The organism is Commensalibacter communis, from assembly GCF_947179015.1.
Lineage (GTDB): Bacteria > Pseudomonadota > Alphaproteobacteria > Acetobacterales > Acetobacteraceae > Commensalibacter > Commensalibacter communis.
Genome location: NZ_CAMXCM010000003.1, coordinates 173,015 through 287,494 on the forward strand (window position 1 = coordinate 173,015; position 114,480 = coordinate 287,494).

114 protein-coding genes and 1 pseudogene (1 of these 115 running past the window's edge) are annotated in these 114,480 nt (G+C 37.7%); 62 read left to right on the forward strand and 53 right to left on the reverse strand.

The window, feature by feature from the left end; genetic code table 11:
- A protein-coding gene (locus PQG54_RS07465) for a lysylphosphatidylglycerol synthase domain-containing protein (RefSeq protein ID WP_271788517.1) crosses the window boundary here: on the forward strand, nucleotides 1-1,677 show its 3' portion. 402 nt of this gene lie to the left of the window's left edge; the window shows 1,677 of its 2,079 coding nt (coding positions 403-2,079); its start codon lies beyond the left edge, outside the window; it ends in the stop codon at nucleotides 1,675-1,677.
- Here the strand turns inward: PQG54_RS07465 and thpR are convergent.
- The gene (thpR, locus tag PQG54_RS07470) at nucleotides 1,669-2,205 is read right to left on the reverse strand and encodes an RNA 2',3'-cyclic phosphodiesterase (protein ID WP_271788518.1); all 537 of its coding nucleotides are present in this window, start codon (nucleotides 2,203-2,205) and stop codon (nucleotides 1,669-1,671) included. The two genes, PQG54_RS07465 and thpR, sit on opposite strands and share 9 nt — an antisense overlap.
- Before the next feature lie 143 nt (nucleotides 2,206-2,348).
- Here thpR and PQG54_RS07475 point away from each other — a divergent pair, with 143 nt between their 5' ends.
- From PQG54_RS07475 to cyoD, 5 genes are all read left to right on the forward strand, one after another.
- On the forward strand, nucleotides 2,349-3,119 hold the full coding sequence (locus tag PQG54_RS07475; RefSeq protein ID WP_271788519.1) for a Bax inhibitor-1/YccA family protein: 771 nt from the start codon (nucleotides 2,349-2,351) through the stop codon (nucleotides 3,117-3,119).
- 452 nt (nucleotides 3,120-3,571) lie between these two features.
- The gene (gene cyoA, locus PQG54_RS07480; RefSeq protein WP_271788520.1) at nucleotides 3,572-4,546 is read left to right on the forward strand and encodes a ubiquinol oxidase subunit II; all 975 of its coding nucleotides are present in this window, start codon (nucleotides 3,572-3,574) and stop codon (nucleotides 4,544-4,546) included.
- A 6-nt stretch (nucleotides 4,547-4,552) separates the two neighbouring features.
- A complete protein-coding gene (cyoB, locus tag PQG54_RS07485; protein ID WP_271788521.1) occupies nucleotides 4,553-6,541 on the forward strand; it encodes a cytochrome o ubiquinol oxidase subunit I in 1,989 nt (662 codons plus the stop codon).
- Complete coding sequence (gene cyoC / locus PQG54_RS07490; RefSeq protein ID WP_271788522.1) at nucleotides 6,541-7,161, forward strand: cytochrome o ubiquinol oxidase subunit III; 621 nt, start codon at nucleotides 6,541-6,543, stop codon at nucleotides 7,159-7,161. Before cyoB ends, cyoC begins: the two co-directional genes overlap by 1 nt.
- Complete coding sequence (gene cyoD, locus PQG54_RS07495; protein WP_271788523.1) at nucleotides 7,161-7,505, forward strand: cytochrome o ubiquinol oxidase subunit IV; 345 nt, start codon at nucleotides 7,161-7,163, stop codon at nucleotides 7,503-7,505. The genes cyoC and cyoD overlap by 1 nt, the downstream gene beginning before the upstream one ends.
- Before the next feature lie 113 nt (nucleotides 7,506-7,618).
- Here the strand turns inward: cyoD and fdxA are convergent, their stop codons facing one another.
- The 3 genes from fdxA to PQG54_RS07505 form a co-directional block, all read right to left on the reverse strand.
- Complete coding sequence (gene fdxA / locus PQG54_RS07500; RefSeq protein ID WP_271788524.1) at nucleotides 7,619-7,951, reverse strand: ferredoxin FdxA; 333 nt, start codon at nucleotides 7,949-7,951, stop codon at nucleotides 7,619-7,621.
- A 140-nt stretch (nucleotides 7,952-8,091) separates the two neighbouring features.
- Entirely contained in the window at nucleotides 8,092-8,385 is a 294-nt protein-coding gene (locus tag PQG54_RS12445) for a S4 domain-containing protein (protein WP_370866872.1), read from the reverse strand.
- Nucleotides 8,378-10,900: a helicase-related protein gene (locus PQG54_RS07505; protein WP_271788525.1), complete on the reverse strand. Its 2,523-nt coding sequence runs from the start codon at nucleotides 10,898-10,900 to the stop codon at nucleotides 8,378-8,380. The genes PQG54_RS12445 and PQG54_RS07505 overlap by 8 nt, the downstream gene beginning before the upstream one ends.
- Before the next feature lie 222 nt (nucleotides 10,901-11,122).
- Between PQG54_RS07505 and PQG54_RS07510 the strand changes: the two genes are divergently transcribed.
- The 3 genes from PQG54_RS07510 to PQG54_RS07520 all read left to right on the forward strand — a co-directional run bounded on the left by PQG54_RS07510 (nucleotide 11,123) and on the right by PQG54_RS07520 (nucleotide 13,902).
- Nucleotides 11,123-12,535, forward strand: coding sequence for an amino acid permease (locus tag PQG54_RS07510; RefSeq protein ID WP_271788526.1), 1,413 nt, complete (start codon nucleotides 11,123-11,125; stop codon nucleotides 12,533-12,535).
- A 213-nt stretch (nucleotides 12,536-12,748) separates the two neighbouring features.
- Nucleotides 12,749-13,111, forward strand: coding sequence for a MarR family winged helix-turn-helix transcriptional regulator (locus tag PQG54_RS07515; RefSeq protein WP_271788527.1), 363 nt, complete (start codon nucleotides 12,749-12,751; stop codon nucleotides 13,109-13,111).
- 215 nt (nucleotides 13,112-13,326) lie between these two features.
- Complete coding sequence (locus PQG54_RS07520; protein ID WP_271788528.1) at nucleotides 13,327-13,902, forward strand: hypothetical protein; 576 nt, start codon at nucleotides 13,327-13,329, stop codon at nucleotides 13,900-13,902.
- A 45-nt stretch (nucleotides 13,903-13,947) separates the two neighbouring features.
- Here the strand turns inward: PQG54_RS07520 and PQG54_RS07525 are convergent, their stop codons facing one another.
- Nucleotides 13,948-14,985, reverse strand: a complete 1,038-nt coding sequence (locus PQG54_RS07525; RefSeq protein WP_271788529.1) for a glycosyltransferase family 4 protein — start codon at nucleotides 14,983-14,985, stop codon at nucleotides 13,948-13,950.
- Nucleotides 14,986-15,045: 60 nt separating this feature from the next.
- Here PQG54_RS07525 and PQG54_RS07530 point away from each other — a divergent pair, with 60 nt between their 5' ends.
- From PQG54_RS07530 to PQG54_RS07545, 4 genes are all read left to right on the forward strand, one after another.
- Nucleotides 15,046-17,016: a polysaccharide biosynthesis protein gene (locus PQG54_RS07530; RefSeq protein WP_271788530.1), complete on the forward strand. Its 1,971-nt coding sequence runs from the start codon at nucleotides 15,046-15,048 to the stop codon at nucleotides 17,014-17,016.
- 358 nt (nucleotides 17,017-17,374) lie between these two features.
- On the forward strand, nucleotides 17,375-17,755 hold the full coding sequence (locus PQG54_RS07535; protein ID WP_271788531.1) for a VOC family protein: 381 nt from the start codon (nucleotides 17,375-17,377) through the stop codon (nucleotides 17,753-17,755).
- A 74-nt stretch (nucleotides 17,756-17,829) separates the two neighbouring features.
- Nucleotides 17,830-18,957 (forward strand): DegT/DnrJ/EryC1/StrS family aminotransferase, encoded by a 1,128-nt coding sequence (locus tag PQG54_RS07540; RefSeq protein ID WP_271788532.1) that lies wholly within the window; start codon nucleotides 17,830-17,832, stop codon nucleotides 18,955-18,957.
- A gap of 12 nt (nucleotides 18,958-18,969) precedes the next feature.
- Complete coding sequence (locus PQG54_RS07545) at nucleotides 18,970-19,476, forward strand: hypothetical protein (protein WP_271788533.1); 507 nt, start codon at nucleotides 18,970-18,972, stop codon at nucleotides 19,474-19,476.
- A 46-nt stretch (nucleotides 19,477-19,522) separates the two neighbouring features.
- On the opposite strand, the gene PQG54_RS07550 is transcribed toward PQG54_RS07545, so the two are convergent.
- A complete protein-coding gene (locus PQG54_RS07550; protein WP_271788534.1) occupies nucleotides 19,523-21,418 on the reverse strand; it encodes an ABC-F family ATP-binding cassette domain-containing protein in 1,896 nt (631 codons plus the stop codon).
- Nucleotides 21,419-21,542: 124 nt separating this feature from the next.
- Between PQG54_RS07550 and ndk the strand changes: the two genes are divergently transcribed.
- On the forward strand, nucleotides 21,543-21,965 hold the full coding sequence (gene ndk / locus PQG54_RS07555; RefSeq protein ID WP_271788535.1) for a nucleoside-diphosphate kinase: 423 nt from the start codon (nucleotides 21,543-21,545) through the stop codon (nucleotides 21,963-21,965).
- Nucleotides 21,966-22,023: 58 nt separating this feature from the next.
- Here ndk and PQG54_RS07560 read toward each other — a convergent pair whose 3' ends face one another.
- The 4 genes from PQG54_RS07560 to purM all read right to left on the reverse strand — a co-directional run bounded on the left by PQG54_RS07560 (nucleotide 22,024) and on the right by purM (nucleotide 24,345).
- Nucleotides 22,024-22,197, reverse strand: a complete 174-nt coding sequence (locus PQG54_RS07560; RefSeq protein WP_271788536.1) for an SEL1-like repeat protein — start codon at nucleotides 22,195-22,197, stop codon at nucleotides 22,024-22,026.
- Complete coding sequence (locus PQG54_RS12450) at nucleotides 22,146-22,310, reverse strand: hypothetical protein (RefSeq protein WP_370866891.1); 165 nt, start codon at nucleotides 22,308-22,310, stop codon at nucleotides 22,146-22,148. Before PQG54_RS12450 ends, PQG54_RS07560 begins: the two co-directional genes overlap by 52 nt.
- 285 nt (nucleotides 22,311-22,595) lie before the next feature.
- Nucleotides 22,596-23,213 carry a phosphoribosylglycinamide formyltransferase gene (gene purN, locus PQG54_RS07565; protein WP_271788537.1) on the reverse strand — a complete coding sequence of 206 codons (618 nt, stop codon included), beginning with the start codon at nucleotides 23,211-23,213 and terminating at the stop codon, nucleotides 22,596-22,598.
- A gap of 19 nt (nucleotides 23,214-23,232) precedes the next feature.
- Nucleotides 23,233-24,345 carry a phosphoribosylformylglycinamidine cyclo-ligase gene (gene purM / locus PQG54_RS07570; protein ID WP_271788538.1) on the reverse strand — a complete coding sequence of 371 codons (1,113 nt, stop codon included), beginning with the start codon at nucleotides 24,343-24,345 and terminating at the stop codon, nucleotides 23,233-23,235.
- Between the two features lie 118 nt (nucleotides 24,346-24,463).
- On the opposite strand from purM, the gene PQG54_RS07575 reads away from it, so the two are divergent.
- Genes PQG54_RS07575 through PQG54_RS07585 form a run of 3 tightly spaced genes read left to right on the forward strand, consistent with a single transcriptional unit; the run spans nucleotide 24,464 to nucleotide 29,008 of the window.
- Nucleotides 24,464-25,258 (forward strand): P-loop NTPase family protein, encoded by a 795-nt coding sequence (locus tag PQG54_RS07575; protein ID WP_271788539.1) that lies wholly within the window; start codon nucleotides 24,464-24,466, stop codon nucleotides 25,256-25,258.
- A 17-nt stretch (nucleotides 25,259-25,275) separates the two neighbouring features.
- Entirely contained in the window at nucleotides 25,276-27,453 is a 2,178-nt protein-coding gene (locus PQG54_RS07580) for an RNA degradosome polyphosphate kinase (protein ID WP_271788540.1), read from the forward strand.
- A 43-nt stretch (nucleotides 27,454-27,496) separates the two neighbouring features.
- Complete coding sequence (locus PQG54_RS07585) at nucleotides 27,497-29,008, forward strand: Ppx/GppA family phosphatase (protein WP_271788541.1); 1,512 nt, start codon at nucleotides 27,497-27,499, stop codon at nucleotides 29,006-29,008.
- A 10-nt stretch (nucleotides 29,009-29,018) separates the two neighbouring features.
- Here PQG54_RS07585 and PQG54_RS07590 read toward each other — a convergent pair whose 3' ends face one another.
- From PQG54_RS07590 to PQG54_RS07605, 4 genes are all read right to left on the reverse strand, one after another.
- Complete coding sequence (locus tag PQG54_RS07590; protein ID WP_271788542.1) at nucleotides 29,019-29,333, reverse strand: hypothetical protein; 315 nt, start codon at nucleotides 29,331-29,333, stop codon at nucleotides 29,019-29,021.
- Nucleotides 29,333-30,814, reverse strand: coding sequence for a PepSY-associated TM helix domain-containing protein (locus tag PQG54_RS07595; RefSeq protein WP_271788543.1), 1,482 nt, complete (start codon nucleotides 30,812-30,814; stop codon nucleotides 29,333-29,335). The genes PQG54_RS07590 and PQG54_RS07595 overlap by 1 nt, the downstream gene beginning before the upstream one ends.
- Before the next feature lie 233 nt (nucleotides 30,815-31,047).
- Nucleotides 31,048-31,695, reverse strand: coding sequence for a uracil-DNA glycosylase (locus PQG54_RS07600; RefSeq protein ID WP_271788544.1), 648 nt, complete (start codon nucleotides 31,693-31,695; stop codon nucleotides 31,048-31,050).
- Between the two features lie 15 nt (nucleotides 31,696-31,710).
- A complete protein-coding gene (locus tag PQG54_RS07605) occupies nucleotides 31,711-32,295 on the reverse strand; it encodes a LabA-like NYN domain-containing protein (RefSeq protein WP_271788545.1) in 585 nt (194 codons plus the stop codon).
- A 134-nt stretch (nucleotides 32,296-32,429) separates the two neighbouring features.
- On the opposite strand from PQG54_RS07605, the gene folK reads away from it, so the two are divergent.
- The 21 genes from folK to PQG54_RS07710 all read left to right on the forward strand — a co-directional run bounded on the left by folK (nucleotide 32,430) and on the right by PQG54_RS07710 (nucleotide 52,034).
- Nucleotides 32,430-32,933 (forward strand): 2-amino-4-hydroxy-6-hydroxymethyldihydropteridine diphosphokinase, encoded by a 504-nt coding sequence (gene folK / locus PQG54_RS07610; protein ID WP_271788546.1) that lies wholly within the window; start codon nucleotides 32,430-32,432, stop codon nucleotides 32,931-32,933.
- Between the two features lie 73 nt (nucleotides 32,934-33,006).
- On the forward strand, nucleotides 33,007-33,414 hold the full coding sequence (gene rpoZ / locus PQG54_RS07615) for a DNA-directed RNA polymerase subunit omega (RefSeq protein WP_271788547.1): 408 nt from the start codon (nucleotides 33,007-33,009) through the stop codon (nucleotides 33,412-33,414).
- 76 nt (nucleotides 33,415-33,490) lie between these two features.
- Nucleotides 33,491-35,767, forward strand: a complete 2,277-nt coding sequence (locus tag PQG54_RS07620) for a RelA/SpoT family protein (RefSeq protein ID WP_271788548.1) — start codon at nucleotides 33,491-33,493, stop codon at nucleotides 35,765-35,767.
- A gap of 12 nt (nucleotides 35,768-35,779) precedes the next feature.
- Complete coding sequence (gene acpS / locus PQG54_RS07625) at nucleotides 35,780-36,190, forward strand: holo-ACP synthase (RefSeq protein WP_271788549.1); 411 nt, start codon at nucleotides 35,780-35,782, stop codon at nucleotides 36,188-36,190.
- A gap of 98 nt (nucleotides 36,191-36,288) precedes the next feature.
- Entirely contained in the window at nucleotides 36,289-37,143 is an 855-nt protein-coding gene (lepB, locus tag PQG54_RS07630) for a signal peptidase I (protein WP_271788550.1), read from the forward strand.
- Nucleotides 37,140-37,880 carry a ribonuclease III gene (rnc, locus tag PQG54_RS07635; protein ID WP_271788551.1) on the forward strand — a complete coding sequence of 247 codons (741 nt, stop codon included), beginning with the start codon at nucleotides 37,140-37,142 and terminating at the stop codon, nucleotides 37,878-37,880. Before lepB ends, rnc begins: the two co-directional genes overlap by 4 nt.
- Before the next feature lie 10 nt (nucleotides 37,881-37,890).
- Complete coding sequence (era, locus tag PQG54_RS07640) at nucleotides 37,891-38,772, forward strand: GTPase Era (RefSeq protein ID WP_271788552.1); 882 nt, start codon at nucleotides 37,891-37,893, stop codon at nucleotides 38,770-38,772.
- A gap of 109 nt (nucleotides 38,773-38,881) precedes the next feature.
- Complete coding sequence (pyrH, locus tag PQG54_RS07645; protein ID WP_271788553.1) at nucleotides 38,882-39,625, forward strand: UMP kinase; 744 nt, start codon at nucleotides 38,882-38,884, stop codon at nucleotides 39,623-39,625.
- Nucleotides 39,626-39,708: 83 nt separating this feature from the next.
- The gene (gene frr, locus PQG54_RS07650) at nucleotides 39,709-40,230 is read left to right on the forward strand and encodes a ribosome recycling factor (protein ID WP_271789513.1); all 522 of its coding nucleotides are present in this window, start codon (nucleotides 39,709-39,711) and stop codon (nucleotides 40,228-40,230) included.
- A gap of 27 nt (nucleotides 40,231-40,257) precedes the next feature.
- Nucleotides 40,258-41,034, forward strand: coding sequence for a polyprenyl diphosphate synthase (uppS, locus tag PQG54_RS07655; RefSeq protein WP_271788554.1), 777 nt, complete (start codon nucleotides 40,258-40,260; stop codon nucleotides 41,032-41,034).
- Nucleotides 41,024-41,902 carry a phosphatidate cytidylyltransferase gene (locus PQG54_RS07660; protein ID WP_271788555.1) on the forward strand — a complete coding sequence of 293 codons (879 nt, stop codon included), beginning with the start codon at nucleotides 41,024-41,026 and terminating at the stop codon, nucleotides 41,900-41,902. The genes uppS and PQG54_RS07660 overlap by 11 nt, the downstream gene beginning before the upstream one ends.
- A gap of 35 nt (nucleotides 41,903-41,937) precedes the next feature.
- Nucleotides 41,938-43,098 (forward strand): 1-deoxy-D-xylulose-5-phosphate reductoisomerase, encoded by a 1,161-nt coding sequence (dxr, locus tag PQG54_RS07665; protein WP_271788556.1) that lies wholly within the window; start codon nucleotides 41,938-41,940, stop codon nucleotides 43,096-43,098.
- A gap of 32 nt (nucleotides 43,099-43,130) precedes the next feature.
- Nucleotides 43,131-44,249, forward strand: coding sequence for an RIP metalloprotease RseP (gene rseP, locus PQG54_RS07670; RefSeq protein ID WP_271807713.1), 1,119 nt, complete (start codon nucleotides 43,131-43,133; stop codon nucleotides 44,247-44,249).
- 195 nt (nucleotides 44,250-44,444) lie between these two features.
- Nucleotides 44,445-46,865 (forward strand): outer membrane protein assembly factor BamA, encoded by a 2,421-nt coding sequence (gene bamA, locus PQG54_RS07675; RefSeq protein WP_271789514.1) that lies wholly within the window; start codon nucleotides 44,445-44,447, stop codon nucleotides 46,863-46,865.
- A gap of 9 nt (nucleotides 46,866-46,874) precedes the next feature.
- Nucleotides 46,875-47,777 (forward strand): OmpH family outer membrane protein, encoded by a 903-nt coding sequence (locus PQG54_RS07680; protein WP_271788558.1) that lies wholly within the window; start codon nucleotides 46,875-46,877, stop codon nucleotides 47,775-47,777.
- A gap of 11 nt (nucleotides 47,778-47,788) precedes the next feature.
- Complete coding sequence (gene lpxD / locus PQG54_RS07685; protein WP_271788559.1) at nucleotides 47,789-48,856, forward strand: UDP-3-O-(3-hydroxymyristoyl)glucosamine N-acyltransferase; 1,068 nt, start codon at nucleotides 47,789-47,791, stop codon at nucleotides 48,854-48,856.
- A gap of 137 nt (nucleotides 48,857-48,993) precedes the next feature.
- Nucleotides 48,994-49,437: a 3-hydroxyacyl-ACP dehydratase FabZ gene (gene fabZ / locus PQG54_RS07690; protein WP_271789515.1), complete on the forward strand. Its 444-nt coding sequence runs from the start codon at nucleotides 48,994-48,996 to the stop codon at nucleotides 49,435-49,437.
- Between the two features lie 109 nt (nucleotides 49,438-49,546).
- Nucleotides 49,547-50,380, forward strand: a complete 834-nt coding sequence (lpxA, locus tag PQG54_RS07695) for an acyl-ACP--UDP-N-acetylglucosamine O-acyltransferase (protein ID WP_271788560.1) — start codon at nucleotides 49,547-49,549, stop codon at nucleotides 50,378-50,380.
- A gap of 12 nt (nucleotides 50,381-50,392) precedes the next feature.
- Nucleotides 50,393-51,253: an LpxI family protein gene (locus PQG54_RS07700; RefSeq protein ID WP_271788561.1), complete on the forward strand. Its 861-nt coding sequence runs from the start codon at nucleotides 50,393-50,395 to the stop codon at nucleotides 51,251-51,253.
- A 12-nt stretch (nucleotides 51,254-51,265) separates the two neighbouring features.
- On the forward strand, nucleotides 51,266-51,661 hold the full coding sequence (gene gloA / locus PQG54_RS07705) for a lactoylglutathione lyase (protein WP_271788562.1): 396 nt from the start codon (nucleotides 51,266-51,268) through the stop codon (nucleotides 51,659-51,661).
- A 19-nt stretch (nucleotides 51,662-51,680) separates the two neighbouring features.
- A complete protein-coding gene (locus PQG54_RS07710) occupies nucleotides 51,681-52,034 on the forward strand; it encodes an MmcQ/YjbR family DNA-binding protein (protein WP_271788563.1) in 354 nt (117 codons plus the stop codon).
- Nucleotides 52,035-52,036: 2 nt separating this feature from the next.
- On the opposite strand, the gene PQG54_RS07715 is transcribed toward PQG54_RS07710, so the two are convergent.
- Complete coding sequence (locus PQG54_RS07715; protein ID WP_271788564.1) at nucleotides 52,037-52,435, reverse strand: hypothetical protein; 399 nt, start codon at nucleotides 52,433-52,435, stop codon at nucleotides 52,037-52,039.
- Between the two features lie 194 nt (nucleotides 52,436-52,629).
- On the opposite strand from PQG54_RS07715, the gene rpmH reads away from it, so the two are divergent.
- From rpmH to PQG54_RS07765, 10 genes are all read left to right on the forward strand, one after another.
- On the forward strand, nucleotides 52,630-52,764 hold the full coding sequence (gene rpmH, locus PQG54_RS07720) for a 50S ribosomal protein L34 (RefSeq protein WP_008854041.1): 135 nt from the start codon (nucleotides 52,630-52,632) through the stop codon (nucleotides 52,762-52,764).
- A gap of 63 nt (nucleotides 52,765-52,827) precedes the next feature.
- Nucleotides 52,828-53,163: a ribonuclease P protein component gene (gene rnpA / locus PQG54_RS07725; RefSeq protein ID WP_271789516.1), complete on the forward strand. Its 336-nt coding sequence runs from the start codon at nucleotides 52,828-52,830 to the stop codon at nucleotides 53,161-53,163.
- Complete coding sequence (yidD, locus tag PQG54_RS07730; protein ID WP_271788565.1) at nucleotides 53,164-53,382, forward strand: membrane protein insertion efficiency factor YidD; 219 nt, start codon at nucleotides 53,164-53,166, stop codon at nucleotides 53,380-53,382.
- 43 nt (nucleotides 53,383-53,425) lie between these two features.
- A complete protein-coding gene (yidC, locus tag PQG54_RS07735) occupies nucleotides 53,426-55,195 on the forward strand; it encodes a membrane protein insertase YidC (protein WP_271788566.1) in 1,770 nt (589 codons plus the stop codon).
- A gap of 3 nt (nucleotides 55,196-55,198) precedes the next feature.
- Entirely contained in the window at nucleotides 55,199-55,861 is a 663-nt protein-coding gene (gene yihA / locus PQG54_RS07740) for a ribosome biogenesis GTP-binding protein YihA/YsxC (RefSeq protein WP_271788567.1), read from the forward strand.
- A 34-nt stretch (nucleotides 55,862-55,895) separates the two neighbouring features.
- Entirely contained in the window at nucleotides 55,896-56,825 is a 930-nt protein-coding gene (argB, locus tag PQG54_RS07745) for an acetylglutamate kinase (protein ID WP_271788568.1), read from the forward strand.
- A gap of 45 nt (nucleotides 56,826-56,870) precedes the next feature.
- Nucleotides 56,871-57,719, forward strand: coding sequence for a 2,3,4,5-tetrahydropyridine-2,6-dicarboxylate N-succinyltransferase (gene dapD / locus PQG54_RS07750; RefSeq protein WP_271788569.1), 849 nt, complete (start codon nucleotides 56,871-56,873; stop codon nucleotides 57,717-57,719).
- A 34-nt stretch (nucleotides 57,720-57,753) separates the two neighbouring features.
- A complete protein-coding gene (dapE, locus tag PQG54_RS07755; protein WP_271788570.1) occupies nucleotides 57,754-58,902 on the forward strand; it encodes a succinyl-diaminopimelate desuccinylase in 1,149 nt (382 codons plus the stop codon).
- An 18-nt stretch (nucleotides 58,903-58,920) separates the two neighbouring features.
- Nucleotides 58,921-59,544, forward strand: coding sequence for a YIP1 family protein (locus PQG54_RS07760; protein ID WP_271788571.1), 624 nt, complete (start codon nucleotides 58,921-58,923; stop codon nucleotides 59,542-59,544).
- A gap of 176 nt (nucleotides 59,545-59,720) precedes the next feature.
- A complete protein-coding gene (locus PQG54_RS07765) occupies nucleotides 59,721-59,885 on the forward strand; it encodes a hypothetical protein (protein WP_271788572.1) in 165 nt (54 codons plus the stop codon).
- A gap of 480 nt (nucleotides 59,886-60,365) precedes the next feature.
- On the opposite strand, the gene truA is transcribed toward PQG54_RS07765, so the two are convergent.
- From truA to def, 3 genes are read right to left on the reverse strand one after another with little or no spacing between them, the layout of a single operon-like run.
- Entirely contained in the window at nucleotides 60,366-61,148 is a 783-nt protein-coding gene (truA, locus tag PQG54_RS07770) for a tRNA pseudouridine(38-40) synthase TruA (RefSeq protein WP_271788573.1), read from the reverse strand.
- The gene (gene fmt, locus PQG54_RS07775; protein ID WP_271788574.1) at nucleotides 61,148-62,086 is read right to left on the reverse strand and encodes a methionyl-tRNA formyltransferase; all 939 of its coding nucleotides are present in this window, start codon (nucleotides 62,084-62,086) and stop codon (nucleotides 61,148-61,150) included. The genes truA and fmt overlap by 1 nt, the downstream gene beginning before the upstream one ends.
- Before the next feature lie 29 nt (nucleotides 62,087-62,115).
- The gene (gene def, locus PQG54_RS07780) at nucleotides 62,116-62,652 is read right to left on the reverse strand and encodes a peptide deformylase (protein ID WP_271788575.1); all 537 of its coding nucleotides are present in this window, start codon (nucleotides 62,650-62,652) and stop codon (nucleotides 62,116-62,118) included.
- A gap of 209 nt (nucleotides 62,653-62,861) precedes the next feature.
- Between def and PQG54_RS07785 the strand changes: the two genes are divergently transcribed.
- Complete coding sequence (locus PQG54_RS07785; RefSeq protein WP_271788576.1) at nucleotides 62,862-63,395, forward strand: Hsp20 family protein; 534 nt, start codon at nucleotides 62,862-62,864, stop codon at nucleotides 63,393-63,395.
- Nucleotides 63,396-63,464: 69 nt separating this feature from the next.
- Entirely contained in the window at nucleotides 63,465-63,731 is a 267-nt protein-coding gene (locus PQG54_RS07790; RefSeq protein WP_271788577.1) for a DUF1150 family protein, read from the forward strand.
- A 58-nt stretch (nucleotides 63,732-63,789) separates the two neighbouring features.
- Here the strand turns inward: PQG54_RS07790 and hpf are convergent, their stop codons facing one another.
- The 9 genes from hpf to PQG54_RS07835 form a co-directional block, all read right to left on the reverse strand.
- Entirely contained in the window at nucleotides 63,790-64,386 is a 597-nt protein-coding gene (gene hpf / locus PQG54_RS07795; protein WP_271788578.1) for a ribosome hibernation-promoting factor, HPF/YfiA family, read from the reverse strand.
- A 174-nt stretch (nucleotides 64,387-64,560) separates the two neighbouring features.
- Nucleotides 64,561-65,409 carry a DUF817 domain-containing protein gene (locus PQG54_RS07800; RefSeq protein WP_271788579.1) on the reverse strand — a complete coding sequence of 283 codons (849 nt, stop codon included), beginning with the start codon at nucleotides 65,407-65,409 and terminating at the stop codon, nucleotides 64,561-64,563.
- A gap of 496 nt (nucleotides 65,410-65,905) precedes the next feature.
- Entirely contained in the window at nucleotides 65,906-66,679 is a 774-nt protein-coding gene (gene lptB, locus PQG54_RS07805; RefSeq protein ID WP_271788580.1) for an LPS export ABC transporter ATP-binding protein, read from the reverse strand.
- Between the two features lie 43 nt (nucleotides 66,680-66,722).
- The gene (locus PQG54_RS07810) at nucleotides 66,723-67,643 is read right to left on the reverse strand and encodes an LptA/OstA family protein (protein WP_271789517.1); all 921 of its coding nucleotides are present in this window, start codon (nucleotides 67,641-67,643) and stop codon (nucleotides 66,723-66,725) included.
- Between the two features lie 47 nt (nucleotides 67,644-67,690).
- Nucleotides 67,691-68,449, reverse strand: a complete 759-nt coding sequence (gene lptC, locus PQG54_RS07815; RefSeq protein ID WP_271788581.1) for an LPS export ABC transporter periplasmic protein LptC — start codon at nucleotides 68,447-68,449, stop codon at nucleotides 67,691-67,693.
- Nucleotides 68,446-69,438, reverse strand: coding sequence for a KpsF/GutQ family sugar-phosphate isomerase (locus PQG54_RS07820; RefSeq protein ID WP_271788582.1), 993 nt, complete (start codon nucleotides 69,436-69,438; stop codon nucleotides 68,446-68,448). Before PQG54_RS07820 ends, lptC begins: the two co-directional genes overlap by 4 nt.
- An 84-nt stretch (nucleotides 69,439-69,522) precedes the next feature.
- Complete coding sequence (locus tag PQG54_RS07825) at nucleotides 69,523-70,188, reverse strand: ribonuclease D (protein WP_271788583.1); 666 nt, start codon at nucleotides 70,186-70,188, stop codon at nucleotides 69,523-69,525.
- A gap of 68 nt (nucleotides 70,189-70,256) precedes the next feature.
- On the reverse strand, nucleotides 70,257-70,685 hold the full coding sequence (locus tag PQG54_RS07830; RefSeq protein ID WP_271789518.1) for an EVE domain-containing protein: 429 nt from the start codon (nucleotides 70,683-70,685) through the stop codon (nucleotides 70,257-70,259).
- Nucleotides 70,686-70,974: 289 nt separating this feature from the next.
- Nucleotides 70,975-71,130: a M48 family metalloprotease gene (locus PQG54_RS07835; RefSeq protein ID WP_271788584.1), complete on the reverse strand. Its 156-nt coding sequence runs from the start codon at nucleotides 71,128-71,130 to the stop codon at nucleotides 70,975-70,977.
- 571 nt (nucleotides 71,131-71,701) lie between these two features.
- Here PQG54_RS07835 and PQG54_RS07840 point away from each other — a divergent pair.
- Both PQG54_RS07840 and PQG54_RS07845 read left to right on the forward strand, forming a co-directional pair.
- The gene (locus PQG54_RS07840; RefSeq protein WP_271788585.1) at nucleotides 71,702-73,993 is read left to right on the forward strand and encodes a TonB-dependent receptor; all 2,292 of its coding nucleotides are present in this window, start codon (nucleotides 71,702-71,704) and stop codon (nucleotides 73,991-73,993) included.
- 42 nt (nucleotides 73,994-74,035) lie between these two features.
- Nucleotides 74,036-74,719, forward strand: coding sequence for a Fe2+-dependent dioxygenase (locus PQG54_RS07845; RefSeq protein WP_271788586.1), 684 nt, complete (start codon nucleotides 74,036-74,038; stop codon nucleotides 74,717-74,719).
- 63 nt (nucleotides 74,720-74,782) lie between these two features.
- Here PQG54_RS07845 and budA read toward each other — a convergent pair whose 3' ends face one another.
- Entirely contained in the window at nucleotides 74,783-75,487 is a 705-nt protein-coding gene (gene budA / locus PQG54_RS07850) for an acetolactate decarboxylase (RefSeq protein WP_271788587.1), read from the reverse strand.
- Between the two features lie 24 nt (nucleotides 75,488-75,511).
- Nucleotides 75,512-76,270, reverse strand: a complete 759-nt coding sequence (locus tag PQG54_RS07855) for an SDR family NAD(P)-dependent oxidoreductase (RefSeq protein ID WP_271788588.1) — start codon at nucleotides 76,268-76,270, stop codon at nucleotides 75,512-75,514.
- A 100-nt stretch (nucleotides 76,271-76,370) separates the two neighbouring features.
- Here PQG54_RS07855 and PQG54_RS07860 point away from each other — a divergent pair, with 100 nt between their 5' ends.
- On the forward strand, nucleotides 76,371-77,273 hold the full coding sequence (locus tag PQG54_RS07860; protein ID WP_271788589.1) for a LysR family transcriptional regulator: 903 nt from the start codon (nucleotides 76,371-76,373) through the stop codon (nucleotides 77,271-77,273).
- A gap of 28 nt (nucleotides 77,274-77,301) precedes the next feature.
- Here PQG54_RS07860 and blaOXA read toward each other — a convergent pair whose 3' ends face one another.
- The 3 genes from blaOXA to lysA are packed head-to-tail and all read right to left on the reverse strand — an operon-like array spanning nucleotide 77,302 to nucleotide 82,096.
- A complete protein-coding gene (blaOXA, locus tag PQG54_RS07865; RefSeq protein WP_271788590.1) occupies nucleotides 77,302-78,126 on the reverse strand; it encodes a class D beta-lactamase in 825 nt (274 codons plus the stop codon).
- A 36-nt stretch (nucleotides 78,127-78,162) separates the two neighbouring features.
- The gene (locus PQG54_RS07870; RefSeq protein ID WP_271788591.1) at nucleotides 78,163-80,793 is read right to left on the reverse strand and encodes a DUF4175 family protein; all 2,631 of its coding nucleotides are present in this window, start codon (nucleotides 80,791-80,793) and stop codon (nucleotides 78,163-78,165) included.
- Nucleotides 80,756-82,096, reverse strand: coding sequence for a diaminopimelate decarboxylase (gene lysA / locus PQG54_RS07875; protein ID WP_271788592.1), 1,341 nt, complete (start codon nucleotides 82,094-82,096; stop codon nucleotides 80,756-80,758). Before lysA ends, PQG54_RS07870 begins: the two co-directional genes overlap by 38 nt.
- Nucleotides 82,097-82,248: 152 nt before the next feature.
- On the opposite strand from lysA, the gene PQG54_RS07880 reads away from it, so the two are divergent.
- Complete coding sequence (locus PQG54_RS07880) at nucleotides 82,249-83,022, forward strand: trypsin-like serine peptidase (RefSeq protein ID WP_271788593.1); 774 nt, start codon at nucleotides 82,249-82,251, stop codon at nucleotides 83,020-83,022.
- A gap of 39 nt (nucleotides 83,023-83,061) precedes the next feature.
- On the opposite strand, the gene PQG54_RS07885 is transcribed toward PQG54_RS07880, so the two are convergent.
- Together PQG54_RS07885 and argH are read right to left on the reverse strand one after the other, a co-directional pair.
- Nucleotides 83,062-83,211, reverse strand: coding sequence for a hypothetical protein (locus tag PQG54_RS07885; protein WP_271788594.1), 150 nt, complete (start codon nucleotides 83,209-83,211; stop codon nucleotides 83,062-83,064).
- Between the two features lie 2 nt (nucleotides 83,212-83,213).
- Nucleotides 83,214-84,620, reverse strand: coding sequence for an argininosuccinate lyase (gene argH, locus PQG54_RS07890; protein WP_271788595.1), 1,407 nt, complete (start codon nucleotides 84,618-84,620; stop codon nucleotides 83,214-83,216).
- A 98-nt stretch (nucleotides 84,621-84,718) separates the two neighbouring features.
- Here argH and PQG54_RS07895 point away from each other — a divergent pair, with 98 nt between their 5' ends.
- The gene (locus tag PQG54_RS07895) at nucleotides 84,719-85,420 is read left to right on the forward strand and encodes a JAB domain-containing protein (protein ID WP_271788596.1); all 702 of its coding nucleotides are present in this window, start codon (nucleotides 84,719-84,721) and stop codon (nucleotides 85,418-85,420) included.
- On the opposite strand, the gene PQG54_RS07900 is transcribed toward PQG54_RS07895, so the two are convergent.
- The 4 genes and pseudogenes from PQG54_RS07900 to rpmE all read right to left on the reverse strand — a co-directional run bounded on the left by PQG54_RS07900 (nucleotide 85,389) and on the right by rpmE (nucleotide 88,134).
- The gene (locus PQG54_RS07900) at nucleotides 85,389-86,516 is read right to left on the reverse strand and encodes a 5-(carboxyamino)imidazole ribonucleotide synthase (RefSeq protein ID WP_271788597.1); all 1,128 of its coding nucleotides are present in this window, start codon (nucleotides 86,514-86,516) and stop codon (nucleotides 85,389-85,391) included. The two genes, PQG54_RS07895 and PQG54_RS07900, sit on opposite strands and share 32 nt — an antisense overlap.
- A gap of 30 nt (nucleotides 86,517-86,546) precedes the next feature.
- Nucleotides 86,547-87,044 carry a 5-(carboxyamino)imidazole ribonucleotide mutase gene (gene purE / locus PQG54_RS07905; protein WP_271788598.1) on the reverse strand — a complete coding sequence of 166 codons (498 nt, stop codon included), beginning with the start codon at nucleotides 87,042-87,044 and terminating at the stop codon, nucleotides 86,547-86,549.
- Nucleotides 87,045-87,152: 108 nt separating this feature from the next.
- Nucleotides 87,153-87,725 (reverse strand): annotated as a pseudogene (locus PQG54_RS07910) (DUF1013 domain-containing protein); the annotation flags it as partial.
- 181 nt (nucleotides 87,726-87,906) lie between these two features.
- A complete protein-coding gene (gene rpmE / locus PQG54_RS07915) occupies nucleotides 87,907-88,134 on the reverse strand; it encodes a 50S ribosomal protein L31 (protein ID WP_271788600.1) in 228 nt (75 codons plus the stop codon).
- A gap of 200 nt (nucleotides 88,135-88,334) precedes the next feature.
- Between rpmE and mscL the strand changes: the two genes are divergently transcribed.
- Together mscL and PQG54_RS07925 are read left to right on the forward strand one after the other, a co-directional pair.
- Nucleotides 88,335-88,811, forward strand: coding sequence for a large-conductance mechanosensitive channel protein MscL (gene mscL, locus PQG54_RS07920; RefSeq protein ID WP_271788601.1), 477 nt, complete (start codon nucleotides 88,335-88,337; stop codon nucleotides 88,809-88,811).
- 38 nt (nucleotides 88,812-88,849) lie between these two features.
- Complete coding sequence (locus PQG54_RS07925) at nucleotides 88,850-89,173, forward strand: hypothetical protein (RefSeq protein ID WP_271788602.1); 324 nt, start codon at nucleotides 88,850-88,852, stop codon at nucleotides 89,171-89,173.
- Between the two features lie 63 nt (nucleotides 89,174-89,236).
- Here the strand turns inward: PQG54_RS07925 and secF are convergent, their stop codons facing one another.
- Nucleotides 89,237-90,175 carry a protein translocase subunit SecF gene (gene secF / locus PQG54_RS07930; protein ID WP_271788603.1) on the reverse strand — a complete coding sequence of 313 codons (939 nt, stop codon included), beginning with the start codon at nucleotides 90,173-90,175 and terminating at the stop codon, nucleotides 89,237-89,239.
- A gap of 10 nt (nucleotides 90,176-90,185) precedes the next feature.
- Nucleotides 90,186-91,745: a protein translocase subunit SecD gene (secD, locus tag PQG54_RS07935; protein ID WP_456304911.1), complete on the reverse strand. Its 1,560-nt coding sequence runs from the start codon at nucleotides 91,743-91,745 to the stop codon at nucleotides 90,186-90,188.
- A gap of 524 nt (nucleotides 91,746-92,269) precedes the next feature.
- Between secD and PQG54_RS07940 the strand changes: the two genes are divergently transcribed.
- Nucleotides 92,270-93,268 (forward strand): Gfo/Idh/MocA family protein, encoded by a 999-nt coding sequence (locus tag PQG54_RS07940; protein ID WP_271788604.1) that lies wholly within the window; start codon nucleotides 92,270-92,272, stop codon nucleotides 93,266-93,268.
- A gap of 49 nt (nucleotides 93,269-93,317) precedes the next feature.
- Here PQG54_RS07940 and arsH read toward each other — a convergent pair whose 3' ends face one another.
- The 8 genes from arsH to PQG54_RS07980 form a co-directional block, all read right to left on the reverse strand.
- Nucleotides 93,318-94,031 (reverse strand): arsenical resistance protein ArsH, encoded by a 714-nt coding sequence (gene arsH / locus PQG54_RS07945; RefSeq protein ID WP_456304912.1) that lies wholly within the window; start codon nucleotides 94,029-94,031, stop codon nucleotides 93,318-93,320.
- Nucleotides 94,028-95,068: an ACR3 family arsenite efflux transporter gene (gene arsB / locus PQG54_RS07950; RefSeq protein WP_271788606.1), complete on the reverse strand. Its 1,041-nt coding sequence runs from the start codon at nucleotides 95,066-95,068 to the stop codon at nucleotides 94,028-94,030. The genes arsH and arsB overlap by 4 nt, the downstream gene beginning before the upstream one ends.
- 8 nt (nucleotides 95,069-95,076) lie before the next feature.
- Nucleotides 95,077-95,352: a metalloregulator ArsR/SmtB family transcription factor gene (locus tag PQG54_RS07955; protein ID WP_271788607.1), complete on the reverse strand. Its 276-nt coding sequence runs from the start codon at nucleotides 95,350-95,352 to the stop codon at nucleotides 95,077-95,079.
- A 96-nt stretch (nucleotides 95,353-95,448) separates the two neighbouring features.
- The gene (locus PQG54_RS07960; RefSeq protein WP_271789520.1) at nucleotides 95,449-97,257 is read right to left on the reverse strand and encodes an ABC-F family ATP-binding cassette domain-containing protein; all 1,809 of its coding nucleotides are present in this window, start codon (nucleotides 97,255-97,257) and stop codon (nucleotides 95,449-95,451) included.
- A 142-nt stretch (nucleotides 97,258-97,399) separates the two neighbouring features.
- The gene (locus PQG54_RS07965; protein ID WP_271788608.1) at nucleotides 97,400-98,656 is read right to left on the reverse strand and encodes a hypothetical protein; all 1,257 of its coding nucleotides are present in this window, start codon (nucleotides 98,654-98,656) and stop codon (nucleotides 97,400-97,402) included.
- Nucleotides 98,657-98,670: 14 nt separating this feature from the next.
- Nucleotides 98,671-100,236: a hypothetical protein gene (locus tag PQG54_RS07970; protein ID WP_271788609.1), complete on the reverse strand. Its 1,566-nt coding sequence runs from the start codon at nucleotides 100,234-100,236 to the stop codon at nucleotides 98,671-98,673.
- A gap of 36 nt (nucleotides 100,237-100,272) precedes the next feature.
- Nucleotides 100,273-100,998 (reverse strand): TVP38/TMEM64 family protein, encoded by a 726-nt coding sequence (locus PQG54_RS07975; RefSeq protein WP_271788610.1) that lies wholly within the window; start codon nucleotides 100,996-100,998, stop codon nucleotides 100,273-100,275.
- The gene (locus PQG54_RS07980) at nucleotides 100,998-101,744 is read right to left on the reverse strand and encodes a glycosyltransferase family 2 protein (RefSeq protein WP_271788611.1); all 747 of its coding nucleotides are present in this window, start codon (nucleotides 101,742-101,744) and stop codon (nucleotides 100,998-101,000) included. The genes PQG54_RS07975 and PQG54_RS07980 overlap by 1 nt, the downstream gene beginning before the upstream one ends.
- Before the next feature lie 210 nt (nucleotides 101,745-101,954).
- On the opposite strand from PQG54_RS07980, the gene cydD reads away from it, so the two are divergent.
- The 4 genes from cydD to recQ all read left to right on the forward strand — a co-directional run bounded on the left by cydD (nucleotide 101,955) and on the right by recQ (nucleotide 107,667).
- Complete coding sequence (cydD, locus tag PQG54_RS07985; protein ID WP_271788612.1) at nucleotides 101,955-103,655, forward strand: thiol reductant ABC exporter subunit CydD; 1,701 nt, start codon at nucleotides 101,955-101,957, stop codon at nucleotides 103,653-103,655.
- A gap of 1 nt (nucleotide 103,656) precedes the next feature.
- A complete protein-coding gene (gene cydC / locus PQG54_RS07990) occupies nucleotides 103,657-105,339 on the forward strand; it encodes a thiol reductant ABC exporter subunit CydC (RefSeq protein WP_271788613.1) in 1,683 nt (560 codons plus the stop codon).
- Between the two features lie 87 nt (nucleotides 105,340-105,426).
- Entirely contained in the window at nucleotides 105,427-105,816 is a 390-nt protein-coding gene (locus PQG54_RS07995; protein WP_271788614.1) for an OmpA family protein, read from the forward strand.
- Nucleotides 105,817-105,828: 12 nt separating this feature from the next.
- Complete coding sequence (gene recQ / locus PQG54_RS08000; RefSeq protein WP_271788615.1) at nucleotides 105,829-107,667, forward strand: DNA helicase RecQ; 1,839 nt, start codon at nucleotides 105,829-105,831, stop codon at nucleotides 107,665-107,667.
- 52 nt (nucleotides 107,668-107,719) lie between these two features.
- Here recQ and lpdA read toward each other — a convergent pair whose 3' ends face one another.
- The 5 genes from lpdA to PQG54_RS08025 all read right to left on the reverse strand — a co-directional run bounded on the left by lpdA (nucleotide 107,720) and on the right by PQG54_RS08025 (nucleotide 113,900).
- On the reverse strand, nucleotides 107,720-109,120 hold the full coding sequence (gene lpdA / locus PQG54_RS08005; RefSeq protein WP_271788616.1) for a dihydrolipoyl dehydrogenase: 1,401 nt from the start codon (nucleotides 109,118-109,120) through the stop codon (nucleotides 107,720-107,722).
- 9 nt (nucleotides 109,121-109,129) lie between these two features.
- A complete protein-coding gene (locus PQG54_RS08010) occupies nucleotides 109,130-110,674 on the reverse strand; it encodes a 2-oxo acid dehydrogenase subunit E2 (RefSeq protein ID WP_271788617.1) in 1,545 nt (514 codons plus the stop codon).
- 1 nt (nucleotide 110,675) lies between these two features.
- A complete protein-coding gene (locus PQG54_RS08015) occupies nucleotides 110,676-111,695 on the reverse strand; it encodes an alpha-ketoacid dehydrogenase subunit beta (protein WP_271788618.1) in 1,020 nt (339 codons plus the stop codon).
- A 12-nt stretch (nucleotides 111,696-111,707) separates the two neighbouring features.
- Nucleotides 111,708-112,670, reverse strand: coding sequence for a thiamine pyrophosphate-dependent dehydrogenase E1 component subunit alpha (locus PQG54_RS08020; protein ID WP_271788619.1), 963 nt, complete (start codon nucleotides 112,668-112,670; stop codon nucleotides 111,708-111,710).
- Between the two features lie 330 nt (nucleotides 112,671-113,000).
- A complete protein-coding gene (locus tag PQG54_RS08025) occupies nucleotides 113,001-113,900 on the reverse strand; it encodes an SDR family oxidoreductase (protein ID WP_271788620.1) in 900 nt (299 codons plus the stop codon).
- Between the last annotated feature and the right edge of the window lie 580 nt (nucleotides 113,901-114,480).

Sequence of the window (114,480 nt, forward strand, 5' to 3'; positions counted from 1 at the left end):
TATGGCAGTTGGGGGTTGCAAGCGATTGAAATTGTGCAAGTGATCGCTTTTTGCTCAATCACTTACTTTTTAGGTGCAGCGGTTTTAATTGGAACTTTGTTTATTTTTAAAGCAAGCGATCTTCCAATAATAGGGCATGAATTGCCGGCTTATGTCTTTGTTGGTTTAGGAAGCTTATGTTGGTTATTAGTTGCTTTATATGTTGTCATTTCTTTTTATTGTAATGAATTAAAGCTTTGGAAATATCGTTTTTCTTTTCCCAAACCCATGATGGCAATTGCCCAAATTATAATAGCGACTGCTGAAGTTATTGCGACGGCTGCTATTCCTTATTGTGTAATTCCCGATCATTCTCATCTCTCTGGCTATCAATCCATAGATTTTCCGACTTTTCTTGGGGTTTACATTGCTTCTTATTCAGCAGGTTTGATTGCCAGTGTTCCGGGTGGAGTAGGTGTATTTGAAGGGAGTATGCTACTGGCATTAAAGCCTTATATGCCTGCGGAAGATATCGTTTCCGTTATTTTTATCTTTAGATTGTTTTATTATCTTATTCCTTTATTTTTTGCTGGTATTATGTTTGCAGGGCACGAGGTATTTTTACGCGGTGGAAATGCGCTTCATAAGAATGCAAAAAAACTATTTGTATTTAAACTGCGTCCAATTTCTTCATCTGCTGAAAATATTAGGGAAAGTGATGCTGCGTTTTCAGTGAATATTGCTGCTGCCACAACGTCCCTTTGTGGATTAATCGCTTTGGCTTTGCCAGTATTAGACCCGACTAAAACGGCTGTCAGAAAGTCTTTTTTTCTTGTTATAGAGATTGCTGGCGATTATTTGCTGTCTTTTTTTGGGATGTTATTATTAGTCTTGACGGTTGCTTTGGCTCGAAGGATTACGATGGCGTGGTGTTTAAGTTTAGCCACTTTGGTTCTGTTAGCTGTGGTAACTTTGTTAAGAGGTGCGCCTATATATGTTCCCATTATATTTACATTATCTGCCTTTTTTATTGCACCGTTCAGAAATTGTTACTATCGCAAGGCAAATTTCAGCGCAACGCCTCTATCGTTAAAAACAGCCATTGAAATCCTCATTTTAATTGTAACGATTTATGTTATCATATGGCTTAGCCCGCACCATACAGTTAATCATGGTATTGTTGAGATTTTTCTTTCCCATCATGTTTCTTTTGAGATTAAATCGATTATAGCCTTTATGGTATTGGTAGGTTGTATGATTTTATTTAAAATGATGCGTCCCGCACGTATTCGCTTTGATCGTTGGTCACAAGAAACCCAAGAGCTTTACGAAGTGTTGTCTAATTCCACCATCAATAATGTGGTGAGTATAGACCCAGACGCGATCGTAATTTGTTCCACAGCAGGCACTGTTGCGCCCTTTTTGAGAAGAGAAGGGATGTTGATTGGTCTTGGCGATCCAGTTGGGAAGCAAAGTGAGATCATCAATACGATCTGGAGATTGCGAGATTTGGCAACCCAAGAACATCGCTCTCTTGCATTTTGGAATGTTAGCGCAAAATATTTGTCTATTTACCAAGATTTAGGATTGGCAAATATGTCCCTCAAGAAAGATCGTTACGTTTGTTGTGAATTATATTATATGAACTATTTACATCAGCTGATTGAAAATAAGAAGTGTGATAATCTTTTATCGTAACATATAATCGGACTGAATATCGTAGTGAACGCTATGTTTGGTATGATATGTACTAAAAAGAGAAAATTGAAGGATCTCAAAGGACTTTGTTTTAAATAAATTATATTGATATAACCAATTACTTATTTGCTCTTCACTGATTCCTATACCTTTCGCCAAAGCAATTTTGGGTACATAGCGTTTTTTACTGGGCTTTATTTCGAATTGTTGAACAATATGTTCAATTTTCTTTTTCAAGTGAATCAAAGCTGGTGTCGACGAGACGATTACTGAAAATTCACTCTCACCAGTCGGTAATATATTATGCTGAACCCCTTGTATATCCAATTCGAAACGTGGTGTATTCATTCGTTCCAATTCAATATCGATTTCACTCATTAACATATCGTTTTTTATTGCGCCAAGATGACAAAGGGGTATGTGATACGTATCGGGATCATTCCAGTAGAGAGCTGGTAAGCTGCCACGCAATGTACTGAGATGGGATGAAATATGGTCAGGTAAGGATAAACCTATAAAGTAACTCATTATTTTTTGCTAGTAATATATAAAAGATACTAAATCTATACTTATTAAAAACATAAAAACAACTTATTTTTTTGTATACTTGATATTTAGTAAGTGATTGCAATATATTACTAGTTAATGAAAACTATTTTATGAGAAGAGTAATGGCATTTCGTCCTAATTCATATAACAATACATCACAAGTCGATGCACAGGTTGCATTTGATGCTGGTTTGCGCAGCTATATGCTTCGAATATATAACTGGATGGCATCGGGCTTGTTATTAACCGCGTTGGTTTCCTATTTGGTTGCGAATTCATCTTTAGGTAATATTTTTTATCAAAGAGTGTTTGCAAATGGGTCCATACATTTAACGCCTACGATGTTGGGATTTGTTGCGATATTGTCCCCTTTGGCATTTGTTTTGGTGATGTCTTTTGGGATTAATCGTTTATCGACACAGACAGCGCAAGCTTTATTTTGGGCTCTTTGTGCAGCCATGGGTATCAGTATGGCGAGCATTTTCTTTGTATATACAGGGGAATCTATTGCCAGAACGTTCCTTGTTGCAGCAAGTATGTTTGCAGGGATGTCTTTGTGGGGGTATACGACGCAACGTGATTTGACAGGAATCGGATCCTTTTTGGGCATGGGGCTTTTTGGTTTAGTTATTGCAATGGTAATTAATATGTTTTTCCATAGTTCTGGAATGTCTTTGTTAATTAGTATTGTTGGTGTCGTCGTGTTCACAGGTCTTGCAGCAACTGATACCCAAAGAATTAAACTATCATACCAAACATTCTATCAATATGAAGGTGCGGATATGGCAGCTAAACATAGTGTGTATGATGCTTTAACCCTGTATTTGAATTTCATTAATCTATTTCAATTTTTATTACAATTTATGGGTGTTCGATCAGGAAGTAATGACTAGTTTATTTTACGATTATAAAATTGATTAATCTTATAAAATGCACTGAATGATTTCAGTGCATTTTTTGCGATATATATTTGTGTTTTAATTATCACTTAGTTTGTAAAGTTGAGATTATTGCAAATTTTACGTCGTTACATCGAGTATTTAGGCGTATTATAGTAATACCATATTTATGGGTAAATAGATGTTATTTTAATAGTTTTTGAATGTTTTGAGAAAGCTAGTTGTAACATAACGTTATTTATAGTAGGAATAGGGCACTAAATTAACATTATTGCTTTGAAAAGATTTATGTCTTTTTTATGTGCATATAATGGTGTTATTATGAGTATTAAGGATTTTTAATAAAATAATGCAAATTATCTTATCAAAAATTCTAAAAAAGAAAGATGTTCTATAAGATGAACAAGCTGATGAGTTGAGCAATGTCAGAATCAACGAGGCATAGAATGAAAAAAATATTACCGAAAATTACATTATCGGTAGTGGGTTTAGCATCTACCTTAATGCTAGGTGGATGTAATTTAGTTATAATGGATCCTAAAGGAACTGTTGGGCAAGGTGAAAAGCAATTAATTATAATGTCTGTAATAGCAATGCTTTGTATTGTTATTCCAGTTATCATTGCCACTTTGTTTGTTGCATACCGTTATCGTCGATCAAATACGAATGCGACTTATGCACCAAAATGGGACTTTTCAACAACGATTGAAATTCTTGTTTGGGGAATTCCAATGTGTTTGATTGCATTCCTTGCATATCATACATATGTATCCTCTCATGAATTAGATCCTTATAAACCAATTGCTGCTCCTGCTGATAATCCAAACGCAAAACCAATAAATGTACAAGTGGTTGCACTAAACTGGAAATGGTTATTTATCTATCCAGATTATGGAATTGCAACAGTAAACGAAATGGCAATGCCGGTGAATACACCAGTGGCGTTCCGTTTAACATCTGATGCTACGATGAATTCCTTCTGGATTCCGCAGCTAGGATCTCAAGTGTATGTGATGGCTGGAATGCAAACACAACTGCATTTAATGTCAACATCTACTGGTACATTCAGAGGGCTTTCAAACAACTATAGTGGTTCTGGATATTCAGAAATGAAATTCAAAGCGATTTCTACTGATCAAAAAGGTTTTGATGAGTGGGTTGAAAAAGTTAAAGCTTCTTCGAAACAGTTAGATAGCAAAGACAGCGAGGTCTATAAGCATTTAAGAGAAGATCAAATGGAATATGCTAAGACTCATGAAGGAAATGTGCTTCATCAAGAGCCAATCTATTATGGCACTGTTGGACATCATCTCTTTGATGATATTGTTGGGCAATATAATGATGGTCATTTTAATGTCCATAATCATGGTAATAGCTCAGCAGCTCCTGCTCAATCTAATGATATGCACTCGGGGGAGTAGGGAAATATGTTAGGAATTTTAAGTCTTAAAGATATTCCATACAATGTGCCCATTTTGGTGGGAACATTCGTTGGAGTAGCAATTATTGGATTGGCAGTTTTATTTGCAATTACATATTATGGCAAATGGACTGTTTTATTTAAAAACTGGCTTTTTTCAGTTGATCATAAACGTATCGGTATTATGTATATCGTTCTTGCGTTGGTGATGTTGTTCCGTGGTTTCTGTGACGCATTAATGATGCGTACGCAACAAGCGATTGCTTTTGATAGCCCTGGCTATCTGCCTCCACACCATTATGATCAAATCTTTACTGCACACGGCACCATCATGATTTTCTTCATGGCGATGGCGTTCATGCAAGGTTTGTTCAATTTGATTGTGCCGTTGCAAATCGGTGCTCGTGACGTTGCGTTTCCATTCCTTAACTCATTAAGTTTTTGGTTGACGACTGCAGGTGCGATCCTAGTAAATATCTCTTTATTTATTGGTGAGTTCTCTACAGCAGGTTGGTTGGCATATCCTCCAGTTTCTGAATTACAATTTAGTCCTGGTGTTGGTGTTGACTATTATATCTGGGCTGTTCAGATCTCTGGTATTGGGACAGTATTGACCGCCGTCAACTTTATGACAACGATGTGTAAGATGCGTGCCCCTGGCATGACATGGATGCGTTTACCAGTCTTTTGTTGGACTGTGTTTGCTGCATGTATTATGATTTACACAACATTCCCAGCATTAACCGTTTCTATTGCTGAATTGACACTTGACCGTTATTTAGGCATGCATTTCTTTACCAACGAACTTGGCGGTAACGTGATGTTATACTTGAACTTGATTTGGGCATGGGGACATCCAGAGGTTTACATTCTTGTTATTCCTGCGTTTGGCTGTTTTTCTGAATTGGTTCCAGTATTTTGTAAAAAACCATTGTTCGGTTATGCAACGATGGTGTATGCAACTTTGACAATTACAGTATTGTCATTGTTAGTTTGGGTTCACCATTTCTTTACCATGGGTGCGGGTGCAAACGTAAACTCATTCTTTGGTATTATGACGATGATTATCGCTATTCCAACAGGGGTTAAAATCTTTAACTGGTTATTTACAATGTATAGAGGGCGTATTGAATTTACGGCACCTATGTATTGGACAATTGGTTTTATGATTGTCTTTGTTATTGGTGGTATGACAGGCGTTATGCTTGCTATTCCTGCAAGTGACTTTGTATTACATAACAGTGAATTCTTGATTGCTCACTTCCATAATACAATTATTGGTGGTGTGTATTTCGGTTATATTGCTGGTATGAACTTCTGGGCACCTAAAGTAACTGGCTTTAAAATGAGCCAAGGTCTTGGTAAAGCAGCTTTCTGGTTCTGGTTCTTCGGTTTCTTCCTTTCATTCGTACCTTTGTATATTACTGGTTTCGATGGAATGGTTCGTCGATTAAATCATTATGACAATCCTGATTGGCATTTTTGGTTAATTATTGCTTGTGTTGGTGCGTTCTGTATTCTTTGTGGTGTTGTGTGTCAGCTCACACAAATTTTCCTCGGTATTTGGAATATGGATAAACCAGGACATAAAGATATTACTGGTGATCCATGGGATGGTCGTACACTAGAATGGTCAACGTCATCACCTGCTCCTATTTATAACTTTGCACATATTCCAGTTGTTCATGCTCGTGATGCGTTTGCTTATGATAAAGAGCACGGTATTGATACACGTCGTACTTCTGAACCTTATCAAGACATTATCATGCCAAAAAATACCTCTGCAGGTTTCTTTATTGGTATGCTTTCATTTGTCTTTGGTTTTGCTGCAGTATGGCATATATGGTGGTTGGCTATTGTCGCTGGTATCCTTATGTTGTTAATTGTCATAGGATATAGCTTTAAGGAAGACAAAGAATTTGTTATCCCTGCTGCAGAAGTCGAACGTATTGAGAAAGAACATTCTCGTAACATTATGACACAGGTGGCTGAATAATGAGTGAAAATAGTACAATGACAGCAAACGGTGGTCATCACGAACACGAACATGAAAATCATTCAGTATTTGGGTTTTGGTTATACCTGATGTCTGACTGCGTTATTTTCGGATGTTTGTTTGCCAGTTATGCTGTGTTACATGGACAGTTTTTTGGTGCGCCAACGTTCAAAGAGCTTCTTCACGCTGGTGATATTGAATTTTCAACAGTGGCATATGAAACAGCTTTATTGTTGTTAAGTTCTTTGACATTTGGTTTTGCCATGTTGTCTGCCCATAAAGGGAACAGATCTGGAACATTACTATGGATGGTTGTTTCTGCAGTGTTAGGTGCAGGGTTCCTTGGTTTAGAAATCAAAGAATTTATGCATTTAATTTCTAAAGGTGCAACACCAGAATCTTGTGCGCATTGGTCTGCGTTCTTTACACTTGTTGGAACACATGGATTGCATGTGACCATTGGTTTAATTTGGATGATTGTTTTAATGATTCAAGTTGCTACCAAAGGTGTAGGTTCGCATATGATGCCTCGCTTAACTTGTTTAAGTTTATTCTGGCATTTCCTTGATATTATCTGGATCTGTGTATTTAGTTTTGTTTATCTGTTGAGTATGTTGTAATGGTAGAAAATCATGCAGTTTCTTCTCATGGGGAAGACCATGGACACGGCTCTATAGTTTCTTATATTGTTGGGTTCATACTATCTGTTGTATTAACCTTGGCGTCATTTTGTATTGTGCTGCTAAAAACAGGTTTATCAAATGGAGTAATCATTATTGGATTAGGAGTGTTGGCTGTAATACAAATATTTGTACAAGTCACCTTCTTCTTACATGTTAGTGCTGCTCCGGAACAACGTTCAGAGGTTGTCTCTTTCTTATTCTCTGTATTCGTTGCCTTGGTAATTTGTTTTGGTACATTATTTGTTATGCATAATGTTGGTCATTTGATGATGTCTCGATAATTTTCATAATAATCTGTCTTTATTTTCATATAAAGACAGATGAATGAACCAATAAAAAACCCTTAACTTTTATTTAAAAAGTTAAGGGTTTTTTTACGAGCTACTTAAGGAAATTAATCTTTGTGAGGCTCTTTTGAAAGCAATTCTTTTTTGTCTGTTTTGCCGTTCCATTCATCTGCATCAGCAGGTGTATCGCCTTTTCGGCTCATATTAGGCCAAGATTTCGAAAGCTCAGCATTGACTTCTAACCAATCTGCAGCACGATCGTCACTGTCTGGGAAGATGGCTTCCGCGGGGCATTCTGGTTCACATACGCCGCAATCAATACATTCTTCTGGGCTAATAACAAGGAAGTTTTCACCAGCATAGAAACAATCTACGGGGCAAACTTCGACACAATCCATATATTTGCAACGGATGCAGTTTTCCGTGACCACATAGGTCATTGCTTTCTCCGATTCATATCTGTTAAAGGGGTATTAACCCCTAGTCATTAAGAAATCTGTGGCATTCAGTTTTATTTGAATGTTCGTCATAGTGATTTAGTAACTATTTAAGGCTATGACAAGAAAAATATTTATATTCTTTATAACTTTACATCTGAAGTTTCAAGAATTTCTTGATAAATCAGAGAGATATTTTTCGCAGCGACACGTTGTTTGGTTAAATTAAGTATTTTGATGACTCTGATTGTGTCATACCAAACGAACGTCAAAATATCATTTTTTTTAATTGTGCAAGATGCTTTTGTAACAGGGCAAGAATTTAGTCGAAAAGCTCCATGTTGTATATATTTTGTACTGATGCTTCGTGTTTTATAGATTCTGGCATGCCATAACCAGAGATCTATGCGTTGGGTTTGGCATTCAAAGTCAATCATGGCGATGAGTGTTATAAAATTGTTGCAAGTCAATCACGGATGGATTGGATAATTTTAGGTGTTTTTTTATTTTACTTTTGTTTTGTTTTTTCTTTTGGAATGGAACAGTGGCGTAAAGTAAAGGGGCTGGGGGACCTATCGTTGTCTTGGATGGCTTTTGTGGTTTTTGAATAAAGAAATCGAGTGATTTCAATAAACTTGGGATAGTTTCTGCAATATAGGGTAGAGGGGTAATATCTTGCTTTTTAAGGGTTGAAGGGTATTTGGGGGCTTTGTTTTTAAGACGTTTACTGATTGTTTCTGCGATATCTAGGCGTAAAAACTGGTTGCTTATTTTAATCCATCCAAGATATTTAAAAAAATTTATATCAATTCTTGCGTTTACTGTTGAGATATACACCAGATGTGGCAATGGAATTGTATTGGCATCTATTTGATTATAAAATATATGATATAGAAAAGCTCTCAGTTTTGTTTTTTTTTCTTTGAATATATCTTTCAAATAAAAAGCATATTGCCCTTGAACGATATTATATTTTAATAATAATTTTTTTGTTGATTTAGGTAAATTGTCAGATTTCTCTTTCCATAAAATGCCTGCATTTTCATAAATTCGATGGACTAATCCACGAACTATTGCTGGTAATATATTATTATTTTGTAATTTTATTAATGTTGGGCATAAGGATTTGATTTGTCGAGAAAGGAATTCTTGTAGCCTTGTTAGAAGGATATTTTTCATTTCGTTATCTAGAAATTCGTTATCTAATAATAAAATCTGAGGATGTAATAAATCATGTCCTTTTTTTAATCTAGCAACGGGGGTTCGTTCCCATAAAATATTACCTGTTTTAAATTCTATTTCGAATTCATCATCTTTGCTCTGTATAAATTTTTGGAGTTGCTGAGGAATTAATTTACGAATATTTTTCCGTATGCTTCTAAGGGCAAGTTTGTAATCTTCTTGAGGAATTGATTCTTGAAGTTCAATCGTAAATCCTTTGAAAGAGCCGATTGTTTGCCCTTCAATTAAAATATGTCCTGTCGCAGAAATTGAGGTCAGAAGATTATCTTTCTCTTGATTTTTTAAGTTTCGTAGTAAAGAAGTAGCTCTTTGATTAACGAAACGGCTCATTAATGCAGTATGTAAAGCATCAGAGAGGCTATCTTCGACTTCTCTGGCTTGTGCTTGCCAGTAAATAGCATTTTCCAACCATTGATTTTTAGCTGCAATATAAGAACATATTCTGATGCCAGACAGCCTCTGCATTAATGTATCAATATCACCATGGGTATGGTTCAGTTGTTCTATTTGTTGGTGGATCCAAGTTTCTGGAATATGACCTTGTTTTAGTAAGAACAAGAAGGTTTTTTTACAGATCCGAGCGTGGTTATCGTTGCCAAGTTTTTTAAAGTCAGGGATTTGACAATTTTCCCAAAGAAGTTTTGTGTTTTGTTCGGTTGTGCAAGACGCCATGATTTCTGGATCTTGAATAAGATAGATCAATGTTTGAAGGTCACAAGCATGTTGGCTGGTGATTAATGTTTTTATAGGAGGGGCTTTGCTTAACGAAGCAAGTAATTTTGATGGATTTGAAAAGTCAGGTGTATGATTGCGCCAATAGAGTTGTTTCAAAGAATCAAAATGATGATTTTCAACAGCATTTACTATTTTTTCAGACATTCCTAAACAATTAGCTGTTGTTCCAAAGGTTCCATCTTGCATTCCTCGCCCCGCTCTTCCAGCAATTTGAGCAACTTCATAAGCATATAGATTACGTAATTGGCGTCCGTCATATTTAGAAAGGCTGGCAAAGGCAACATGATTTACATTCATATTTAATCCCATACCAATTGCATCTGTAGCGACTAAGTAATCAACCTCTTTGTTTTGGTATAGTTCCATCTGAGCATTACGCGTGCGAGGCGATAATCGTCCCATGATAATCGCACAGCCTCCGTGTCGTCTTTTAATAAATTCAGCGATGGCATAGACTTCGTTAGCAGAAAAAGCAACAATTGCAGAACGGGGGGGCAATCGGGTAAATTTATCAAATCCAGTATAGGTCAAATTGGATAGTCTGGGGCGTGAATCAATTTCAATATGTGGAATAAGTTGTTTTAAAATAGGGGTAATTGTATCTGCCCCTAGAAACATGGTTTCAATATTCCCTCTGCAATGTAGTAATCGATCGGTGAAAATATGTCCTCTGTCTGGGTCAGCACAAAGTTGTATTTCATCAATTGCAACAAAATCTACTGGAATGTGGGTTGGCATCGCTTCTACGGTACAGGAAAACCATTTTGCTTTCGGAGGAATAATTTTTTCCTCTCCTGTAATCAAAGCGACATATTGCTCCCCTTTGATTGCGACCATCCGATCGTAGTTTTCTTTGGCTAATAAGCGCAGAGGAAAACCAATCGTTCCAGATAGATGTCCCATCATTCTTTCAAGTGCAAGATGTGTTTTTCCTGTGTTTGTGGGGCCGAGAATTGCTTTTATTATATCAGACATAAAAAACACTTTATTTTAGTGGGGTTTTAACAATATTATTTGCGAATTAGAATTAAGGTGGCATACGGTTAAATACTTAAAATAGCTTTCACGCTCTAGAATATCATAAATAAATCTTTTTCGTTATTTTAGATATTTTTGACGACGAAGATAGTCAATTAAGTACAAAATAATTCATCTTGTCTTATGAGTAAATATTAAAGGATTGGTAAAGGTTTTTGTATGAAGCAAGATCAAAATGATAGCTTACAACGTAATTTAAGCAATCGGCATATTCAACTAATCGCAATTGGGGGATGTATTGGTACAGGGTTATTCTTGGGCTCTGGTAGTACGATTCAACTTGCGGGACCCTCTATTGTATTAATTTATATGTTGATTGGTATAGTTGTTTTCTTGGTCATGCGAGCGTTGGGAGAGATCTTACTTTCTAATTTAAATTATAAATCCTTTGTTGATTTTGTCAGTGATTTACTTGGGCCTTTTGCAGGATTTTTATTGGGGTGGTCATACTGGCTTTGCTGGATAGCGGTTGGAATTGCAGATTTGGTTGCGATTTCAGGATATACACATATGTTCTATCCTAACTTGCCGTCGTGGATACCTGCTCTGGTGTGTATTGCTTTGTTTTACACTTTAAATAGTTTAACAGTTAAATTATTCGGTGAAATGGAATTTTGGTTTGCAATCATTAAAATAATTGCAATTTGTGTTTTAATTATAGTGGGTGGAATTTTTATAGCTATCGCCTTTAAAGTTCCTTCAGGAGAGGTCACTTCTATAAGTAATGTTTTAAATGATGGCAATATCTTACCCAATGGATTTCGAGGATTCTTAGCTGGATTTCAAAGTGCGACTTTTGCCTTTATTGGGGTGGAATTAATAGGAACTGTCGCCGCAGAATCGAAAGATCCTTATAAAAACCTACCCAAAGCAATTAATAATATCCCACTACGTATTATTATGTTTTACGTTTTGTCAGTCATTGTAATTATGGCTGTTATACCTTGGCACCGTATTGACCCCAGTCAAAGTCCTTTTATTGTTTTATTTAAATTTGCTGGTTTATCCGCAGCAGCAGCGGTTGTCTATGTTGTGGTTATGACTTCTGCAGCCTCTTCAACAAATAGTGGTATTTTCTCAAGCAGTAGAATGTTATATGGATTGGCTTCGTTGAACAAAGCACCAAGATTTTTTATGAAGCTTTCCAAATCGTCTGTTCCCGTAAATGGATTGGTTTTTTCATGTGCTTGTTTGTTATCAGCGGTCATTTTATTGGCGGTGGGGAATAAAAGCATCATTGATACTTTTATTTCAGTGACCTCAGTTGCAACTATTATCACGTTATTCACGTGGTTTTTAATTGTATTTTCTTATATTCGTTATCGACAAAAATACCCCGAGCGTCATCAAACATCGCTATTTAAAATGCCTGGAGGTGTTTTTTCCTGTTGGGTTTGTATGATTTTTATCGTTTTAACAATATTCACGTTAACGTTACAATCTACGACAAGAGTCGGGTTGTATTTAGGGTTAGCATGGTTTGTTTCGCTTGGGATAGGTTATATTTTAATTCCACAAGAGGTCAAAAAACGTTGGAAAACATTGCTAGATATGACAATTAATAAAAATTAGGCGACAGTTCATAATAATCATATATTTAGAATATTTGTTTTATAAATAAACTTTATTTTAATTTAAAAATATATTACATGAAGTAATAAAATGTTAGAATAATATTGGCTGAATTATAATTTCGTCAATATTATTTTAACTACAATCTTGATATTCCGGTTGCGGATACTCATGTTGAATATAAAGAAATAATCTTGAAACAGTTTTGATAAAATGAATGGTTTAAATAAAATGAACAATGAAAAAACAACATCTGAACAACAAATTGTTATCTTAAAAGAAACAATTACAACATTGGTACGTCAGGACACTCCTGATCTATCTGCACGTCAATTAGCTGTATTTTTAATTTGCTATTTGGATGAAGCTGTCCAAACCGTAAGAGGTTTGGCTGCCAATCTAAATGTTTCAAAACCAGCAATTACTCGTGCGCTGGATCGTTTAGAAGAACTTGAATTTGTAACCAGAAAAACGGATCCTATGGATCGTCGTTCAGTTTTGATCCAACATACCGATGCAGGTAAAGAGTATTTGACAAACATTAAAAATATTATCAACAGTGCTGCAAAAAAATAATCTTTAAATAAGAACTTTTTTGATCATTTGATGAGAATATGAGAATTTCTAGAATTTTCGAATAAAGTTTAGGCAATACTATAAAAACAATATTATCTTGGTTAGTATCAAGATAATATTGTTTTGTAAAATACTTGAATTATTTGTAGGTTTATTGTTAAATAAATTGAGTATAACAAATAAATTGCTTATCACTTATTTTGAGAGTTTTAATTATGAATAAATTTTCTTTATTACTAGCAGCCACTTTTATTAGTGCACCTTTGGCATTAAGCCATCAATCTTATGCAGCAGAAAATCAGTCTGTTGATCATCCTGCGGCAACCTCTGAAAAACCATCAGGCAGTGTTTATATGACTTTCCACTCTGCTGATGTGGGTGTTGGATACACTTGGGGCAGCGGTGTATTAAAATATCATGGCAAGAGTTATAAATTTAAAATCAAAGGTGGCGATATTGTTGCACTTGGTTTTTCAAAATCTCAAGCAAAAGGCCATGTGTATAATCTGAAACATATTTATGATTTTGCAGGAAACTATGCATCTGCTGGTGGTGAAGCAACTGCTGGTGTTGGCGTTGGTGCTGCGAATATGAAAAATACAAAAAACGTTGTAATTGCATTTGATACAAATACAATGGGCGGACGTGTTGCTGGTGCACCAGGTGGATTTACTATTTCTTTTGTAGATTCAAAACTACAAAAGAGTGCAAAAGCAAGTAAAAAAGCTGCGAAAGCAGAAACAACTACAGAAGATTTAAATCAACAGCAACTTAATAAAGCTAGCAAATAACTTTATTACAATGTTAATGTGATTAAAAATGGTAGGGTTTTTATCCTACCATTTTTTTATGTTATGTTGTCTTGTTTTATACAAAATAAATAAAGTCCATATAAGTTGTGGTATAATTAGTAAACTATAAGCACAAATTGTATTTAATGAAGTGGTTAGTGGGATAAATAAAGCCAGCATTCCCCCCCAAATGCAAAATAACCATTCAATGATGGTTACGATGCTGGCTGGGATTTGGCAACGATGAGCCATTTGGTACAAATGGCTTCGATGAGCTTTTAAAAGCGGTGCTTTTTCTTTGGTTCTTCGGATCAACGTAAAGGTTACGTCATAGAGTATACCAAATAATAAGAAAAATATTAATATCGTCTCAGAAGGTATTGTCGTAATACTGATGTGATCTAATTTATTAAAAGGGGCTATGGCAAAGGCGGCTAGCAGCAATCCGCAAGATTGGCTGCCAACATCTCCCATAAAAATCTCTGCTTTGGGATAGTTGAACGGTAAAAAACCCATTAACCCACAGAAAAGAGCTATGGCGATTAAGGCAAAATCAACTTGTTGGGTTTGATAATAAAAAAATAAGCAACTAATGGCTGCAACACCAGCAGCGAGACCGTTTAATCCATCCATAAAATTAAATGCATTGATTACATAAACTAATCCTAGAATGATAACGGGAACGAAGATGAAATAGCTTTGTTGAAGCAACGAAAGTGATGGAATGAAAAGGGTGATAATTGTTGCGCAAAATATTTGTGCAGCAAGTTTAATGATGGCAGACCATTGTTTAACATCGTCAAGCCATGAAATAATCGATAGAAATGCAACGGCTCCTAGTAAAGCAGAGATAGAAATGAGATAAGGTTGGTGTAATAATGGAAATATTATTATACTGCCTATCAAAAATGCAGAGATAATACCAACGCCACCCCCTTTAGGGGTAGGAATAGTATGAGAACTGCGTTCTATCGGATTATCCATTACGCCGATACGTGCCATTGCCTTTACGATTACAGCAGATAAGAGTGTCGTACCAATAAGCCAAATTAAAAATAATGGATGAAACGAAAAAGAGGTCATTGTTTTTTTTTATAAAGAAATGATAAGAGTTGATATTGTGTTATAGGCTATAAAGATGGAATGAGGACATTGCAACAGTCTAATTTATCCCCAGCAACAAAGCAAACAAAGAGATATAATCGTATTGTGATTAATATTGTCATGGACGCAATATTAGCAGCAATTGCGGCTCCTTTGGCACGTTGGTTGTCTGATCCCCAAGGTGGCTTATTACATCCATTATGGTTTTTAGCCAGCGGTGTCTTAACATTATTGGTAAGCGGTCTGCCTTTTCACATCCCTCAGCAATATTGGCGCTTTTCTGGAATTGCTGATTTATTAAATATTGCGGCGGCTTCGATTGCCAGTTCAGTTTTATTTACATGTCTATTGCTGGTAACAGGATTTTCAACACCATCTGTTACATTTCCTATTATTTATGCACTGGTTTTATTGGTATTGATGGGTGGTGGACGTGTTGGTTATCGTTTATTTACATCGGAAAATATTAAATTAAATCGCCAGAAAAAACAAAAAATATTATTATTAGGTACTGATGAAGATATTGATCTGTTTATCCGTGCTACCAAAAGGGATGTTCAAAATTCATTATATGTTGTTGGTCTGATTTCTTTTCGTCAAAGTCGCAAAGGACATCGGATTCATAATGCACCCATTTTAGGTAATTTTGATGAGTTACCAGACGTTTTATCTAATTTAAATCAGCAAAATAAACTCCCTTCTATCTTAGTGATTACAGGGGGTGAGTTAAGAGGGCCTCAGTTACGCAAGCTATTATCCATTGCTGAAAATTGGAAAATCCAAGTTCAACGGACGCCAAGCCTAACCAACTTATCACCCGCCAGTAATGTTGAATTACAGCCAATTGCGTTGGAAGAATTATTAAACAGGCCTCAGGTTCCATTAGATCAAGAGGGCATGGAGTTAATGATTCGGGATCGTGTGATCGTTGTTACGGGGGCTGGTGGCAGTATTGGCTCGGAGTTAGTGCGGCAGATTTCACGTTTATCCCCAAAGTTACTTATTTTATTAGATCATAGTGAATATGCGTTATGGAAGATTAATGTAGAGCTTGCGGAGTGGAAATTACAAGGTGAACGTAAACTTGTGCTGGCCAATATTCGTGACAAAGCAAGAATTCAAGCTGTATTTCAATATTACAAGCCAGAGCTGGTTTTTCATGCAGCGGCATTAAAACATGTTCCAATGATTGAAAATAATCCGATTGAAGGGTTTTTAACCAATATTATTGGAACTCGTATTATTGCAAATGCAGCTGCGGAAGCTAGCGTTAAAGCATTAATTATGATTTCCACGGACAAAGCTGTTAATCCATCCAGTTTGATGGGAACTTCTAAACGAATTGCAGAGATGTATTGTCAGGCGTTGGATATGACTATTCATCACGAGCCAGAAAAAATACAAAATATGTTGAATATCCCCACTGGCCATATGATGCGATGCGTAACCGTTCGTTTTGGAAATGTTTTAGGGTCAACAGGATCTGTTGTACCATTATTTCGTAGACAATTGCGTAGTGGTGGACCCTTGACGGTTACCGATCCAGAAATGAAGCGTTATTTTATGACAGTTCCTGAAGCTGTAGGATTGGTGTTACAAGCGAGTGTCAGAGCGACTGTGCAAAAAGATGGTGATATAGCGACGGATGAAATGTTACGTAACGGTGGGATTTTTGTGTTGGATATGGGTGAACCTGTTAAAATCCTTGATTTGGCACGCCAATTAATACGTTTAGCTGGATTGAAACCTGACGAAGACATTCAAATTGAATTTACGGGATTAAGGCCTGGTGAAAAATTGTTTGAAGAGCTTTTCCACGGCCGTGAAGCCCCGATGCCTACGGATCATGCTGGACTAATGATGGCAACCCCTAGAACGGTGAATTTGCAAGAAGTGAATGATCTGATTAATCAAATTGCCGAGGCATGTCAGCGTGAAGATATTGACAAAGCAATTTCAATTGTACAGCAACTTGTGCCAGAATTTCAGCACAAATTGAACGTAAATTGAAAGCGAGTATCATTTAACGCAGAAGATATTGGTATGATTTTGTTGTGCCGTTACATACATCAATCAAAAATATCAGACAAAAGTTTAAAGAATAGAAGTTAATGGGGTGAGAACCCTCTAAACATGAGACATGTTGAAATAGAAAGTTATATTTGATTTATCTTCATGCCTCTCATAGGAGTAAATAATGTTGTTTTTACGACAAGGTTAAATCAATATGATCAATTAACTAAGATTGTATTAAAATTAAATATATTTTGTCTGTCTAATTAAATGTATACAGCTCTTTGTTAAACTTTAATTATTATGATAGCCTTTAAATGAAAGCTCTATTCCAATATTACCAAAGGAGAGAATAATGTTATTTAGTCATATAGTAGTTGGCAGTAATGATCTAGAAAAATCCAGAAAATTTTATGATGCTCTATTTGAAATTGTAGGTGTTCAGGCCATTGACGGACCTAAAGACAGCTTGATCTATATCCGAGACAATCAGTTTTTTGGCGTAAAGAAACCAATTGATGGTCAGCCCGCAACTTATGGAAACGGCACGACAATTGGGTTTAATTTTGACTCTCCAGAGCAAGTAAACGAATGGCATCAAGCAGGAATTAGTCATGGTGGAAAATCTGTAGAAGATCCTCCTGGGGTCAGAGAAGCGGGAAATAAGAAAATGTATCTAGCTTATTTGCGTGATCCTGACGGTAATAAACTGTGTGGTTTTTATTTAATAAGCTAATATTAAACAGTCTTCACTTTAGAAGGCTGTAATAAATTTAATAAAGATCAATTTATTTTAGAAAAAAGAGAACAATGGTGAGTAATACGATCTCCTTTCTTGATTTGAAAAAACAACAGCAACGTTTGGGAAGTGCGGTTAAAGATCGTGTTGATCGCGTGTTATCTCATTGTCAGTTCATTTTAGGGCCAGAAGTTCAAGAGCTTGAAGAGCGATTGGCATTATATGTTGGTGCTAAATTTTGTATTGGGGTTTCATCTGGAACTGATGCCATACAGATTGCTTTGATGGCAGAAAATATAGGTGCAGGGGATGCTGTTTTCCTTCCTGCTTTTACCTATACAGCAACGGCCGAGGTTCCCTTGGTTTTAGGGGCAACGCCAGTATTTGTGGATATTGATCCAGAGACGTTTCAAATTGATCCAATCCATTTAAAACGCTGTATTCAAAAAATTCGTGATGAAGGAGAATTAACCCCCAAAGCGATCATTGGCGTTGATTTATTTGGCCAACCTGCGCCTTGGGATGTGCTACGTCAAATTGCCCAGCAAGAACAATTATTTTTGTTGGATGATTGTGCACAATCTTTTGGAGGGGTGTATCACGGTCATAAATTGGGTAATGAAGCGGACACAACGGTCACCTCTTTTTTTCCATCTAAACCCTTTGGAGGGTATGGAGATGGTGGCGCAATATTCACCAATGATCCAGAGAAAGCAGAACTTTACCGTTCATTAAGAAGTCACGGCGAAGGCAAAACACGCTATCAAGTATTACGTACGGGCATGAATGGTCGTCTCGACACGATCCAAGCAGCTGTATTATTAGCGAAATTAGATTTTTTTGATGGTGAGATTGCAAGACGAGAAGAAATTGCGCGTTTATATGATGAACATTTAGCTTCGATTGTGCAGGTGCCTGTAAGAGTTCCTCAAAGTCAAAGTGCATGGGCGATTTATTCTATTTTGTTGCCTGATGAACATGCACGTGTGCAATTACAGAATAAATTAAAAGAACGACATATTCCAACCGCGATTTATTATCCTTTGCCGTTGCATCAACAGCCAGCTTATTGTCATTCCCATGATGGCAGTGTATTACCTGTTTCAGAAAAAATATCAAAACAGATATTGGCATTACCCATTCATCCAGAGCTTACTGATGAAGAGGTTTTACAAATTATTCATGCGATCAAAGAATAAAGGCTTTCTTCAATGCGTAAACAAAATATTATATTAACTTCAGTCTTGGCTTTGTGCCTTGTGGTTGTCTTGGGTGTATGGCTTATGGTACGTAAAGAACTCAAGCCAGTTGCGTTTCCACCTGTTGTGAATGCAGAGCTGATTGTTGGGCCATTGCATAAGAAACGTTTGTTAACTCCAGATGAGTTAAAAGTCGTTAAAGATTGGATTCAAAAAAATGAAAAGGGATGGGGACCGTTGCATCGCAATCCACCCTCTACTGGTGATGTTGAAATTCAATTTAATCAAAATATTGATTTAAAAGACTATGCAGACAAACCAAAAGATCAACAACCTCGACCTTTTACTTTGGTGTTATGGCTGGGGATCAGCCAAGCAGATTGGAATAATAAGGTTTTTTATGAAGTGTCCAATCAAGATGGCAGCAAAGTTTTCTTAAAAACTTGCGAAGATGAGGAGTTCGCGCCTCTTAGAAAATTAGTCGATCAATATGATTATCAAAGGACATTGTTCCCTTAATATAAATAAAAAAAAGGGCTTTTATAGCCCTTTTTTATGGATATTTTTAGATTTCAGCTTCGGCTGCTTCTAATTCAGTGTGAAGTTCCAACCATGTCTCTTCAGCATCAGCTTGTCTCTTTTGACAATCCGAAAGCTTTATCTGAATAGCTTTCATTTCGTCGGCATTGGCAGAATTGTAAAAATTCACATCCGATAATTTTTCTTCAAGTTTTTGAATTTCAGTCGCACATTTGCTCATGATTTTTTCAGAATCTTTGATTTTACTGCGTAAAGGTTGAAGTAATTTCCGTTTTTCAGCTCTGTCTTTACGTGCTTCTTTTTGAGAACTTGCTCCGGAATTATTATCTGTTTTAGATTGTTGATTGGCTTCTTTACGTTGAATATCTAACCATTGACGATATTCTTGAATATCTCCATCAAACGGGGCAACTGTGCCATTATTGACTAACCATAAACTGTCAGCAACTAGCTCAATTAATCTGGCATCATGAGAGATTAAAATCACAGCACCATTAAAGGCAGATAATGCATGAACAAGGGATTCTTTGGCATCTAAATCCAAATGGTTGGTGGGTTCATCCAATAATAAAATATTTGGGTTATGACGAGTGGCCAACGCTAAGACTAATCTAGCTTTTTCTCCACCTGATAAAGAGTTGACTTTGGTATCGACACGATCGGCATCCAGTCCGAAACGTGCTAATTGTCCACGCAGTTCGGTTTGTGTTGCTTTGGGTAATGCGGATTGTATATGTTCCAAAGGGGTATGTTCTGGCACGAGGTCTTCCAGTTGATGTTGTGCAAAATAGCCCACGGATAATTTAGAGTTATTTTGAATAGTGCCTTCGAACGGTTTTAACCTTCCAGCAATCAATTTAATAAATGTTGATTTACCATTTCCATTTGCCCCCAGCAACGCAATACGATCGTCTGGATCAATACGTAAAGAAATGCCTGAAAGAATAGTTCTATCGCCATATCCTGCTTTGACCTGTTGTAATGTAATTAACGGTGGGGGTAATTCAATGGGTTGGGGAAACTCAAAGTGAATAGGGGTTTCTTCAACAATTGCTTGTAAAGGCGGTAATTTTTCAAGGGCTTTGAGACGCGCTTGTGCTTGACGTGCTTTGGTCGCTTTGGCTCTGAAGCGATCTACAAAAGATTGCATATGGGCACGCTTGGCGGCAATCTTCTCAACTTCTCTATTTTGCTGTAATGCTTTTTCATTTTTAATACGGATGAATTCTTCATATCCACCAACAGTTAATGATAGCTTTCTTTGGTGGAGATGTGCGATGGCATTGACGGATTGATCTAATAAATTACGATCATGGCTGACGATTAATGCGCTGCCTGAAAAATTCTCAAGCCAAGATTCAAGCCATAGAGTAGCTTCTAAATCCAAATGGTTTGTTGGCTCATCTAATAATAAAAGATCTGGGTTTAAAAATAGGGTGCTTGCCAACGCAACTCGCATCCGCCATCCACCCGAAAAGTCAGAGACAGGGCGTTGTTGGTTTTCTTCGTTAAAGCCTAATCCTGCTAAAATAACGGCGGCACGGGCAGGGGCACTGTCGGCATTAATTGCAATAAGACGTTCATGGACTTCAGCCAGTCGATAGCCATCTTGGATTGTTTCAGCTTCATGTAACAGAGTCGCACGCTCTTGATCTGCCGCTAGAACCGTATCGATCAAAGAGAGTGGGCCAGAGGGGGCTTCTTGTTTAACACGAGCCATTCTGATTCGGCTGGGAATTAAGATTTCACCATCATCAATAGGCATATCCCCTGCGATAGCTGCCAGTAATGTCGATTTTCCTGTTCCATTACGACCAACCAAGCCCACTTTTTGACCATTTTCAATGGTTAGAGAGGCGTTTTCTAAAAGAGGACGACCGAAAATTCGAAGTGTTAAATTATTGATAACCAGAGTGCTCACAGCGTTGCCCGTGTAAAATAGTAAAAAAATGATCGACAAAATAATAAAATTTCTTTTATTTACCAATAACGCGTGTCATTTACAAAGAATGATTTGCTTCATAATGAAATAAGGAAAATATATTATGGCTATTCAAAGAACTTTATCAATTTTAAAACCAGATGCAACCCGTCGTAACCTAACAGGTAAAATTAATGCGGTTATCGAAGGCACGGGTCTTAAAATTGTTGCTCAAAAACGCATGCAATTAACCCAAGCGCAAGCAGAAGCATTTTACGCGGTGCACAAAGAACGTCCATTCTTTGGTGAACTCGTATCTTTCATGATTAGCGGTCCAGTTGTTGTGCAAGTTTTAGAAGGCGAAGACGCAGTTCAAAAAAACCGTGACATCATGGGTGCAACCAACCCTAAAGACGCAGCACCACACACTGTACGTGCTCAATTTGCTGAATCAATTGAAGCTAACTCTGTTCACGGTTCTGATTCTGCTGAAAACGCAGCAAATGAAATTAAATTCTTCTTTGCTGAAATCGAAATTAACGCTTAATTTTTATTAAGTATCGATTATAAAAGGGTTAAAAGGAAGCTTTTAGCCCTTTTTTTTGTTATTTTAATAATTTACAATCATTACAGGCATTTTGTAGTTTATTTAAATAGGCTTGATTCAAATACGCTTTTGCTTTTGGATGATCTTGAGAGACGCCTATACCAAGATAGTACATTCTTTCTAAATTAAATTGCGCTTTATCGTTTCCTTGTTTAGCCGCTTTTTCCACCATTTTTTAGCTTTCTTATAGTCTTGCGGAATGTCGTCGTCTTCTAGATAAGTTATGCCAAGATTATACTGAGCTTTAAGATTTCCATTATTCGCAGCGTTAGTATACCGTTCTATCTTGGGCTTTGTTTCGAGAAATTATTTCACCCTCATCATATAATGCTTCGAGTATAAATTGAGCCTCAGCATTTCCTTGATTGGGTTGATGTTGTAAATCAATAATTTTTTGTGCTGAGGTTTCATGAGCTAAGGAGAGTGTTGTTAATGAGCTAAAGCCAAATCCTAATAATAAGATATATTTATATATATATTCATTTATAATTATTAAATAATACGTTGTAATACTAATCCTTATTTATAATAAAAATAAGCCCAAGAAAACTAATTTCTCGGGCTATAACTTTATCCATTAATTAATGCATCAACATTAATATCAGGTTCTTCTTTTCGCAAAAAGTTTTTTAAAACTTGTGGGTATAGAAGATGTTCTTGCTTTAATAAGCGCTTTGCAAGACTGTGTTCTGTATCGTTTGGCAGGACAGGGACAACAGCTTGTCCCAGAATAGGACCTTGATCCATGTCTTCTGTTACAATATGCACAGTGCATCCATGCACTTTCATGCCAGCCTTGATCGCTTTGGCATGAGTGTCAAGACCGGGAAACAGAGGCAAGATACTGGGATGGATATTTAGGATTTTACCTTCCCAATTATTAATCAAAAAAGGTGTTAATATACGCATGTATCCAGCCAAGCAAATGGTTGAGATGTTATGGGCTTGTAACGCTGCATCAATTTGACGCTCATGGGCCTGGCGATCTTTGCCAAACTGGTGATGGTCAATGACTTGAGTCGGGATACCAGCATCACGAGCCGTATCCAAACCAGCAGCGTCATGGTTATTACTGATTACAAGTTCTACAGAAGCAGGAAAAGAAGGTTTTGCGCAAGCAGCAATAAGTGCATCCATATTGCTGCCACGACCACTGATAAGAATGGCTATACGTTCTTTAAAGGACATATGGTTTTCCTATTATAAATTAGTCTGCGTCTGAAATAAAAGTAAAGTCAGGAAGATCACTAAATTCAACAGTTGGTTCGCTGTCTGAATTGTCACTGGCAGCGATATGACCAATGACATAGGCTTCGGTATCCGTGCTGTTTAGCAATTCATTGGCGGCAGCAACATCAGAAACAATCAAAATCATTCCAATACCACAATTGAATACTTTCAACATTTCCTCTGTGGAAACATTGCCTGCTTGTGCTAACCAAGAGAATACAGAAGGCATTGGCCAGCTTTCGCCATCAATAATCGCAACTGTTCCTTTTGGCATAACCCGTGGCAGGTTCCCGACGATTCCACCGCCCGTAATATGTGCAGCGCCATGCAACAGACCTGCATTATGAAGGGCAATAACAGGTTCTACATAAAGTTTGGTTGGGGCTAATAACGCTTCACCTAACAGTTGTTCGGTATCGAAAGGTGCCAGATCATCCCATGCTAAATTCTGAGATTTTATAATTGCACGAACCAAAGAGAACCCATTTGAATGAGGGCCATTTGATGTCAGACCGATGATTTTGGCACCAGGGGCGATATTTTGGGGAAGTAATGCATCCCTTTCTACGGCACCCACTGCAAAGCCAGCTAAGTCATAATGACCATGTTGATACATGCCTGGCATTTCCGCGGTTTCACCACCGATTAATGCACAACCACATGCTTCACAAGCATTACTGATACCCGTAATAACCCGCTTTGCTTGTTCAAGCTCGAGTTTACCCGTCGCAAAATAGTCCAAGAAAAATAGAGGTTTGGCACCTTGAACGATTAAATCGTTGACGCACATGCCAACAAGGTCAAAACCAAGATTATCACATAATCCTGTTTCAATGGCGAGCAGAAGCTTTGTACCTACACCATCGGTTCCAGAAACAAGGATAGGGTCTTTGAACCCAGCTGCTTTGACGTCGAATAAAGCACCGAACCCTCCTAAATTTCCCATAACACCAGCTTGTTTGGTTTTTGAAACTGCTGGTTTGATTGCTTCGATTAAAGCATCCCCAGCAGCAATATCAACGCCTGATTGTGCATAGGTTGCACCGTTTTCGGTAGAGGGATGTTTGTTTTCTGAAGAATCTGAAGTCATTATAAAGCAGCCTTTTATCTTTAATGCTTGATAGGTTGATGTTGAATTTGATTATGAATGAATTTTACTTCATATTAAACCTATATTTACGGCAGATATGATTTTTGGCAAAGTAAGAATGCAGAAAAAAAGTCAACCACGACATTTGATGGATGCTCCAAGGCAGTTGGCGTTGCCTTTTCCCTATAATCCTCGCTTTATTCATTCCGAATTTATCAGGGCAACATCGAATGCTGGGGCAAGAGCTTGGCTGGGCATTCAACATAATACCCGTTCGATACCAACCTGGCCTGACCAACGATTGGTATTGTGGGGCGATTCTGGTACAGGGAAAACCCATTTGTTGCAAATATGGGCGGATAAAGAAGAGGCATTATTCTTACCAGGTTCCATTTTATCCCAAAATTCGTCTGTATATTGGCTGGAAAAGATAAAAGAGCAGTGGGTTAAGGCACTTGTGATAGACGATGCTGACCTGATTACGAACCCTCAGGCATTATTGCATTTGTTAAACTTGACCAAAGAACTTGGTCTTGCTGTAGTGTTAAGCGGACGTTCACCGCCGTCACGATGGGATATTCAACTGCCTGATTTAGCCAGCAGATTACGAGCCATTACAACTGTTAAGATCGAACAGCCAGAAGATGCGTTGCTCCGTATTTTATTGTTGCGTTTGTTGGCAGAACGACAATTAGTTGTTCCTTCGACAATGATTGATTGGTTATTGGTTCGTCTGCCCAGAACCGCAAGTGCGATTCGCGAAGCGGTGTGTCGTTTGGATGAAGCAACGCTTGCACATGGCGGTGGGGTAACAAGAAATTTGGCAATCCGCGTTTTAGAAGATTTACTTTCTTTCGATTTTATAGAATCATTAGAAGAGACTGAGGAGCCATTATTCTTTTCTGATTTTTAATTCAAAGTTGTAATTCGATGACCCCTAAACCAAAAAATACCATAAGTAAACCCGCAACAACGCGTACTCGTAGAGTGTCCGCATTACCAAGAAAAACAGAAACTGCTGTTGTGCCTATTAAAAAAAGCCCTGAACGATTCATCAATCGTGAATTATCTTGGTTAGATTTTAATCAAAGGGTGGTTGAAGAAGCACAAAATGTTAGAAATCCTTTGTTGGAAAGATTAAGATACTTATCCATTAGTGCCAGTAATCTTGATGAATTTTACTCTGTTCGTGTTGCAGGCTTAGCAGGGCAAGTTCGAGAAAAATTAATCACATCTTCACCTGATGGGTTAACGCCTTCTCAACAACTTGCAGCTATCAGAGAGCGTGTCAAAGGATTATTTGAAAATCAGCAACAGACCTATCTTGTTTTAAAACAATTATTGGCAGAAACTGGGATTGTTGTTTGTCAGGCTCAAGATTTGACCCATGATGATCTGGCATGGTTAAAGAATTATTTCCTTGAACGTATTTTTCCAGTTTTGACACCTATTGCATTGGATCCAGCCCATCCCGTGCCTTTTATCCCTAATTTAAATATGGCTATTGCATTACGATTAGTTAGTCAACGTAATGACCGTAATCGAAAATATGTATTAATTTTGTTACCATCACAATTATCAAGGTTTTTAGCGTTACCGATTACCCCCAAAAATTCTAAAATACAACGTTTTGTTCTTTTAGAAGATATCATTGCATTATTTATTTCAACTATCTTCCCTGGTTATAAAATCAGCAATTACGGGCTGTTACGTGTTATTCGCGATACGGATGTTGAGTTTGAGGAAGAAGCCGAAGATTTAGTTCGCTCTTATGAAACTGCTCTAAAACGTAGGCGCAGAGGCGTTGTCATTCATTTGGATATCGATAATCAATTACCCACTAAATTAGCAGATTTGGTTGCCCACGCATTAGAAGTTCCACCAGAGGAAGTAACGATACATCATGGTATATTGGGAATGGTGGATGTTAAGCAATTAATTGTTGAAAATCGTCCTGATTTATTGTTCCCATATTATAAATCCTTAGTTCCAGCGCGTATCCGCGAGGCTGGAGGGGATTGTTTCACGGCTTTACGTTCCAAAGATTTGCTGGTTTATCATCCTTTTGAGAGTTTTGATGTTGTTGTGCAATTTTTACGTCAAGCTGCACAAGATCCTCAAGTGTTGGCCGTTAAACAAACCTTATATAGGACGTCTAGTAACAGCCCAATTGTAAGAGCCTTGATTGAAGCGGCAGAAAGTGGAAAATCCGTTACTGCAATTGTCGAGTTGCGTGCACGTTTTGATGAAGAGGCAAATATTCGTTTGTCCCGTGATCTAGAGGCTGCTGGTGTACAAGTGGTTTTTGGATTTGCTGATTGGAAGACACACGCTAAATTAAGCCTTGTGGTGCGCAGGGAAGGCAATGTTACCCGTACTTATGCGCATTTCGGTACGGGTAATTACCACCCGATTACTGCAAAAATATATACGGATTTATCTTACTTTACTTGTAATCCTAAACTTACCCGGGACGCAGTAAAATTATTTAATTATGTGACTGGATATGCGCGCCCATCGCAGATGGAGGCTATTGCATTCTCTCCATTAACTATTCGTAAAACACTAAATGAGCTGATCGATCAAGAAATTGAATTCGTAAAAGCTGGTAAGCCTGGATCTATATGGTTGAAAATTAATTCGCTGGTTGATCCAAGATTAATTGATCGGCTTTACGAGGCTTCTTGTGCGGGGGTCAAAATTGATATCGTCGTAAGAGGTATTTGTTGTTTAAGACCACAAGTGGCTGGGTTATCAGAAAATATAACCGTTAAATCAATTGTCGGTCGTTTCTTGGAGCATGCCAGAGTATTTGTTTTTGGCAATGGTCATGAATTACCATCGCCCTATGCGAAAGTATATATGTCTTCGGCAGATTGGATGGAACGCAATATGGATCGTCGTATTGAAGAAATGATTCCAATTATTCCCGAAGAAATGCACGACAAGGTTCTTAATCAGCTTATGGTTGCTAATTTGAAAGATAATTTGCAATCGTGGCAGTTAAACCATGATAAAAAATGGTGCAGAATAGAGGCAGTGGACAAACCATTTTCTGCACATGAATATTTTATGGATAATCCATCTTTGACCGCTAAAAAACTTTAATGCTTATCTAAATAGAAACTTTAATAATATAAGGATTATATATATGAGTTCCCACTCCTTGATACGCTCAGCCATTGTTGATTTAGGTTCCAATTCAGTTCGCTTAGTCGTTTTCGAGGGGAGGGAACGTAACCCAGTAATAATTTTTAATGAAAAAGCAACATTACGATTAGGAAGCGGTTTAGACACAACTAAAAGGTTAAATCCCAAAGGGGTTGCTTTGGCAGAAGGGGTGTTTAAACGTTTTTATGCGGTTGCAACGACAATGGGTGCGGATCCTTTTGTTGTCTTGGCCACTGCTGCCGTTAGAGATGCAACGGATGGTCAAGAATTCATCAATAAATTACAGTCATGGATGCCTAATGTTCCTATTCATATTTTAACAGGTGAACAAGAGGCTGACTATGCTGCTGCTGGTGTATTATGTAGTATTTCAAATGCTGATGGTGTTGTTGCGGACATTGGCGGTGGGTCAATGGAATTGGTACAGCTTTGTGGGCAGCAACGGTTCAATGCGCAGACTTTGCCATTGGGTGTTATTCGTCTAATGGATCGTTCTGAGCGAAAAATTTCTAAAGCCAAATCAATTGTTACCAAAGATTTAAAATCAGTTGAATGGATTGAAGAGGTTAAAAAGAAAAATCTATATTTAGTGGGTGGTGCTTTTCGAGCAATGGCTCAATTATATATGGAATACACCTCTTATCCTTTATCTATCGTTCATTATTATACGTTACCATATGAAGAAGCCAAACGAATGGTTGAATGGACGATTGAAAAATCAAAGGGCGGAGTTAATAATATTCCTATCTTTATTCATAAACGTCTTAATGATCTTCCTTATGCGGCAACTGTATTAGGACAATTATTGGCTAGGATGCGCCCTGAAAAGATTATTTTTTGCGCCGAAGGCGTGCGTGAGGGATGGTACATGCGCAATGTTGTGTCAGAAGCTGCATGCAATCAAGACCCTCAAGAAGCAGCAGCATTAGACATTAGTGAACGTTCAGGCAGAGTCAAAGAATTCCCTCTGGCATTAATGCAATGGACAAGCAATTTGTTTAAAAATGAAACGGTTGAGATGAAACGGTTGCGTTGGAATGCATGTTTAATTTCGGACTCAGGATGTCATGATCATCCAGCCTATCGTAAAGAACAATCTTATTTAAGAATTTTATGTATGGCAGGAATGGCTTTTGATCATCCAACGCGTGCTTTTTTAGCATTAACTACCGCAATGCGATATGAAGCGGGGATTGATGAAGCGTTTTTATCTTCTGCCAAGAAAATCTTAACACACAAACAATTTGAACAAGCTATTATTCTGGGAATGGCTTTTCGTGTTGCCTATACATTATCAGGCAATTTACCCAGTTTGTTATTAAGAACGCGTTTAAAAGTTGGCAAAAAGAAACTGACTCTATACTTTTCTCAACATCTAGATGCCGTGATTAGCGATGCAGTCACCAGACGTTTAAGTCGTTTAGGGCAATTGATGGGACTGGAAACGCAGTTATTATCTGACGAAGAAGAAATCAAAAATAAACCTTCATAATATATATCTGTCAATGTGATGATTTACGTAAAGAGTGGCTTGATGTAATCCATTTAATATAAAATTGTGGATAGAACCCTAAACACAAAGCGACTATCATTGCATTAATGGAGGTTAAATTAATCCAGATCAACCATCCTGGATTATTCCAACAATATAGACATAGCCCTAAGCTTAGAATATTAAGTGTCGTAAAAGAGGTTTTATAATAAACGCTTTCCATACCAGAGCTGGGGTTAAGTTTATAACGCGTTCTGATCGTGTTGATTGAACATATAAAGCAAAATATGCTGAGAAAATTGATAAAAATAACCAAGATAAACATTAATGTATCCCTTTGCTTTTAATGTAAAAGAATAATCGTAAAAAAATAATACCACATGTGAAAATTACAGCATCGGTGATGAGATATAAGTAATTGCTGTTATGTATGGCTGCCATAAAATAGGGTGCTGTTTGTATATAATTTAAAAAAGGTAAAAGAAGGCATAATCCTGAAAAAATAAATGTCAGGTTAAGCCAAGTGTATTTAATTTTCTCCAATATCGATCCCATAATACTAACCCCTAATACCAAGAAAAAGCTGATAAAGAAGCAGTTAATTTCCCAATTTATTCTTGTTGATAATTCTGCTGGTAATAAACGGTTTGACCATAGGAAAGTAATCATTGCGATTAATGTTCCCATAATAATGCCAATAGTAATGCCTTCTGTTATTCTATAAAATAATCGTTGAGGTATAGAATGCATCGATATTAGGCTGTTTCTTTTTCGATTGGAATAAAATAACAGCCCACAAGCAATCAAGACAGAGCTCCCTATGCCCATAATTGCAAAGATTACACGAAAAAAGTGACCGCCTGAACGAATAGTATGAATACCGAGTAATGTTTGATTAACCAAAGTAATAATAGTGGGCTTTTTGGAGAAAGAGCTGATTTGTTGTGTTTTTTTATCAAAAGCAACATAATTCTTAAGTCGAGCAATTTGTTTTTCATCGCCTTCGATAAATCTTACTTCTTTTTTGGTAAATAAGATCGCGCCAGGCATAGTATTAAAATAAATTTGTGCTTTATTCAATAAAGTTAAAAGATCTGGCCGTATTGATTGTTGTGAAAATTCTTTATGTTGCTTTGTCTGAACAGCATTGGGTAGAGGCTGAGTGTTGGGTAAGTAGCGAGGTGCCAAAAACAAAACGCCACTAATGGCAACAACGAATAAAAAAGGTAAAAAGAAAAAACCACTGATTGTATGTAAATCAGATTTAAAACGCACTGTATGAGGTTTGGGGTAAACAAAGAAAGCGTTTTTTACTATTTTCGGTAAATAAATAACCACACCAGAGATAATAACAAATATAAAGGCAATCCCCACAATCAATAAAATGGCACCTCCAATAAAACGACCAATAAATAAATTATTATGGAAACTATCAATAAAATATCCTCCACCGGTTGCTCTGACAGGGATAATATTTCCGTTTTGAGGATGGATGACATTCCCCTGTAACATATTATCTTGGGCATGTAGAACTCTGATAAATGGATCTCGGGATGAGGGAAGTGCAATTAGATTCTTACGAATTTGTTTATGTTGCTTCCAACTGTCATAGGCTTGATCTAATGCTGTGCTGGAAACGGATGCTGTTGGAGCGTACATTCCTAACTCGGGTTGCATCCATTGTGTAATCTCTTTATCATAAATTGAAATTGTTCCAGATACAAATAATACAAACAAAAACCATCCTCCAATAAGTCCAAACCATTGATGGCAAATTCTGAAAAAAGAAAATAAGTTTTTGTTCATAGTTGTAATCTTGTTATTAATTAATAATGATTATTATTATCAATAAGACAAGAAAATATCTACTATTAAATTATCAATTAGCAGAGTATGATTAACAATCACATGTTTTATTTAGAGCGGGAAAAGATGACAGCAGAGGGTATATTGGCTATTTCACCTTTAATTGTATATATATTTTTGGTGATTGGGGTTATTGGCCTAATCATTTGGAAATTTTTGTTCAAAAAATAGCTTTAAGTAAGGTTGACTTTTTCCTTGATGTGCAAAATAACATTTTCGAACATTTCGGTAGTCAATACGCCAGTACTGGTATTATAGCGTGATACATGATAACTATTGATAATCGTAATGTTTTCATTAATCTGAAAAAATTGTCCGTGTCTGAATTTGATACTGGTCAAGGGACGTCCAAAACAAGCTAAAATATTTTTGTGTGCGACAACACCCAATGTCAAAATAAATTTTAAATTAGGCATATACTGTATTTCTTGTAGTAGAAATGAGCGACAATTTTTCTCTTCTTGAGAGGTAGGTTTATTTTCAGGGGGAACGCATCGCACAGCATTAACAATACGACAATTTGACAAGGTTAATCCATCGTTAGGATCAGCATTATAAGTTCCCTTCGCAAAACCGTACTTAACTAAGGTATTATAAAGTAACATACCCGCATAATCACCTGTAAAGGGCCGACCTGTAAGATTTGCTCCTTTTACTCCCGGGGCGAGGCCAACAACTAAAAATTCTCCATTTTGATCGCCCCATGGCGGAACAGGGGCATTCCATCCTGTGGTGTATAATTGTTTGTTACTTTCCCTATATTCCATTAATCGAGGGCATAAAGAGCAATTATGTTCAGGCTGTATGGGTAAATTAATCATTATCGAGATTTGAATTTAATCTGTAAAAGGGATTGTTGGATTTGGAATATCATTTTGTTGATTACTGTCGCCAGTTCGTCGAGTGAATTCTGGGGCAATATCTACAATATCCAAGAACTGATCTGCCTGTCGACGCAATTCATCACCAACCATAGGAGGGTTGGTTTTGACGGATGAAATAACGGTCACCCGCACGCCTTGTCTTTGAACGGATTCAACCAAACGACGAAGATCAGCATCCCCACTAAATAAAACGGCATGATCGATGTGGGGGGCAATTTCCATCATATCAACAGCAAGTTCAATATCCATGCTTCCCTTAATTCTTCTGCGACCATTTTGATCGGTAAATTCACGTGCGCTTTTTGTGACAAGGAAAAAGCCATTATAGGCCAACCAATCGGTTAGGGGTTTAAGAGGGGAATATTCTTCTGTATCCAGAACCGCAGAGTAATAATAAGCGCGGATCACATTGCAATGATTTCTAAAAAAAGTTAGTAAATTTCTATAATCAACATCAAATCCTAAGTTCCGAGAGGCAGAATATAAATTCGCTCCATCTATGAATAGACAAACTTTTTCATTTTCTCTAAAAAACATATAAATAATCCTAAAATAAAATGATCGACTATAAAAAATTCACTATAATTGATATTAATCAATCCGCAGATAGTGTAGTGGTAATATTCTTAATGTGTTTCAATTAAGTGACGAATTTGTATAAGAAAAAAATTATGATTATTATAGCAGTTGGAAGTAATCTATCAGGTGTTTGGTCTGATACCCCTTATGGTATGTGTCAAGAAGCTGTGCATCGTCTATCCACAGAGTTAAAATGTTCTATAAAACAATCCTCTTGGTACCAAACTAACCCAATTCCACCATCATCTCAACCCCTTTATGTCAACGGGGTCATTGCATTAACAAAAGAAATTGAACCAATCGAGTTGTTAAAGACATTAAATAAACTAGAGGCAGAGGCAGGAAGAGTGCGTCAACAAGTCAACGAAGCACGCCCTCTGGATTTAGATATTTTGGATGTAAACGCTCAGATTATTGAGGATTCGACAAGGTTAATTATTCCCCATCCACGGTTGCATCTAAGGGGATTTGTTCTATATCCCTTAAGAGATGTATGTCCGCATTGGAAGCACCCTATATCACATAAAAGTGTAGATGAGTTAATAGCGGGGCTTCCGAAGGATCAAGAAATCGTACCTTATTTAGACGAAAAATAAGAAGATATTTGATTTTTTAATTGAGATAGAATAAAACCTAAAGATTAATTTCAAATCTGGAGATATTAGATTTATGGCACGCGTTACTGTTGAAGATTGTATTGAAAAAATCCCTAATCGTTTTGACCTTGTTTTGCATGCAGCACAAAGAGCACGTAGCCTTTCAAGAGGAGAGGCTTTAACAGTAGAACGCGACAATGATAAAAATCCCGTCGTTGCTTTACGTGAAATCGCCGAAGAAAAACTCGACTTAGATGCCATTAAAAGTGATATTATTCGTTCACTTGCTAGAGCACCAGAACCAGAGCCTGTGGACGAAGAAGTTGTTGATTTAATTCCAACTGAAAAAAATATCTTTGGTTTGCAAGATGTGACTGCAGAAGAAGAAAAACGCAACATGTCACAAAATTCTTTTGAAAACATTAATGAAATTATGAGCGAACTAGATCGTAGACGTTCTTCTGGCTCTGAAAATTTTTAGTATCATCCTTGTTTTTTTATTGGTTTTTATGCTTAATTATATACTATAAGCATTATTATCAGTATCAAGGTTAGAAGTGGAAAATATATATCTTCCCACAGCATTAAGTGAAAGCGATCATATTGATTGCGAAGGTCTACTTAGACATATTCGTAAATATGATTCTGAATCAGATCTTTCACTTGTTGAAAAGGCGTTCCAAGTTGCGTTTAAAGCTCACGAAAAACAATTTCGTGACAATGGGGCGCCATATATTATTCATCCCTTGGCTGTTGCGAATATATTGGCACATCTAAGGGTTGATGTTACCTCTATTATTACAGGGTTACTTCACGATACAATCGAAGATACCGAGGTAACTCGAGAATTTCTTGAAAAAGAATTTGGCGTTGTTGTTGCGGACCTTGTTGATGGTGTAACAAAGTTAACGCGTCTTGAATTGCAATCAGATCGAACCAAACAAGCTGAAAATTTTCGCAAGCTGGTGTTGGCGATGTCCAAAGATATCCGTGTTTTAATTGTGAAACTTGCGGATCGTTTGCACAACATGCGTACGCTACAATATGTGCAACGCTTAGACCGTAAGCAACGGATAGCGCGCGAGACAATGGACATATATGCGCCATTGGCAGAGCGTATCGGTATGGATAATGTAAAAACCGAACTTCAGAATATTGCCTTTGCTGTTTTAGAACCAGAAGGGGATGCTTCTATTCGAGCACGCCTAAACTATCTACGTGGTCAAGGGGCAGATATTGTTGAAGAGGTTTGTGCTGAATTAAAAGAGCTTTGTGAAAATTCGGGTTTAAGAAATGTCGATATCACTGGTCGCGAGAAATCTTGTTATTCTATTTGGGAAAAAATGAATAGAAGGCAAGTCGCTTTCGAACAATTATCCGATATTATGGCATTTCGTATTGTCGTTGGGACTAAAGAAGAATGCTACGCTGCTTTGGGTGTGGTGCATAGCAGTTATCCCGTTGTGGCGGGACGATTTAAAGATTATATCTCAGCTCCTAAGGCCAATGGGTATCAAAGTATTCATACGGGGGTTACGCTACGTCAACCGAGAAATCAACGTATTGAGATCCAAATTCGAACGCGTGAAATGCATGATATTGCCGAAAATGGTGTTGCGTCTCATTGGGTATATAAACAACTACCTGTTGTTGGTAAAGATCAAGAAAAACTTAACTCTAATGTTGCCGAAGTTGCACCCAAGTTTAAAAAGTTACGTTGGGTTCAAGATTTATTGGATATTTTAGAAGATTCAGCGGCACCAGATGAGTTTCTTGAAAATACCAAGTTAGAGCTTTATCAAGATTCTGTTTTTTGCTTTACGCCAAGAGGGGAATTGATACAGTTACCTCGTGGTGCCACACCAGTTGATTTTGCCTATGCAGTGCATAGCCAGGTTGGGGATCGTTGTGTTGGTGCTAAGGTTAATGGTCGGTTGGTTCCATTAAGAGAGCAGCTTCATAATGGTGCTCAAGTTGAAATTATGACTGCCAGAGAGGGAAATCCTTCTCCTTCTTGGGAACGATTTGTCGTAACGGGCAAAGCCAGAGCGCGCATTCGTCATTTTGTAAGTGGTCAGCAAAAAGCAATTAAGATCGAAGCTGGCCGCGTTGCTTTGGCAAAAGCATTTCGTCAAGAAGGGGTTGATGGATCACAAAAAATTCTTGAAAATGTTTTGAAACCTTTGAAACAATCTTCTGTGACGGATTTATATGTCGCGGTTGGCAGTAACGCTTTATTAGCCAAAGACGTCGTTTATACCGCTTATCCAGAATTGCGGCCTACGAAAAGAGCGCCTCGTTTTGTGCCAGGCTTAAGCGAAAAGAAATCATCATCTTCTTCTGTATCCAGTATGGGTGGACAACACCAGAATGTCATTCCTTTGAAAGGGATGGAAAAAGGCATTAGTGTTCATTTTGCGGGATGTTGCCACCCATTGCCTGGGGACGCAGTGGTGGGGATTGTCTCGACAGGCAAGGGGATTACCGTGCATCGTAAATCCTGTGCGATGTTAAGTAATTATGCTTCTATGCCGGAACGTTTTATGAGTATGGATTGGGATTATGATATTCTGAGTCATGTTGATTCAAAGAAAAACTATGTGGGTCGAATTAAAGTTGTAGGCGAAAATAATTCCGAATTGTTGGCAAGTATAACAAATCGTACGGCTCAGTATAATGGCAGTATTTTGAATTTGAAGATTTTGAATAGACATATCGATTTCATTGAAATCTTATTAGATCTTGAAGTGAAAGACGTTGAGCATTTGAATTCTTTGGTCTTGGGATTACAAGTTATCAAAGGTATTATTCACGTAGAGCGATCTGTGAGCTAAGGAATATAAAGAATGATTGTAGGTATAGGCTCTGATTTATGTGACATGCGGCGTATTGAAGCCGTTTTAGAACGCCATGGTGATCGTTTTAAGGGGCGTATATTCACATCAAACGAAATTAAAAAGGCAGAGGGGCGGTATGGTCAAACGCGTATAGGAACATATGCTAAACGCTGGGCAGCCAAGGAGGCTTGTGCCAAAGCGTTGGGAACGGGATTTAACGATCAGGTTTTTTACCATGATATTGAAGTTATTAACTTACCTAGTGGTCAACCCTCTTTAAAATTGACGAACGGCGCATTGGAACGATTGCGAGCATTGGGTAAAGATGGATATAAACCCAATCTTTTATTAACGATGACCGATGAACATCCTTATGCATTTGCACAAGTAATGATTGAATTATTGCCTAACAAGGAATAGATAAGATACTAAGTAAGGCTTGATAGCGTTCATAGCGTTCATAGCGTTCATATTAATATAAATAATAGGTATCAAAGTAACGTGATTGATAAGAGAGTATGAATAATAATTTAAATAATGATGCAAATCAAAATCCTGATGGAACAAAGCAAAAGTCGACAGGGTTAAAAGGAATGATGGAGATGGTATCGACAGTGTTTTGGGCTGTCGTTATTATTGTTGTGGTTCGGTGCTTACTATTTGCTCCTTTTAATATTCCATCAGGGTCTATGATACCGACGTTACTGATTGGGGATTATATTTTTGTCAGTAAGTATAGTTATGGTTATTCAAAGCACTCATTTTTCTTTTCACAGCCAGATTTTAAAGGACGTATTTGGTATACCCCTCCTCAAAGGGGTGATGTTGTTGTATTTAGAAGCACAAAACCACCGTTTGATTATTATGTAAAAAGATTGATTGGTTTGCCTGGTGATACAATTCAAGTTAAAAATGGTGTTTTATATATTGATGACAAACCCGTTAATCGTCGTTCAGATGGGCCATATACATATCAAGAATCGCCAAACAAACCAGAAATTACTGAAAATCTATATACTGAATATTTGCCGCGTAAAGATGGTTCGATCGTAGAGCATAAGATTTTACAAGCAATGATCAATCCTTGCGGAGAAGATTTGGTATGTAATGGGGATATCAATCCAAATTATACTATTCCTTATCATGTGCCTGCAGATCATTTTTTTGCGATGGGCGATAATCGTGATCATAGTGCAGATAGTCGATTTAACGATCCTAATACCGAAAATTATCTGGGTTTTGTGCCGATCGAAAATCTTATTGGAAAAGTTCAATTTATTTTTTATTCTTATGATAGCAAATATCCTGTTTGGCAATTCTGGCATTGGCCCCAAGAAATTCGTTGGAACCGATTATTTAAGACTGTGAAATGACATTAGATATGCAAAAGGATCTTGCTTTTTCAGAGAAAACTTTGGAAAGCAAATTAGGTTATTCGTTTCAATCAAAGGCATTATTGCAAAAAGCACTTACCCATCGCTCTGCCATTTACGAGAATCGTTCTTCTCGTAAAAAAGTTAAACGTGTCAGTTCAAATGAGCGATTAGAATTTATTGGTGATCGCGTGCTGGGATTAGTAATGGCAGAATGGTTATTAAAACGCTATCCTAATGAACAAGAAGGGGATTTGGGGCCAAGACATGCGCATTTGGTTTCTAAGACCGTTTTGGCTCAAATTGCAGCGATTTTGAATATCTCAGAGGCTATTCATGTTGCTTCACACGAAGAGAAAGCTGGTGTTCATCATACAGATAGTGTGTTGGCTGATGCTGTCGAGGCAATCTTGGGTGCAATGTATTTAGATGGTGGGTTAAAACCCGTTCAAAATTTGGTTCATAAAGTATGGGCAGAAATTATTGAATCACAGTCTTTGCCGCCAAAAGATTCAAAGACAGCGTTGCAAGAATGGGTATTGGCCAGAGGATTGCCGCTGCCTGTTTATGAGTTGGTTTCTCAAGAGGGCCCATCTCATACACCAATTTTTGTTATTAAAGTTGTTGTGAAAAACCATGAAGGTAGGGGCGAAGGGGGTAATAAACGTGCAGCAGAAAGTGCCGCAGCCAAAGATTTGCTTCTTCAATTAGAATTAATTAAAAACAAGAAAAAGTAGGATAAAGAATATGCATTGTGGGTTTGTGGCTTTGATTGGGGCACCAAATGCGGGTAAATCAACCTTATTAAATAAAATGGCGGGTGCTAAATTATCGATTGTTAGTCCAAAAGCACAAACCACGCGTATGCGTATTTTGGGGATTGTGATGCGTCAACAAACTCAAATTTTGTTGATGGATACGCCAGGTATTTTTAAACCGAAAAGAAAACTTGATGAAGCGATGGTGGCAGCCGCTTGGACAGGTGCTGTGGATGCGGATATTACGTTGCTGTTAATCGATGCTAATCTTGGCCTAACGGATGAAAATCGAGATATTATTAACCATTTAAAAGAGAATTCCCGTCGTATTTGGTTGGTATTTAACAAAATTGATAAAATAAATCCACAAAAATTGCTGCCATTGACTCAAGAAATTACTTCTATTCTATCTATCGAAAAAAGCTTTATGGTTAGCGCCAAAACTGGTAGTGGTGTAGATGATTTATTAGATGCATTGGCAGAATCTCTTCCAAAAAGTCCTTGGTTATATCCAGAGGATGATTTAACAAACCTACCTGATCGTTTATTGGCTGCTGAGTTGGTCAGGGAACAAATCTTTATGCAAACGCATGAAGAGGTTCCTTATTCAGTGACTGCTGAAACGGAAAGTTTCAAAGAAAGACCAGATGGATCTGTTCGCATTGATGTTACAATTTATGTTTTGCGCGCCAATCACAAAGCAATTATTATCGGTGAAAAGGGACAAAAAATACGGATGATTGGCGAGAGAGCTCGTAAAGAGTTAAATCATTTATTGGATCGATCATGTCATTTATTCCTGATTGTTAAAGAGCGTAAAGGCTGGGATGGTGAATCAGCGCGTTTAAAAGCAATTGGTCTTGAGGACTAATTTGTTTTTAAGGCAGGAAACATTGATAAAAATGATTTCATCCTTTTAAAAATAGTGATGCTGTTGTAGTATTTCTTACCGTCTATAACTATAAACCAGATGTGAAAAAATGATTAATTCTTCGAAAAATGATACCCCTAAACGTGTGTTACTAAAAATCTCTGGCGAAGCTCTGTTAGGGCGAGGGATGTACGGTGTTGATCCAGAAATTGCAAACGCAATTGCTGAAGATATTGCAAGCGTTGCAAATGCTGGAATAGAGGTATGCTTGGTTATTGGTGGCGGAAATATTTTTCGTGGTATGACTGCTGCTGCTAAAGGCATGGATAGAGTTCAAGGCGACTACGCAGGTATGTTGGCAACTGTCATCAATGCGGTTGTAATGAATAGTGTTTTGCAACAACATAATATAGATAGTTATATCATGTCTGCAATTTCTATGCCGCAGATTGCTGAAACTTATATTCGTGATAAGGCAATGCGTCATATGGATAAAGGACATGTCGTGATCTTTGCTGCTGGCACGGGAAATCCTTATTTTACTACGGATACGGCTGCTGCACTACGGGCTATTGAAATGGATTGTGACCTTATGTTAAAAGGAACACAAGTCGATGGTGTTTATGATTCAGACCCTAAGAAGAATCCAGAAGCTAAACGATATGATATCTTGACCTATACAGAGGCTTTGGCGAAAGGATTAAATGTAATGGATGCGACGGCATTAAGTCTGGCTCGTGATAATAAATTGCCAATTATTGTTTTTGATGTGCACGAAAAAGGTAATTTTAGCCGTGTCATCAATAATGAAGGTACGTTTACAAAAGTCGTTGTTTCTGAAGCTAATTCTTAGTTCATTAAATATAATATTTGTTAAAAAGGATTTCTTTTGTGGTTGATGATATTGATAGTTTAAAAAAAGACATAGAACGTCGTATGAGCAGTGCGATTGACTCTTTTAAACATGATTTGGCTGGCTTACGTTCAGGTCGTGCAACTGCTGCTTTGTTAGAACCAATTCGTGTAGAAGCATATGGAAGTGTTACCCCTATTACTCAAGTAGCTTCTATTGCAGCACCAGAACCAAGAATGTTAACCGTTCAAGTTTGGGATAAAGGCTTGGTCAGTCTGGTTGATAAAGCCATTCGTGAAAGTGGATTGGGATTAAATCCAATGCCAGATGGGCAACTTATTCGTGTACCAATTCCTCAATTGACCGAAGAGCGCCGTAATGAGATGGTAAAAGCTGCGGGTCGTTATGCAGAAGCCGCAAAAGTTGCTGTGCGTAATGTGCGTCGTGATGGAATGGATAAAACCAAAGCTGCTGAAAAAAATGGTGATATTAGTCAGGATGATGTAAAAGTTTGGTCTGATGAAATTCAGAAAATCACCGATCAATATGTCAATAAGATTGACGAAGTTCTTGTTGAAAAAGAGCGCGATATTAAGCAAGTTTAGTCTGATAGACTGAAATGATATTTTGTGATGGCTTGTTCTCCTTTGGATAAAACTAACGAATGTTTAAAATTGTCTGAACCTAAATCTCTGCCTCGGCATGTTGCAATTATTATGGATGGCAATAGTCGATGGGCTGAAGCGAAATCTTTGCCGAGAGTTGCTGGACATAAAGAAGGAGCGCAAGCTGTTAAACGATGTATCAAAGCGGCAATTCGGAATAATATTCCGTGGTTGACGCTTTATGCTTTTTCTTCTGAAAATTGGCGTAGAACGCCCGAGGAAGTTGCTGATTTAACGGCTCTGTTAAGATATTATATTAAATTTGAGGCACGTAAATTACACAAAGAAGGCGTTTGCGTGCGTATTATCGGTGACAGTGCGCGTTTTGATGAGAAATTGCAACGTGAATTTAAAGCAATTGAACAGCTGACTGAAAACAACACGCGCTTGATTTTAACGCTTGCTTTGTCATATGGAGGGCGTGGGGAAATTATTCAAGCCGTTCAGCGTGTTGCCAGTGATGTGCAGGCAAATAAGATAAGTTTGGCGCAAGTAACTGAAGATGTTTTTGCTCAATACTTATTTGCACCTGATATTCCTGACCCAGATTTAATTGTCAGAACAAGTGGCGAATGTCGGTTATCTAATTTTCTGCTGTGGCAATCTGCTTATGCAGAATTGGTGTTTGTTCAGACGCTATGGCCAGATTTTAACGAAGAGCATTTCAATCATATCTTGAATATCTATGTTCGTCGAGATAGGCGCTTTGGTTCTAGACCAGGATTAACCGTTAGTGATAAATAATTCAAAATCTTCTTGGCAAGATTTGCCTTTACGTATCGTTTCTGCTCTGGTTATTATTCCAATTGCTTTATTTTGTATTATTTACGGGCAGTGGTTTTTTATTGGTTTGCTGTGCATTATCAGCGTTGCCATGACTGTGGAATGGGCGAATTTATTTAAAAAGAAACTTTCCAATTATCGTGTTGCGGTATTTCTAATATGGCCTTTGATTGCTTATGCAGCCGTTATAAAAGGAATGTGGTGGCCAGCAATTTTAATTGTTGGATGGGCTCCTTTTATTTTTGGTCCGCAATTGTGGCTGGGATCTGTCGTTATTGGTGGTGCAGGCATATCCTTGTTATGGTTACGTTTTATGACGGCATCTGAAATGCATCCTGTCATCTTTATTGTGATTGTCGTCATTGCGAGCGATAGCTTTGCGTATATAGCAGGCAAAACTTTTGGCGGTCCAAAACTAATTCCTTCTGTTTCTCCTGGAAAAACTTGGTCGGGTGCGTTTGGTGGATTAATTGGCGCAGGCTGTGTTGGCAGTATCATTGTGGGTTATCTTTGTGGTGGGTTATATACAGCCTATATCGGTGGAGCCATTTTTGGGATGGTCACGGGTATTGTTGCACAGATTGGTGATTTGCTTGAAAGTAAATTAAAACGAGAATTGGGTGTAAAAGATTCTGGTAAAATCATTCCTGGTCATGGTGGCGTATTGGATCGTTTTGATGCATTATTATTTGTTTCAATTTTTGTTGCTCTTATTTCTTGTGTTTTGCCAGCTGACAAAAGTTTGGATAAATGGGGGGGCTCATTATTGTCAACAAAAACTGTGGGCGATCAACAGCCTATATTCCTTCCTTTGACAATCATTAGATAAAATATTAACTCAATTATGTGCAAGGATATTTCAAGATGAAAACGGTTTCTATATTAGGGTGTACTGGCAGCATTGGTTGTTCAACGGTTGATTTGCTATTGCAAGATCCAGATTCATTTCAAACAATTGCGCTGGTTGGTGGAAAAAATGTAAAAAAGCTTGCAGCGCAAGCTATTGCTCTTAATGCACAATATGCCGTTATTGCTGATGAGCATTATTTACCTGAATTAAAAGAATTATTGTCAGGCCACTCAACAAAAGTAAGTGGCGGAAGGCAGGCGGTTTTAGAAGCAGCATCAATTCCTGTGGATTGGACAATGGCAGCAATTACAGGTGCTATTGGGCTAGAACCCACAATGGCAGCTGTCAAGAATGGTAAATATGTTGCCCTAGCAAATAAAGAAGCCTTGGTCTCTGCGGGTGATGTAATGTTGAAAGCAGTTCAAGAGGCAGGGGCTACGTTGTTGCCTGTTGATTCTGAACATAATGCAATCTTCCAATCAATGGCTGATAAACAAATCCAGTCAATTGAGAAAATTATCTTGACGGCATCAGGTGGTCCTTTTCGAAATACTTCTTTGGAGGATATGAAAAAGGTCACGTTGAAACAGGCTTTGAAACATCCAACTTGGACAATGGGGGCTAAGATCACCATTGATTCCGCAAGTATGTTTAATAAGGGCTTGGAAATTATTGAAGCAGCCCGTTTATTTGATATGGCAGAGCATAAAATTGACGTGTTAATTCATCCGCAGTCTATTATTCACAGTATGGTGCAATACGAAGATGGCAGTATGATTGCACAATTAGGGGCTCCTGATATGCGTATTCCTATTGCGCATACCTTGGCTTGGCCTTATAGAATGCGTTCAAATGTAGAACGTCTTAATTTGACCCAAGTTGCAAAATTAGAATTTGAAGCACCTGATGAAGTACGTTTCCCTGCTTTACGCTTATCTCGTGAGGCGTTAAGAGAGGGTAAGTGTGCGCCGACTATTCTTTCTGCTGCCAATGAAGTCGCAGTTGATGCATTTTTAAAAGAACAAATTGGGTTCCTTGATATTCCCGAATCCGTTGAAGCGGTAATGCAAAAATTAGGAGCTCCGCAAGCGAATACTATCCAAGAAGTAATTCATTGGGATCAAGAAGCAAGAAAACATGCAGAAGCATGGATTAAAAATCGTAACCGTATGTAAGTAAAGAATTAATTTAAGGTAAATCCATGTCAATGTTAGCTATATATGATTTCTTGCGAATGATTATTTCATTCGTATTTGTTTTGGGCGTACTCGTTTTTATCCATGAGCTTGGGCATTATCTGGCTGCACGGTGGCGCGGTATACATGTTGATGTGTTCTCTATTGGGTTTGGCAAGCCTTTATATCGTTGGCATGATAAGGTCGGCACTGAATGGCGTATTTGTCCAATCCCTTTGGGTGGATATGTCAGACCTCATGGATTTGCAGACCCAGAAGATGTCAGTGAAGAAGAAAGAGCAGCTTATATTGAAGGTAAGACTTTTCATGGTAAAGATGTGGGAAGTCGAGCAATCGTTATTGCTGCAGGGCCGATTTTTAATTTTTTATTGGCGATTATTTTATATTTCGGTTTATTTGTTACGGTTGGTAAGCATAGTTTGGGTGAGCCTGTTGCTCAAGCAATTATTGCAGATAGTGCAGCAGCAAAAGCAGGAATACAACCCAAAGACGTTATTTTAAAAATCGGGGATATTAATCATCCCGGTGTTGAAAATCTTGTCATGTATGCTCAAGAGCATCCTGATTTATCAACGACAATCGCTGTTAAAAGAGATGGTAAAGAGGTTACTTTACCCATTACTATTGGTAGCAAAGAGAATGATGGGAAAAAGGTTGGTCAGTTAGGCGTTCAATTAGCAATTAATGTCATTGCTGGTAAACCAATGTCTGTTGGTGGGGCAGCTGTCGCTGCCGTTCAAGAAACATGGGATGTCAGTAAAAAAACACTTGTTGGTCTGGGTCAAATGATAACAGGACAGAGATCAGCAAAAGATTTAGGCGGTCCGATTAAGATTGCACAATTATCAGGTCAAGTGTCCAAAGGGGGATTTGCTGATCTGGTTAACTTCATGGCGCTTTTATCCATTAGCTTAGGATTGATTAATTTATTTCCGATTCCTGTGCTTGATGGTGGAAGATTGGTTTTTTATGTATTCGAAGCCATCTTCAGAAGACCTGTGCCAAAACCGATACAAGAGCGCGCTTTTCAAGTAGGTTTTGTATTAATATTACTACTTTTTGCATTTTCAATGTATAACGATGTGACTCAACTTTCGTGGTTTCGTTGGCTTACAGGTCACAGTAATTAAATTCTATGATGTTTATTGCAAGTAACGACTTGTCAAAAGGTATAAAAAACGGTTACTCACGAAATAAGAATAAAATAAGATGATTTATATTTAGTTATAAAAAATCTTGTGATATGCAATTTGGTGGATTTCCATTAGTGAAAAAGGGTGGCTGATTTGTCAGGTAAACGTTCGGCTCTGTTTGCTTCTGTATGTATGTTTCCGTTTGTATGCAGTGCTTTGCACGCGCAAACGACAGGTAATGTGTCTCATTCTTCGCATGCTAAGAAAGCTGTAAAAAGCGCTCATCATGCTAAGAAAGGGAATGTTGGTAAACACGTAACTAAACAAGGTGGTATCATTCAATCCATTCAAGTGATTGGAAATGATCGTGTTGAAACACCTACAGTGCTGTCTTATATGTTGGCACAGCCTGGAGATCCTTTTAACAAGGATTTGTTAGATCGTTCTTTAAAAACCCTTTATGCAACTGGGTTGTTTAAGGATATTACTTTCCATCGTTCTGGCAATGATTTGCAAATCAAAGTTGTAGAGAATCCAATTGTAAACGTGGTGGCTTTTGAAGGTAATAAAAAATTAAAAGATGCAGACCTTACGAAATATACTTCTTTAAAACCGCGAGCTGTATATTCTCCTGCGTTAATTTCAGAAGACCGTAAACGCATTTTGGCAATGTATGCTGCCAAAGGGCGTTACTCAGTAACAGTCACGCCTCAGATAATTCACCTGTCAAAAAATCGTATCGATGTTATTTATAAAATCAACGAAGGCCCAAAAACAGCTATTGAAAAGCTGACCTTTGTTGGAAATCATGCGTTTAGTGAAGCTCGTTTAGCACAAGTGACATCTTCTAAAGAAACTGCTTGGTATCGCTTCTTATCGTCTTCTGATGAATATAACCCAGAACGCGTAAAATATGATGCCGAGTTGATTCGTCGTTTCTATATCCGCAATGGGTTTGTTGATTTTAAAATGATTAATGCAACAGGCGAATTGTCACCTGATCACAAATCATTTTATATCACATATACCATGAGCGAAGGCCCACAATATCGTTTAAATAAAGTGGATGTACGTTCTAATTTAGAAGGGGTGAAACCTGAAAAAGTTAGAGAAATGATCGCCATGCGTAAAGGTCAATTTTATGATGGTAAGGAAATTGAAGACGTAGCTAAGAACATTGAAGAAACATTGCAGTCTCAAGGTCATCCTTTTGCAGTGGTTCGTCCGGAAATTGCACGTAATCCAGAAAAGAAAAGAGTTGATCTTTTATTTGATGTAATGGAAGGCCCTCGAGTTTACGTCGAACGTATTGACATTAATGGCAATACGGTCACCAAAGACAATGTGATTCGTCGTGAATTGCCTGCTGCTGAGAATGATCCGTATACCAATACAACTGAAAAATACATGAAAATGGCAGTTGATGACTTGGGATATTTCAAAGAAGTAAAAGTTCAGCAAGTTAAGGGATCTGCAGCTGATAAACGTGTGGTTGCGATCAATGTTCAAGAGAAACCAACGGGTGAATTCTCACTAGGTGGTGGTTACTCTACTGATTCAGGTGTTTTGGGAAATATTGGCTTAAGACAAAGGAACTTCCTAGGCACTGGTGTTGATGCTGGAATTTCTGGAACGGCTGCATATTATGCAAAGCAAGTTAATTTATCTGTAACCGACCCTTACTTTTTGAATAAAAATATGGTTGCAGGGATTGATCTATTTTATATTCAAAACAGTTATCAAACCTATCAAAATTATGGTGAAGATCGTTTTGGGGCTTCATTTCGTTTAGGCTATTCTTTTAATAATGTGTTGTCTCAACAATGGACCTATTCGATTATTGATCGTCGTGTCCACGATATTTGGGATGATTCATCGTATTATATTTTGGATCAAAAAGGACATTCTTTATTATCTCAATTAAGCACAACCATTGCGTATGACACCAGAGACGCCCGTTTCAATCCTCATACTGGAACATTGGTTAAAGTTGGCGGTGATCTTGCGGGGCTTGGTGGTGATGCAAAGTATGTTCGTGGTAAATTAGATGCATCTCATTATTTCCCGTTGGATGATTTAACAGGTAATCGTGATTGGACATTAAGTTTAACTGCGGGTACTGGTTATATTGCTGATTGGGGCAATAAAGACGATACAATGATTATTGATAACTTCTATTTGGGTGGTAATAACCTAAGAGGTTTCTATGATGGTGGTGTTGGTCCACGAAGCCACGGGATACCTAAAAGAGGGGATAATAGGGCGCATACCCAAGAAGATTTCTTGGGTGGACGTTTTATGTATACGGCTTCTGCGCAAGTTAATTTTCCGATGCCTGCAGCAAGGGATCTTGGCTTAAGTGGTCGTTATTTTGTTGATATGGGTGCATTGGGCGGCTTAAGAGTTAAGAATAGATATACGAACTCTGCACATGATGGTGACAAATATACCGGTGTTTATGGGGACAGTTTATCACCCCGCGTCAGTACAGGTGCTGGTGTTTCTTGGAAAAGTCCATTTGGGCTGTTGAATGTTGATTTTGGTTATCCCGTTGTTAAGCAAAAGCATGATCGCACTCAATTAGTACGGTTTGGGTTTGGACAACAATTTTAAGGATGAATAATGGTTAATAAGTTTGGATTATATATTGCTGTTGCTGGGGCTTTTCTAGTCCCATCCCTTACCATAGCAGCACATGCAGAAGATGCGAATAATGGTTGGTTTATTCCTAAAAATAGTCAACCTAAGCCTGTTTCAACGGCGCCAAAAGCAGCTGTAAAACATACTGCAGCACCAAGAGTTATGGCACCTGCACCTACGCCAGCTGATGAAGGTGGCGAGGATGGCGACATGCAAAATCAGCCTCAAGCTGTTTTACCATTGCCTCCTGTTCCTAAACCTGCGGCTTTACCAAAATCTAACACGCCACCAACAGCGGTTATTGGGGTTATTAGTGTTCCAGATGTTATGCGCCAATCGGTTGCTGCTCGTGAAGCAGAGAAAGTTTTGGTTGAACGTCGAGATCAGTTGCAAAAAGATGTTCAAAAAGAACAAAAAGCTTGGAGAGCAGAACAGCAACAAATCCAAGCTAAAGCAAAAACGATGACGGATGCGCAACTTCAAGAGCGTGGACGTAAATTGCAAGCCCGCGTCATGAATGCACAAAAAGATTTTCGTAACCGCAGCCGTATCATTCAAGAATCAGCACAAGTTGCATTTGGTCAAGTTGAGCGTGAATTAATTTTATTAATTCAAAATGTTGCTGAGAGTCACAATATGAATCTGGTATTACATCGTGAACAGGTTGCTTTGAGTGTGAACGAGCTGGATATCAGTAACGAGGTTGCAAAAGAGTTAAATAAGAATTTATCTTCTGTATTTATTCCTGCAGCTGATGTTGACCCAGAGGAATTAGCTAAAAGTGGTTCTATGCCGACAACAGCCAATCCTGATGCGTCTCCAAAAGCTGCAGCAAATAGTGTTGTAAAAAAAGCTCCTGAACAACAGGATAATAGTAAGAAATAAAGGTGTATCGCGTGAGTATAGAGCAAGAAAATCATCATCCTGGGGACAGCCGTTTTTTTTCAAAAACAGGCCCTTATACTATCGACGATCTAGTTAAGGAAACAGGTGCTCAACTCACACCACCTCGTAAAAATGTTAACCAAGTTAAATTTTCTGGAATTGCACCCTTACAGGTTGCAACTTCAGCAGAAATTAGTTTTTTAGATAATAAGCGTTATTTGCCATTATTGGCTGAGACAAAGGCTGGGCTTGTTATTGTAGCCCCCGCTTTTGCTGATAAAGTTCCAGAAACAAGTGCTGCTTTGGTAACGTCCAACCCGTATTTGATATGGGCAAAGATTGCGACTTTGTTCTATCCCAAAAATAAAGCCAAGCCAGGAATACATCCTACTGCTTATATTCATCCTGATGCTGTCATTGACCCTAGTGCAGAGGTTCAACCCTTTGCAGTCATCATGAATGGTGTGCATATTGGTAAAGAATGCATTATTGGTGCTCACTCTGTAATTGAACAGGGTGTCCAAATCGGTGAATATTGTCGCATTGGGAATCATGTCTCTTTGAGTCACTCTGTGCTTGGTGATCGCGTAACGTTATATTCAGGTGCTAGAATTGGTCAGGATGGATTTGGTTTTGCAGTTGGAGATAAAGGGTTTGTTAGCATCCCCCAAATTGGCAAGGTTGTGATTCAGAATGATGTCGAAATTGGGGCTAACTCGACCATTGATAGAGGTTCTGTTCGAGACACCATCATTGGTGAGGGATCCAGATTAGATAATTTAGTTCAAATTGGACATAATGTGCAAATGGGGCGTTGCTGTATTGTTGTGTCTCAGGCAGGTATATCTGGTTCAACCCAGCTCGGCGATTTTGTTACCATTGCAGCTCAGGCAGGATTGATTGGTCATATTCATATTGGTGACCATGCAAGAGTAGGGGCGCAATGTGGCGTTATGTCTGATGTTGAGGCAAAATCAGATGTGATTGGTAGCCCCGCGATGCCGTTCAAGGAATTTTTCAAAAATGTTGCTTTTTTAAGGCGCATGGCAAAATCATCAAAAGGTAAAGAAGATAATTAAAAGTTAATTGATGATTTTGATAAAATCGGTATAACTAAGATAGCTATTAAAAGATTGATATAATTTATAAGTGGTTGAATAAAGTGAACATAGACGCAAATAAAACAGGTGTTTCACCAGAAGCACAAGATCCTGCTATTGACCTTCCTGTTATTGATATTGAAGGCATTATGAGTGCTATTCCACATCGATATCCATTTCTATTAATTGATCGTATGGTCAATGTCAAAAAAGGATTATCTGCCACAGGAATTAAAAACGTATCAGTGAATGAGAATTTCTTTCAGGGGCATTTTCCTGGCCGTCCAGTAATGCCTGGTGTTTTAATCATCGAGGCGATGGCTCAGACAGCTGCAGTATTGGTTGTAAAAACATTAGGGGCAGAGTTTGAAGGTAAGATTGTCTATTTTATGACAATTGATAATGCTAAATTCAGACGTCCCGTTGGACCTGGCGATCAATTACATATTGATGTTGAAAAAGAACGCCAACGTGCGAATGTATGGAAATTCCGCGGTATTGCTAAAGTAGATGGTGTATCTGTTGCAGAAGCAACGTTTAGTGCAATGATTATGGGTTAATAGCTAAATAGCATTATTTTATTCTGTGAAATTGTAATAAAGTATTTATGACGTTTATATATAATATAAAAAGATGGAGGAAATCCTGGTAGATACAGTAAACGCTACTATGAGTGATAGTGAGATCCATCCATCTGCGGTTATTGCTGCTGGGGCAAAAATAGGTCGAGGAGTTTATATCGGTCCTTGGTGTTCTGTGGGACCTGATGTTGTGATTGAAGATGGTGTCAAGCTAATTGCAAATGTTATTGTAGATGGTCATACGGTTCTTGGAAAAGAATCTATATATTATCCCTTTAGCACGATTGGTCTTGCCCCTCAGGATTTGAAATATAAAGGCGAACCGACACGTTGCGTCATTGGTAGTAGAACCATCGTTCGAGAACAAGTTACCATACATCGTGGAACAGAATCAGGTGAAGGGGTGACTATCGTTGGATCTGATTGTTTGCTGATGGTGAATGCTCATATTGCACATGATTGTCATCTTGGTGATCGCGTTATTATTGTGAATAACGTCGTTTTAGGTGGGCATGTTCAAATCGATGATGATGCTCGCGTAATGGGTTCTGCGGCGATTCATCAATTTGTCAGAATTGGTAAAGCAGCGTTAGTTGGCGGTGTCACTGGGGTTGAATCTGACGTTATCCCTTATGGTAGTGTTCTTGGAAATCGTGCGCGTTTAGTTGGGATGCACTGGATATGGTTGAAACGTAATGGCGTGCTTAACGAAGAGCTTCATATTTTAAGAAACGTATATCGTCATTTATTTCCTAGGGACGAAGATCAGCATGGTGTTTTCGAAGAACGATTACAAATTGTAAAAGAAAAATTCGGTCATATTGAGAAAGTCCAACAAATTATTGACTTTATTGAACAACCTAGTCGCCGTGGATTGGTCAAAGTGGGGCGTTCGATTTCTTCTTCGGAAAAAGAAGGATAAATAAGCATTTAGATGCAAAATCAATTTACTGAAAAGAAAGCAGCCGTTGGAATCTTAGCTGGTGGGGGACCCTTGCCAGGTAAGGTTGCAGAGGCTGTTTTTGCGATGGGACGTCCTGTTTTTATTGTTGGATTTCAAGATTTTGCTGAACCAGAAATCATTGAAAAATGGCCACATGAATATATTCGTTTAGCAGCAGCTGGACGGATTTTGTCGGCACTACGTGAGCATCATTGTGAAGATATTGTTTTAATTGGCCCTGTTAAGCGACCATCTTGGCGTGATTTACGCCCAGATGCAGAGGGAGCCAAAATCCTTGCTCGAATAGGGAAAGCTTTATTTGCAGGAGATGATGGTTTATTGGCAGCATTGGTTCGTGTATTCGACGAAGAGGGATTCAAAGTCCGTGGTGCGCATGAATTTTTAGATCCTGTGATAGAAGGTGTGTATGGAAAAATTAAACCTGATACTCAAGCCTTACAAGATATTGCTAAGGGGATCGAAGTTAATCAAGCGTTAGGGCGATTGGATATTGGCCAAGGATGCATTGTTCAAAATGGGTTGGTCATTGCTGTAGAAGCAATGGAAGGCACAGATTCTATGGTTAAAAGAGCTAAGGATTGTCAGCAGCCAGGTCTAGGTGCTATTTTAGTTAAACAAGTAAAACCTGATCAAGAAAGACGGGCGGATATGCCGACAATTGGACCACGCACGGTAATCGGAGCGTGTGAATCTGGATTAAGAGGGATCGCTTTTGAAGCTGGTGGCACGCTGATCGTGCAGCAGGATGAAGTAATCCGTCTGGCTGATGAAAATGGGATATTTCTGTTAAGTTATCATCCAGAGAATTTTAAACAAAAATATTTAAAATGAAAGAGAAACAAAATGGCTACTTATCTTCATACAATGATTCGAGTTCATAATTTAGAGAAAAGCTTAGCTTTTTATCAGTCTCTTGGTATGAGAGAAATTCGTCGTAAAGAGGTGACCGAAGGCAAGTATACACTTATTTATGTTGGTTTTGATGATAACGCAGCGGGCGAAGCTGAAATCGAATTGACTTATAATTGGGGGCATGATGTGCCTTATGATATGGGCACAGGATTTGGTCACTTAGCGCTTGGTGTTGATGATATCAATAGTGTGGTAGAAGCCGTTCGTAAATCTGGTGGGAAAGTAACCAGAGAGCCAGGACCTGTAAAATTTGGTACGACCATCATTGCTTTTGTTGAAGATCCAGATGGTTACAAAATTGAGCTAATCCAAAACGATTCTTATTAATTGGACTTTATGGATAATCATGAATAGGCAAAATTTATTTGCACATGCCAAAGAACATTTTGGAACTATTCCTGATTATCCATGGATCAAATTTCCTGACTATGCTGTATTAAGACATTGTAAAAATAGAAAATGGTATGGCTTATTGATGAATGTTTCAGGCATCAAGCTTGGTTTAAAGTCTGAAGATCGGATTGACATTTTAAATGTTAAAGTCGATCCCGAATATTCTTATTTTTTACAGCAAAAACCTGATATTTTTCCCGCCTATCATATGAATCGAGAACATTGGGTCAGCGTCTTGCTAAATGGTAACGTTTCAGATGATGAAATTTACTTGTTATTGCAACAAAGTTTTGACTTAACGGGTTAAGTTTATTTTTTCGTTTCTTTCAGATAATCAGCAACTTTTTCAATTGACTGTGCAATAGATTCTGCAGATTGCAAGGTTTTTTCATCAGCTAATTTATTTAACAAGATACGATCTGCCATTAAAAGTGCAGGAGATAGTAATCCCTTCACATCGTGTCTGAGAACAGAAAGTTGCTGCTGTTGAGTTACTTCGATTTTGGTTATTTTTTTTTGATAAAAATTCATCGCAAACAATAGGATTAAGGTGCAATATAATCCCATAAAAATAAAGATAAACCATGTTGGTAGGGTCGCATCATATAAAGAGAAGGCTAGGACACATAAAATGATCCCTGATGTGATGCTGGCAACATAAGGAAAAATAGTTTTCTTCTGTAATGGTGGGGGTTGAGTCGTCGCCATCCTTGAAAATTCCTATGGAAAACAAATTATTTTCTTGTAAATAGCATAAAAAAGCATTTCTGCCTATGGACTTAGATTGACGATTTTATATATTCAGATTATAACCACCTCTTTAGGACTATAATTATTTGTTTAGAACTGAGAATATTGTTAAAGAGTTAATTTATTCTCAGTGGCTTTAAAGGAGAGAATTCGTGAAGCGTACATATCAACCTTCTAAAATTGTTCGCAAACATCGTCATGGTTTCCGTGCACGTATGGCCACTGTTGGCGGTCGCAAAGTGATTGCTAATCGCAGATCAAAAGGACGTAAACGTCTATCTGCATAATAGGGTTTGGCGTTAAAGCGAGTAAAGTTGTTGACTGATACAGGTAACAAGCTCCAGCCGGTCTTGCGTTTGAAAAAGCGGGTACAATTTTTGAATGTAGCTGCAAACGGTCAGAAAGTCCCTACATCGAGTGTTATTTTGCAATTATTACATCGTAATGATAGCGAAGCAGGTAGAGTAGGGTTTACCGTTACTAAAAAAGTTGGCAATGCTGTCATTCGTAATCGTGTTAAAAGAAGATTACGGGGGGTGATGCAAGAACTAGCTCAAAAAAATGCTTTTCAAGGGATTGATATGGTGATGATTGGGCGAAAAAACACCTATCAAAAACCGTATGAGGCAATTGTTAAGGATTTTTCTTGGGCTTTACGCAAAGCTGGGGTCGCATTAAATAAGTAAATGAAACGAATATTCATTGGTTTGATTTATATTTATCAGCTCACGTTACGCCCATTACTTGGGCATCATTGCCGTTTTAACCCATCTTGTAGTCATTATACCCAAAAAGCTATTCAAACCCATGGTGTATTCAAAGGAATCATGTTGGGTGGATGGCGTATTTTGCGGTGTAATCCTTGGAACTTGGGTGGAGAAGATCCTGTTCCTCCTAAAAAATAGAGCGATATTTTTTTAAATTCAATGAATGATTGGCTGGCTTTGAATGGATAACAAGCGCTTTTTTCTGGCGACTTTGCTTTCTGTTGTTCTTCTTTTTGCATTCGAGTATTTTACCCCTAAAAAAGAAGAAACACACAATACAACACAACAAGTTAAACAAGAGCAAACGAAGCTTACAACACAAAAAGGTGAATCGTCATCAACTCAAGTTGTTGCAGAAGCTGGACCAGATATCAGAATCCCTATTAACGCAAATCAGGTTAAAGGCTCTTTGAACCTCAAAGGGGCTTTGTTAGATGATTTGGTTTTAAAAAATTATCGTGAAACAATTCAAAAAGATTCGCCTTTGGTACGCGTTCTTTCAGCTCCAAAAACCAAAGATGCAAATTATGTGCAGACGGGTTGGGTGAATGCTGAACATGATACCACTAAATTGCCAGATATTAATTCAGTTTGGAAAACAGATCAAAAAGAATTAACCCCTGAGCACCCTATCACCATGACATGGGATAATGGGCAAGGGGTAAAGTTTGAGAAAACAATATCGATTGATAAAAATTACATGTTCAAATTTGAACAAAAAGTAATTAACGCATCGGATAAACCTGTCTCTGTATTTTTTTACGGTCGTGTCAGCCGTGGATATACTCCAAAAGAGTTAAGCGGGTATTTGGTGCATGATGGTCCTATTGGTATTGTTGATAAACGTCTTGAACAATATTCTTATGAAACCATCCGTAAAGATTCAAAAGCCCCTTCTGATATTTCATGGAGCAAAAATACAACCGGTGGATGGGCTGGGATTACAGATAAATATTGGCTGACAGCAATTGTTCCACAACAAGATAAAAATGTTAGTGTTGTATACGGTTTTACACCAGATGCCGATCAAACTGCAAATATTAATACTGATGGTGTTGAAAAGGGAACTTATCAAGTTGGATTCACATCACGTCAACCAATGGTTGCAGCCCCTGGCGAAACGGTTTCAACTTTTGGACATGTGTTCTCTGGCGCCAAAGTTGTCGAACTTTTAAATCAATATGAAAAAGAATATCATATTCCTGATTTCTGGAAAGCGGTTGATTTTGGTTGGTTTGCGTTTTTGACGTATCCTATTTTCATTGTCCTAGATTGGTTGAACAATTTTTGGGGTAATTTTGGGTTGGCATTGTTGACCTTTACCTTGATTGTTAAGGGTGTATTTTATCCTTTGGCTTCAAAGCAATTTCATTCAATGGGCAAAATGAAGGCATTACAGCCTAAAATGAAAGAAATTCGCGAAAAGTATAAAGACGACCAACAATTGATGAATCAACAGATGATGGGTCTTTATAAAGAACAAGGGGTTAATCCTGCGAGTGGATGTTTACCAATCTTAATTCAAATTCCAATTTTCTGGTGTTTGTATAAAGATTTGTATGTCACGATTGAAATGCGTCATGCGCCTTTCTTTGGCTGGATACGTGATTTGTCTGCACCTGATCCAACCAATATATTTAACCTATTTGGATTATTGCCTTTTGATCCTGCTGCGATCTCTCCGTTCTTACATGTTGGTATTTGGCCGTTAATTTTTGGATTAACGATGTTCTTGCAACAAAAGTTAAATCCTGCAGTATTAGATCCTATTCAAAAACGAATGTTTCAATTCATGCCAATTATTTTCACTGTGGTTTTGGCTACACAACCAGCAGGTTTGGTAATTTACTATAGTTGGAACAACACATTAACAGCATTACAGCAATTGGTTATTCAAAAACGTATGGATGCCAAAGCGAAAAAAGCGAAAACCAAAGCAGCTAAAGGATAGACCGTGGGTGAATTATTACCACCATCTGTTGACGATGCAGAGTATCAAAGACTAGTTGAAGCGGGGCGAGTATTATTCGCTCAAGAGACAAAATTCTTCTTTGGTGCTCAGCGTTTAAATCAATTAGAGCCAGCAACCTTACCAGAGGTTGCGTTTGCTGGGCGTTCCAACGTTGGGAAGTCTAGTCTAATTAATGCCCTTACTGGTCGGAAAATGTTGGCAAGGGCATCTTCTGAACCAGGTCGCACGAAACAACTTAATTTCTTCAATATCGGCGAAAAGTTAGTTTTTGTTGATATGCCAGGCTATGGGTATGCCAAAGCATCTAAGGATGTTAAAAGTGACTGGCAAAAAATGATGTTTGCATTTTTACGTGGCAGGCCAACTTTGTTACGTGTCATGCTATTATTGGATGCACGTATAGAGTTGAAACAAAGCGATCATAATATTATGGATTTGCTGGATCGTGCTGCGGTGACGTTTCAAATTGTCTTGACAAAGGCGGATCAATTATCTGCTGCACAATTAGATAAAAAACAAAAAGAAATTTCAGAAGTCATGAAAACGCATACTGCTGCTTATCCTTTCATTCGAGTAACCAGTAGTCAGAAAAATATTGGTATTGAAGAATTAAGAGCAGATCTAGTAAGGTTAATACAAGATTAATTTAATCTTACGCGATAATTAGGATTTTAAGATTATGACCAAACAAAAATCATTGGATTCTGTAAAAAAGGCTGCCAAAGAGGCTCATGAACAAGCCAGTGTGCTTGCCCGTGCATTGCCTTATTTGCGACGCTATACAGGTGATACGATTGTTGTAAAATATGGTGGTCATGCGATGGTCGATAACGGACTATCAAACGCATTTGGGAATGATATTGCTTTGTTAAAGCAAGTCGGAATTAATCCAATTGTCGTGCATGGTGGTGGACCACAAATCAATGCGATGCTAGAGCGCATGGATGTGGAAACGACTTTTGTTGATGGATTGCGTGTTACGAATGCTGCAATTATCGATGTGATTGAAATGGTTCTGGCTGGAACTGTGAATAAACAAGTCGCAACATTGATTAACCAAGCAGGGGCTTTGGCTGTCGGAATTTCTGGTAAAGATGGTGGACTAATCGAAGCTCAAAAATTGATGAAACATGTATGGGATGATTCGATCAAAAGAGAGCGTACAATTGATCTAGGATTGGTTGGACAACCCGTGCGTATTGATCCACGAGTTTTATACGCATTGTCAGGTTCAGGTCTTATCCCCGTTGTTGCGCCGATTGGTATGGATAAACAAGGACAGACCTATAATATCAATGCGGATATTGCTGCCGGTGCGATTGCTGGTGCCGTCCGTGCTTCCCGATTATTTATGTTGACTGATGTTCCTGGCGTTTTGGATAAGGACGGAAATTTAATTTCTGAACTGACCGAAGAAGAAGCCAAAGAAGCAATTGCCAACGGTGTCATTACCGGTGGGATGATTCCAAAGATTGAAACATGTCTTGAAGCGGTTAAAGCGGGGGCGCAAGCAGCGGTGATTATGGATGGTCGGGTTCCCCACGCATGTTTATTAGAGCTGTTTACCGAAGGCGGATCTGGTACGATTATTCGTCCTAATCATTCTTAACAATTATTCAAATATTTTATTTTAACATTATAGGGAAAGAAAAGAATGGCAGATCATTCATTGTTACAAGTTGAAATTGAAAAATTATGGGAAGATCGCACCAATATTTCCCCTGCAACATCTGGTTCAGCACGTGATGCTGTTGAAAAAGCATTATCCATGTTAGATTCTGGTGAGTTACGGGTGGCAACTCCTGGTAACTCAGGTTGGACAATCAATGAATGGTTGAAAAAAGCTGTTTTATTGTCTTTCCGTTTATATGATAATGTTGGCATGAAAAATGATGCTGGTGTTCCAGCTTATGACAAAGTTCCGTTGAAATTTGCAAATTGGAGCGATGCTGAATTCAAACAAGCAGGCTTTCGTGCGGTTCCTGGTTCTATCGTTCGTCGTTCTGCTTTTATTGCGCCTAATGTTATTTTAATGCCAAGTTTTGTTAATGTTGGTGCTTATGTTGATAGTGGCACAATGGTCGATACTTGGGTAACCATTGGCAGCTGTGCTCAAATTGGTAAAAACTGTCATATCAGTGGTGGCGTTGGAATTGGTGGCGTATTGGAACCTTTACAAGCAGCCCCTGTTATTATTGAAGATGATTGCTTTATCGGTGCACGTTGTGAAGTTGCTGAAGGCGTTGTCGTTGAAAAAGGCAGTGTGTTGTCTATGGGTGTTTTCTTGGGAGCGTCAACCAAGATTATTGATCGTACGACTGGCGAAGTTTTCATGGGACGTGTTCCTGCTTACTCTGTTGTCGTTCCTGGCACATTGCCTCCGAAACAAGCAACAAGCGAAACAGGAAACCCATTGCCAGGATTGGCTTGTGCGGTCATTATTAAACGTGTTGATGAGCGTACTCGTTCAAAAACATCCATTAATGATTTGCTAAGAAGCTAATTTCTTTAAAAGAATATTTAGGGGTAATTATATTATGAGCGATCCAGTTTCGTTATTACAAGAACTGATCCGTTGTCCATCGGTTACCCCAGAAGATGCAGGTGCCCAAGACGTTTTAAAGGCACGGTTAAATAAACTAGGATTTGAAATCTTTGATCTTCCTTATGGGGAAGGTCAAGATCGAGTTCTTAATTTTTTTGCACGTTATGGTAACGGCCATCCTCATTTTTGCTTTGCAGGACACACAGACGTTGTTCCTGAGGGTAAAAGTCATTGGGACAATGATCCTTTTTCAGCTGAAATCATTGACGATGTTATCTATGGTCGTGGTGCATGTGATATGAAAGGTGGCATCGCTGCTTTCGTATCCGCTGTGGAAGATTTCTTATCTCAGAAAAGTAAATTTGCTGGTTCTTTAAGTTTTCTGATTACAGGGGATGAAGAAGGACCAGGTATCAACGGTACATTCAAAGTGCTGGAATGGATGCAAGCACATAACCATATTCCTGATTTTTGTCTAGTGGGTGAACCAACTTCTGCACAAGTTCTTGGTGATGTCATTAAAATTGGCCGTCGAGGCAGTTTGAATGCTGTGATTGAAGTTGAAGGAACGCAAGGACATGTTGCCTATCCTCATTTAGCAGATAATCCTATTCATAAATTAATGACCATTTTGACCTCATTGACACAACCTATTTTAGATAATGGGAATGAGTGGTTTCAGCCTTCTTCTGTGCAAGTCACCTCTATTGATGTTGGAAATACTGTTACGAATCTAATTCCAGCCACAGCCACAGCACATATCAATATACGTTTTAATAATTTACATACTGGCACTGCATTAAAAGGCTGGATAGCGACACAGTGTCATCGCGTTACCATACATTGTAAAATAAACGTTGCTATTTCTGGAGAGGCTTTTTTAACTGAACCTGCGAATGAAGTCAGAGCGCTTTGTGAGGCTATTCATACAGTGAATGAAGTCAAACCACGTTTGGATACTGGTGGGGGCACTTCCGATGCACGATTTATTTCGCAATATTGTGCGGTTGCAGAATTCGGTCTTGTCGGGCAAACCATGCATAAAGTAAATGAATCTGTATCTGTCCATGATTTACATCAGTTAAGTAAGATTTACTTGAACGTCATAAAAAATCTATTTGAGCAATCATCTCATTCATAAAAGATCAAGAGGGCAAAAGTGAAAAGCACTATTCGTGGAATGTTTATGTTAGGCAGAGGAAAACGTGAAGGTATTCACGAATTTTCGAATAGCTCTGATTCTGTTTTAAGTGCTTTGGCGCCTTGGATTGCATTGGCTCTGGCGGTAAATTTGTTACCGATATTGATGATGCGATTCAAAGATATGCATGCGGTTTCCATCAGCATTTCTATGTTTTTGGTTAAAATTTGCTGTTTGCTCGTTACTGTTGGGATTATTCATTTTTTCGCAAGCCTATGGAATAACGAAGCAAATTGGAAGCAAACGACTGTAGCAATTTTATGGTGCTTTTGGGTTCCGATTTTGGACTTTTTCTTATTTTGCATTATTGCTGGGTTATTCTTTGCTGGATTGCCTAATGTTTTTATGGCTCTGTTTGGATTTGCTAGCGTTTTGTATATGGCTTATAGCATTTGGCTAAGCTGGTTTGTTATTAAAGTAGGCTTACAAACGACAACATCTAGATCAGTTGTGATTATCGTCAGTTTAATACTAGCAAGCATGGTCATTTATAGTATCTTTGTTGCATGTAATTATTCTTATATGGTGCAAGCAGCTCATGAATTACAACAACAAATTGAACAGGCTAAGCTTGCCCAGTAACTAAATTATATCATCGATTATTTTGAATGTTTCCAACCGCAATTGAACTTGATTATATAAATAATACGTCTCTGAATTGAAAAGTTATTGTGAATTATTTAAATAAATTCAACAATAATTTATTAAAAAGTGGTAATAGTATTATTTCTAGGATGGTTCAGATTATGTGGATAAACATGAAAAATACTTTTCGCTGGATACTTATGCTTGCATTAGGAAAATCTGAAGCGATTAATAAATTTCCTAACAGTTCAAATGCAGTTTTAAGAGCTATGCTTTGGCGGGTTGCTGGTATTTTTATTGTCTCTATTGGTTACATCTTTTATATTTTCTTTATTTAATAATACAATTACTATTAGATTTTTTATTGCAGTTTTTTGTATAAATTTTGTTGTTTATTATTAATAGCTGTTTTTATTCATCTATGTGCAATATTATTAAATAAAGAAGGTAATTGGAAAAAAAACGGTAACAGTTTTTTATTGGTGCGATTGGATTCTAAGTGTAGGGTATGTTGCGATTTTTATGATCGCTGGTTTACTTTTTGAGGAAAGATCTAATATTTCAGAGTCTTGGTCGGGCGTAGGTCAAATTTTACGCGAAATATATAGCCTTTGGTTAAATCGGGTTATTATTAAACACGGTTTAAAGACAACTGTACCAAAAGCTATAGTCTTTTTTATATATTAACATGTATTTTATATTATATATATTCTGACTATAATCATGATTTTATAGAACACATAAAGAGATTATAAGACAAAAATTGAATATAATATTATGGTAAATTAAGATGCCCTTGTTAATGGTTTCTACTTGGTTTATTCAATAAACGGATCAATTGGATAGATCACTTGAGTCAAAAACAATCCAGTAGCAGGAGCTGTTATGCCAGCAGCTCTGCGGTCTTTTGCTTGCAGGATGGAATAGGCTTGTTCTTCTGGCCAATATCCTTCGCCAATCATTTTAAGCGTTCCAACCATATTTCTTACTTGATGATGCAAGAAAGAACGTGCTTCGGGTTCGAAATAAATCAAATCATCTTTTTGATAAATCTCAAAGCGATCAAGTTTGCGGATGGGGGAATTTGCTTGGCAAGCGGTTGCTCGGTAAGACGTAAAATCATGAAGTCCCAATAATTGTTGAGCTGCTCTGTACATTTTACCGACATCTAATACTTTACGGACATGCCAAACATAGTTTGTGTTTAACGCCGGTCTGCTGTGACGATTAAGAATAATATAGCGATATTTACGTTGTATTGCGGTAAAACGTGCATTCCATTCTAAATCGACTTGGGCAGCTTGTAAAATGGCAATAGCGTGGGGCTTCATATAATGGTTTAACCCATCACATATTTTTTTTGCATTGAATGGCAGATGTGCTGGAAAGTCTAAATGGGCAACTTGTCCCAAAGCATGAACACCAGAATCCGTGCGACCAGCAGTAATGCTGCTGACTTTGTATTGATTATTACACAGTTTTTCTGCGGCTTCTTCAAGAACTTGTTGAACGGATAAGCCACTCTTTTGACGTTGCCAACCAACGAGTTCTGTGCCGTCATATTCGACTTTGACGGCCCATCTTTGGATATCCACTGTCATTATTTCCCTAAAACTGTGCCAGAGTTAATCGTATAGCCTCTCAGGAAATCTTGCACAGACATGGCTTTTTTGCCAGCAAGTTGAACTTCTAACAGCTCTATCGTGTGTTGATCGCCACAAGTTACTATAAGACGATTTGAGGTTTGATTGACTGTTCCTGCCGTGGCTGAGCCTTTATCTTGGCTGAGTATCGCTTTGGTAATTTTAAGCAAATTGCCATCTAAGTTTGTATAAGTGCCTGGCCAAGGCGTTAAGGCACGTATTTGTTGGTCAATTTCTTTGGCGCTTAAAGACCAGTCAATTTTTCCATCTTCTTTAGTTAATTGACGCGCATAGATTACGCCATCTTCCGATTGTGGTGTTGGTGTTAATGAAGGATCATCAATGAGATTACTCAACGTTTGCACAATCAGTTTTCCGCCTAACGCAGAAAGATCATCATGTAATGACTGTGCAGTGGTTTGAAGTGTAATAGGAAGAACACCTTCAAGATATACATCCCCAGTATCTAGCCCAATATCCATTTTCATGATGCTGACCCCTGATTGCTGATCCCCAGCCCAGATTGCACTTTGGATAGGGGAAGCACCACGCCAACGAGGTAAGAGACTGGCATGAATATTTAAACAACCAAGTCTGGGCGCATTCAACATTTCAGCAGGCAGGATCAGACCATAAGCAGCCACCACAGCCACATCAAGATTTAACGCGTTAAATCGTTCGAATTCTTCAGGTTGTTTTTTTAATTTCAAAGGCGCATAGACTGGGATGTTCAAAGTCACTGCTGCTTGTTGCACGGCACAGGGGCGAATTTTTCGACCTCTGCCCGCTGGTCGAGCAGGTTGACAATAAACAGCAACAATTTCATGGCCTGCGTGATGTAAGGCATGCAGGGCAGGAACCGCAAAATCAGGCGTTCCCATAAAGGCTATACGCATTTTATATTCCTAAAGACAGATAGTCGAAATTAACGATGTTTTCTTTGTTCTTTTACCACTTTACGCATAATCATATTGCGCTTCAAAGAAGAGATGTGGTCGATAAATAACACACCGTCCAAATGATCTGTTTCATGTTGAATACATCTGGCCAGTAACTCTTCAGCCTCGATTTCTTGCTGTTTTCCATCCAAATCCATATAGCGAAGTTTGATTTTTTCTGGGCGAATGACTTCTGAATATTGTTCTGGAACTGACAGACAGCCTTCTTTTGCTTCAGAGCATTCTTCTGACTCTTCGATAATTTCAGGATTCAGAATAACATATTGTTCTTTTTCATCTTCTTGTTTGGCAAGATCCATAATAAAGAAGCGTAAGCCAATGCCGACTTGGGGTGCAGCAAGCCCAATTCCATTTGCATCATACATGGTATCAAACATGATCGGTATAATTTTTCTGACCTCTTCAAGGTCTTTTTGTTCTACCAATCTTGCTTTTTTACGTAAAAAAGGGTCGGTTGCTACTAAAATAGGTAGAATTTCAGGTGTATTTGGTTCGGTATTCATGTTTGATTTTATGCCGTTATAATTGATGTTTGTTAAGTTTTTATATAGAATATAGCGCTGATATTACAATATTTTGTCGTGATGATAAATCATAATTTTACAGGATATACTTGCATATTTCAGTATTTTTCTCATATTATAGATAATAGTAAGTGCCATTGTGGGCTTATTTCGTTATGTCTCGCTCATAAAAAAGGAGGAGGCTTTTCATGTCAGGAAGGCTTTTTACGTCGCCTATGTTCCTGGGCTTTGACCATTTGGAACAAATTTTGGAACGTGCGGCTAAATCCACATCAGATGGATATCCGCCGTATAATATTGAACAACTTGATTCTTCAAGTCTGCGTATCACGTTGGCGGTTGCTGGTTTTATGATGGAAGATTTGCAAATCACCCAAGAAGATAACCAGCTCGTCATACGAGGAAGGCAATGTGAAGATACGACACAAGAACGCGTATTTTTATATCGAGGGATCGCAGCACGACAATTTCAACGCGCCTTTGTGCTAGCAGAGGGGATAGAAGTAGAAAGTGCTTGGCTTGATAATGGATTATTGCATATTGATATTCGTCGTCCGCAACCAGAAATGAAAGTTCGACGGATTGAAATCATACAAAATTCAGCTGCTCGTAAAAAGACAGCGCCTAAAGTTCCTGCGTATAAAGGAAATTTCACCGACGGGAGTCGTTCAGAGCGTTCTGGTTTGGAAAGAAATATCCAGACAATTGAAAAAGATAGATAAAATTATTCTACTGGATTAGACTATAGGTTGAGAATAGTTTCAATATCATTGATGAAAAGGATCATGAACATGAGTGATCAAACGGCAAATGATAAAACCAAGTTGATTGCAACCAAAGAAGATGACAATAACGTAGATATTCGTGATTTGACCGAGGGGCAGCTTAAAGCATTAGGAGTCAGCCAAATGGCCTATGTAAAAATAGTCATCATTAATGGTGAAGAGGTTTTTGCAATCCATGCAGCTGATGGCACACCCATGGCGGTTGCAGACAATGCCAAGACAGCATTTGCAGCCATTGTCCAGCACGAAATGATGCCAAGTTTCGTAAATTAAATTAAAACAATCAAATCATTTAAAAAAGGAGGATTTCATGTCCTCCTTTTTCTTTAAGTTACTGGTTTATTCCAGAATCAAGCCAAATAACTTGTCCATCAATATGACGATAGACAACGTTGATACGATTATTTTCAGAGTTCTTAAACATCAATACTGGGCGTTCTGATAGATCAAGATGCATGATTGCTTCATAAACAGTAAGATTATCAATTTCAGTGGCTTTTTCAGTGATAATACGTTCTTTGATTGCTTGTTCAAGCTGTTCTTGATGGGTGCTTTCTTGTTCTTCTACGTCCTGATCCGGACGAATAATATATTGACGACCTTCTACAAATTGATTGTAAGCAGCTTTTTCACCACGACGACTCAATAAACGACTTTTATATCGACGTAATCGTTTGGTAATATGTTGAATAGCACTTTCAAAGGCTGCTTGAACTTCTGTGGCTGTACCTTCACTGCGAATAGATAAATCTCGGGAAGCATGCACATGAATTTGACAGGTATAAGAAGAAGGTAATTTGTTAAACGTTACAGAAACGTCGATGATGTTATCAAAATATTTTTGGGTTGTTTTTTCTATGGTATCTTCAATTTTTTCACGGAACCATTCAGGGATTTCTATTTTTTTTCCAAAAATTGATATCTTCATTCATACTCTCCATTTTTTCTTATTTATACGGATGTATCTTATGGAACTAGGTTAATGGTCTCTTTGTTTTTACGCAATATTGAATTTAAATTGGTTTGAATATATTTTAAAATCAACGATTTATATTGGATTTTACTTTTAAAAAATGATATAGTCCGTTTTGATTTTTAAAGGCTACTGCGGCACGTAAACGGTCTTTTTGATATGTTTTAAAAAGACGGTAATTGTAAATGTCATGATGACCAGTAATGCCCAAGAACTCCATTTCCCCGTATGTACCATCGACCATGACGTGATTTGGTTGGGATACTTCCAAATTCCAAAGAAAGTACTGATATTCTCTGCCAACCAGATGAAAAAGCCAATTAATATAAAGGCTAATAACAGAGGCATTTTCCGTTCCCGATCATAAGGGGTAAAGATTACGGTGGTTCTTGCGTATAAACCAAGGACTGTTGCTGCAATATACCAACGATAGTCTCCTAAGAAATGATGCGTGAAAAAGTTGATATAGATTAGCAAAGAAATAATAACAGCAAATATGTATGGAGGATGATGATAGATTTTTACGTCAAGTAACCGCCACGCTTGGATAATATAACTGCCAATCGCTGCATACATAAATCCAGAGAATAAAGGGACATTGAGAAATTTTGTATATGCAAAATCAGGATAACTCCACGAATGAATATTCGCAGATGTTTTAAAGACTTCTAAGGCAAAACCGACAATATGAAACAACATTACTGCTTTGAGCTCATCCCAAGTTTCCAGTTTTGTAAAAACCATCCATAATTGAATGGTGATCGCAATAATCAGCAACGCATCATAACGTGGAATGATCCAAATACCACTTTTGGGGACAATGAAGATTGAAAGAAAAAACAGTCCTACAAATAAGCAAGAACGTGCTTCTTTAATCCCAAAGAAAAGGAATTCTACACAAAATCGTTTCCATCCCCGTAAGTCGGGGATGGAGGGTGGTGTTATAAGGAATTGATCGAGCTTTTGTTGAAAATTCATAAGGAACTAGAAACTTACTTTGTCAATATGTCATGATGAGAAAGAGATATAGCAGATCTTTTTCTAAGGTAAAGTAAAGACAAAAGATAACTATGTTCAAAGCAATATTAAATATCTGATATCCGTATTATTTCGACACTCATGGCAGACATTATAACCTTACAGAGAGCTACTGAGGTTTAGAATGTAGCGCTTAAGATTTTTAGGGCTAGGGCAATAAGGATATAAATAATTGATATTTATTATTGTTATATCTTGTTGTTCAACTATACCTACATAACCATAATGGTTTTTGTACATCCATGTTTCGATGAATCAGTTGCTAACACAAAACATTTGTCGAGCAACAGATGTCTTTTAGTATTTTCGATTAGAAGACGATAATAAATAAAAGTTGTAGAATAAAACAAAGTTACACAGTAAGAAATGAATGAAGCGATTGATGATTTATAAGATAACTAACCTTATTAAAAATAGATAAAGTTAGTTATTGTTGCTACATCGAGAATTTTTCACCTAGGTAAACACGGCGTACGTCTTCATGGGCAACTACTTCAGAAGGAATCCCTTCCATTAGCAGTTGTCCACTATTCATAATATAGGCACGGTCAATAATCTCTAACGTTTCTCTAACGTTATGGTCTGTAATCAGCACACCAATACCACGATCTTTCAGATGTGAAACCAAGTCACGAATTTCCCCTACCGCAATTGGATCAATCCCAGCCAACGGCTCATCCAGCAAAATATAGTTCGGATCACTGGCCAATGCTCTGGCAATTTCCAAACGACGACGCTCGCCACCAGACAAAGATAGAGAAGGGGAACGACGTAAATGACTGATACCAAATTCAGCTAGTAATCCGTCAAGGGTTTCTTGTCTTTTTAAATAGTCGGGCTCAACGACTTCTAAAACAGCCATAATATTTTGTTCAACATTCAACCCACGGAAAATGCTGGCTTCTTGAGGAAGATATCCTATACCCAGACGAGCCCGACGATACATTGGTAATTTAGTAATATCCGCACCATCAAGTTTGATAGAGCCTGTATCAGGCTGAACAAGACCAACAATCATATAAAAGCTGGTTGTTTTACCCGCACCATTTGGTCCAAGTAAACCAACAGCTTCGCCACGATGAACGCGCAAGGACACATCTTGAACGACAGAACGCTTTTTATAGGTTTTACCAATTTTAGTGGCAACTAATCCTTCATTATTTTCTGATGGATGAACAGGACTGATTGGTTGGCTAGCAACATTATTCATAATGGGTAAGTACCTTGTATAAAAGCAGTAACGTAAATCTTGATTATTTGGGCTGATTATTGGATTCATTAGGAACCACTAATCCTTGAACACGACGTCCGGGGGATTCTGTCATATGAGCAATTCCTGTTTTCATATTGATAATTGCGCCATTACCGTTTAGCTGATTCGCACCTCTGGTAATGTGGACATTGCCAACGACACGTGCAATGCCTGTATCTGGTACATAGACACCACGATCGCCACGAACCGTTTCAGTTTGCGTTCTGACGACAACATTGCCAAAAGCATTGACCTTTTCAAGTTTACTAGATCGGGTCATGTCATCATTATTATTAGCGGGTGTGTTTGCGGGTGTGCTTTTTGCCTTTGGATCTTTTTCATCAGTGGGTTTGCTGTATCCTACCAATACGTCAGCAGTGATACGACGACCATCTTTCAGATTTGTTACCGATGCGTCACCACGTCCAACAGACATACGAGTTTGAGAGTGATATTCCATAGCATCTTTGGCAGTCATTAAATTCTGAGGTGTTGTCAGTTTGAGATTTTTACCTGTTAATACCAATGTTGCTTGGTCGATATCATAAACGGCTTTGTCCCCCCATGCCTGATCTGTATTTGTATAAATATGTACATGGCCATACGCATTTAAACGATAAATTTCATTCGAACCAGAATCATTTTTAGTAATATCTCCACCATTTTTTTGTCCAGCATTCTCTTCGGGTTTGGGCTGTGTATTATCATCTGATCCTGCTTTTTTGCGATATAAAGCGACCAAACGATCGGCTGTAACGGTGACATTTCCCCTGACGGCTTTGGCTTGGTCATAGGCGGTGACAGATTTATTATTTTGATCCCAATCAAATCCACCCAGAGCAGTCACTGTAATTTGCCCCCCATGGGATAAATCAATATTTTGAGCCAATACAGGGGAGAGATTAAATAATCCCACACCCATCAAAGATGTAAAAGTCAAAAATAAAGAGCGTTTCATATTCATGGGGATTATTCCGACGTTTTAGAAGGTTGCGAAGGAGGAGAGGAATTCTTGTCATCATTTAAAATAAGGCGTCCAGGCCCTTTAAATTGAGCAATGTTAGTATGCATATCTAAAAAATATGCCTGTGCATCTAATTGACCGAAAGGTCCTTCCGCATGTATCCAGTCATTTGCGGTAATTACAGATTGTTTTAAAGCGACATCAGCAATATCGCTATACATAAATAAACCATCGTCACGATATAGCACAACATTCTTATATAAATTTAAATCTTGCTCATGTTGCATATAAATACCATTATTGGCTGTAACCATAATCCAATCATTATTTTGTAATAAAATATCTGCCTTTGGATAAGCAAGACGAATCATATTACTGTTATTTGAATTTTGAATTACTTTACTAGAGGTAATAGTATAGGGTCTATCAGAGGAATCGACACCATGAAAAGTAGCGCCAACCATCGTTCCACTTTCGACTTTGATTCGTGATAATTCGTTGACAACGGCCTTATTGGTGTTGATGAAACGATCGATTTCTGGCCATGCGGCAATAGATCCCAGCAATAATAAAGCAAGAGCAGGCAATACCCATTTAGTCCATTTGATAAGTTTCTTACGTCGTAGAATGTCTTTTTCATTTGGCACTTGTCGTCTGGTAACGACAGTATTCGCACGCTGTTTTAAATATTTTTGCTTTTCTTGAAAGTCGGTTCTTTCAATTTGTGCGGATGAATTTGGTTGATCTTGTTTCTTTTCGGTCATGCTATTCCTGCACGTAAAAGATCGTGAATGTGTAAGACACCAATGGGTTGATGCTGTTGGTTGGTAACAAATAAGCAGGTTATTGGATGTTGATTATTATTCATTAATCTCAAAGCTTCTGCGGCCAATATATCTTCTTGAACAGTCATAGGATTAGTATTCATAACATCTTTAGCGGTCAATTTACGGATATCTTTATCTAATGTTCTTCGTAAATCGCCGTCTGTAATTAAGCCAACTAGTAATCCTTCGGTAGTGACAATACCAATACACCCTAATGCTTTTCTTGTCATTTCCATAATAGCTTCAAGAATGGGCATATCAGGTGATCCCAAAGGAATTTCTTGGTTTGTGTGCATAAGATCACGCACAGCCTTTAATTTACTGCCTAAACGTCCACCTGGATGATATATCCCAAAATCGGACGCAGAAAAATCACGTTTTTTTAATAGCGTAATTGCCAACGCATCTCCAAGTGCCAATTGCATGATTGTACTCGTCGTTGGTGCCAATCCATATGGACATGCTTCTTTAGATTTTGGCAAAGTCATCGAAATATTCGCTGCTCGAGCAAGGGTTGATTGGGCATTAGTGGAAATTGCAATCAAAAAAATCCCAAATCTTTTAGTATGTGAAATTATACTGGCCAGTTCTGCAGTTTCACCAGAAGCAGAAATGGCAAGGACAACGTCACCAGGTTGAATCATTCCTAAATCACCATGGGCAGCCTCAGCAGGATGAACAAAAAAAGAAGCCGTTCCCGTAGACGCAAGGGTAGCTTGTACTTTTTTGGCAATATGTCCTGATTTTCCAATCCCAGTTAGGACAACGCGTCCTTGTAATGTAGAAATTTTTTCGATAGTTTGATTAAATGCTGCTGATAAATTATTATCATTCTGCAATGAAGTTATAAGCTCTTGAATTCCTTGTTTTTCAACAAGCAAAGTTTCGCAAGCAATATGAATATCATTATCAGTGATAGAAGTCATTTATTTTTGCACTTAAAAAATAATGGGTCGAACATGAAGGTTATTATATAAAACGATTATGAATTGCGATCAAATATAACTTTACTAATAACTGCGATGTTGGAAAATGTCAGGCTCTTCATACCCCAAAATATCTAAGTCAGCACGGGTTGATAAGAAAGAAAAACAAGATTGCGCAAGTTCTAGACGATTTTCACGGATCAAAAGCTCTTTTAAAGCAGTCCATAATTGATGTAAATATAAGACATCAGATGCAGCATAAACAAGTTGTTCAGTGGTAAGGGTTAATGCCCCCCAATCAGAGCTTTGTTGTTGTTTGCAAAGTTCGATTTTTAAAATATCTCTACATAACGCAGCTAAACCATGTTTATCAGTAAATGTTCTTACCAATTTTGCAGCGATTTTTGTGCAAATGACAGATTGTAGTTTAATATTCAACGAATGTTGTAAAATACCTACATCGAATCTGGCAAAATGCATTATTTTTGTAACCGCCGAAGAACCTAAAAGTTTTTTAAGGTTTGGGCAGGCTGAAAATCCTTTTCCGCCAAGATGTTCTGGGATGAATTGTACCAGATGAACTTGACCATCTCCGCTGGAGATTTGCACTAAGCATAAACGATCACGATAATGTTTCAAACCCATAGCTTCTGTATCAATAGCCACGATTGATCCCAAATCCAGATCATTTGGTAAATCATGTTGATAAAGATGAATATAGTCAGGGATTGATGTTTCGTTTATAGCCATAAAAAATTCCAATGAAATGATTAAACTTATTTATTATATAATACGTGTTGAATAAAATATAAACGTTTTTATTTGTCTATATCTTGACTTGAAACTTGCCCTAATTGACAGAGTAATTGCCAATGCTCAGGTGTGATGGACATGACTGATAAACGAGATTGTTTAATCAGGCTAATTTCTTGTAATTCTGGGATTGTTTTAATTTGTTTTAATGTGACGGGAACTGGAACAGTGCATACTGTTTGGACATCGACGCAGCACCATTTATGATCTGGGTCGGTGGGGTCTGGATAAAATTCTTTAACGATACGGACAATTCCTACAATCTCTTTGCCCACATTGGAATGGTAAAAAAAGGCTAAATCACCTGCTTTCATAGATTGAAGATTTTTTTTGGCTTGATGATTTCGAATGCCTGTCCAGGGTTCTATGTTATTTTTCAATTGTTCTTGCCACGAATATGCATCAGGTTCTGATTTAACTAACCAGTAATTCATCATTTTTTCCTTATTTTCGAAATTTTCTAATGTATATATTTTATGTAAAAGGATATTACATCGTTTCGTCAGAATATATATGTTTTATAAAAGAATAAGGAGAATTTAAGATTATTTTATAGCTAAATCTTTGAAATTACATACATACCAAATCGAGACTGCTTCAACACGTTTTGCTAGGCGAGGACAAAAGAAAAAATATGTAGAATATATCCCGCAGCATCTGGTTATTCAATTTTGAACTACCACAAACCAGCATTTGCAAAGCAGAACGGGATGTAGAGATGTTTTAAGCGACAAAAACACCAACACGATCGCAAGTTAACTCTCTACCGCGAGAATAAGCTTTGCCTGGGAAATGAATGAGATGTCCAGGAAGTTGTAAAAAATGTTTCAAACCATTCGAATGATCCGTTACATGATAACCAAGCTCATGATCGATCACAAACCAAATCTATTCATCATCATTAGTTTCAATGATTGCTGATATAATGCTATTAGAGTTGTAAATAAGAGCTTGTGGAGCTTTTTTAAACTAACCAATTTAGTAATATCTTGCACCATTTGATGAAATTGAGGAAGTTGATAGGGACCAATAAGCACAATAAACAAAATGGTCAAAAGATTTGTGAGATATTTCCTTGAAGAATATCTATCACGAAAGATGGTACAAACAACCCTCATAAAATACAATTAAAAACAAATAAAATATTGTCATATTTCTTTACTTTACGGTGTCTTATATCTGCTATTTTAAACTACACAGTAACCTCTTAATGCTTGAATATTTTTGATATTTTATTTTGAAATATATTTACTTAGGGTTACGTAAAAATAGTTATTTATTTTATAATTCATCAAAATAGTTACGAAGATGAAAATTTTGTGTGATAAAAAAATCACTTTTTTCATATTATGTATATGTGATGGTTGTGTTTCCAGGATGTTATTGATAATAATTCTTAATAACATAAGGTAATAATAATCATTCTTAATATTATGAAGAGTAGCAGCGTATGGAAAAAGTTGGTATAAAAAGGATTGTTCAGCCCATTTCTTTGGCAACGGTAATGGTCGGATTGATGAATAGCCCTGCCTTTGCGCAGGAAACAGATATCAATCTAAAAGAGGGAAAAGAGGTCGAAAAACAAGAGAGTGTTGCTGAAAAATCTGGTAATTCTACAACAAATGAACACATTCTTGTCCGTGGAAAAAAAACATCAAATATTTTAACTCATGAAACTGGGGTTGATTTGATGCCACAAGATGTGATGCATACTCCACAAAATATTAACGTTGTGCCACAAAAGATTTTGCAAGAGCAAAATGTCAAATCACTCGAAGAAGCATTAAAGAATGTTCCCGGTGTTACCTCATCCGTTGGTGAGGGACGAGGAGGAATGTCAGGAAACCAGTTTCTCATCAGAGGGTTCCCAGCACAAAATGACATCTACGAGGACGGGTTAAGAGATTTTGGTGTTTATACCAGAGATAGTTTTAACTATGAGAGCGTAGTTGTTATTAAAGGCCCTTCTTCTTCTGTCTTTGGGAACGGCACCACTGGTGGGGCGATTAACGTTGTTACTAAAAAACCTATTCTAAAAGATCGTTATGATGTTAATTTTACAGGAGGAAATGGTGATTATTACCGTGGTACGGTTGATATCAATAAAAAAATCACAGATTCAATAGCCGCCCGTATTATTGGTGTAGGGAATAGTAATAATGCAGTAGGTAGGGATTACATCTATTCTCATCATTGGGGATTAGCACCTTCGATTGCTTTTGGTCTTGGTAAAAAACTTAGTTACGTTGTTCAATATGTATACCAACAAGATGATCGTATTCCAGATTACGGCGTTCCCGTTGTAACCAAGCCAGGCACCAGTATTGCAAGACCTATTACTGAATATGGTATCAGAAGGGGTAATTGGTACGGAAATAAGATGGACAGTGATCAAACACAAGACCATCAATTAACGGGACGCTTAAAATATGATGTAACCCCAGATATTGTAATTCATAATGATACACGTTATGGAAATTATCGTCGTGAATTCTCTGTGACACGCCCACAATGTCAGGCTGCAAATTGTGTGAGACCATATTTCTCCGGTCGTCCGCAAGATGCGATTATTTCAACAGCAGGTCCATCCCCTTATCGTCAGCGCACATGGTCGTTTCAAAATGTATTATCCACAGTTGCGAATTTCCATACATGGGGCATAAAGCATCAGCTTATTGCTGGGGTTGATTTTTCTTATGCCAGTGAAAATAGGGCATATGGACAATTTTCATCCCCATTACCGAATAATAGCTTGGTTAATCCAACGCCGAATATTAATTATCCAATTTCAATTTTACCAGGAGATCCAAAGGCAACTTCTGGCGATCCAGTGTTAAGAAAAGGACATACACGTGATGTTGGTGTCTTTATTTACGATCAGTTTTGGATGACAGAGCAATGGTCAATTAAAGGCGGTGTGCGTTATGATAACTGGAATGCCAAATATGGTACAGAAGGGGGCGCCGGCATGTGGGGTGCCAATAATATGGAAACGACAAATAATATCGTAAATCCAACGGTCAGTCTGATGTTTAATCCAACAGAAAATCAAATGTATTATTTTACATGGGCGATGTCTACGACGCCTTTGGGGATGTATTTGACAAATTCATATGCGCCTATGCGTGATAATCAAGGGGGAATGAAACCTGAACGTAGTCGTTTATACGAGTTGGGGGGTAAATGGAGCCTACTTAATCAGCGTGTTGGCATAACCGCAGCTTTATTCCGATTGGATAAAAGTAATCAAATTGTCAGTGATCCAATTTCTGGTGATGTTACCAGCTCAGGAGATACGGTTCGAAATGAAGGAATCGAGTTGGGGATCTCTGGTAATGTATTGAAAAACTGGGATGTTTACGGTGGATTTGCTGCTTATCATAGTGATGTAAAATCTTCTCAAACTGCGGGTGCTAAAGGTAATCGTGTTCAGTATGTCCCAACACAACAAGGGAATTTGTGGACGACATATAAGATTATGCCAGACACACCTTATAATTTGACTGTTGGCGGTGGGGTGACTTGGCGAGGCAATGTTTGGTTAAACAATACGAATAACGCAAAAGCCCCTGCGAATGTCAGTATTGATGCGATGCTTTCCCATCAATTTGACGAACATTGGAAAGTTGCATTTAATATTTACAATATTACTAATCGCTTGAATTACGATTCTTTGTTTGGGAATCGCGTTACGCCGTCTACAGGCAGAGCATTTTTATTTAGTTTAAATATGTTGCAATAATTTAGCGATATATAATGCAATCAGGGGGAGCAAGATTGAAACATGATTATTCATATTCCAGAGGTTTTAAACTCAGAAGAATTATCCTATGTGCGTTCTGTATTTGCCAAAGCGACTTTTGTTGATGGAAAAGTCACCGCAGGCGAACAATCAATGCAGGTAAAGAAAAATGTGCAAATTGATCAGTCTTCTCCTGAAAGTAAAGAATTAGGAGAAATAGTTCTGAAAGCATTAGGGCGCAACCCGATTTTTAACTCAGCGGTGATGCCGTATCGTGTGGTGCCTCCTTTGTTTAATCGATATGATACGGGGATGGAGTTCCCCGATCATGTTGATAATGCGTTGCGTCCTATTCCAGGAACAAATATGCGTATTCGAACGGACGTGTCATCAACGTTATTTTTAAACGATCCCGAAGAATATGAGGGTGGAGAGTTAATCATTCACGATCACAGCGGGGCTCAGGCAATTAAACTGCCTGCAGGGGATATGATTGTTTATCCCACGTATAATCTTCATTCTGTCAGTAAGATTACCAAAGGCAGTCGTTGGGCATCTTTTTTTTGGACGCAATCTATGATTAAAGAGGCGGACAAACGAAAAGTGTTGTTTGATCTGGATATGACAATCATTAAGTTACGTACCAGGATGAATGATAATGACCCACAGATCCTAGAATTAACGAATGTGTATCATAATCTCATGCGTTTATGGTGTGAATTATAATCAACGTAATTTTGCTTTTAATCCCACAATCAGCTTGTGGGATTGATTTTTTTTGATTGGTTTTTAGTTTTCTACTTGTTTAATGATTTGATCCATATCTTTAATTTTTAAGTCTTGTTTCAAATAGGATTCTTTATCAGAAAGTTTGATATCTAAGGACTGTTTAACTTCATAAGACAAAGTACCTTGAGAGATTGAAAAATCCATCATATGCCCGCCCAAAGTCTTTTCTGTGTTAATAAAATGCAAATGAAACCCTGCAACAGAAATATTTTGAAAAAATTCAGGCGTCCAAAAGCCGATCAAAGAACCTTCTTTATTTTCGAAATGATCGACCACTTGATCTTGCGAAACTTCAAGAGCTGTTTTGTAGGCTTTGTTGTGGTTTTTTGGTCTTCTGATTTGCATTTTATCAAAAATACCTTCAATTTTAACCGCAACGAAGACATTGTCCAAAAGGGTATATTTGGCAAGCTCGTTATAAAGATTACTTTTGTTAATATCCGTAAAATTGACGATTTTATCGGGATTAAAGGTCGTAATCTGAGCAAAAGGCATATGCTCTTGGTCTGACATATCTCTTAATGGTGTATCGCTTTTTGCTTCATAAAAGTGACAGCAATCGATAATGACTTCACCCGCTAACCCGTCAGAGCAGCCCAAGCCAAAATCACCATGTTTTTTAATTTCAGAGATAGGAAATAACCCTTCAAATACACCCGCCATTAAAGAGTTAATACCAGAAAATTGATGAATATGTTTTTTCATTTGAATATACCTTTTTCTTATTTATTAATAACGAACCAAACCACCATCAATATTGAAGGTCACACCATTCACATAATTCGCCAAATCAGAAGCTAAAAATAAAATTCCATTGGCGATGTCTTGTGGAAAAGCATGCTGTCTAAGCGGAATAGATTCTATAGCTTTTTTGTAAATTTCTTGATCCATATTTTCGCTAATAATTGAAGTGCCAGTCATGCCAGGGCAAATCGTATTGGTTGTTATATTATATGGACCAGCTTCTCTGGCGATGCCTTTGCTGAAAGACATGATAGCGCCTTTGGTAGCTCCATAACAAGTATTGCCCAGAAAACCACCGCCAACTTCTCCAGCGACTGAAGAAATATTAATAATTCTGCCCCATTTATTTTTCATCATGTGAGGAAGGGTTTTTTTTGTTAACATAAAGACACTTTTTACATTAATATCAAATAGTTTTTCCCATTCACTGACAGAAACATCAATAATATCACCAGTACAAATAATTCCAGCGTTATTAACCAGAATATCTAAAGACTTATCTTGTTTAATAATATTATCAATAAGGCTCGTTGTGTCTGTATCAGAAGAAACATCACAATAGATAAATCTTGCATTATAATTTTCTTGTTGAAGTTTTTTTACGGCTTCTTCACCAGCAGCTTTATTTATATCACTGATAATGACCTGAGCACCTGCTTGGCATAATGTTTTAGCAGTTTCGAAACCTATACCTTGGGCCGCACCGGTAACCAAAGCAACTTTGTTATTAAGATCAATTTTCATGTTCATATCCTTATAGTGAGTTGATATGTTCATCATATCGTTGATAGAATTGTCCTCAATCTATAAAAACTAAACCTTGGTGAAGCAGAACTTAAACAGGATGATGATGGTTAATATTCCCTTGAATTTATTTAATGTGTTTTTAGCATCTGCTGAGCAACAATCCTTTAAAGCTGCTGGTGAAAAGCTTTGCTTAACAACCAGTGCGGTCAGTCAATCCATTAAAAAACTAGAGGATCTTTTGGGTGTATTATTATTTCATCGCAAAACAAACGCGGTGGAGCTAACACCTTCAGGCGTTGAGTTGCTAGAATATGTTAAGGCTGGAATCAATGAGATCGAAAAGGGCATTCAGCACATTACCAAACAGAATGATACGATTTCTATTTTTTGCCCTCCTGGTATAGCGTCAGAGCTGTTATCGCCATTTATGTTCAAAATTATTGCAGAGGGCTTTCAAAATATACGCATTGAATCTAACGAACAATTTTCCTATAACACTTACAGTCAATATGACCTTGCCATCATCCTAGATGAAACCGAAAAACAAGCTAAAAATACGCTTTATCTGGGACCTGATTATTACTTTCCCTTTTGTCATAAAACGATATATGACCAAATTAATTCTATTGATGATTTGTATAAGATGTTCCTTTTTCATCATGATTTCAGCAGGATTAGTTGGAAGGAATGGTTCGCGTATAATGATATTACCTATACACCCCAGAAAACCCTAACGTTTACCAGAGCTGCACAACTTTTGTCTTCAGTAGATAATGGGTTAGGGGTTGGGCTTGAATCCTCTAGGTTATTGGCGAAAAAATTAGTTTCAGGTGACTATCGTTTATGTAACTTGCCCAACCTCAAACCAGTTAAAAAAGATATTACGTGGCTTTATATCAACTCCAATAAAAAAGAGAATAAGCAAATACTCTTCTTAAGAGATCTAGTATTAGAATATTGTTCAACAGACATAGAGGGGAGGCTAAAGTGTTTAGGTTAGATATGATTATACAATTAACCAATCAAAGCTATAATATGTTTAATATTTTTAGTGATTTATAAGTTAAATCATTACGTAAAGAAAGTGAAAGATTAGGTTTCATTTCAAGGTTTAATGAAAAAGCAATTTTATCGCCATTAGGCTTTTCAACCCATCCCGTTAACCAACCTATCCGTGGATTTTTATTTACGCCTAAGCCACTTTTTGCGTAAATTTTATTTCCATTTTTCTGAGTAATAAAGAGCATTTGTTGTACATCGTTTTGTACTTGCTTTTTAAATGGCAGTTGTTGGTATGCAAACTGATAAGCAAACTGAGCCTCTTGCACAGGAGTTATTTTTAGTGGTCCTACTAACCAAAATTTATCAACTTGGTTACCAATTGTTTCATTTCCATAATGGATACGTTTAATTTCTTTTTGCATCAAAGATAATCCTGTTCGGCGTGCCAATGCCTGATAAACAGGCACTGCAGATAGTCGCGTTGCCTCGCCAAGGGTCATGTCTTTTTCCCAAGAGGATAGCATATGTTTTTTGCCATCCCATTTAAAGATTTCATTAGGAGTGGCAATATTATTTTCCAAGCCGATTAATGCATTGACCATTTTAAAAGTAGATGCCGGAACATAATAGGTTTGAGCTCGTTGTAACGCATTTCCAAAAGTTTGAATTACATTTTTATTATCGATAACCAAAACACCTTGAATATGTGCTTGATTAAAAAGTTGTTGGATATCGTTTTGTTGCTTATGTGTATAGTCGATATTTGTTTGTTGGCTATGGGCAACAGGCACGAATGCACAAATACCATATATTGCAACAACCGTCTTTGAAAGCATCCATGTTTTTTTCATTTTGATCTCTTATTAAATATTTATAACTACCGTTTATCAAAACATATTTAATAATCGATAAATATAATCTAAATCTTTATTGGAACGATTAGGATCATCCGCTCTCTTTCTCAGTTCTTCTTCGATTTGTCTCGCATTGGATGCATTTCCTGATAAATCAATTGGATTATTATCTTGATCCTGAGATCTGCCTAGAGGATCGTACTTTTTATCAGGAGAAGCTTTATTTGCAGAGGAGGGATCTTCCTTAGGATTACTCGCTGTGAAAACAGGAAAGAAATTAGAGAAGCGTTGTGCTTGTTGCTGCATCGTTTGCTTTGCTGATTGCTTGCCTTTTTGTAAATCAACAAGCGCTTTTTGTTGAGCCTCCGAGGCTTTGAGATCATCTTTATTTTGTAAATATTGATGTGCCGTATTCATGTCTTTTTGAGCATCGTCAAGGTTTTTAATCGGTTGCTTCGTAATTGCTTGCATTTGTGCTTGCAGCTTTTTTAATGAATCGATTAAATCTTGTTGTTCTTGCGTGCTTTGTTCAAGAGATGGGATAGATTTTTTAGCTTTCTCTTCTGTTTTTTGAGGTGTAATTTGTTTTAATAATTCAGGTGTCGAAAGTTGATTTAACTCTTGGTTAGGACGCAATAGAATAGGAACGGATTTGTTCAATCTGGCATAAGTTTGGTTTAATAAATCTTGTTGTTTTTTGGTCAGTAATTCAAGTTCTTTAGTCAGTTTTTCCATTTCTTTTTGAGATTTAACATGGTCTTCCAGCTTTTTTAAATCTTCAGCAGTGGCATTGCGCATCGTGCTTAAGACTTGATTGGTATATTCCAATTGTTGCATGGCTTTATCCATGTCACCATTTTCCATGTTTTTGGACATCCCTTTGAACATATCTTGAAAAGAACGCGTGCTGGTAAATTGAACCTCTTTACCATCGGAATCTTGAGGTTGGTCCTTGGCATTTTGTTTTGCCATTGCCATCATTTTTTGTGCAACGGCATTTTGTAAGCGCTCTAATCTTCTGTTTAGCTCTTGCCGATCTTGATTGGTGATCTTGTCTTTTCCTAAACGCTGCATTTTGTCGAGTTGCTCTTGCACACTGGCTTGGGCAGCACGAATTTCTATGTTCGCTTTGGCAATATCAGAATTGCTATTCTTTCTTTCTTCTGTATCAAGAATCAAATCCCATAAACGGGATAAGGTTTGAGCTTTAACTTGCGCTGTATTGGTATGAGCATTTTCAAGATAATAGATAATACCAACATAGTTCAAAAATAAGTCATAATCACTAAAAGCATTCGGGATTTTTTGTAACTCTATGAGTGCTGTGATCGTATCATTTTTAGAAATCTGATCGGTTCCATAAGCTTGTCGAATTTGGTTCAGCTTTTGCGCAATGGGTGAGGAAAATATCCGTTTAGGTAAAGTAAAATCGATTATTTTACTGTTCGCTGTTTGTCCTGTGACGTCTGTGGCACTGAGCGTTGCTTGGGCATTATTACCAGCCCAAATACTACTGGATAAATCTTGATATAAAGTTTGAGTAATGTTTTTCGGATGATCGCCCAAAGGTAATGTTAAAGAGAGGATATGCTCTTGGGGATGATTATTATCTTTGGGCAAATTAACGGTTAACTGTAAAGATTCAATACCGTAATGTTGTGTTACTTTGAAAGCAAACGCAGTTTTCCAATCATATTGACTTTTTTGGATCGGACTGGTCCAAGTGATTTTTGGGGGAAGATTATCAGGAAGATTAAAAGTCCAAGCTGCTATAACACGACCTCTGCTGTTAACTTGTAATATACCAGATTTTTGAATAGTCCCTTCAACTTGCCATTGATTATTTTCAAGCTGTTGAATGGAAACTTGATCTAAAACAGTATTTTGTTCAGGATTAATAAGTTCAGGCGCTTGTTTCAGATCAGACAAAGCAATATGTAAACGCCCTTTTGGATCAGTAGCAATTGTCTCTGTTCTGGATTTAATGTAAATAGGTGCAGCCCCACTATAAGTAGGGGGAATAATCCATGCTTGGATTTTGGGTAGAGCCATTGTTGCATCGTCATATCCAGGACGCAAAGCTGATAACAAGCGCGAAGATGAAATATAATGATGATGAGACACAAAGAGCGCTGCAAAGAAGCATAATGTAACAATAGCTACGCGGTTTAGACATAAATATTTTTTAAATATTTTTGGAAAACCAACTTTTAAGCTTGGAAAATCTTTGTAAATTCTTTGTAAATGATTATTCCAGACGGTTTTACTGTCGATTTGCGTTGGCGTGTCATATAAGGTTTGTAATGGTTGGTGGGACAGATTATTGATCTGTTCTAATCTTTGCAATATTTCTTTAAAAGAAGGTAACGAAATATGCTTTACTTGATAAATAATAGCTCCAATACTGCTAATACCTAGGATAAAGAGCAGGAACCCACGAAGAAAATCAGGTAAAAGCTGAGGAAGCCCCAGTAATCCCAAACATAGATATATCCCCCATAAAGAGGAGAAGGTTAAAAAAATAGGCCAATATTTCTCAATAACAGTATTTGTCTTGGTTAGAAATATAGCTTTTTTAATCTGTGCTTTATGGTCTGGGGATATATTCATTAATTTACAAAGCAGGTTAAGAGTTTTTTGGATACCAAGAAGGAATAATTTCATCCTTCCATAAATCTTCGATGGTTTGACGCGGTTGAATAATGGCAGATTGATTGCCAGAAGTCATAATTTGTGCTGCCATAGGACGTGCGTTATAAGTAGAGCTCATTACGCTGCCATAAGCACCAGCATCTAAAATGGCCACAAAATCACCAGGTTGCAAATTGGGTAATAAGCGATCTCTGGCAAAAATATCGCTGGATTCACAAACAGGACCATCAATATTTAAAGATTGATAAGGGCGTCGATAGATTTCTGGATTAATTGGCAAAATACCATGCCACGCATCATACATGGCAGGACGAACCAAATCATTCATTGCAGCATCAATGATAATGAAAGGTGCTACATCAGAGCCATTGCTTTTATGCATAACAACTTTGCCGATCAGAACCCCAGATGGGCCGACAAGCCATCGCCCAGGCTCTATGCCAAGTTTCAGATCTAAAGGCGCCAATACTTCTTTCATCAAGGCAGCAATGGCACTAGGGCTGGCCTCTTGCTCATCATGATAAGAAATACCAAACCCACCCCCACAATCCAATGTCGAAACTTCTAATCCTTGATTGCGCGCTTCATTAATCAGATCAACCATTTTGACGAACGCTTGACGATAAGGATCGGTTGAAGAAATCTGACTGCCAATATGGACATCAAATCCTAATGGGGTAATATTTGGCAATTCATAGGCTTCTTTATAAACTTCAATCGCTTGTTTATAAGCGATACCGAATTTATTTTCTGCCAGTCCTGTTGTGATTTTGTGATGAGTTTTCGCATCTACATCAGGGTTAATCCGTAAACAAATGGCTGCATTTTTACCCATCGATTGGGCAATTTTTGATAATAAATGTAATTCCTCGCGGCTTTCTACATTAATTTGTGCAATTTGTGTTTCAATTGCTAGGCGTAATTCATCTTCAGTTTTACCAACACCAGAAAAGCAAATCTTTGAAGGATGTATTCCTGCTTTTAAGGCACGTTTCAATTCTCCGCCACTAACAATATCAGCCCCAGCGCCTTCTCTCGCCAGTAGATCTAAGATTGCTAAATGTCCGTTTGCTTTCATAGCGTAATGAATAGAAACGTCTAATTGTTCTGCTTTAAACGCTTGATCGAGTTTTTGATAGCGTGATTTCAAAATATCTGCATTCATTACCCATGTAGGGCTGCCATATTCTTGAGCAATTGCTTTTAAAGAAGTTTGTCCAAAATATAATCCTTCTTTTGCATTAATGGTAAAATCTGGATGATGTTGCAAAAGTGTTTGTAAGCTAGGGGGAAGCGATTGAATGGGCGAACTCATGGAAGTAAAAAGCCTTTACTATAGAATATACAAGTGAAGATAATATTATTATGATTACAGAAAGATAAAAAAGTAAGTGTATCTATTCTTATCTAAACGTGCAAATAAGAAGTCAAGAAATAACGATTATTTTGATAAATAAAAAGAGATTGATGATGACTTTATTTAAAGTTGTTTGCGTTTTAAGCCTTATACTCATAGGAAATGTTGGTTTAAGTGCTAAATATACAAAGGCACAGGGGAATTCTGAGCCAAAATTACCTGGTTTAAATAAAAATGATGAACATCGTCAGGAAGTAGAAGTATCAGAAACGCCTTGGAGGATTATTGGACGAGTACAAACAAATGCAGGTCAAAAATGCACTGGCTTTCTGATTTCACCTAGGATTGTTGTAACCGCAGCACATTGTTTATGGATCAATAAAACTAAACAGTTTTTTGCGCCTCAATCAGTGCATTTTTTATTAGGATATCAACGACAAAAATATAAAATAGCATCTCGCGTTCAACAGATTCTTCCTTCAGAGCCATATCGTCAGTTGATGTTAAGTAACAAGGATAATGATATTGTTTCAGATCGAGTTTATCTATTATTACCCAAAGATATTTTGCCTGCATCTGGCTTAGTGCCACTTGCCAAAGAGTTACCAAAAGAGAACACAGCTATTTGGCTGGGTGGGTATGAACAAGATCGTATAGAGGTTGTATATGTCGACAAAAATTGTTCGATACAAAAAGTCATACAAATCCCGAATATGCCATCTAAATTATTTCATTCTTGTCAAGCAACATATGGGAGCAGCGGTGCGCCTTTATTTGCAAAAGATTCAAACGGGAAATGGACCATTATTGGCATACAAATTGCTGCCTATGGAAATAAAGCAGGGGGCATTGCTGGTTCTTTGATAGAAGCAATCCATCAATAAATGTGCTTTATAGAATTGTCTATAAAGCACATTAGATCATTAGTCGGCAGGTGGATAGTTGCGAGGATAAGTGATTTTATCTGCTGGACCTGGTGGTTTAGGCGAGCCTTTGCGTCCACAACCAGAAAGTTGAATGGTAACGATGGTTAAACAACTGAGTACCAAGCATAAAGAAATATATTTATTCATGATTAATCCTGTAATAATTGTATCCATTTTTGAGCTTGGGCGCTGACATTACTTGGGGCAGTACCACCTTCACTAGTGCGCGATGCTAATGAAGATTCAACGCTTAGAACTGAAAAAATGTCGTTGGTAATGTTTGGTTCTATTTTTTGCATATCTTCCAATGAGACCTGATCCAATGTCAGATCCTTTTGTTCAGCCAAGCTAACGATTTGACCTGTCACATGATGTGCAGTACGAAACGGCATCTTTAATTTTTGCACCAACCAATCTGCTAGATCCGTCGCTGTCGAGAATCCAGATCCAGCCCAACGACGCATATTGTCTTTGTTGGCTTTTAAATCCCCAATCATGCCAGAACAAGCTGCTAAACAAAGCATCATGGTGTCGGTTGCAGCAAATACTTGTTCTTTATCTTCCTGCATATCTTTGGCATAAGCCAAGGGAAGCCCCTTCATAACTGTTAATAACCCAATTAAAGCCCCAGAAACACGACCAATTTTTGCACGGACCAGTTCAGCTGCATCAGGATTACGCTTTTGCGGCATGATGGATGAGCCAGTCGTATAAGCGTCAGACAATTTTACAAAAGAAAATGGTGAAGAACACCAAATCACAATTTCCTCTGCTATTCTGGATAAATGCATCGCCATAACGGAAAGGGCGGATAAATATTCCAAAGCAAAGTCACGATCAGACACTGCATCCAAAGAATTTGCCATAGGGCGGTCAAAGCCTAATAATTGAGCGGTCATTTGACGATCAATTGGAAAAGAAGTCCCAGCTAATGCAGCAGCTCCCAGAGGGCTTTCGTTCAATCGTTTACGTGCGTCAAGCAAACGACCTGTATCGCGGGATAGCATTTCAACATAGGCCAATAAATGATGTCCAAAAGTAACAGGCTGTGCAGATTGTAAATGCGTAAAACCTGGCATTGGTGTGTCCGCATATTCTTGTGCTCGTGTTGCCAAAGTAAGCATCAAGTGCTTTACAGACATTACCATCTCGTCAATATTATCACGAACCCATAAACGAAAATCTGTGGCAACTTGATCGTTTCTTGAACGTCCTGTATGTAATCTTTTACCGGCTTCACCAATATTATCAGCCAGCCGAGCTTCTATATTCATATGGATATCTTCAAGGGCACGACTAAATTGAAATTGATTATTTTCAATCTCAGTTTTGATCTGTTGTAAACCTTTGTGAATAGATTGCTTATCTTGTTCAGAAATAATACCAACTTTTGCCAACATTTCTGAATGTGCCAGTGATCCTTTGATATCTTGCTGCCATAATCTTTTATCGAAATCAATGGATGCATTAATCTGTTCCATAATCGCCGAAGGGCCTTCGGCAAAACGACCGCCCCATTGCTGATTGGCTAGTTTTTTGTTGTTATCTTGTGTCAAAAAATATAGCTCCTAGAATATGTGTATATATTATTATGATTTTTGATATATTTGGAATCATAACAGTAAATATTTCAAAAGTCATTTGGATACAACGTGTGACCCGTAACGAAAACCCATTTTATATTAAAAGTGAACATAAAATAAAATTAAAAGAAAAACATGCTTTTTCTGATAAAGAATTGTTGGAAGAATTGTCAAGATGGATCCGTGTTAACAAAAACGTACCGGACTGGCCAAATTCTATTTTGTCGCGCTTTGGTTCGTTGCCTGCAATGTTACTGGCCAGCAAAGACGAATTGCAAAATGGGTTAGAGCTTTCTGAAAAAGAATCCGCAAACATCAAGTTATTTCACGAAGTTTGTATACGTTTATTAAAGGAAAAAATTTATAATTGTGATATTTTAAAAAACAAATATATGTTAATCAATTATCTAATTGCACATTTATCTCGTAAGCAAACAGAATGTTTTTATATATATTTCTTAGATCACAAAGGAGTGGTTCTCCAAGAAAGTTTACAAGGCATTGGAACGGTAAATACGACGTCTTTGTATATTAGAGAGGTTACTAAAAGTGCGCTGCAATGTAACGCATCACAGATAATCATGGTTCATAATCATCCTACCGGTGTTGCAAAACCATCTGAAGTCGATATTAAATTAACCGAGATGGTTGTGCATGCATTAAAAGTCGTTGATATTAAGGTTGTAGATCATTTAATTATCGGAAATGGCTGCTATTTTTCTTTCGAAGAAAATAGCTTGATTACTCCTTCGAATATAAATCCTGCAACATAGCTCGAATCCCAAACTCGCCAGGTAAGCTGTTATAAGGAAAGAGAATATTGACATGCCCCATTTTACGACCTGGTTTGGCAATCTCTTTGCCGTATAAATGACCGATAAGACCTGGCGTTGCCATGATTTTAGGCCAAAGCGCCATATCTTCTGGACCAATAAGGTTTTTCATCACTGCATCAGAATGTCTGATTGCTGGGGGTAACGGAAGACCTGTTACGGCACGAATATGCATTTCAAATTGGTCGATAGGGCAAGCATTCATTGTCCAATGGCCAGAATTATGAGGTCTTGGCGCAATTTCATTAACCAGAATTTTTCCGTCACGATCTATAAATAATTCAACTCCAAGAATACCAATCAACTCTAATGCATTAGCAAGGTGTATAGCCAACTCTTGCACTTGTTGTCTGAGATCAGGTTGAATACGTGCAGGAACGAGAGTCAAATCTAGAATACTATTCTTATGCTGATTTTCAGCGACATCAAATGTCTGCACGACACCATGAATATTACGCACAACCATGACGCTGACTTCACAAGCAAAATCTACTTTTTTCTCAGCAATTAAGGGATGAGGTTTTAAAGTGTGAAAGGCTGCTTCAAATTCATCTGGGTTATGTATAACGGCTTGACCTTTGCCATCATATCCAAGGCGAGTGGTTTTTAGAATAAAAGGATAACCGAACTTTGCCCCTGCTTTTTCTCCATCACTTGGTTGTTCAATTTTCAACCATTTCGTAGTAGGGATATCATGATCGTTTAGAAATGATTTTTCTAAGATACGATCTTGGCTAATCCGTAAAATATGGCCAGAGGGATGAACAGGGCGTATAGATGACAAAAGGTCGATCCCTTTAGCGTCTATATTTTCGAACTCAAAGGTAATGACATCAACTGCGTTAGCAAAGGATTCCAATATTTGTGGATCATCATAAGCACCAATTGTGGTATGTGAAGCCACTTGCCCAGCGGGTGGATCGGGAATGTCTGACAAAATATGGGTTTTAAAACCAAGTCGAGACGCAGCAACAGCTGACATACGTCCTAGCTGCCCTCCGCCAACTATACCAATGGTAGAATTAGGAGAAAGCATTGAAAACCTCTTTATAAATAAATGTCGTGATTATACGGGTGTTAACGCAACAGATTCTGTTTGCTTGGTGCGCCATTCTATCAAGCGTTGCTCGATATCTGAATTAGATAATGCAAGAATGGATGTCGCCATAATCGCTGCATTAATGGCCCCAGCTTTACCAATAGCTAATGTTCCGACTGGAATACCCGCGGGCATTTGAACAATAGAGAGCAAGCTGTCCTTACCACTTAAGGCATGGGTTTGCATGGGAACCCCTAATACAGGGAGATGTGTCCAAGCAGCGGTCATTCCAGGCAAATGTGCAGCACCGCCAGCTCCAGCGATAATGACTTTGATGCCTTTTGATGCTGCGCTTATTGAATATTCTCTTAAACGATCGGGGGTGCGATGAGCAGAAACAATATTAACTTCGTGAGGAATGTTAAGTTCTCGAAGAAATGTAACCGCGTTACTCATAACGTCCCAGTCAGATTGGCTGCCCATAATGATACCAATAAGTGGTGCGTTCTGTTCAGATATGGACATATTCTACTCTTGTTCTGAAGATTCAGCTTTATCTGAATATTCTGCAAAGATTTGATTTATATCATATTCTGGTTCTTGCTTAGAAGAAGAGGGCGGTGCAGCAAAAGCATCTTCTAACGATTCAGCAGCTGGAACAACAGGCGTTTCAATACCTTCTTTAGCAAATCGTTCATTGCCCTCGGCAATCGCAGCATTTAGATCCATTTGGCTACATAAGCCTAGAATTACAGGATCACGAGGTTTGATATTGGGAGAATTCCAATGTTGTTTGTCTCTGACTTTAGCGATTGTATCTTTGGTTGTTCCCAGCAATTTTGCAATTTGTTGATCGAGTAGTTGAGGGTAATTACGAAGAATAAATGCAATTGCATCAGGACGATCATTCCGTTTGGAAATAGGGGTGTATCGCGCCCCTTTAGAGCGTCTGACGATTTGCATTCTTGATGAAGACAAGCGTAGCTTGCGAGAAGAATCTGCTTCGCATCGAGAAATTTCTTCTTGTGTTAATTGCCCATTAGATACTGGATCGTAACCAATTATACTTTGTGCAACTTCACCATCAGCGATTGCTTGCACTTCCAAAGGGTGCATACCGCAAAAATCTGCAATTTGGGTAAAGGTTAATGCAGTTTTTTCAATTAACCATACTGCAGTTGCTTTTGGCATAAGAGGTAAAGTCATAATCGTCCTATGGAATAATTTAAAGGTATAATTAGATAATTATTATATAAAACAAGATATATACACCCTAATTTATATAATAATTATCATGGTAAAAGCAAATAAAATTAGAGTTAAGAAAAGGGAGACTCTTCTTAACTCTAAAAAAACCTTTTGATAATAATCATCAAAGAAGAACCTATTAGCTCTTTTTTTGACCAATACCAGCAAAACGTTTATTAAATTTAGCAACTTGACCACGAGAATCATTGATACGTTGCACACCAGTCCAGGCTGGATGAGACTTTGGATCAATATCAAGACGTAAGGTATCCCCACTTTTACCATAGCAAGAGCGAGTTTTGAATTCAGTACCATCTGTCATGACAACAGTAATTTCGTGATACTCTGGGTGAATATCGGCTTTCATGATTTTCTCTTAAACAGACTATAAAAACTCCGTTCGTTGACGGAGAAACAGGTTACCTTATAAACTTTTTATAAATTGAAATCAATCCATTCAATATAATCTTTTTTAATTTTTACTTTTTTTTTATTATTGGCAATACATATATATAAGAATATTGTTTATCTGATATGGTTTTTATATAGAAATAAAGGAATAAAATTATGAGTGACGAACCAATTTCAAGTAAATCTAGAACCCCCAAATGGTTATTGGATTTTCAAGCGTTTATTATGCGTGGAAATGTGATTGATTTAGCTGTCGGTATTATTGTTGGTGCTGCTTTTACTGGAATAGTCAATAGTTTAGTCAAAGATATTTTAAACCCAGTAATTGGTTTAATTATTGGAGGTATCGATTTTAGTAACTTATTTTTTACGTTAAAAGGGCAACATGTTCAAACTTTGGCAGAAGCACAAAAAATTGGTGCTGTTACATTAAATGTAGGTGTATTTTTAAACGCTGTTATTCAATTTATTATCGTTGGTTTTGCAGTTTTTTGGTTCGTACGAATTTTGAATAAATTTTATGTAAGCTCTAAAAAGAAAGAAGCAGAAGCACCTAAGAAACCATCAAATGAAGAGGTTTTGTTGGGTGAGATCAGAGATGCTTTGGTTGCACAAAGTAAAAATAATCGTTAAATAAAATTACCTATAAACGATATGCAAAGTTTTAATGAATGAAAAGAATTAAGCATTTGTTGATTATTGCTCTTTTGTTGTTCCCATCTGTGGGATGTCAAATGGATAGAGCAAGCAATTCCCTTGATGAACCAACATTGCGTTCAGTTGCAAAAAATTATTTATTTGTTCACGGAATGTGTATGGGATATTTACAAAACCCATCGGTAACAAAAGATCAATTTAATGCGTTGTTTCAATTAGATCAACAGGCTAAACTATCGGTAATTAAGGCGCTTAACAGTCCAAATAAGACTAATTTAGAGCAGGCTCAATATTTAATGAAACAAATTATTGCTTTTCTTACAGTTAATAAGGCATAGCGCTATTGATAAAAAAAAGTAGCTTAAAATAAATAAGCTACTTTTTTTGTTTAACTTAATTTGTTATGAATTTTTCTTTGAACGTCTTCTTAGGCTGCCTTCTTCCATAAATAACAATAATGGTGCAGCGATAAATATTGAAGAGGATGTCCCCACTACAATACCAAATAACATTACCCAAGCAAAACCTGACAATGAAGCCCCACCAAAAAGCGCAAGAGGTAATGCAGCCAAAAATACGGTTGAGGATGTCGCCAAGGTTCGGCTCAGCGTTTCATTGATTGACATATCAATCAACTCACGAATGGGCATAGAATGATATTTGCGTAAATTTTCTCTGACACGATCATAAACAACGACTTTATCGTTAGTGGAATATCCTAAAATCGTTAAAAGCGCAGCAACCATTACCAAATCAAATTCAAAATGAGTAATGACTAGAAAACCAATTGCTTTGGTAAGGTCTAATACAAGGGTAATAATCGCACTGACGGCGAACTCCCATTCGAATCTAAACCAAATATAGAGCATAATCATCAGCAAGCTGAAACCCAATGCCAGCAAACCATGTCGAAATAATTCCGAAGAAACAGAGGCTCCAACTGCATCAGCACGAACAATTTTTGTGCCATCTTGTGCAGAGGTTACCGCTTGTTTTACTTGATTAATCAAGGTTTGTGTCGCTTCGGTATTGTTTTCTTTGGGTGCATCCAAACGAATCAACACGCTGTTCTTAGCCCCAAATTGTTGCAAGCCAGCAGCAGAAATATGAGCTTGATTTAACTCCATCCTGATTTTTGCAAAATCAGCAGGGCCTTGAGTTTGGGCTTCAACAACGATACCGCCGCGAAAATCCAGCCCAAGCGTTAAACCTGGGTGAAGAAAGAGGATCAAAGACGCAATAGAGAGAACCGCAGAAGTAATTAACCCAATAAAGCGCCCACGCATAAAGTTAATTTTAGTGCCATTGGGGACTAAATGTAATAAAGGACGTCCTAGCATGTTCTTTCTTTCAAACTGGTAATTCTTTGGGACGAGTAACCGCATACCAGCGGATAATCAACATCCAAGACAAGCATAAAGTCGTAAAGATTGTGGTTACAATACCAATGGTAATGGTCAATGCAAAACCACGAACCGGTCCTGTACCAAAAATAAAGAGCATTACGTGAGATAAAAATGCGGTCACATTACTATCAATAATGGTGCTTAACGCTCTGTCAAATCCTGCTTGTAAAGCATTCAAGGGGGTTCTTCCGTTACGAACTTCTTCTCTGATACGTTCATTAATTAAGATGTTTGCATCAACAGCCATACCAAGGGTCAATAACATCCCCGCCATACCTGGCAAGGTCAATGTTGCTTCGAACAAAGACAAAATAGCTGTCATTAAAATAAGGTTGGCAAATAACGCAACGTCTGCATAAAATCCAAAACGACCATAAAAAACAAGCATAAAGACGATAACCAAAGCAAAACCAACAGCAAGGCTAATCGCGCCAGCACGGATTGCGTCTTCACCCAAAGAAGCCCCAATTGTGCGTTCTTCGATGATTTTCAATGGTGCTGGCAAAGCCCCAGAACGTAGCATTAATGCAAGGTCAGTGGCTTTTTGTACTGTAAAACCACCAGTGATTTGGCCACTACCACCAGGAATAACGCCTCTTATGACGGGGGCTGTAATGACTTGATTATCCAACACAATCGCAAAAGGTTTACCAATATTAGCTCTGGTTACATTGGCAAAAGCTTGGGCACCAGCGGTATCAAATTGAAAGTTAACTGCATATTCGCCACTTTGTTGATCCATTCCCGCACTGGCATTGGTAAGCTCTGAGCCATCAACTTCGACATGGTCACGAATAGGTAGTTTTCTGGAGGGATCTTCCATCATTGGCATAAAGGTTACACCAGGTGGAGGGAAGTCAGGGTTGGTTGCATTTTCATCCAACAGATGAAATGTCATTTTTGCCGTTGTACCCAATAGTTTTTTAATACGATCAGGATCATCAACACCAGGAAGCTGAACAACAATACGATCTTCGCCTTGACGCGTAATCGAAGGATCAACAGCTCCTGTTGCATCAATACGTTTTCTGACAATCTCAATCGATTGTGCAATGGCATCGCTGCCACGTTGTTTCATCGCATCTTGGGAAAGGGTCAGCGTAATTTGATCATTCGGCGCAGCACTGATGCTAAATTCATTAATAACCGCTTTGGGCATTGCATTTAATGCTTTTAACACAGCGTCTTTTTCAGAAGAGCTGCGCAAAGTAAAGCTGATCGTATGATCTTTGTCAGAGCTGTGAATATCTTTATACCCCAAATCTTTGGAGATCAGAGTTTGGCGTATATTATCGCTGAGTGTTTGCAGTCGATTTTTGGTAAGCGCATTCAAATCAATTTGCATTAATAAATAAGAACCACCCCGTAAATCCAACCCAAGATGGACTTGACGCCACGGAATTTTGGGTGAGGGAGCAGACATAAAATTCGGTAAACATAATAATAGCCCAATAAAACAGGTAAGAATAACCAGGGCTAGCTTCTTGCGGCTGTAATACATCATCGCAGTAACGACTAAATCCTTATTTATAGACCATAATGGACTAAAAATGGTTGATGAAAACGCTTAACGACGATGTCGTTATGACGCATGGTGTGTAATAGTGTTTTAGTAAACAGCTAAAATTTAATAAGATACAAGCTATATAAAACAAAATTGAACAGTATAAAATAGAATAATATAAATTTGTTACTCATTTACACTATCATAAGCAAAAAAAATATAATGAATTAAAAATATGTTGTCAGTAATTTCTATATCTACATCAGTTTGAAGGCTGTGTGGCTATGCCTTTGAGAGATCAATTGTAATAAATATATAATGATAATTTACTGTGAATAATTTTAGCTATCTATAGTGTGAAATCAGGCATCAAGTAATAAATTAGAATTAATACTTTTCAAAGGAAACTAAAATAGACCTAGAAACCAGAGAAAAATATTTTTATTGTGTTTATGGTATGCCATCATGATTTTAAACAATTATTAATAATTACAGTAAAATACATTTGAAAAAAAGATTTCAGCATGAAAGAAAAAACAATGTTACGAGTAGGAATTGCAGGGGCAGGATATTTTGGACGATTTCATGCGTTAAAGGCGGCTGCGTCTAAACGTGAAGAGTTGATTGGGATTTATGATCCGATTATTGAGAATGCCGAGCGTGTTGGCAAAGAGGCTGGAAATGTGCCTTATATGCCTTTGGACGAATTATTGGATCAATGTGATGCGTTGATTATTGCTGCCCCAGCTGAGGAGCATTACAGGTTGGCGGTTCAAGCCATTCAAGTGGGTAAGCATGTCTTGATTGAGAAACCGATTGCTTCGACCCTAGAGCAGGCAGATCATTTGATCGAGCTTTCCAAAGAAAAAAATGTTGTTTTGCAAGTGGGTCATTTGCTGCGTTATTCTGCTGAACAAAAAGCCATTACGGAACGAATTAAACGCCCACTTTATATTGAAACGACACGCATAGCACCATTTAAACCTCGAGGGGTTGATGTTTCTGTGGTTCTTGATTTGATGATCCATGATTTGGATTTGGTGATGGCGATTGTGAATTCTCCGATTGATAAAGTTGATGCGTTAGGGGCTGCGGTGACTTCGGAATTTGAAGATATCGCCAATGCAAGGGTGACTTTTGTTAATGGTTGCGTTGCCACGATTGCTGCCAGTCGGATTTCTTTGAAAACAGAGCGTAAAATGCGGATTTTCTCGGAAGAAGGATATTTATCGGCAGATTTTATGGAAAAACAACTCGTGATGATCGGTCGAGAAAAAGGTTTGCCTCTGCCTGGCACCAATGGGTTCAGACGCGAAGCCGTCAAATGGAAAGATCATGATAACCTGGAACAAGAACACGCAGCCTTTGCAGCTTCTTGCCTTGATGGCGCACCTGTGATTGTCGATGCTGTGGCTGGACGAAATGCGTTGGAAGCCGCTTTGGCAGTGATTAGTAGTGTTAAGGAATCAAGAGAAAGAATGCAAGCATCAGGGTTGTTAAGCTCGAAGAAGATGAGTTTTTGATTTTAAATGGAAGAAATCAACCTTTCCATTTGAAAGATAGGTTGATGAACTATATTTCTTTCTGATTAACCCGTTTTGACAATTCTTCTGCACTTTCGATGCGTTCAGAATAGCGGTTAGTTAAATAATTACTTTGTCCCCTGGTTAGTAATGTGAATTTATATAGCTCTTCCATCACATCGACGATACGATCATAATAAGGAGATGGTTTCATACGGTCTTGCTCATCAAATTCTAAAAAAGCTTTGGGAACAGAGGATTGATTAGGAATAGTAATCATCCTCATCCATCGTCCTAAAATACGCATTTGATTCACGGTATTAAAGGATTGTGATCCACCACAGACTTGCATTAATGCCAAGGTCTTGCCTTGAGTATTTCGAATAGCTCCAGCAGCTAATGGGATCCAATCAATTTGAGCTTTTAAAATAGAGCTCATCGAGCCATGACGCTCGGGAGAACACCATACCATGCTCTCTGACCATGCTAATAATTTATAAAGTTCTTTGACTTTTGGATGAGTATTGTCTGCGTTTTCGGGCAAAGGCAATCCTTTGGGATGAAATATTTTTACCTTACCACCAAAATATTCTAGAATTCGGCCTGCTTCTTGCACTGCCAACCGACTATAAGATTTCTCACGGTTAGAACCATAAAGTAATAAAAAACGTGGTGGATGGGTTAAGTTTTTAGCTTGCACTTTGTCAAAAGAAGGTTTTTCAATTTGTTCTATATGAATATTTGGAAGAGCCATGCGGATTATTCTTTCTCAAAATATTTGCGGTTAAGGCTTAACGCAACATTTACTAATAAAATCAAAACTGGTACTTCGACCAAAGGGCCAATGACGGTTGTAAAAGCAACGGGTGAGTTAATCCCAAAGGTTGCAATTGCAATAGCCAAAGCAAGTTCGAAATTATTCCCTGCTGCGGTAAAGGAAATTGAGGTTGTAATGGGATATGTATTGCCCATCCTTTTGCTGATAAAAAAGCTAATCATAAACATCAGCACAAAATAAATAATCATAGGAACAGCAATTTTAATGACATCCAAAGGTAAATGAACGATATCTTTGCCTTTAAGGGAAAACATTACAATAATTGTTAATAACAGTGCAATCAGGCTAATAGGGCCGATTTTTGGTAAGAATTGATCTTGATACCAATTTGCATCTTTTATATGGATTAAGATGATTCTAGTTAAAAAGCCTAATAAAAAGGGAATACCCAGATAAATCAATACAGAATGGGTTAGTAACCAAAAATCAATATATATAACTTTTGCTTTGATCCCAAAAAATGGAGGAAGGTAAGTTAAAAAGAACCATGCATATGTGCTGAAAAATAGAATTTGGAAAATACTATTAAAAGCAACCAAGGCTGCGACATATTGATTATCTCCTTTTGCTAAATCATTCCAGACTAATACCATCGCAATACATCTGGCCAACCCGATCAGGATTAATCCTGTCATATATTCATAATTATAACGTAAAAATATAATTGCCAACACAAACATTAAACACGGTGCAATGATCCAATTTAAAATTAAAGATAAAGTTAGTGTTCGTTTATCTTTAAATATTTTGGGTAGGGTTGCGTAATTGATTTTAGCCAGCGGGGGATACATCATTAAAATTAATCCGATAGCAATTGGAATATTGACATTATGAACGCTGGATTGGTTTAAAAAATGTGGAATTTGTGGAATAAAATTTCCAATTATAATACCGATCGCCATGGCTATAAAAATCCATAGCGTTAGGTTGCGATCTAAAAAAGAGAGTTTTGATTTAGACATATTGCTTTTTATACTATGGGATGTTGCGAAAGAGTGGTTAAAATTTCTTTTGCCCAAATGGGAAGGTCTGGATTTAAACGATAATATACCCATTGACCTTGGCGTCGATCCAGCAAGATCGCATGAGTTCGCAGTAATGCTAGATGACGAGAAATCTTTGGCTGGCTAAAAGCAAGTTGTTCTGTGAATTCGCAAACGCAAATATTATTCTTGCTGATTACCATTTTTATGATTTGCAAACGGGTAGGGTCAGAAAGGCATTTGAAGAAATCTGTTTGGTTCATTGATATATCCTTTAATATTGATATATGTATATACGAATAATCATATATATTCAATGAGAAGATTGCTTTTCGATTTAAAGGCATTTTTAAATCAGACTAACTTTGCTTCAATTCTTCTTGTAACATTTCTAACTCCAACCAACGCTCTTCCATTTGATGGTGTTCTTGATGGGCTTTAGTAAGTTGTTCTGTAAATTTATGAAAAGATTGTGAGTCTTTTTCATAAAGAACAGGATCAGCAAGTTTTTCATTTAATAATGCAATTTGCGCACCTAGTTTCTCAATTTTCTCTGGTAAATGATCCAGCTCATATTGATCTTTATAAGAAAGTTTTTGCGTCTTACTCTTGGCAGGTTTAGCGGAACCATCAGTTTTAGAGGCTGCTTTTTTAGCAATGTCAGCTTCTTTTTGATTTTGCTTGCGCAAAGCCATCATATCTGAATAGCCACCAGCATATTCCAACCATTCTCCTTTCCCATTGGCTATCAAGGTCGAAGTCGCGACACGGTCTAAGAAATCACGATCATGGCTGACGACAAGGACGGTGCCAGGATAAGAGGCGAGGAGTTCTTGTAATAAGTCAAGTGTTTCTAAATCTAAATCATTCGTAGGTTCGTCGAGGATCAGAACATTCGAAGGTCTTGCTAATGCACAAGCCAACAATAATCGAGCTTTTTCTCCGCCAGATAAAGCATGAACAGGGGTCTTGGCTTGTTCTGGGTTGAACATAAATTCCTTCATATATCCAACAACATGACGTTTTTCATCGCCGATTTGAACATAATCGCCACTGCCGTCCGTCATCGTATCAGCCAGCGTTTTATTAGGGTCTAATAATTTACGTTGTTGGTCTAGTGTATTGACTTCTAAATTAACCCCGATTTTAATTTCGCCACTATCAGGGGCTTCTAAGCCTGTCAAAAGACGCAAAAGCGTTGTTTTTCCAGCCCCATTAGGGCCAACAATTCCTAAACGGTCTCCACGTAATACCCGTAAATCAAGGTTTTTTACAATAACTTGGTCACCATAAGATTTATTAATTTGCTCTGCCACGACGACTAATTTGCCAGAAATATCCGCCTGACTGGCTTGCAAGGAGGTCATGGATGGGTTTTTAATAATATCTTGGCGTTTTTTGCGTAAATCTGCAAGCTCTGCCATACGGCGCACATTGCGTTTCCGTCGAGCGGTTACACCATAGCGCACCCAATGTTCTTCTCTGACAATTTGGCGATTGAGTTTATGCTGTTCAACGGCTTCTTGTTCAAAGAATTCTTCTTTCCATTGTTCGAACTGAGAGAATTTTTGTTCTAATTGTCGAGTTTGCCCGCGGTCTAACCAAATAATACCATTGGCCATATTTTCTAAAAACCGTCGATCATGGCTGATGATAATCATGGCAGAGGAAAGCGATTTTAACTCAGCTTCTAACCATTCAATTGCAGGGAGGTCCAAATGGTTTGTTGGCTCATCCAATAATAACAAATCAGGCTTGGGAGCCAATGCTTTGGCTAATGCACAACGACGAGCTTCCCCACCAGATAAGTTTTTAGGATTTTCAGTGCCATCTAACCCGAGCGCATCTAACAAAATTCGCGCACGATAATGATCTTCGTGGTCAGGTAACACAGAACAAACATAGTCAAATGTTGTATTATATTCTGAAAGATCAGGTTCTTGTGATAAATATTGCACGGACGTGCCAGGTTGTAAAAAGATATTACCTGAATCTGCGTGCTGTTGCCCAGTAGTAATCTTTAACAAGGTTGATTTGCCAGATCCATTACGGCCAACCAAACAAACACGTTCTCCAGCAGAGAGGCTGAAACTTGCATTATCAATTAATGGTTTGCCACCAAGGGTAAAAGAAACATCTTGGAGTAGTAAAATAGGTGTGGACATAATGAACCTCAGTGAATAAGTGGGCTAGATACTACGTTAATTATAATCCGGGGGCAATGTCATTATTTGTAGAATTATTTAATTCTTTTGAATATAACGGTGTTCGTAAATAATTTATGATTTTGACCAAATGCTCATGGCTAAGCTAATGCGTTACAGGTAGCTTTACAAACCAACCTTTGGGCCATATCTCAATCTTAATATTAGGGGTTTGTTTCCATAGTTTAACTTGTTCTCGCCAGGGGGTAACTCCATAGGAATGAGAAACAAAATGATAATAATTGTGATAATTAATAATTAACAACCAAACACTCAATAGACCACATATATATCGACCTTTTTTCGGCAGGGTATAAATAAAATATGTCAGCAAGACACACATTAATGATTGATTGATAAAAGCATAACGCTGATTAAAGTAAGGTTCAAAAAACCAGTAGCTTGGTCCAATTGCACCAAAAGTCACAAGAGCTAAATTTAACAAATTATAACTTAGTAAATAACTTGCAAGTCTGGTATTTGGGTATTTATAAAAACAATAAACAATTGTGAGTAGAACAAAAATACTAACGCTGCATGCAAAGATAGGAATTTGTTGTGCTTTAATAAGCGATTGAAGGTAAAGCAAATAAGAATTGGATAAGGAATTATTTCCAAAAAAAGGAATATATAAATCTTTTGCAAAAAAAATACTGAGAAAATCAGTCATCGAAAAATAATATTTGCGATCATGAAATGATTCATAAAAACAAGAAAATTGAATCACATTTCCAATTAATAATATAATAAATTGTTCGAACCTCAGAAGCTCTTTGTCCAATAAACAACGTAATAAATATAATGGGAGAAGAGTGATACTCATCACTCCTGAAAGTGCTGTTAATAATAAAATACTTATTTTAAAATATCGTTGATGTCTTGAGTCGGTATCTAGGATCAAGGTAATAGCAGCAGCTAACGTAAGTTGAAATTGAATATGCAGGCTTTGTAAAGATATTTCTAAAGACTCAGGCACAAAAAGCAATAAGAGTGCAAGTAGTAAGCGGATTTTGAAAGATGAAAGCCATTTATCTCTCGCTGTGAGGAGTAAATAAGTGGGTAACAATTGAAACAATACCCCGATCCCCATTGTAACGTAAGGTGCATATATCAAGGGTATACACCATCGCGCGATTAAAGTCGCAGCGTTAACAGGAAGGTTTAAATATCCACCGTAAGAAAAAAATAATGCTTTTAAAGGGGGCATCACCCAAGCATTCGTAAAGAAACCACCTTCCTCTGCCCAAAAACGGCTATCGATCAGGACTTCTGGAGAGCGTGTTAAATGAATAAGTGCAACAAATAACAATAACGCAAATGTCTGAACATTTTGCTGTTTGAAATATTCTTTTATCATTGTCATTACTAAACTATTAATTACTTTTTAGGCGCAAATATCGAGTTTGAAAACTGTTCAGGAACAACTATATACCAACCGCTGCTCCATATTTTAGGACGATAATCGGAATTTTGTTTCCACTTTTGTAACTCTTGTTTCCATATATGTCCACCACCATCTTTGGCTTCTGGTAATAACTGAAAGAAATTGAAACTTCCCACGATAAGTAACCACAGAATAACAATATTAGTAATAAATTTTCCGGTTTTTGGTAAGCTGATGGAAAAGTGAAGGATCATGATCGCAAATAATGCTTGACTTAAAAACGTGTATCTTTCTGTAAAATATGGATTAACAAGTTGAATCGTTCCCCCAATAACCCCATAAACAGCCAAAGATAGAGTTAATAAAGCAGTAATATAGAGGATAAAAGCTTTACGTGTGGATGGGTATAGAATAAAAATACTTGAAACACCACCCAAGAAGATACACGTGATAACACAAGATTTAATTGATACTTGATTGATTTCTAGATGATGAAAAACATCTGCCATAATGATCATCGATGTTTCAAGATTATTGAGATAGTAAGGGTAAGCAAAGAGAATAGTTTTACCGATGACACCATAAACAACAAAGAAGATAACCAAGCATATTGTTATAAAAAAGACTAACAAACTGCGTATTTTCGAGTATTTAATCATGCAAATCAACGCAATGACTAAAGATAATCCTATGATAATCAATATGGGAATAAAAAGATGGTGCGCTTGTAGTTCATAATATATTTTGACGATTATTTTAATAATAACATCATATCGATGTCCTAAAAATGGAAAGACCAAATCTCGAACATAAATAACGCTGCACAAATCAGCAAAAGAAAAATGCCCTTGACGTGCTATTGTTGTACTATTGATATCAATATTGAATTTGATATTATAAAGATAAAAAGCAAGCTGGATAAGACTACCCAAGAATAAAGCAAAGAATTGTTCTATTCGTCGATAATTTTTGTCGTTTATAAATTGAATAAGATAAATTGGGAGCAAAATAATCGGTAATAAACCACATAGAGGCGCGAAAAAAAGCAACATTAGTTTAAACCAACGCTGATATTGAGCGTCCGTTTTTAAAAGAGCAATAAACGCACATGCAAGTGTCAGATGGAATTGGATATGTAAACTTTGTAATGAAATTTCTGAGGATTCAGGGACGAATAAAAGTAACAAAGTTGCTAATAAACGAATATGAAAGGGACCCAACCATTCATCTTTAGCGGTTAATAACAGGTAAATTGGTAGTATTTGAAAAAATAGCCCTGTAAAAGTCGTGACATAAGGAGCATATTCAAGAGGGATATGCAAAAACCGAGCGATTAAAGTCGCACCACTGGCACCAAGATTGATATATCCACCGTAGACGACAAATAAAGCATGTAGAGGATTCATATTATATGCGTTTACATAAAATATATTTCCTTCCTCTGCCCAAAAGCGACCCTGTATTAAAATATCAGGAGCACGTATAAATAGAAAAAAAACATATAAAAACAGTAATAAAATTGTCTGGTTATTGCGTTGTTTTAATATTTTGATAGACAAAATATGGAGCTTTCACTGTTAATAAAGAGAAAGAGCTTAGTTTTGTTTAGGAGAGGCAGGAAGTTTAAAAATTTTATTCATAATTTTCCCTAAATGCCAAACAAGTATACCTGTTCCAATAAACGCAACTGCAAGTAAAAGATGTTTAATAGAGGCAATATGTTGCGTTTGTAAAGAGCTGATCTCAGTATTGGCAATATATCCCATCACAACATATCCAAGTAAAGCGGGAAGAGATGCCAAGGTACCTATCAAATATGAACGTAATGAAATAGAAGTTAACCCTAATGCATAGCTTGTTAATGCAAATGGCATAATGGGTGATATACGTAACAAGCACACTAATTTCCATCCCTCTAAATGCAGTAAATGGTCTAGTTTTTTCATTCTAACAGATCGCTTTAGCATTTTTTCAATATGTAATCTAAAAATTGAACGGCTGAGATAAAAAGAAATAAAAGCACCGATTAACGTTGCAACAGCGGATAAAATAAAACCTTTCCAAATACCATATAACATCCCTGAGCCAATAGCCGCGCTCGATGCGGGTAAAACTCCACAAAGTGCTATTACAATTTGGACAAATTCACTAAGAATAAGACCCTTAATTGAAGAAGTCTGTTGAATATTCTTATAAAATTCTATTAGATGATTAAAAGTGTCAGCATAATGGCTTATTATTATACCACCACCTATCATAACAAGAATGACCAAAAAGAAAGTTAATAAGCCAATTGTTTTTGTAAAGCTGTTTTTAGACATCAGTGTTTGTTTTTTTGTCGTTTGTTTAAAACTAATCCCAATTTACTTAGACGGTAATCAACTGAAGTTTTTAACACACCTAAACCATAAATCATGCTACGCTTAAAATTAATTGACGACGCTTCTTTAAAATACTTAGTCGGGCAAGAGATTTCGCCTATGCGAAAATCGTGATAAATTGCTTGGGCCATCATCTGGTTGTCAAAGATGAAATCATCGGAATATGTTTCTAGCGGAAGAGATTCTAATACTTCTTTTGTCCATCCTCTGTATCCAGTATGATATTCTGACAGTTTATAATTTAACAAAATATTTTGAACAAAGGTTAACCCTCTGTTGGCAATATATTTATAGAGCGGCATACCGCCAGCCAAAGCTCCTTTCCCCAGAATACGAGAGGCAATTACACCATCATAATGACCAGAAACTAACATACAAACCATGGCGCTTAATAGTTTTGGACTATATTGATAGTCGGGGTGTAGCATAATAATAATATCTGCACCTCTGTCCAAAGCAGCTTTGTAGCAAGTTTTTTGATTGGCGCCATATCCTTTATTGGTCTGGTGGATAATCGTATGGATATTCAGCTGATGGGCTATTTCAACGGTTTTGTCTTTACTGGCATCATCAGTTAGAATAATATCATCGACAATATCATGAGGAATTTCATCAAAAGTTTTTTGTAAAGTCAAGGCAGCATTATACGCAGGTAATATAACAGCAATTTTTTTGTTATTTATCATGATACATCATTCTTATTTATGATCTGTGTAATATTGTTTTACATAAGAATGTTATGGTTTAAAAGAACTTAAAAATAAGATTAAATATAGTTGTTTTATTTGGGTAACAGGTAAAAAATTAATTTTACATATAAAGTTATTCGATTATAGATAAATATGTATTTTCAATGACAAATATTCGATCTTCTTTATTGGACAAAGCGAATCTCGATGCAAAATAATAAAGCACAAATTAAAATTTGGACGAAACTACAGACAAAAACTGGAAAAAGATCTGTTTTTCCTATGGTTATTTTGGGGATATTTTCCAGTTTTATTGCAGTGGGATTGGCATGTTGTATTGCACAAATTCTAGGGATGCTATTAGTTCCCTCATTATCTCAATCGATTGGGTTTAGTCCATTCATGCTGTTAATCAGCTTTGTGATTTTATTTCTATTAAAAGGACTTATCGTTTATAGTGAAGATTTGATTGCAACAAAAATTGGATTAAAAGCACGACATCGATTACGTTCAGAGTTTGTCCAACATATCATGCAAATTGGACCTTCTATTTTATATCGCCAGTCAGGTGGCGGATTAGCGAGCTTAGTGGTCGACCAAGTAGAAGCATTGGACGGGTATTTTTCTCGATGGTTGCCTGCGTCTATTCTATGGTTTGTATCACCTTGTATTATTTTAGTTTGTATTTTCTTTGTGCAACCGTGGGCAGCATTAGTCATTGGTATTTGTGGGTTGATGGTTCCAATTGCTCAGGCAATTTTTGGAATTGGCGCTGCGGTTGCGGCTCGCCAACAATTTCTGGCAATGACCCGTTTGCAAGCACGATTTTTAGATCGTATCCAAGGGATCGCTACGATTGTCCTAGCAGGCAGGGCAGAGGACGAGGCAAAAAAAATTGCTGAATCAGCAAATGAATTACGAATAAGAACGATGAAAGTACTCCGTGTAGCATTTTTATCTTCAGCATCGATCGATTGTGCAATGATTATTGCTATTCTTTTAGTTGCGTTGATGGACGTGCAGCATTTTACCTCTGTTGGGGGTGAGCATACTATTCCCGTCGTGCATGCGTTATTTGCTTTGTTAATCATACCAGACTTTTTTGCGCCTTTGCGTAGCCTTGCCCTGGCTTATCAGGACAGAGCAAAATTAGCAGGTGCAGCAGCCTCAGTGGTTGAATTGCCAGAAGTTCCAAAAAAATCAGAATCTGATCATATTTTCAACGAGAACAATTCTATTCATATCACTTTTAATAAAGTTTCTTATGTTTGGGATGAGAAAAGAGGTAATGCTATTGAAAATATCAGTTTTGAAGTGGCTCCTAATAGTACAGCTATATTAATTGGTGCTTCGGGTGCTGGTAAATCAACGATTATCAGTATGTTGCTTGGGTTTATCAAACCGACATCAGGTCAAATCTTGTTTAATGGTATCGATCTTATAACAATTAAGCATGAATCTGTATCTGCATTAACTGCTTGGATCGGTCAAAAACCAGTAATATTTTCAGGAACAATCAGAGAAAATATTTTATTTGCCAAACCTAATGCAACAGAAGCGGAACTCAAAAAAGCAGTGCAAGGCGCAGCGATTGATCAATATTTGTCTGCTTTGCCGAATGGATTGGACACGATGATTGGTGAAGGAGGATACGGTCTTTCAGGAGGGCAAGCACAGCGAGTTGCCATCGCCAGAGCATATTTAAAAGATGCACCTTTATTGTTCCTTGATGAACCTACTGCGCATCTTGATCCCGTTACAGAACAGGATATATTTACGAGTTTGATCCAGCTCTCACAAAATAGAACTGTTATTCTTGCAACCCATTCTGCGTTGGGACAACGACTACAAGGCAAGCATATACAATTGGATCATGGGCGTATTATCGCTGAAACAGAGGTAGAGTAAGATGTCAGATATTCAAGATCCTTTGAGACAACAAGAAACGCCTAAAGCAGCATTTCAGCAGATTTTTATTGTTTGGAAGCCCCACATCGCTTCTTTAACCATTGGGATTATTTTCTCTTTAATCGCACTGGCTTTGGGGTTAACATTGATGAGTTCAGCGGGCGGTAAGATTGCTTTTGCAGCCATGGGAATGCTGGTGATTAGTTCAGTATTCTTAAAGTTATTAGGTGGTGGTCGCCTTCTAATGCGTTATGTCGAGCGTTTATACACACATAATGTCATGTTCAAAGCGATTGCTGATCTTAGAGTTTGGTTTTTTGCAAAACTATCCAAAGGGGCCGCAGCGGGATTAGGATTTCGTCACAGTGGTGATGTTTTATCGCGGTTAGTGTCGGATATTGAGACACTTGATGGACTATATTTGCGATTAATGCTGCCTTTTGCAGGTTCTATCCTCACGTTTCTAGTGCTTGCTTTCGTTATTGGTTCAGTCCATTTGCCACTGGCGTTTTGCATAGCGTTTCTATATATTTTGGCTGGATTTGTATGTCCGCTTGTTTCAGCTTTAATGACAAAAAAACATGGGCAGACTATTTTAAATTCCGTGGCTCAACTCAGAATAGGTGTTCTGGATTTTATTCAAGGGTTAAGAGAAATCAGAGCCTTTGGGGCGGAAGATCGGATTACTGCCTTACTTGATGCTCGTGAGAAAAAACTGTTTGAAAAACAATTTAAGCAAGCAAAGATCATTGCTTTGATGAGTTTCTTATCCTTTATATCCAGCCAAGTTGCAGTTTTGCTTATTTTAGCAGCTGCCTTAGATATAGGATTTCATGGGATAGGGGCTGCACATATTGTTGTATGTCTATTTTTAACAATCACTGCTTTTGAAGTCGTCGTTCCTTTAACTAAAGCAGGTGGATTGGCTGGTCAAATTATTAACGCAGCAACGCGAGTTGTTGGGGTGAATAAAGGACATGGTTACGATGTGCCTAAAGGTAGCGAAGAAGCGCCAGAACAAACAGACATTGAACTGAACGATATCGGATTTCAATGGAATAAAGATCGTCCTTTTGTTTATCGCCACCTAAATTTAAAAATTTCTCAGGGTGAAAGAGTAGCAATTATTGGTCCATCGGGTGCTGGAAAATCAACTTTGGCTGCATTACTTTTAAAAGTAATCGCTCCACAAGAAGGTAAAATTACCCTTGGTAGCAAAGATTTAGCTGTGTTAACCGAAGAATCTGTTCGCAAAAAAATTGCTTGGTTATCTCAAAATACTCATTTATTTGATGATACGATTCGGCAAAATTTGTTGTTGAGTTATCCTCAGGCCACAGATGACGAGTTATGGCAAGCATTATCAGAAGCTGCTGTTGCTGATGTTGTCAAAGCGATGCCAGATGGATTAGATACTTGGCTGGGTGAGGGTGGAATTAAAGTGTCTGGTGGACAAGGTCGTCGTATTGCGCTGGCAAGAACTTTACTATCCAAAGCACCGATTCTGTTGCTTGATGAGCCAACAACGGGATTGGATGCAGACACTGAAATGGAGTTTTTTAAAATACTTAATCAAATTTCAACTGATCGTACAATTATTTTAATTGCTCATCGTCTTACAGGCACAGAAAAGTTAGATAAAGTATGGCGTTTATCTGACAGTTGTTTGATTTGTGAAAATTAAAAATATTTTTATATTTTTTATGTTAAAATATGAGTATGTTACAAACTAAGTTTTTTAATATTGTGCTTTGAAGTTAAGGAAAATTCAATGCGTCGTTTTTTACCAATTGTATTTGGCTCTTTGATGTTGGCAGCTTGTTCACAAACACCAACCCTAACGCCGAATAATGACAGAACTTATGTTGTTTTCTTTCCCTTTGCATCCAGCGAATTGGATGATGCTGCGATGACGACCATCGACCAAGCTGTCAGATATGCAAAAAGCTTCCCAGATAAGCAAGTTTATGTTGAGGGATATGCAGCAGTTTATGGTGATTTGTCTTTGGACGAAATGATGGCAGCTCAGCGCACTCAGGCGGTTGCACAAGAAATCGTTGCCGAAGGTGTTGACAAATCTCGCGTACATGATGCACCTCAACAACCTGAAAATAGACGCAGTCAAGTTGCTGCACGTCGTGTAGAAATCGAAGTTAAATAATAGTTTTGATGAATGAAATATCCATCTTTATTGACTGATTACGATCCAACAAAGATGGATATGACTCCAGAAACAATTTTGAAACATGTTTTTGGATATGATAATTTCCGAGGGCTTCAGCAACAAGCCATCGACTGTGTGATGAACGGTCAAGATGTATTATTGTTAATGCCTACGGGTGGTGGCAAAAGCATTTGTTATCAAATACCGTCCTTATGTAGACTAGGCATGGGATTGGTTATTTCCCCTTTGATTGCTTTGATGGACGATCAAGTGGCTGCTTTAAGGCAGTTAGGGATTAATGCAGGCGCATTACATTCAGAGTTAGAGCCACAAGAAGCGGCATCAATTCGCCAAGATATGCTCAACGGGTCACTCGATTTATTATATATTTCGCCCGAACGATTACTTTCTGATGAAATGTTACGATTTCTTGATAGAATTCCATTATCTTTAATCGCCATTGATGAAGCCCATTGCGTATCCGTTTGGGGGCACGAATTTCGCCCAGAATATCGATTGATGACGAATTTGTCGTCTATGTTTCCAGGAGTGCCAAGGATTGCGCTAACCGCTACTGCGGATCCCATGACGAAAGAAGATATTATTGCTTCTCTGGGCATGCCTGAAGCGACCATATTACAAGCAAGCTTCCATCGAACGAATTTATTTATCAGAGCATTACCCAAAGATGGTGAAACCAAACAGCTACTAACGATTTTACAAAAGCATAAGGATGCTGCCTCTATTATTTACTGTGGCAGCAGAAATAAAGCAGAACGTGTCGCCAATATGTTAACCGACCGTGGATTTACGGGGCTTGCCTATCATGCTGGATTGTCGGCAATTGAGAAAAGAGCCGTTCTAATGCGTTTTCGTTCGGGAGAGCCTTTAGTTGTTGTAGCAACGGTTGCGTTTGGTATGGGGATTGATCGGCCCGATGTAAGATTAGTTGTGCATTTAGACATGCCAAAAGGTCCAGAACATTATTACCAACAAATTGGTAGAGCAGGAAGGGATGGTGATCCCGCTGAAACGGTATTGCTATATGGTGGTGAAGATATTGTTAAAGCAAGATACTGGTTGGAACAATCCAATAGCGATGAAGAACAAAAGAAAATTGCTCGATCTCGATTAAATACCATGATTGCTTTTGCTGAAACCACAGATTGTCGCACGCAGATTTTGTTACGTTGTTTTGGGGAAGAATTAAAAGAGCCATGTGGACATTGTGATAATTGCAAACAACCTGTTTCATTGATGAATGGCACAGTAGCTGCTCAAAAAGTATTATCGGCAGTATATCGAACGGGTCAACGATTTGGTGCCTTACATATTATTAATGTCTTAAGGGGCAAGAAAAGCAATAATATAGAAAATTACCAGCATGACCAGTTGCCTTTATTTGGTATTGGTAAAGATAAGCCTAATCAATTTTGGCGGGCGGTTATTCGACAATTAATGGCCAAAGATGCGTTAAGGCAAGGTGCTGAGCATTCAAATTTGTTTCTCAACCAAGATAAAGCACTTCCTTTGTTAAAAGGAAATGAACAATTATATTTGCGAGAAGATATCGTCCAATCAAGAGTTGAAAAATCAGCTTCTTATTCTCAACAAATTGATCTTACCGAAGCACAACAAAAGATATTTGACCAACTAAAAATATGGCGCTTATCCGAGGCGAGGGAACAAGAAGTTCCACCTTATATTATCTTTCATGATGCAGTTTTACGTGAAATTGCAATTACTTGCCCTGGAACTTTGGAAGAGTTAAAAATGATCAAAGGAATTGGGGACAGTAAAATTGATCGGTATGGCAAGGTTCTATTAGAATATACACTTTCTAAGTGATGTAATTTTGAAAAATGGGAGAATGAGCTCCCATTTTTTGATGATCTGAATGCTAGATATGAATAGCTCTTTGCATGGCTGATAAAATAGCTTCATGCATTGTTTCTGATAAAGTCGGGTGAGGAAAGATGACTTCGGCCAAACTTTCATCGGTTGCCTCTAATGTTTTCGCAATGGAAAATCCTTGAATAAGCTCAGTCACGTCATGCCCAACCATATGCACCCCTAAAATCTCACCTGTATCTTGATGGATAATTGTTTTTACAAAACCAACGGGGTCATTCATGGCCAGTGCTTTCCCATTGGCTTGAAAAGGAAAGTTTCCAATGCGGACAGGGTAACCTTTCTCTGTGGCTTGTTGTTGGGTTAATCCAATGCTAGCAACTTGAGGGTTGGTGAAAATACATCCTGGAATACGCGTGCGATCCAAAGGATGTACCCCATGCACTCCAGCTATTTTTTCCACACATAGAATGGCTTCATGGCTGGCTTTATGTGCTAAACAAGGCCCACCTGCGACATCACCGATGGCGTAAATACCGACAACATTTGTTTTACACCACTCATCCGTTTTAATGAATTTCTTATCGAATTCCACTCCTAATTCTTCTAATCCAAGTCCTTTTGAATTGGGCGTTACCCCAATGGCAGAAAGAACATGGTTCACGAGAATAGTTTGTATTCCTTGCGGTGTTTGAATTTCGCATTGGACTTTTCCATCAATGATAGAAGTTTTCTGTATGGCAGATTGCGTTAAGATGGTAATACCTTTTTGTTCAAATTGTTTTTGAACATATGCTGCAACTTCATGATCTTCTGTTGGCATGATTTGAGGGGCAATATCAATCAAGGTGACTTGAGAACCTAAATCATGATAAAGGCTCGCAAACTCGCTGCCAATTGCGCCAGAACCAACAACCAATAAAGATTCTGGTAAATGTTCAGTGATTAATGCTTCTTTGTAACTCCAAATATATTGCCCATCAATGGGTAACTGGGGCAAAGTAGTCGCTTTTGCACCTGTGGCGACGATAATATGTGGAGCAGAAAGAATTTGTATTTGTTCTTTATCATCCATCACTTCTAGTTTTTCTTTGGCAATCAATTTAGCGGTGCCTTTAAACAGAGTGATGTTATTTTTTTGTAATAGATGTCCAATGCCTGCCACTAATTGTTTTGAAACAGTACGGCTATGTTGCACCAACTTTTTGATATCAAATTGAACATTATCTATTTCAAACCCAAATATAGAAGCATGTTGGATTTTTTGTGCTAATTTTGCGCCACCAATCATGGCTTTGGTTGGGATACAGCCCCAATTTAGACAAATCCCTCCCAAATCCTTGGCTTCGATAATTGCGGTTTTCAATCCCAATTGAGCAGCACGAATGGCTCCAACATATCCACCTGGACCTGCTCCAATGACAATCAGATCAAATCGTGTTTCTTGCATGTTATACTCCTATGCTAAGAAAGCCATTGGATTTTCAACGAATTCTTTCAAACTTGCTAAGAATTTCGCACCTGTTGCCCCATCAATGACTCGATGATCGCAGGACATGCTTAAAGTTACCATAGGGCGAATGGTAATGACATCATCCCTGACAACAGCCCGTTTTTCCACAGTTCCCAGGGCTAAGATGGCTCCTTGAGGTGGATTGATAATGGCTTCAAACTGTTTAATGCCAAACATACCCAAATTGGAAATACAGAAACTACCCCCTTGGAATTCGTCAGGGGATAATTTGCCCGTTTTTGCACGCGTTGCCAAATCGCGCATTGTCGTTGATATATCTGATAATGCTCTTTTGTTCGCAGCTTTAACAATAGGGGTAATTAATCCGTTGGGAATAGCAACAGCAACAGATATATCGGCTTGATCGAATTGTAATATTTGTTGATTCTCAACGTCATATTGCACATTAACCTCAGGTACTGCGATTAATGCACTGGCAATCGCTTTTAGGAACATGTCATTAATTGAAATTTTGACACTGGGTAGCTTACTATTTATATCCGTACGAAGTTCCTGTAATGCACTGACATCAACATCTATTGTCAGATAGAAATGAGGAATTTCCGATTTTGCAGCCTGAAGTCGTTCAGCAATTGTTTTACGCATACCGTCCATTGGTATAGCGGTAAAGTCAAGTTTTGTGGGTTCAGGTTGTGTGGCAGCTGGTAATGAAGGAGAGGAAACAGGATGATTACGATAATAAACAGCCTCAACATCTTCTTTGCAGACACGACCACGGCTGCCTGAAGCCCTGCAATCATTAAGATTAATATTCCATTCTTCTGCCATACGCCTTGCTAGTGGCGTTGCTAGAATATGACTATCATCAGCGGTGGACTTAGCAGGCGTTTTAGCAGGTTGATTTTTAACATCAGGCCATTGACCGCCTGCGGCAATGACTGCTTTTTGAATATCGTTGATGCTGACCCGTTGCTGAGGGCCTGATCCATGGATTTTATCAAGATTAACATTGTGTTTTTGCGCCATGTTTATTGCATGAGGTGTAGCAAAGAGATTGCTATTTTCTTGATACCCTTGTAAATCCGAAGGGATTAAAAAATTATCATTTACTATCGGTTTAGTTGACGTTGGCGTGTCCAACTTGGATGTGGTTACAGTCGGTGTCGATGGTGATTTTGTTTGTTGAGGTTCGGTTGCTTTGGCTTCAGTTTTTTGTTCTTGAGGTTCACTCCCTTTGTTGGAAGATAAGGATTGAATAAATTGCTCAATTTTCTGATCTGAAACGGATGTGTCTGCACAAACGCCAATAATCGCACCAACCTCTAATACCGATCCATTTTTTCCTATGATACGTCTTAATGTACCATCAAATGGCGCTTCCAAAGAATTTGCAATTTTAGTGGTTTCTATAACGCAAATTTCTTGCCCTTTTTTAAAGGAATCACCCTCTTTGATGGTCCATTGGGTAATTTTTCCCTCTTGCATCGACAGCCCCCATTTGGGGACTTCTAAGGTTTGAATATTACTCATATTATACCTCCAAAACTTTACGAACAGCAATTTCTATACGTTCAGCGCTGGGCAACCATGCTTGCTCTAGAACATTTGAGAATGGAACTGGTGTATGAGGTGGGGTTACTAGTTCAATCGGCGCTTTTAATGAATAAAATCCTTTTTGTGCAATCAGGGCGGCGACGTCATGTGCAAATCCACAGCGTGCAGCAGATTCATCAACAATGACAACTCGACCTGTAGAAGCCACAGATTCTAAAATACCTTCTTCATCTAGTGGGGAAATAGTGCGCGGATCAACAACTTCGACAGAAATTCCTTCATTAGCAAGTTTATCAGCGACTTCATTGGCACGATGAACCATTAAGCTCAGGGCGATGATGGTAACATCGGTACCTTGTCGCGTATAATTTGCGACACCAAAAGGAATAGTATAATCATCATCGGGAACTTCACCTGTAATATCATAAAGTAATTTATGTTCACAAAATACGACAGGATCATCATCCCTGATCGATTGAGTCAGTAAACCTTTGGCATCATAAGGACTGGAAGGAACCACGACCTTTAACCCAGGGGTAGAGGCAAAAATATGATAAGGAGATTGCGAATGTTGTGCTGCCGCTGAAAATCCTGCACCAATCATACCCCGTACAACCATTGGAGCTTTGGCTTTTCCGCCAAACATATATCGAAATTTAGCGGCTTGATTATATAACATATCATAACAAACCCCATAAAAATCCATAAACATCAAATCTGCAATTGGCCGTAATCCTGTTGCTGCGGCACCAGCGGTCATCCCAATAATGGCTGATTCAGTAATCGGGGTGTCAATAACACGTTCCGAGCCAAATTCAGTCCATAACCCTTTGGTAACGCCTAATACGCCGCCAAAACCTTCAAGTTTATTTTCTTCTGTATTTTTGGCTCCATGCCCACCACGGACGTCCTCACCAATAACCACGACGGTTGGATCACGACGCATTTCAAATTCAATGGCTTCTTTAATCGCATTTCTATAGCTTTTTTTTGACATGACATCTTCTCCTTAATAAGAAACATAAACATCAGTATATAATTGAGACACTTCAGGATTTTTTGCTGCACGGGCTTTTTTTACAGCATCATCGACTAACGCTTTTGAGTCTTTATCAATTTGATCGAGTTTTTCGTCACTGACTTGTCCTTTGACTTTTTGTCGGAAGATTTTCAAAGGATCTTTATGTTCTCGGATATATTCAATTTCTTCTTTGGATCTGACCAGACCAGGGTCTCCCTCAAAGTGACTATAAAAGCGATTAGTTGTCGCTTCGATAACGCTGGGACCTTTTCCTTCGCGTGCACGTTCAATGGCTTTATGTGCAGCTTCATAAACCGCAAAAAAGTCTGTACCATCCACTTTTTCAGCAGGCATTCCAAATCCAGCGGCACGTCCAGCAATATCTTTGCTGCCAACGGCATAATCACATCCTGTGCCTTCGCCAAATCCATTATTTTCAAAGATGAATATTACAGGTAATTGTAAAACAACAGCCATGTTCATGGCTTCGAAAGTCAGACCATGGCTTGATCCGCCATCCCCTGTAAAAGATAATCCAATGCCACCTGTTTTTAACGTTTTGGCGGTCAGTGCAGCACCGATTGCAAGTGGAGGTCCACCCCCAACAATCCCATTCGCGCCCAGCATCCCTTTATCTAAATCGGCGATATGCATAGAGCCACCTTTACCACGGCATAGACCTTCGTCTTTACCAAAAATCTCAGCCATCATGGCGTGTATATCGCATCCTTTGGCAATACAATGACCATGACCACGATGGGTAGAAGTTATATAATCTTTATCTGTTAAATTTTCACATACACCAACAGCAACAGCTTCTTCACCACTATATAAATGGATAAAGCCAGAAATATCCCCTGTGGTGTTTTCATCATGAAGGCGCTCTTCAAATTCACGAATATCGCGCATATGTTTATAAGCATCAAGCAATTGATTTTCTGTTAATTTCATGATGTTACCTCCTTAATATATATTGGTGATAACTTAATCATACATGAATATTATTTATCTTTTAGAACAATAAATTCAATTTATTGTTACGATATCTGGAGTTTGTAGAGATATAGGTTTGTTTGTGAAAATTGTGTAGACTTGTGTTTGCTTGAGTTTCCATTGGATAGTAGAAGTCAGTTTAAGTTATAAATTGTGGAGAGAGAAGATAAACGGAATAGTTGCCTATGAAGTTCATTTAATAATATTAAAAAAAGTCCCTATTAATGGGACTTTTTTTGTGACGCTCGATATTTAGGTTACTGAAGTAACATTTTACAAATTATAAGATTAGGGACAATGATTGCCACCTGTAACACCAAAGACTTCGGCTGTTACGTAACTGGACTCTTGAGAGGCTAAGAAAACGTATAGGCTGGATAATTCTACAGGTTGACCAGCTCTACCAAGTGGTGTGTCTGTGCCGAACTCTGGAAGGTCTTCTTGGAGCTGCCCTCCACAAACTTGTAAAGGTGTCCAAATGGGTCCAGGGGCTACAATATTTACTCGAATACCTTTAGGTGCTAATTCTTTGGCTAGGGCCTTACTGAAGGTTGTAATAGCTCCTTTAGTTGATGCATAATCTATCAAAATAGCACTTGGTTGGTATCCTTGGATGGAGGAAGTCGTGATAATGCTGGCCCCTTTAGGAAGATAGGATAGCGCTGCTTTTATTGTCCAAAATAAAGAAAATACGTTAATTTCATAAGTTTTACGCATTTGCTCTGTTGATATGTTCAAGATACCATCTGTGGCTTGTTGTTTACCAGCGACTAAGGCAAGAATATCCAATCCGCCAAGCTTTTGGTAGGCCTCATCAACCATTTGTTTATTGAACCCTTCGTCACTTAGATCTCCAGGTATTAAGACAGCATTCCGACCTTCAGACTTAATAATATTGGCTACTTCCTCTGCATCACTTTGTTCGGCAGGTAAATAGTTAATGGCGACATCTGCTCCTTCTCTTGCATAGGCAATAGCAGCGGCTCTTCCAATACCTGAATCTCCTCCGGTAACTAAAGCCTTACGTCCAGCTAATTTATTACTTCCTTTATAGCTTGTTTCACCACAGTCAGGTATTGGCTGCATTTTGGATTGTATCGCTGGGGCTGGTTGTGATTGTTTGGAAAATTTGTCATGATAGAACTCAGTCGTTGGATCTTGCATTTTGTAGATATCTTGTTGTGACATGGTCTATATACCTATTAATATATGAATGGATAATACTTAATTAACATTTATGAACGCTTGCAATTTAATCAAGGAATAGTGTTGATATCATTAAGTAATATGTCGAAAATATATTTTAATCATATCTTGGATTATTTGTATATCATTATAATAATAATTATCATTATTTAATGAAATTTGACGGTAGATGTAGGAATAACTACTTTTACTACTAATGAACTTAGAAAATATTTATAGACAAAATAAAGAAATTTGTAAGTTTTAAAAACTGATTATGGCGCAATTTACTTTTTGGACGGAGATGGATTATCAAATAAGTGCGTAAAAATTAAGAGTGAATATATAGGATAAACGTAACCAGTTAAAAAAGCATGCACTCTATGTTCAAGATAGTCAAGATATGATCATGACGATTATGTTTAACTTTATCCCAACCAGCAATGAAGTGGCGACTATATTAAACGCAGGGATTTTATTTAAATCGGCAGACGTAGATTTTGAAGTAAAAATAATAACAATATTTTAATATTAATTTTTTTTATAAGTATTATTAAATAATGTTACATTTTTAATAAATAAA

Coding starts and splice junctions, on each gene's coding strand:
- thpR (WP_271788518.1), bottom strand. CDS start 2,205: ATGAGTTACTTTATAGGTTTATCCTTACCTGACCATATTTCATCCCAT.
- PQG54_RS07475 (WP_271788519.1), top strand. CDS start 2,349: ATGGCATTTCGTCCTAATTCATATAACAATACATCACAAGTCGATGCA.
- cyoA (WP_271788520.1), top strand. CDS start 3,572: ATGAAAAAAATATTACCGAAAATTACATTATCGGTAGTGGGTTTAGCA.
- cyoB (WP_271788521.1), top strand. CDS start 4,553: ATGTTAGGAATTTTAAGTCTTAAAGATATTCCATACAATGTGCCCATT.
- cyoC (WP_271788522.1), top strand. CDS start 6,541: ATGAGTGAAAATAGTACAATGACAGCAAACGGTGGTCATCACGAACAC.
- cyoD (WP_271788523.1), top strand. CDS start 7,161: ATGGTAGAAAATCATGCAGTTTCTTCTCATGGGGAAGACCATGGACAC.
- fdxA (WP_271788524.1), bottom strand. CDS start 7,951: ATGACCTATGTGGTCACGGAAAACTGCATCCGTTGCAAATATATGGAT.
- PQG54_RS12445 (WP_370866872.1), bottom strand. CDS start 8,385: ATGATTGACTTTGAATGCCAAACCCAACGCATAGATCTCTGGTTATGG.
- PQG54_RS07505 (WP_271788525.1), bottom strand. CDS start 10,900: ATGTCTGATATAATAAAAGCAATTCTCGGCCCCACAAACACAGGAAAA.
- PQG54_RS07510 (WP_271788526.1), top strand. CDS start 11,123: ATGAAGCAAGATCAAAATGATAGCTTACAACGTAATTTAAGCAATCGG.
- PQG54_RS07515 (WP_271788527.1), top strand. CDS start 12,749: ATGAATGGTTTAAATAAAATGAACAATGAAAAAACAACATCTGAACAA.
- PQG54_RS07520 (WP_271788528.1), top strand. CDS start 13,327: ATGAATAAATTTTCTTTATTACTAGCAGCCACTTTTATTAGTGCACCT.
- PQG54_RS07525 (WP_271788529.1), bottom strand. CDS start 14,985: ATGACCTCTTTTTCGTTTCATCCATTATTTTTAATTTGGCTTATTGGT.
- PQG54_RS07530 (WP_271788530.1), top strand. CDS start 15,046: ATGAGGACATTGCAACAGTCTAATTTATCCCCAGCAACAAAGCAAACA.
- PQG54_RS07535 (WP_271788531.1), top strand. CDS start 17,375: ATGTTATTTAGTCATATAGTAGTTGGCAGTAATGATCTAGAAAAATCC.
- PQG54_RS07540 (WP_271788532.1), top strand. CDS start 17,830: ATGGTGAGTAATACGATCTCCTTTCTTGATTTGAAAAAACAACAGCAA.
- PQG54_RS07545 (WP_271788533.1), top strand. CDS start 18,970: ATGCGTAAACAAAATATTATATTAACTTCAGTCTTGGCTTTGTGCCTT.
- ndk (WP_271788535.1), top strand. CDS start 21,543: ATGGCTATTCAAAGAACTTTATCAATTTTAAAACCAGATGCAACCCGT.
- PQG54_RS07560 (WP_271788536.1), bottom strand. CDS start 22,197: ATGGTGGAAAAAGCGGCTAAACAAGGAAACGATAAAGCGCAATTTAAT.
- purN (WP_271788537.1), bottom strand. CDS start 23,213: ATGTCCTTTAAAGAACGTATAGCCATTCTTATCAGTGGTCGTGGCAGC.
- purM (WP_271788538.1), bottom strand. CDS start 24,345: ATGACTTCAGATTCTTCAGAAAACAAACATCCCTCTACCGAAAACGGT.
- PQG54_RS07575 (WP_271788539.1), top strand. CDS start 24,464: ATGCAGAAAAAAAGTCAACCACGACATTTGATGGATGCTCCAAGGCAG.
- PQG54_RS07580 (WP_271788540.1), top strand. CDS start 25,276: ATGACCCCTAAACCAAAAAATACCATAAGTAAACCCGCAACAACGCGT.
- PQG54_RS07585 (WP_271788541.1), top strand. CDS start 27,497: ATGAGTTCCCACTCCTTGATACGCTCAGCCATTGTTGATTTAGGTTCC.
- PQG54_RS07590 (WP_271788542.1), bottom strand. CDS start 29,333: ATGTTTATCTTGGTTATTTTTATCAATTTTCTCAGCATATTTTGCTTT.
- PQG54_RS07595 (WP_271788543.1), bottom strand. CDS start 30,814: ATGAACAAAAACTTATTTTCTTTTTTCAGAATTTGCCATCAATGGTTT.
- PQG54_RS07600 (WP_271788544.1), bottom strand. CDS start 31,695: ATGATTAATTTACCCATACAGCCTGAACATAATTGCTCTTTATGCCCT.
- PQG54_RS07605 (WP_271788545.1), bottom strand. CDS start 32,295: ATGTTTTTTAGAGAAAATGAAAAAGTTTGTCTATTCATAGATGGAGCG.
- folK (WP_271788546.1), top strand. CDS start 32,430: ATGATTATTATAGCAGTTGGAAGTAATCTATCAGGTGTTTGGTCTGAT.
- rpoZ (WP_271788547.1), top strand. CDS start 33,007: ATGGCACGCGTTACTGTTGAAGATTGTATTGAAAAAATCCCTAATCGT.
- acpS (WP_271788549.1), top strand. CDS start 35,780: ATGATTGTAGGTATAGGCTCTGATTTATGTGACATGCGGCGTATTGAA.
- lepB (WP_271788550.1), top strand. CDS start 36,289: ATGAATAATAATTTAAATAATGATGCAAATCAAAATCCTGATGGAACA.
- rnc (WP_271788551.1), top strand. CDS start 37,140: ATGACATTAGATATGCAAAAGGATCTTGCTTTTTCAGAGAAAACTTTG.
- era (WP_271788552.1), top strand. CDS start 37,891: ATGCATTGTGGGTTTGTGGCTTTGATTGGGGCACCAAATGCGGGTAAA.
- pyrH (WP_271788553.1), top strand. CDS start 38,882: ATGATTAATTCTTCGAAAAATGATACCCCTAAACGTGTGTTACTAAAA.
- frr (WP_271789513.1), top strand. CDS start 39,709: ATGAGCAGTGCGATTGACTCTTTTAAACATGATTTGGCTGGCTTACGT.
- uppS (WP_271788554.1), top strand. CDS start 40,258: ATGGCTTGTTCTCCTTTGGATAAAACTAACGAATGTTTAAAATTGTCT.
- dxr (WP_271788556.1), top strand. CDS start 41,938: ATGAAAACGGTTTCTATATTAGGGTGTACTGGCAGCATTGGTTGTTCA.
- rseP (WP_271807713.1), top strand. CDS start 43,131: ATGTTAGCTATATATGATTTCTTGCGAATGATTATTTCATTCGTATTT.
- bamA (WP_271789514.1), top strand. CDS start 44,445: ATGTTTCCGTTTGTATGCAGTGCTTTGCACGCGCAAACGACAGGTAAT.
- PQG54_RS07680 (WP_271788558.1), top strand. CDS start 46,875: ATGGTTAATAAGTTTGGATTATATATTGCTGTTGCTGGGGCTTTTCTA.
- lpxA (WP_271788560.1), top strand. CDS start 49,547: ATGAGTGATAGTGAGATCCATCCATCTGCGGTTATTGCTGCTGGGGCA.
- PQG54_RS07700 (WP_271788561.1), top strand. CDS start 50,393: ATGCAAAATCAATTTACTGAAAAGAAAGCAGCCGTTGGAATCTTAGCT.
- gloA (WP_271788562.1), top strand. CDS start 51,266: ATGGCTACTTATCTTCATACAATGATTCGAGTTCATAATTTAGAGAAA.
- PQG54_RS07710 (WP_271788563.1), top strand. CDS start 51,681: ATGAATAGGCAAAATTTATTTGCACATGCCAAAGAACATTTTGGAACT.
- PQG54_RS07715 (WP_271788564.1), bottom strand. CDS start 52,435: ATGGCGACGACTCAACCCCCACCATTACAGAAGAAAACTATTTTTCCT.
- yidD (WP_271788565.1), top strand. CDS start 53,164: ATGAAACGAATATTCATTGGTTTGATTTATATTTATCAGCTCACGTTA.
- yidC (WP_271788566.1), top strand. CDS start 53,426: ATGGATAACAAGCGCTTTTTTCTGGCGACTTTGCTTTCTGTTGTTCTT.
- argB (WP_271788568.1), top strand. CDS start 55,896: ATGACCAAACAAAAATCATTGGATTCTGTAAAAAAGGCTGCCAAAGAG.
- dapD (WP_271788569.1), top strand. CDS start 56,871: ATGGCAGATCATTCATTGTTACAAGTTGAAATTGAAAAATTATGGGAA.
- dapE (WP_271788570.1), top strand. CDS start 57,754: ATGAGCGATCCAGTTTCGTTATTACAAGAACTGATCCGTTGTCCATCG.
- PQG54_RS07765 (WP_271788572.1), top strand. CDS start 59,721: ATGAAAAATACTTTTCGCTGGATACTTATGCTTGCATTAGGAAAATCT.
- truA (WP_271788573.1), bottom strand. CDS start 61,148: ATGACAGTGGATATCCAAAGATGGGCCGTCAAAGTCGAATATGACGGC.
- fmt (WP_271788574.1), bottom strand. CDS start 62,086: ATGCGTATAGCCTTTATGGGAACGCCTGATTTTGCGGTTCCTGCCCTG.
- def (WP_271788575.1), bottom strand. CDS start 62,652: ATGAATACCGAACCAAATACACCTGAAATTCTACCTATTTTAGTAGCA.
- PQG54_RS07785 (WP_271788576.1), top strand. CDS start 62,862: ATGTCAGGAAGGCTTTTTACGTCGCCTATGTTCCTGGGCTTTGACCAT.
- PQG54_RS07790 (WP_271788577.1), top strand. CDS start 63,465: ATGAGTGATCAAACGGCAAATGATAAAACCAAGTTGATTGCAACCAAA.
- hpf (WP_271788578.1), bottom strand. CDS start 64,386: ATGAAGATATCAATTTTTGGAAAAAAAATAGAAATCCCTGAATGGTTC.
- PQG54_RS07800 (WP_271788579.1), bottom strand. CDS start 65,409: ATGAATTTTCAACAAAAGCTCGATCAATTCCTTATAACACCACCCTCC.
- lptB (WP_271788580.1), bottom strand. CDS start 66,679: ATGAATAATGTTGCTAGCCAACCAATCAGTCCTGTTCATCCATCAGAA.
- PQG54_RS07810 (WP_271789517.1), bottom strand. CDS start 67,643: ATGGGTGTGGGATTATTTAATCTCTCCCCTGTATTGGCTCAAAATATT.
- lptC (WP_271788581.1), bottom strand. CDS start 68,449: ATGACCGAAAAGAAACAAGATCAACCAAATTCATCCGCACAAATTGAA.
- PQG54_RS07820 (WP_271788582.1), bottom strand. CDS start 69,438: ATGACTTCTATCACTGATAATGATATTCATATTGCTTGCGAAACTTTG.
- PQG54_RS07825 (WP_271788583.1), bottom strand. CDS start 70,188: ATGGCTATAAACGAAACATCAATCCCTGACTATATTCATCTTTATCAA.
- PQG54_RS07830 (WP_271789518.1), bottom strand. CDS start 70,685: ATGAATTACTGGTTAGTTAAATCAGAACCTGATGCATATTCGTGGCAA.
- PQG54_RS07840 (WP_271788585.1), top strand. CDS start 71,702: ATGGAAAAAGTTGGTATAAAAAGGATTGTTCAGCCCATTTCTTTGGCA.
- PQG54_RS07845 (WP_271788586.1), top strand. CDS start 74,036: ATGATTATTCATATTCCAGAGGTTTTAAACTCAGAAGAATTATCCTAT.
- budA (WP_271788587.1), bottom strand. CDS start 75,487: ATGAAAAAACATATTCATCAATTTTCTGGTATTAACTCTTTAATGGCG.
- PQG54_RS07855 (WP_271788588.1), bottom strand. CDS start 76,270: ATGAAAATTGATCTTAATAACAAAGTTGCTTTGGTTACCGGTGCGGCC.
- PQG54_RS07860 (WP_271788589.1), top strand. CDS start 76,371: ATGATGATGGTTAATATTCCCTTGAATTTATTTAATGTGTTTTTAGCA.
- blaOXA (WP_271788590.1), bottom strand. CDS start 78,126: ATGAAAAAAACATGGATGCTTTCAAAGACGGTTGTTGCAATATATGGT.
- PQG54_RS07870 (WP_271788591.1), bottom strand. CDS start 80,793: ATGAAATTATTCCTTCTTGGTATCCAAAAAACTCTTAACCTGCTTTGT.
- lysA (WP_271788592.1), bottom strand. CDS start 82,096: ATGAGTTCGCCCATTCAATCGCTTCCCCCTAGCTTACAAACACTTTTG.
- PQG54_RS07880 (WP_271788593.1), top strand. CDS start 82,249: ATGATGACTTTATTTAAAGTTGTTTGCGTTTTAAGCCTTATACTCATA.
- PQG54_RS07885 (WP_271788594.1), bottom strand. CDS start 83,211: ATGAATAAATATATTTCTTTATGCTTGGTACTCAGTTGTTTAACCATC.
- PQG54_RS07900 (WP_271788597.1), bottom strand. CDS start 86,516: ATGCTTTCTCCTAATTCTACCATTGGTATAGTTGGCGGAGGGCAGCTA.
- purE (WP_271788598.1), bottom strand. CDS start 87,044: ATGTCCATATCTGAACAGAACGCACCACTTATTGGTATCATTATGGGC.
- rpmE (WP_271788600.1), bottom strand. CDS start 88,134: ATGAAAGCCGATATTCACCCAGAGTATCACGAAATTACTGTTGTCATG.
- mscL (WP_271788601.1), top strand. CDS start 88,335: ATGAGTGACGAACCAATTTCAAGTAAATCTAGAACCCCCAAATGGTTA.
- PQG54_RS07925 (WP_271788602.1), top strand. CDS start 88,850: ATGAAAAGAATTAAGCATTTGTTGATTATTGCTCTTTTGTTGTTCCCA.
- secF (WP_271788603.1), bottom strand. CDS start 90,175: ATGCTAGGACGTCCTTTATTACATTTAGTCCCCAATGGCACTAAAATT.
- secD (WP_456304911.1), bottom strand. CDS start 91,745: ATGATGTATTACAGCCGCAAGAAGCTAGCCCTGGTTATTCTTACCTGT.
- PQG54_RS07940 (WP_271788604.1), top strand. CDS start 92,270: ATGAAAGAAAAAACAATGTTACGAGTAGGAATTGCAGGGGCAGGATAT.
- arsB (WP_271788606.1), bottom strand. CDS start 95,068: ATGTCTAAATCAAAACTCTCTTTTTTAGATCGCAACCTAACGCTATGG.
- PQG54_RS07955 (WP_271788607.1), bottom strand. CDS start 95,352: ATGAACCAAACAGATTTCTTCAAATGCCTTTCTGACCCTACCCGTTTG.
- PQG54_RS07965 (WP_271788608.1), bottom strand. CDS start 98,656: ATGACAATGATAAAAGAATATTTCAAACAGCAAAATGTTCAGACATTT.
- PQG54_RS07975 (WP_271788610.1), bottom strand. CDS start 100,998: ATGTCTAAAAACAGCTTTACAAAAACAATTGGCTTATTAACTTTCTTT.
- PQG54_RS07980 (WP_271788611.1), bottom strand. CDS start 101,744: ATGATAAATAACAAAAAAATTGCTGTTATATTACCTGCGTATAATGCT.
- cydD (WP_271788612.1), top strand. CDS start 101,955: ATGCAAAATAATAAAGCACAAATTAAAATTTGGACGAAACTACAGACA.
- cydC (WP_271788613.1), top strand. CDS start 103,657: ATGTCAGATATTCAAGATCCTTTGAGACAACAAGAAACGCCTAAAGCA.
- PQG54_RS07995 (WP_271788614.1), top strand. CDS start 105,427: ATGCGTCGTTTTTTACCAATTGTATTTGGCTCTTTGATGTTGGCAGCT.
- recQ (WP_271788615.1), top strand. CDS start 105,829: ATGAAATATCCATCTTTATTGACTGATTACGATCCAACAAAGATGGAT.
- lpdA (WP_271788616.1), bottom strand. CDS start 109,120: ATGCAAGAAACACGATTTGATCTGATTGTCATTGGAGCAGGTCCAGGT.
- PQG54_RS08010 (WP_271788617.1), bottom strand. CDS start 110,674: ATGAGTAATATTCAAACCTTAGAAGTCCCCAAATGGGGGCTGTCGATG.
- PQG54_RS08015 (WP_271788618.1), bottom strand. CDS start 111,695: ATGTCAAAAAAAAGCTATAGAAATGCGATTAAAGAAGCCATTGAATTT.
- PQG54_RS08020 (WP_271788619.1), bottom strand. CDS start 112,670: ATGAAATTAACAGAAAATCAATTGCTTGATGCTTATAAACATATGCGC.
- PQG54_RS08025 (WP_271788620.1), bottom strand. CDS start 113,900: ATGTCACAACAAGATATCTACAAAATGCAAGATCCAACGACTGAGTTC.